104 protein-coding genes, 1 tRNA gene, 1 other RNA gene and 1 pseudogene (2 of these 107 cut by a window edge) are annotated in these 115343 nt (G+C 66.3%); 72 read left to right on the top strand and 35 right to left on the bottom strand.

Translation table 11 applies throughout. The features are described from left to right. From VGK32_07225 to rho, 3 genes are all read left to right on the top strand, one after another. Positions 1-464 carry the 3' portion of an FAD-linked oxidase C-terminal domain-containing protein gene (locus VGK32_07225; GenBank protein HEY3381541.1) on the top strand. The gene continues 925 nt to the left of window position 1, outside the view, so only the last 464 of its 1389 coding nucleotides appear in the window; its start codon lies off the left edge, out of view; the stop codon is at positions 462-464. A 31-nt stretch (positions 465-495) separates the two neighbouring features. Beyond that, positions 496-867, top strand: a complete 372-nt coding sequence (locus VGK32_07220; protein ID HEY3381540.1) for a CoA-binding protein — start codon at positions 496-498, stop codon at positions 865-867. A gap of 157 nt (positions 868-1024) precedes the next feature. Further along, positions 1025-2407: a transcription termination factor Rho gene (rho, locus tag VGK32_07215; GenBank protein HEY3381539.1), complete on the top strand. Its 1383-nt coding sequence runs from the start codon at positions 1025-1027 to the stop codon at positions 2405-2407. Between the two features lie 72 nt (positions 2408-2479). On the opposite strand, the gene ftsH is transcribed toward rho, so the two are convergent. The 4 genes from ftsH to VGK32_07195 form a co-directional block, all read right to left on the bottom strand. After that, positions 2480-4354 (bottom strand): ATP-dependent zinc metalloprotease FtsH, encoded by a 1875-nt coding sequence (ftsH, locus tag VGK32_07210; GenBank protein HEY3381538.1) that lies wholly within the window; start codon positions 4352-4354, stop codon positions 2480-2482. 25 nt (positions 4355-4379) lie between these two features. Next, a complete protein-coding gene (gene clpB, locus VGK32_07205; GenBank protein ID HEY3381537.1) occupies positions 4380-7004 on the bottom strand; it encodes an ATP-dependent chaperone ClpB in 2625 nt (874 codons plus the stop codon). Beyond that, the gene (locus VGK32_07200) at positions 7001-7969 is read right to left on the bottom strand and encodes a DnaJ C-terminal domain-containing protein (GenBank protein ID HEY3381536.1); all 969 of its coding nucleotides are present in this window, start codon (positions 7967-7969) and stop codon (positions 7001-7003) included. Before VGK32_07200 ends, clpB begins: the two co-directional genes overlap by 4 nt. A gap of 169 nt (positions 7970-8138) precedes the next feature. Then, a complete protein-coding gene (locus tag VGK32_07195) occupies positions 8139-8504 on the bottom strand; it encodes a MerR family transcriptional regulator (GenBank protein ID HEY3381535.1) in 366 nt (121 codons plus the stop codon). 167 nt (positions 8505-8671) lie between these two features. Here VGK32_07195 and VGK32_07190 point away from each other — a divergent pair, with 167 nt between their 5' ends. The 12 genes from VGK32_07190 (at position 8672) to VGK32_07135 (ending at position 24364) form a co-directional block, all read left to right on the top strand. Next, positions 8672-9379, top strand: coding sequence for a hypothetical protein (locus VGK32_07190; protein HEY3381534.1), 708 nt, complete (start codon positions 8672-8674; stop codon positions 9377-9379). 3 nt (positions 9380-9382) lie between these two features. Further along, positions 9383-11407 carry a PBP1A family penicillin-binding protein gene (locus tag VGK32_07185; protein ID HEY3381533.1) on the top strand — a complete coding sequence of 675 codons (2025 nt, stop codon included), beginning with the start codon at positions 9383-9385 and terminating at the stop codon, positions 11405-11407. A 74-nt stretch (positions 11408-11481) separates the two neighbouring features. Then, entirely contained in the window at positions 11482-13191 is a 1710-nt protein-coding gene (locus tag VGK32_07180) for a serine/threonine-protein kinase (GenBank protein HEY3381532.1), read from the top strand. Positions 13192-13646: 455 nt separating this feature from the next. After that, positions 13647-14759, top strand: coding sequence for a methionine adenosyltransferase (metK, locus tag VGK32_07175; GenBank protein HEY3381531.1), 1113 nt, complete (start codon positions 13647-13649; stop codon positions 14757-14759). A 222-nt stretch (positions 14760-14981) separates the two neighbouring features. Then, entirely contained in the window at positions 14982-16352 is a 1371-nt protein-coding gene (locus tag VGK32_07170) for a tryptophanase (protein HEY3381530.1), read from the top strand. A 258-nt stretch (positions 16353-16610) separates the two neighbouring features. Further along, the gene (locus VGK32_07165; GenBank protein ID HEY3381529.1) at positions 16611-17813 is read left to right on the top strand and encodes an HlyD family efflux transporter periplasmic adaptor subunit; all 1203 of its coding nucleotides are present in this window, start codon (positions 16611-16613) and stop codon (positions 17811-17813) included. Further along, positions 17810-19072 carry an efflux RND transporter periplasmic adaptor subunit gene (locus VGK32_07160; protein ID HEY3381528.1) on the top strand — a complete coding sequence of 421 codons (1263 nt, stop codon included), beginning with the start codon at positions 17810-17812 and terminating at the stop codon, positions 19070-19072. Before VGK32_07165 ends, VGK32_07160 begins: the two co-directional genes overlap by 4 nt. Next, a complete protein-coding gene (locus VGK32_07155) occupies positions 19069-20370 on the top strand; it encodes an HlyD family efflux transporter periplasmic adaptor subunit (protein ID HEY3381527.1) in 1302 nt (433 codons plus the stop codon). Before VGK32_07160 ends, VGK32_07155 begins: the two co-directional genes overlap by 4 nt. After that, positions 20367-21629, top strand: a complete 1263-nt coding sequence (locus VGK32_07150) for an ABC transporter permease (GenBank protein HEY3381526.1) — start codon at positions 20367-20369, stop codon at positions 21627-21629. The genes VGK32_07155 and VGK32_07150 overlap by 4 nt, the downstream gene beginning before the upstream one ends. 95 nt (positions 21630-21724) lie before the next feature. Beyond that, on the top strand, positions 21725-22357 hold the full coding sequence (locus VGK32_07145; protein HEY3381525.1) for a zinc ribbon domain-containing protein: 633 nt from the start codon (positions 21725-21727) through the stop codon (positions 22355-22357). Between the two features lie 21 nt (positions 22358-22378). Beyond that, complete coding sequence (locus VGK32_07140) at positions 22379-23755, top strand: hypothetical protein (protein HEY3381524.1); 1377 nt, start codon at positions 22379-22381, stop codon at positions 23753-23755. A 126-nt stretch (positions 23756-23881) separates the two neighbouring features. After that, positions 23882-24364 carry an adenosine-specific kinase gene (locus tag VGK32_07135; GenBank protein ID HEY3381523.1) on the top strand — a complete coding sequence of 161 codons (483 nt, stop codon included), beginning with the start codon at positions 23882-23884 and terminating at the stop codon, positions 24362-24364. A 30-nt stretch (positions 24365-24394) separates the two neighbouring features. Here the strand turns inward: VGK32_07135 and VGK32_07130 are convergent, their stop codons facing one another. Together VGK32_07130 and VGK32_07125 are read right to left on the bottom strand one after the other, a co-directional pair. After that, positions 24395-25471 carry a peptidylprolyl isomerase gene (locus tag VGK32_07130; GenBank protein HEY3381522.1) on the bottom strand — a complete coding sequence of 359 codons (1077 nt, stop codon included), beginning with the start codon at positions 25469-25471 and terminating at the stop codon, positions 24395-24397. A 92-nt stretch (positions 25472-25563) separates the two neighbouring features. Continuing rightward, complete coding sequence (locus VGK32_07125; protein ID HEY3381521.1) at positions 25564-25899, bottom strand: RNA-binding protein; 336 nt, start codon at positions 25897-25899, stop codon at positions 25564-25566. Between the two features lie 329 nt (positions 25900-26228). Between VGK32_07125 and VGK32_07120 the strand changes: the two genes are divergently transcribed. The 7 genes from VGK32_07120 (at position 26229) to VGK32_07090 (ending at position 35287) form a co-directional block, all read left to right on the top strand. Beyond that, entirely contained in the window at positions 26229-27569 is a 1341-nt protein-coding gene (locus tag VGK32_07120) for an NCS2 family permease (GenBank protein ID HEY3381520.1), read from the top strand. A 65-nt stretch (positions 27570-27634) separates the two neighbouring features. Further along, positions 27635-30244 carry a Tex-like N-terminal domain-containing protein gene (locus VGK32_07115; GenBank protein HEY3381519.1) on the top strand — a complete coding sequence of 870 codons (2610 nt, stop codon included), beginning with the start codon at positions 27635-27637 and terminating at the stop codon, positions 30242-30244. A gap of 18 nt (positions 30245-30262) precedes the next feature. Further along, positions 30263-31351 carry a DUF3810 family protein gene (locus VGK32_07110; protein HEY3381518.1) on the top strand — a complete coding sequence of 363 codons (1089 nt, stop codon included), beginning with the start codon at positions 30263-30265 and terminating at the stop codon, positions 31349-31351. 1 nt (position 31352) lies between these two features. Continuing rightward, a complete protein-coding gene (locus tag VGK32_07105; GenBank protein HEY3381517.1) occupies positions 31353-32039 on the top strand; it encodes an HAD family phosphatase in 687 nt (228 codons plus the stop codon). A gap of 30 nt (positions 32040-32069) precedes the next feature. Further along, complete coding sequence (locus VGK32_07100; protein HEY3381516.1) at positions 32070-33227, top strand: hypothetical protein; 1158 nt, start codon at positions 32070-32072, stop codon at positions 33225-33227. A gap of 12 nt (positions 33228-33239) precedes the next feature. Next, positions 33240-33557 carry an EscU/YscU/HrcU family type III secretion system export apparatus switch protein gene (locus tag VGK32_07095; GenBank protein ID HEY3381515.1) on the top strand — a complete coding sequence of 106 codons (318 nt, stop codon included), beginning with the start codon at positions 33240-33242 and terminating at the stop codon, positions 33555-33557. 146 nt (positions 33558-33703) lie between these two features. Continuing rightward, positions 33704-35287, top strand: a complete 1584-nt coding sequence (locus tag VGK32_07090; protein ID HEY3381514.1) for a M20/M25/M40 family metallo-hydrolase — start codon at positions 33704-33706, stop codon at positions 35285-35287. Between the two features lie 94 nt (positions 35288-35381). On the opposite strand, the gene VGK32_07085 is transcribed toward VGK32_07090, so the two are convergent. Then, positions 35382-36362 (bottom strand): pyruvate kinase, encoded by a 981-nt coding sequence (locus VGK32_07085; GenBank protein HEY3381513.1) that lies wholly within the window; start codon positions 36360-36362, stop codon positions 35382-35384. 235 nt (positions 36363-36597) lie between these two features. On the opposite strand from VGK32_07085, the gene VGK32_07080 reads away from it, so the two are divergent. Continuing rightward, the gene (locus VGK32_07080; GenBank protein ID HEY3381512.1) at positions 36598-36966 is read left to right on the top strand and encodes a DUF2007 domain-containing protein; all 369 of its coding nucleotides are present in this window, start codon (positions 36598-36600) and stop codon (positions 36964-36966) included. Between the two features lie 113 nt (positions 36967-37079). On the opposite strand, the gene VGK32_07075 is transcribed toward VGK32_07080, so the two are convergent. From VGK32_07075 to VGK32_07065, 3 genes and pseudogenes are all read right to left on the bottom strand, one after another. Then, the gene (locus VGK32_07075; GenBank protein ID HEY3381511.1) at positions 37080-37925 is read right to left on the bottom strand and encodes an FKBP-type peptidyl-prolyl cis-trans isomerase; all 846 of its coding nucleotides are present in this window, start codon (positions 37923-37925) and stop codon (positions 37080-37082) included. A 55-nt stretch (positions 37926-37980) separates the two neighbouring features. Further along, positions 37981-38298, bottom strand: coding sequence for an aminotransferase class I/II-fold pyridoxal phosphate-dependent enzyme (locus tag VGK32_07070; protein ID HEY3381510.1), 318 nt, complete (start codon positions 38296-38298; stop codon positions 37981-37983). A gap of 79 nt (positions 38299-38377) precedes the next feature. Next, positions 38378-38578, bottom strand: a pseudogene (locus VGK32_07065) (aminotransferase class I/II-fold pyridoxal phosphate-dependent enzyme). A 92-nt stretch (positions 38579-38670) separates the two neighbouring features. On the opposite strand from VGK32_07065, the gene VGK32_07060 reads away from it, so the two are divergent. Continuing rightward, positions 38671-39366, top strand: coding sequence for a peroxiredoxin (locus VGK32_07060; protein HEY3381509.1), 696 nt, complete (start codon positions 38671-38673; stop codon positions 39364-39366). 78 nt (positions 39367-39444) lie between these two features. Here the strand turns inward: VGK32_07060 and VGK32_07055 are convergent, their stop codons facing one another. The 4 genes from VGK32_07055 to VGK32_07040 form a co-directional block, all read right to left on the bottom strand. After that, positions 39445-41883: a hypothetical protein gene (locus VGK32_07055; protein HEY3381508.1), complete on the bottom strand. Its 2439-nt coding sequence runs from the start codon at positions 41881-41883 to the stop codon at positions 39445-39447. Positions 41884-41919: 36 nt separating this feature from the next. After that, on the bottom strand, positions 41920-42624 hold the full coding sequence (locus VGK32_07050; GenBank protein HEY3381507.1) for a hypothetical protein: 705 nt from the start codon (positions 42622-42624) through the stop codon (positions 41920-41922). Between the two features lie 68 nt (positions 42625-42692). Further along, a complete protein-coding gene (locus VGK32_07045) occupies positions 42693-43160 on the bottom strand; it encodes a response regulator (protein HEY3381506.1) in 468 nt (155 codons plus the stop codon). Continuing rightward, on the bottom strand, positions 43141-46587 hold the full coding sequence (locus VGK32_07040) for a two-component regulator propeller domain-containing protein (GenBank protein HEY3381505.1): 3447 nt from the start codon (positions 46585-46587) through the stop codon (positions 43141-43143). The genes VGK32_07045 and VGK32_07040 overlap by 20 nt, the downstream gene beginning before the upstream one ends. A gap of 162 nt (positions 46588-46749) precedes the next feature. Here VGK32_07040 and VGK32_07035 point away from each other — a divergent pair, with 162 nt between their 5' ends. Continuing rightward, positions 46750-47847: a tetratricopeptide repeat protein gene (locus VGK32_07035; protein ID HEY3381504.1), complete on the top strand. Its 1098-nt coding sequence runs from the start codon at positions 46750-46752 to the stop codon at positions 47845-47847. A 31-nt stretch (positions 47848-47878) separates the two neighbouring features. Here the strand turns inward: VGK32_07035 and VGK32_07030 are convergent. The 6 genes from VGK32_07030 to VGK32_07005 all read right to left on the bottom strand — a co-directional run bounded on the left by VGK32_07030 (position 47879) and on the right by VGK32_07005 (position 52376). After that, positions 47879-47954: transfer RNA gene (locus VGK32_07030), tRNA-Phe, on the bottom strand. Positions 47955-48028: 74 nt separating this feature from the next. Beyond that, a complete protein-coding gene (locus VGK32_07025; protein HEY3381503.1) occupies positions 48029-49552 on the bottom strand; it encodes an aldehyde dehydrogenase (NADP(+)) in 1524 nt (507 codons plus the stop codon). Beyond that, complete coding sequence (locus VGK32_07020; GenBank protein ID HEY3381502.1) at positions 49549-50106, bottom strand: TIGR00730 family Rossman fold protein; 558 nt, start codon at positions 50104-50106, stop codon at positions 49549-49551. The genes VGK32_07025 and VGK32_07020 overlap by 4 nt, the downstream gene beginning before the upstream one ends. Positions 50107-50110: 4 nt before the next feature. Further along, a complete protein-coding gene (recA, locus tag VGK32_07015) occupies positions 50111-51136 on the bottom strand; it encodes a recombinase RecA (GenBank protein HEY3381501.1) in 1026 nt (341 codons plus the stop codon). 153 nt (positions 51137-51289) lie between these two features. Then, a complete protein-coding gene (locus VGK32_07010) occupies positions 51290-52039 on the bottom strand; it encodes a metal-dependent hydrolase (GenBank protein HEY3381500.1) in 750 nt (249 codons plus the stop codon). A 43-nt stretch (positions 52040-52082) separates the two neighbouring features. After that, complete coding sequence (locus VGK32_07005; GenBank protein ID HEY3381499.1) at positions 52083-52376, bottom strand: DciA family protein; 294 nt, start codon at positions 52374-52376, stop codon at positions 52083-52085. A gap of 44 nt (positions 52377-52420) precedes the next feature. Between VGK32_07005 and VGK32_07000 the strand changes: the two genes are divergently transcribed. The 9 genes from VGK32_07000 to VGK32_06960 all read left to right on the top strand — a co-directional run bounded on the left by VGK32_07000 (position 52421) and on the right by VGK32_06960 (position 60479). Further along, positions 52421-53002 (top strand): Maf family protein, encoded by a 582-nt coding sequence (locus tag VGK32_07000; GenBank protein HEY3381498.1) that lies wholly within the window; start codon positions 52421-52423, stop codon positions 53000-53002. A gap of 53 nt (positions 53003-53055) precedes the next feature. After that, positions 53056-53484 carry a cytochrome c maturation protein CcmE gene (locus tag VGK32_06995; protein HEY3381497.1) on the top strand — a complete coding sequence of 143 codons (429 nt, stop codon included), beginning with the start codon at positions 53056-53058 and terminating at the stop codon, positions 53482-53484. Positions 53485-53605: 121 nt separating this feature from the next. Continuing rightward, a complete protein-coding gene (locus tag VGK32_06990) occupies positions 53606-56089 on the top strand; it encodes a cytochrome c-type biogenesis CcmF C-terminal domain-containing protein (protein HEY3381496.1) in 2484 nt (827 codons plus the stop codon). Continuing rightward, positions 56067-57809 (top strand): hypothetical protein, encoded by a 1743-nt coding sequence (locus tag VGK32_06985; protein HEY3381495.1) that lies wholly within the window; start codon positions 56067-56069, stop codon positions 57807-57809. The genes VGK32_06990 and VGK32_06985 overlap by 23 nt, the downstream gene beginning before the upstream one ends. Then, a complete protein-coding gene (locus VGK32_06980; protein ID HEY3381494.1) occupies positions 57806-58516 on the top strand; it encodes an ABC transporter ATP-binding protein in 711 nt (236 codons plus the stop codon). The genes VGK32_06985 and VGK32_06980 overlap by 4 nt, the downstream gene beginning before the upstream one ends. A gap of 5 nt (positions 58517-58521) precedes the next feature. Next, the gene (locus VGK32_06975) at positions 58522-59199 is read left to right on the top strand and encodes a heme exporter protein CcmB (protein HEY3381493.1); all 678 of its coding nucleotides are present in this window, start codon (positions 58522-58524) and stop codon (positions 59197-59199) included. Positions 59200-59241: 42 nt separating this feature from the next. Continuing rightward, the gene (ccsA, locus tag VGK32_06970) at positions 59242-59901 is read left to right on the top strand and encodes a cytochrome c biogenesis protein CcsA (protein ID HEY3381492.1); all 660 of its coding nucleotides are present in this window, start codon (positions 59242-59244) and stop codon (positions 59899-59901) included. 57 nt (positions 59902-59958) lie between these two features. Then, a complete protein-coding gene (locus VGK32_06965; protein HEY3381491.1) occupies positions 59959-60294 on the top strand; it encodes a CcmD family protein in 336 nt (111 codons plus the stop codon). A gap of 17 nt (positions 60295-60311) precedes the next feature. Continuing rightward, positions 60312-60479, top strand: a complete 168-nt coding sequence (locus VGK32_06960; GenBank protein HEY3381490.1) for a hypothetical protein — start codon at positions 60312-60314, stop codon at positions 60477-60479. 4 nt (positions 60480-60483) lie between these two features. On the opposite strand, the gene VGK32_06955 is transcribed toward VGK32_06960, so the two are convergent. From VGK32_06955 to aroA, 3 genes are read right to left on the bottom strand one after another with little or no spacing between them, the layout of a single operon-like run. Then, complete coding sequence (locus VGK32_06955; protein HEY3381489.1) at positions 60484-61230, bottom strand: metallophosphoesterase family protein; 747 nt, start codon at positions 61228-61230, stop codon at positions 60484-60486. Between the two features lie 3 nt (positions 61231-61233). Further along, a complete protein-coding gene (locus tag VGK32_06950; GenBank protein HEY3381488.1) occupies positions 61234-61731 on the bottom strand; it encodes a shikimate kinase in 498 nt (165 codons plus the stop codon). Further along, the gene (aroA, locus tag VGK32_06945) at positions 61728-63014 is read right to left on the bottom strand and encodes a 3-phosphoshikimate 1-carboxyvinyltransferase (protein HEY3381487.1); all 1287 of its coding nucleotides are present in this window, start codon (positions 63012-63014) and stop codon (positions 61728-61730) included. Before aroA ends, VGK32_06950 begins: the two co-directional genes overlap by 4 nt. A 124-nt stretch (positions 63015-63138) precedes the next feature. Here aroA and VGK32_06940 point away from each other — a divergent pair, with 124 nt between their 5' ends. The 3 genes from VGK32_06940 (at position 63139) to VGK32_06930 (ending at position 65262) form a co-directional block, all read left to right on the top strand. Further along, positions 63139-63579 (top strand): ATP-binding protein, encoded by a 441-nt coding sequence (locus VGK32_06940; GenBank protein ID HEY3381486.1) that lies wholly within the window; start codon positions 63139-63141, stop codon positions 63577-63579. Beyond that, on the top strand, positions 63576-64391 hold the full coding sequence (locus VGK32_06935) for an inositol monophosphatase family protein (protein ID HEY3381485.1): 816 nt from the start codon (positions 63576-63578) through the stop codon (positions 64389-64391). Before VGK32_06940 ends, VGK32_06935 begins: the two co-directional genes overlap by 4 nt. A gap of 160 nt (positions 64392-64551) precedes the next feature. Next, positions 64552-65262: an outer membrane beta-barrel protein gene (locus VGK32_06930; GenBank protein ID HEY3381484.1), complete on the top strand. Its 711-nt coding sequence runs from the start codon at positions 64552-64554 to the stop codon at positions 65260-65262. 61 nt (positions 65263-65323) lie between these two features. Here the strand turns inward: VGK32_06930 and VGK32_06925 are convergent, their stop codons facing one another. After that, positions 65324-66856: a hypothetical protein gene (locus tag VGK32_06925; GenBank protein HEY3381483.1), complete on the bottom strand. Its 1533-nt coding sequence runs from the start codon at positions 66854-66856 to the stop codon at positions 65324-65326. A gap of 143 nt (positions 66857-66999) precedes the next feature. Between VGK32_06925 and VGK32_06920 the strand changes: the two genes are divergently transcribed. Together VGK32_06920 and VGK32_06915 are read left to right on the top strand one after the other, a co-directional pair. Next, positions 67000-67596: a VTT domain-containing protein gene (locus tag VGK32_06920; protein HEY3381482.1), complete on the top strand. Its 597-nt coding sequence runs from the start codon at positions 67000-67002 to the stop codon at positions 67594-67596. 18 nt (positions 67597-67614) lie between these two features. Beyond that, positions 67615-68583, top strand: a complete 969-nt coding sequence (locus VGK32_06915) for a glycosyltransferase family 2 protein (GenBank protein ID HEY3381481.1) — start codon at positions 67615-67617, stop codon at positions 68581-68583. A gap of 25 nt (positions 68584-68608) precedes the next feature. On the opposite strand, the gene VGK32_06910 is transcribed toward VGK32_06915, so the two are convergent. Together VGK32_06910 and VGK32_06905 are read right to left on the bottom strand one after the other, a co-directional pair. Next, positions 68609-69595 carry a lysylphosphatidylglycerol synthase transmembrane domain-containing protein gene (locus VGK32_06910; GenBank protein ID HEY3381480.1) on the bottom strand — a complete coding sequence of 329 codons (987 nt, stop codon included), beginning with the start codon at positions 69593-69595 and terminating at the stop codon, positions 68609-68611. After that, positions 69592-70749 (bottom strand): radical SAM protein, encoded by a 1158-nt coding sequence (locus tag VGK32_06905; GenBank protein HEY3381479.1) that lies wholly within the window; start codon positions 70747-70749, stop codon positions 69592-69594. Before VGK32_06905 ends, VGK32_06910 begins: the two co-directional genes overlap by 4 nt. A gap of 103 nt (positions 70750-70852) precedes the next feature. Between VGK32_06905 and VGK32_06900 the strand changes: the two genes are divergently transcribed. After that, positions 70853-72796, top strand: coding sequence for a hypothetical protein (locus VGK32_06900; GenBank protein ID HEY3381478.1), 1944 nt, complete (start codon positions 70853-70855; stop codon positions 72794-72796). A gap of 8 nt (positions 72797-72804) precedes the next feature. On the opposite strand, the gene VGK32_06895 is transcribed toward VGK32_06900, so the two are convergent. Together VGK32_06895 and VGK32_06890 are read right to left on the bottom strand one after the other, a co-directional pair. After that, a complete protein-coding gene (locus VGK32_06895; GenBank protein HEY3381477.1) occupies positions 72805-73809 on the bottom strand; it encodes a lysylphosphatidylglycerol synthase transmembrane domain-containing protein in 1005 nt (334 codons plus the stop codon). Positions 73810-74036: 227 nt separating this feature from the next. After that, positions 74037-74564, bottom strand: coding sequence for a hypothetical protein (locus VGK32_06890; GenBank protein HEY3381476.1), 528 nt, complete (start codon positions 74562-74564; stop codon positions 74037-74039). A gap of 262 nt (positions 74565-74826) precedes the next feature. On the opposite strand from VGK32_06890, the gene VGK32_06885 reads away from it, so the two are divergent. Genes VGK32_06885 through VGK32_06850 form a run of 8 tightly spaced genes read left to right on the top strand, consistent with a single transcriptional unit; the run spans position 74827 to position 81782 of the window. Further along, a complete protein-coding gene (locus VGK32_06885; protein HEY3381475.1) occupies positions 74827-76026 on the top strand; it encodes a glycosyltransferase in 1200 nt (399 codons plus the stop codon). Then, positions 76023-76805, top strand: a complete 783-nt coding sequence (locus VGK32_06880) for a class I SAM-dependent methyltransferase (GenBank protein HEY3381474.1) — start codon at positions 76023-76025, stop codon at positions 76803-76805. The genes VGK32_06885 and VGK32_06880 overlap by 4 nt, the downstream gene beginning before the upstream one ends. Continuing rightward, positions 76802-77791, top strand: coding sequence for an NAD-dependent epimerase/dehydratase family protein (locus VGK32_06875; protein HEY3381473.1), 990 nt, complete (start codon positions 76802-76804; stop codon positions 77789-77791). The genes VGK32_06880 and VGK32_06875 overlap by 4 nt, the downstream gene beginning before the upstream one ends. Then, positions 77792-78532, top strand: a complete 741-nt coding sequence (locus tag VGK32_06870; GenBank protein HEY3381472.1) for an acyltransferase — start codon at positions 77792-77794, stop codon at positions 78530-78532. It begins immediately after the preceding gene. A 10-nt stretch (positions 78533-78542) separates the two neighbouring features. Further along, positions 78543-79586 carry a glycosyltransferase family 4 protein gene (locus VGK32_06865; GenBank protein ID HEY3381471.1) on the top strand — a complete coding sequence of 348 codons (1044 nt, stop codon included), beginning with the start codon at positions 78543-78545 and terminating at the stop codon, positions 79584-79586. Further along, the gene (gene ttcA / locus VGK32_06860) at positions 79586-80407 is read left to right on the top strand and encodes a tRNA 2-thiocytidine(32) synthetase TtcA (protein ID HEY3381470.1); all 822 of its coding nucleotides are present in this window, start codon (positions 79586-79588) and stop codon (positions 80405-80407) included. Before VGK32_06865 ends, ttcA begins: the two co-directional genes overlap by 1 nt. Before the next feature lie 6 nt (positions 80408-80413). After that, on the top strand, positions 80414-80860 hold the full coding sequence (dtd, locus tag VGK32_06855) for a D-aminoacyl-tRNA deacylase (protein ID HEY3381469.1): 447 nt from the start codon (positions 80414-80416) through the stop codon (positions 80858-80860). 40 nt (positions 80861-80900) lie between these two features. Beyond that, positions 80901-81782 (top strand): transporter, encoded by an 882-nt coding sequence (locus VGK32_06850; GenBank protein ID HEY3381468.1) that lies wholly within the window; start codon positions 80901-80903, stop codon positions 81780-81782. 20 nt (positions 81783-81802) lie between these two features. Here VGK32_06850 and VGK32_06845 read toward each other — a convergent pair whose 3' ends face one another. After that, positions 81803-83428, bottom strand: coding sequence for a glycerol-3-phosphate dehydrogenase/oxidase (locus VGK32_06845; protein ID HEY3381467.1), 1626 nt, complete (start codon positions 83426-83428; stop codon positions 81803-81805). Between the two features lie 82 nt (positions 83429-83510). Between VGK32_06845 and VGK32_06840 the strand changes: the two genes are divergently transcribed. Both VGK32_06840 and dapF read left to right on the top strand, forming a co-directional pair. Further along, a complete protein-coding gene (locus tag VGK32_06840; protein ID HEY3381466.1) occupies positions 83511-84284 on the top strand; it encodes a methyltransferase domain-containing protein in 774 nt (257 codons plus the stop codon). 4 nt (positions 84285-84288) lie between these two features. Next, positions 84289-85083 carry a diaminopimelate epimerase gene (gene dapF, locus VGK32_06835; GenBank protein ID HEY3381465.1) on the top strand — a complete coding sequence of 265 codons (795 nt, stop codon included), beginning with the start codon at positions 84289-84291 and terminating at the stop codon, positions 85081-85083. 76 nt (positions 85084-85159) lie between these two features. Here dapF and VGK32_06830 read toward each other — a convergent pair whose 3' ends face one another. Beyond that, a complete protein-coding gene (locus VGK32_06830) occupies positions 85160-85762 on the bottom strand; it encodes a DUF4398 domain-containing protein (protein ID HEY3381464.1) in 603 nt (200 codons plus the stop codon). Between the two features lie 30 nt (positions 85763-85792). Here VGK32_06830 and radC point away from each other — a divergent pair, with 30 nt between their 5' ends. The 10 genes from radC to VGK32_06780 all read left to right on the top strand — a co-directional run bounded on the left by radC (position 85793) and on the right by VGK32_06780 (position 98236). Further along, entirely contained in the window at positions 85793-86461 is a 669-nt protein-coding gene (gene radC, locus VGK32_06825; protein ID HEY3381463.1) for a DNA repair protein RadC, read from the top strand. 12 nt (positions 86462-86473) lie between these two features. After that, positions 86474-87763, top strand: a complete 1290-nt coding sequence (larC, locus tag VGK32_06820) for a nickel pincer cofactor biosynthesis protein LarC (GenBank protein ID HEY3381462.1) — start codon at positions 86474-86476, stop codon at positions 87761-87763. Between the two features lie 33 nt (positions 87764-87796). After that, positions 87797-89818 carry a methionine--tRNA ligase gene (gene metG, locus VGK32_06815; protein ID HEY3381461.1) on the top strand — a complete coding sequence of 674 codons (2022 nt, stop codon included), beginning with the start codon at positions 87797-87799 and terminating at the stop codon, positions 89816-89818. A gap of 6 nt (positions 89819-89824) precedes the next feature. Further along, a complete protein-coding gene (locus tag VGK32_06810; GenBank protein ID HEY3381460.1) occupies positions 89825-90604 on the top strand; it encodes a TatD family hydrolase in 780 nt (259 codons plus the stop codon). A 96-nt stretch (positions 90605-90700) separates the two neighbouring features. Continuing rightward, a complete protein-coding gene (locus VGK32_06805; GenBank protein ID HEY3381459.1) occupies positions 90701-91690 on the top strand; it encodes a polyprenyl synthetase family protein in 990 nt (329 codons plus the stop codon). Between the two features lie 40 nt (positions 91691-91730). Then, positions 91731-93779: an NAD-dependent DNA ligase LigA gene (ligA, locus tag VGK32_06800; protein HEY3381458.1), complete on the top strand. Its 2049-nt coding sequence runs from the start codon at positions 91731-91733 to the stop codon at positions 93777-93779. Positions 93780-93786: 7 nt separating this feature from the next. Further along, positions 93787-95298, top strand: a complete 1512-nt coding sequence (locus VGK32_06795) for a Do family serine endopeptidase (protein ID HEY3381457.1) — start codon at positions 93787-93789, stop codon at positions 95296-95298. Then, positions 95295-96668 (top strand): sigma-54 dependent transcriptional regulator, encoded by a 1374-nt coding sequence (locus VGK32_06790; GenBank protein ID HEY3381456.1) that lies wholly within the window; start codon positions 95295-95297, stop codon positions 96666-96668. Before VGK32_06795 ends, VGK32_06790 begins: the two co-directional genes overlap by 4 nt. A 29-nt stretch (positions 96669-96697) precedes the next feature. Next, an RNA gene (gene rnpB, locus VGK32_06785) (RNase P RNA component class A) lies at positions 96698-97217 on the top strand. 80 nt (positions 97218-97297) lie between these two features. Next, positions 97298-98236, top strand: coding sequence for an SDR family oxidoreductase (locus tag VGK32_06780; protein HEY3381455.1), 939 nt, complete (start codon positions 97298-97300; stop codon positions 98234-98236). A 4-nt stretch (positions 98237-98240) separates the two neighbouring features. Here VGK32_06780 and VGK32_06775 read toward each other — a convergent pair whose 3' ends face one another. Further along, positions 98241-99473, bottom strand: coding sequence for an alginate export family protein (locus VGK32_06775; protein HEY3381454.1), 1233 nt, complete (start codon positions 99471-99473; stop codon positions 98241-98243). 517 nt (positions 99474-99990) lie between these two features. Between VGK32_06775 and VGK32_06770 the strand changes: the two genes are divergently transcribed. The 10 genes from VGK32_06770 (at position 99991) to gcvPB (ending at position 108770) form a co-directional block, all read left to right on the top strand. Next, on the top strand, positions 99991-100335 hold the full coding sequence (locus VGK32_06770) for a helix-hairpin-helix domain-containing protein (protein ID HEY3381453.1): 345 nt from the start codon (positions 99991-99993) through the stop codon (positions 100333-100335). A 130-nt stretch (positions 100336-100465) separates the two neighbouring features. Then, positions 100466-101047 (top strand): GspH/FimT family pseudopilin, encoded by a 582-nt coding sequence (locus VGK32_06765; protein ID HEY3381452.1) that lies wholly within the window; start codon positions 100466-100468, stop codon positions 101045-101047. 77 nt (positions 101048-101124) lie between these two features. Next, positions 101125-101505 carry a hypothetical protein gene (locus tag VGK32_06760; protein HEY3381451.1) on the top strand — a complete coding sequence of 127 codons (381 nt, stop codon included), beginning with the start codon at positions 101125-101127 and terminating at the stop codon, positions 101503-101505. Positions 101506-101688: 183 nt separating this feature from the next. Next, positions 101689-103077, top strand: a complete 1389-nt coding sequence (locus tag VGK32_06755) for a sigma-54 dependent transcriptional regulator (GenBank protein ID HEY3381450.1) — start codon at positions 101689-101691, stop codon at positions 103075-103077. Positions 103078-103281: 204 nt separating this feature from the next. Next, on the top strand, positions 103282-104076 hold the full coding sequence (locus VGK32_06750) for a hypothetical protein (protein ID HEY3381449.1): 795 nt from the start codon (positions 103282-103284) through the stop codon (positions 104074-104076). Between the two features lie 17 nt (positions 104077-104093). Further along, positions 104094-104285 (top strand): hypothetical protein, encoded by a 192-nt coding sequence (locus VGK32_06745; GenBank protein HEY3381448.1) that lies wholly within the window; start codon positions 104094-104096, stop codon positions 104283-104285. A 153-nt stretch (positions 104286-104438) separates the two neighbouring features. Further along, the gene (gcvT, locus tag VGK32_06740; GenBank protein HEY3381447.1) at positions 104439-105554 is read left to right on the top strand and encodes a glycine cleavage system aminomethyltransferase GcvT; all 1116 of its coding nucleotides are present in this window, start codon (positions 104439-104441) and stop codon (positions 105552-105554) included. Between the two features lie 3 nt (positions 105555-105557). After that, positions 105558-105923 carry a glycine cleavage system protein GcvH gene (gcvH, locus tag VGK32_06735; GenBank protein ID HEY3381446.1) on the top strand — a complete coding sequence of 122 codons (366 nt, stop codon included), beginning with the start codon at positions 105558-105560 and terminating at the stop codon, positions 105921-105923. After that, complete coding sequence (gene gcvPA / locus VGK32_06730; GenBank protein ID HEY3381445.1) at positions 105920-107272, top strand: aminomethyl-transferring glycine dehydrogenase subunit GcvPA; 1353 nt, start codon at positions 105920-105922, stop codon at positions 107270-107272. The genes gcvH and gcvPA overlap by 4 nt, the downstream gene beginning before the upstream one ends. Before the next feature lie 28 nt (positions 107273-107300). Continuing rightward, positions 107301-108770: an aminomethyl-transferring glycine dehydrogenase subunit GcvPB gene (gcvPB, locus tag VGK32_06725; GenBank protein HEY3381444.1), complete on the top strand. Its 1470-nt coding sequence runs from the start codon at positions 107301-107303 to the stop codon at positions 108768-108770. A gap of 91 nt (positions 108771-108861) precedes the next feature. On the opposite strand, the gene VGK32_06720 is transcribed toward gcvPB, so the two are convergent. Both VGK32_06720 and VGK32_06715 read right to left on the bottom strand, forming a co-directional pair. Continuing rightward, positions 108862-109686, bottom strand: a complete 825-nt coding sequence (locus tag VGK32_06720) for an amino acid racemase (GenBank protein HEY3381443.1) — start codon at positions 109684-109686, stop codon at positions 108862-108864. Continuing rightward, on the bottom strand, positions 109683-110567 hold the full coding sequence (locus VGK32_06715; GenBank protein HEY3381442.1) for an aminotransferase class IV: 885 nt from the start codon (positions 110565-110567) through the stop codon (positions 109683-109685). The genes VGK32_06720 and VGK32_06715 overlap by 4 nt, the downstream gene beginning before the upstream one ends. A gap of 388 nt (positions 110568-110955) precedes the next feature. On the opposite strand from VGK32_06715, the gene VGK32_06710 reads away from it, so the two are divergent. Further along, positions 110956-112521, top strand: coding sequence for an NAD(P)H-hydrate dehydratase (locus VGK32_06710; GenBank protein ID HEY3381441.1), 1566 nt, complete (start codon positions 110956-110958; stop codon positions 112519-112521). A 28-nt stretch (positions 112522-112549) separates the two neighbouring features. Continuing rightward, positions 112550-113002, top strand: coding sequence for a tRNA (adenosine(37)-N6)-threonylcarbamoyltransferase complex ATPase subunit type 1 TsaE (tsaE, locus tag VGK32_06705; protein ID HEY3381440.1), 453 nt, complete (start codon positions 112550-112552; stop codon positions 113000-113002). Here the strand turns inward: tsaE and guaB are convergent. Further along, the gene (gene guaB, locus VGK32_06700) at positions 112987-114516 is read right to left on the bottom strand and encodes an IMP dehydrogenase (protein ID HEY3381439.1); all 1530 of its coding nucleotides are present in this window, start codon (positions 114514-114516) and stop codon (positions 112987-112989) included. The genes tsaE and guaB overlap by 16 nt on opposite strands. A 14-nt stretch (positions 114517-114530) precedes the next feature. Continuing rightward, positions 114531-115343, bottom strand: the 3' portion of a protein-coding gene (gene secA / locus VGK32_06695) for a preprotein translocase subunit SecA (protein ID HEY3381438.1). It continues 2079 nt past the right edge of the window; 813 of the gene's 2892 nt are visible here — the last part of the coding sequence; its start codon lies beyond the right edge, outside the window; the stop codon is at positions 114531-114533.

Genomic DNA, 115343 nt, shown 5'->3' with positions numbered 1-115343 from the left:
GCGCGGCCAGCGAGGACGAGCGGCAGCACTTGTGGCGCGTCAGGCGTGAGCTGTCGCCGGCCCTCAAGACCATCGCCACGATGAAGATCAACCAGGACGTCGTCGTGCCGAGGGGCCGGGTACCCGATCTGTTTCAGCTGATCGGCGAGCTGCGCCGCGAGTTCGACCTGACGATCCCGTGCTTCGGTCATGCCGGTGACGGCAACATCCACGTGAACATCATGGTGGATGGAGACGATCAGGCTGCCGTGGCTCGTGCGCTGAGGGCGCAGCGCCGGCTCTTCGAGGGCGTGGTCGCCCGCGAGGGGTCGATCAGCGGCGAGCACGGGATCGGCTTCACCAAGTCGCCGTTTCTCGGGATCGAACTCTCGCGCGAGTCGATCATGCTCATGAAGCGTGTGAAGCGGGCGTTCGACCCGCACGGCATCCTGAACCCGGGCAAGATCTTCCCGCCGGACGAGTAGGGCGGTCGGGGAGACGGGCTATACTGACAGGATGCCAAAGACCGTCGCGGTGGTCGGGGCGTCGTCGGACCGGCGGAAGTTCGGCAACAAGGCGGTGCGTGCCTTCCTGAACCGCGGATACGTGGTCGTGCCCATCAACCCGAAGGAACCAGAGGTCGAGGGACTGAAGACCTACGCCTCGGTCTTGGACGTCCCGGGCGCGATCGACATGGCGACCTTCTACGTCTCACCGTCGGTCGGCCTGACGTTGCTCGACGAGATGGCCGCCAAGGGCATCCACGAGGTGTGGTTCAACCCGGGAGCGGACGGCGTCGAGGTGGTGGCGCGAGCGCGGGCGCTCGACATCGAGCCGGTCGTCGCGTGCAGCATCGTCGGCATCGGTGAGCGTCCGAGCGACTATTGAGATGACGTCCAGAGCGCGTGGGTTGACAGAGCCGAACCGGCCTCCTATACTAAAAGGACCGAAGCCTCCTCCTGTCATCGGCGGCCCACGGGGGGCCATCCGCCCCAGTTTCCAGTTTTACAAACCTACCTGAATTTTCAGTAGAGCCACAGACATTATGCCAAGCAACAACAAGCGCCAACCCATGTCGGCGCGCGGGTCCAACGGCCAGACGGTGCCGGCTGAGTCCCCGGCGGTCGAACCCCAGGACCCTGCCAAGGCGCAGCCACGGCGCCCTGGTGAGGGACTCAATATTGGCGAACTGAAGGACATGAGCATCCAGAAGCTCACCCAGATCGCCAAGGACCTCAACGTCGCCGGCGCGACCGGGATGCGCAAGCAGGAACTGATCTTCCAGATCCTGAAGGCACAGACCGAGCAGAGCGGATACATCTTCTCGGAGGGCGTGCTCGAAGTGCTGCCCGACGGATTCGGATTCCTGCGGGCGCCCGACTACAACTACCTGCCCGGCCCCGACGATATCTACGTTTCTCCCTCCCAGATTCGCAAGTTCGATCTGCAGACCGGCGACACCGTCTCCGGACAGATCCGGCCGCCGAAGGAAGGGGAGCGCTACTTCGCCCTCATCAAGGTGGAGGCGGTCAATTTCGAGCCGCCGGACCAGGCGCGCGACAAGCTGTTCTTCGAGAACCTGACGCCGCTCTATCCGCAGGAGCAGTGCAAGCTCGAAACGCAGCCGGACAACCTCTCGGGCCGCGTCATGGATCTCATGACGCCGATCGGCAAGGGCCAGCGCGGCCTGATCGTCGCGCCGCCGCGGACCGGCAAGACGATGCTGCTCCAGAGCATCGCGCAGTCGGTCGCCGTGAACCACCCCGAGGTGTACCTGATCGTGCTGCTCATCGACGAGCGGCCGGAGGAAGTCACCGACATGCAGCGGTCGGTGGATGGCGAGGTCATCTCTTCGACGTTCGACGAGCCGGCCCAGCGCCACGTGCAGGTGGCCGAGATGGTCATCGAGAAGGCGAAGCGCCTCGTCGAGCACAAGAAGGACGTGCTCATCCTGCTGGACTCGATCACCCGTCTCGCCCGCGCCTACAACACGGTCATTCCGCCGTCGGGCAAGGTGCTGTCGGGCGGTCTCGATTCGAACGCGCTGCAGAAACCGAAGCGCTTCTTCGGGGCCGCGCGCAACATCGAGGAGGGCGGCTCGCTGACGATCATCGCGACGGCGCTGGTGGACACCGGCTCGCGCATGGATGACGTCATCTTCGAGGAGTTCAAGGGCACGGGCAACATGGAAATCCACCTGGACCGCAAGCTGGTGGACAAGCGCGTGTTCCCGGCCATCGACATCCAGAAGAGCGGCACCCGGAAGGAAGAACTGCTGATCGCACGCGAGGATCTCAACCGCGTGTGGGTGCTGCGCAAGGTGCTCACCCCGCTCTCGCCGGTCGAGGCCATGGAACTCTTGCTCGACAAGATGGGGAAGACGAAGTCGAACGCGGAGTTCCTGGCCGCCATGCAGAAGATGGGGTAGGACACCAGGTGATGCCCGGCGGGCCTTCGGACCCGCCGGAGACTCGTGGGACGGGTGTTCTGCCCGTCCCTGTTACGACTGCGCCGTCGGCACCGGCGGCTCGTCGCTCGTCGGGCCGGTCACGATTCCGCGCAGTTCCTCCCCCTCGATCACTTCCTTTTCCAGCAGGCGCTTGGCCACGCGGTCGAGTGTGTCGCGGTGTTCTGTCAACACGGTCCGCGCGCGTTCGTGCGCAGCCCCGACGATTCGACGGACTTCGAGGTCGATCTGTCGGGCGGTCTCCTCCCCGAAGTTCCCGCGCTCGGTGCCCATCTGCACGTCGAGGAACCGGTTGCGGCCGTGGCTGTCGAAGCTGACGGCCCCCATCGTCTCGCTCATGCCGTACTCGGTGACCATCGCCCGTGCGAGGTCGCTCGCCCGCTGCAGGTCGTTCTGCGCGCCGGTGGAGATCTCCCCGAGGGCGATCTCCTCGGCCGTTCGGCCGGCCAGCAGCACCGCCAACTGGCTGTGCAGATCGGTTCGGGTCATGAGGTATCGATCCTCGAGCGGCAGTTGCATCGTGTAGCCGAGCGCGCCAAACCCCCGCTGCACGATTGAGATCTTGTGCACCGGGTCGAGACCCGGGATCATCGTGGCGACGATCGCGTGGCCCGACTCATGGTAGGCGATGATCTCGCGTTCGCGGTCGCTCATGACGCGGCGTTTCTCGAGACCCGCGATCAACCGGTCGATCGCCTCCTCGAAATCCCTCATCTCGACGTGGGTCTTGTTCTTGCGGGCGGCGAGCAGCGCCGACTCGTTCACGAGATTCGCCAGGTCGGCCCCCGCGAAGCCTGCGGTCCGGGCGGCGACGACCTTCAGGTCCACCTCCGGCGCTGTCTTCACGCCGCGTGCATGAATCCGCAGGATCTCCTCCCGTCCACGCACATCGGGCTTGTCCACGAGGACCTGACGATCGAACCGGCCCGGGCGGAGCAGGGCAGGGTCGAGGACCTCCGGCCGGTTCGTCGCGCCCATGATGATGACGCCCTTGCGTGAGTCGAAGCCGTCCATCTCGGCGAGGAGTTGGTTGAGCGTCTGTTCCCGTTCTTCGTGGCTGCCGAGCGGACTCTGGACCCGCGTCTTGCCGAGCGCGTCGAGTTCGTCGATGAACACGATGCACGGCGCTTTCGCTTCGGCCTGCTGGAACAGGTCGCGAACGCGGGCGGCACCGACGCCGACGAACATCTCGACGAATTCGGACCCGCTGAGGCTGAAGAACGGGACCTTGGCCTCGCCAGCGACCGCACGCGCCAGCAGCGTCTTGCCGGTCCCTGGCGGGCCGACGAGCAGCACGCCTTTCGGAATCCGGCCGCCGAGTTGCGTGTACTTCTTCGGCGTCTTGAGGAACTCGACGATTTCCTTGAGCTCGTCCTCTGCTTCGTCGACGCCCGCGACATCCGCGAAACTGACCTTGACGTCGTCCTCCGCGTAGATCTTCCCCCGGCTGCGGGCGAACGACATCACCCCGCCCTCCTGGCCGCTCATGCGCCGGAAGAAGAAGCTCGAGAGGCCAACGATGAATAACAGCGGGAGAACCCAGCCGAGCAAATCGGGAAGCCAGTGGTTCGCCACCTCGCCCGTGTACCTCACATCGTGCTGACCGAGTTCCTCGACGAGCTTCGGGTCTTCGACGCGCGTGGTGGTGAACACCTTCGACCGATCGTCCTTGCCGGACTTGAGCTGGCCCCGGATCGTCTGGTCGGTGATGGTGACCTCGGCGACCTTGTCCGCGGTGACGAGCGCCTTGAACTCGCTGTATGGAATTGACCGGCCGGACGGGATGAACAGGTAGGCCTGCACCAGCGCGAGCAGGAGGAAGAACCCGAGGACGTACCACAGCGACGAGACTGGGCGGGGACCGAGCGGCCGGCGGTCGCCCGATCGTCCTCCCCGTGTATCGGACATGCGAGGCTTCTTGATGGATGGCATCTTATCTCCCGGTTGTGCCGGCGTGTCCGGCGGTTCCGACGAACGTCAGGCCGGCCGGACCCGCGTCCACCCGAACCGTGTCGCCCTCGGCGAACGTGCCCTGGAGCACCTCCATCGCCAGCGGATCGAGCAGGCGGCGCTGGAGCGTCCGTTTCAGCGGGCGCGCCCCGTACATCGGATCGTAACCCTCAGCGACCAGATGTTGCGTGGCGGCGTCGGACAGCTCGACATGGATCTTCCGTTCCTCGAGGCGCTTCATCAAGCCTCTCAACTGGATGTCCACGATTTGCCTGAGATGCCCGCGCCCGAGCGGATGGAAGAGGACGACCTCGTCGATCCGGTTCAGGAACTCCGGCGGGAAGTGGGTGCGGAGCGCTTCCATCACCATCCCACGCGTACCCTCGTCGAGTTCGGTTGCCTCACGCGTCGACCGTTCGGCGATGAACTGGCTGCCGAGGTTCGAGGTCATGATGACCACCGTGTTCTTGAAGTCCACCGTGCGGCCCTTGCCGTCCGTCAGCCGCCCGTCGTCGAGGAGCTGGAGCAGGACATTGAGAACCTCGGGGTGGGCCTTCTCGATCTCGTCGAACAGGACCACGGCGTACGGGCGCCGCCGAACGGCCTCGGTGAGCTGCCCAGCCTCTTCATAGCCGATGTATCCGGGGGGGGCGCCCATCAGCCGCGACACCGTGTGCTTCTCCTGATACTCCGACATGTCGATGCGAACCATCGCCTGGTCGGAGTCGAACAGGAATTCCGCGAGCGCGCGGGCGAGCTCGGTCTTCCCGACGCCCGTCGGACCGAGGAAGACGAAGCTGCCGAGGGGCCGATTCGGGTCCTGCAACCCGGCGCGCGCGCGGCGGATCGCGTTTGCCACCGCGACAATGGCGGCATCCTGGCCGACCACGCGCTGGTGCAACCGCTCCTCCATGTGGATCAGCTTCTGGATCTCCCCTTCCACGAGGCGGCTCACCGGGATGTTGGTCCACTTGCTCACCACCTCCGCGATGTCCTCCTCGTCCACTTCTTCCTTCAGCATCCGCTGGTGCTGCTGCAGTTCCGCGAGCTTCGCCTCGGAAGCCTGGATGCGCCGTTCGACGTCCGGGAGCCGCCCGTACTGGAACTCGGAGGCTCGCGCGTAGTCGCCGCTGCGCTGGGCTCGTTCCATGTCGTGCCGAAGTTGTTCCTGCTCCTCCTTCAGGTGACGCGACTCTTGGATCGCGTCCTTCTCCTGCTGCCAATGGCTCGCGAGCCTGGTGCGCTCCTCCTTCAAGTCGGCCAGTTCCTTCTCCAGCTTGCCCAGCCGTTCGACCGAGGCTTTGTCGTGCTCCTTGCGGAGCGCTTCGGCTTCGATCTCGAGCTGCATCACCCGCCGCTCGACTTCGTCGAGCTCGACGGGCATCGAGTCGATCTCCATCCGGAGCTTCGACGCGGCCTCGTCCACCAGGTCGATCGCCTTGTCGGGCAGGAAACGATCCGCGATGTACCGGTGTGACAGCACCGCCGCCGACACGAGCGCCGAATCCTTGAGTCGGACGCCGTGGTGGATTTCGTAACGCTCGCGCAGGCCGCGGAGAATGCTGATCGTGTCTTCGACCGTCGGCTCGCCGACGAGCACCGGCTGGAAACGTCTTTCGAGCGCCGCGTCCTTCTCGATGTACTTGCGGAATTCGTCGATCGTCGTGGCGCCGATCGTGTGCAGTTCGCCACGCGCCAGCATCGGCTTCAGCATGTTCGACGCGTCGATGGAGCCCTCGGCGGCGCCGGCGCCGACGACGGTGTGCAACTCGTCGATGAACAGGACGATCTGGCCGGCAGAGTCCGTGATCTCCTTCAGGACGGCCTTCAGGCGCTCCTCGAACTCGCCGCGGTACTTCGCGCCCGCCACCAGGGCGCCGAGGTCGAGCCCGACGATTCGCTTGTTCTTCAGGCCGTCGGGCACGTCGCCGCGAACGATCCGCTGCGCGAGACCCTCGACGATCGCCGTCTTGCCGACGCCGGGCTCGCCGATGAGCACCGGGTTGTTCTTCGTGCGACGGGACAACACCTGGATCACCCGGCGGATTTCCTCGTCGCGTCCAATCACCGGGTCGAGCTTTCCCTTCCGTGCCAACTCCGTGAGGTCGCGGCCATAACGCTCGAGCGCCTGGTACTTGCCCTCCGGGTTCTGATCGGTGACGCGCTGATTACCGCGCACCGAGGTCAGCGCCTCCAGGACCCGGCCGTTTGTGACGCCGTGCTGCGTCAGGAGGCGCGCCGCTTCGTCCTTCGCGCCATCCGACGCGAGGCCGAGCAGGAGGTGCTCGGTGCTGACAAACTCGTCTTTCATGCGGTCCGCCTCGGCCTGTGCCATCTCGACGATGGCGGTCAGGCGGGCCGACAGGCCGGGCGTCGTCGATCCGTAGACCTGTGGCCGACGTCCGAGCGCTGCGCGGGTGGCAGCCGCGACACGCTGCGGATCGACACCGAGCTTTCGGAGGACCTCCGGGACGACGCCCTCGTGCTGTTCGACGAGTACCGCGAGCAGGTGCTCGGGATCCACCTGCGGGTGATTCATCTGCCCGGCCAGTTGCTGCGAACCGACCAGGGCTTCCTGGGCTTTCTCCGTGAACTTGTTGAGGTTCATGACGTGCCGACCTCCAGCTTGGCGAGAGCTTCGTAGTGCTCCCGTTGTTCCTGGCTGAGCGAGCGGGGAAGCACCACGTTCACCGTCGCGTACAGGTCACCGCGGTCGCCCGGCTTGCCGACCGATGGCATGCCGTGTCCCTTCAGGCGAAACACCTGGCCATTCTGCGTCGTCGCCGGGATCTTCAGGCGCAGCGCGCGCTCGCCGACCGCCGGCACGTCGGCCTCGCCGCCGAGCACTGCCGTGGTCACGGGCACCGTCACCTGCGTATGCAGATCACGGCCGCGCCGCTCGAACCTGGCGTCGGGACGCAGCCGGATTCGCAAGTACAAATCGCCCGCCCGCGCGCCCGCCGCACCATGCTCGCCTTCGCCGGGGACACGAACGCGCGATCCGTCGTTGACGCCGGCCGGGATTCGCACGTCGACCGTCCGCGTGTGTCCCTCCTGCTTGATCGAGAGCCGCCTCGTGGCGCCTTGCATCGCCTCCTCGAGCGTCAACTCGATTTCCTCCTCGATGTCGCGGCCGGCGCGTGCCCGAGTGGTACGTGACGTCCGGGTGCGCCGCCCACCGGCACGTGCGCCGCCGCTGAAGAACGCCTGGAAGAAGTCCGAGAACGGGTTCTCCCCGCCGAACATCTCCCGAAGGTCCTCTTCGTTGATCGTTCGATACCCGCCTTCGGGCGCGCTGCCCCCGGACCACTGCGTGCGGTCGAAGGGGTTCTGCCCGGCCTGCTCGTACTGCCGCCAGTTCGCGCCGAGCTCGTCGTACTTCTTCCGCTTCTCCGGATCGCCGAGGACCTCGTAGGCCTCATTGATCTCCTTGAAGCGCGACTCCGCGGCCTTGTCGCCCGGATTCACGTCAGGGTGGAACTTGCGGGCGAGCTTCCGGTACGCCTGCTTGATTTCCTTCTCGGAAGCCGTCTTCGCGACGCCGAGCGTCTGGTAGTAGTCCTTGAATTCCATATCTGCCCGATGCTAGACGTCTTGACTGGCCAAAGCCGACGCGTATGAGCGAGGTTCCCTCGACGTCCGCCCGGCCGTTCAAGACGTCGACGCCCCGCGTTTCGCGGGGCCAACCAACAGCGTTTCTGGTTCCAGTGAGGCGGGCCCTGAAATGGTCTGCGGCGCGCCTCTAGGAACCGCTTTCGTCGTCGCGCTCGAGACCGATGATCTCGCACAGGCGATCGATCTCGCGCCAGAGCCGACGGCGGGTGTCATTCCGGCCGCCATCTTCGACGCTCAACTGACGAATCCGCTGCGCCGCCTCCGCCACCGACAACAGGCGCTGCACGCCGGCCAGGTTGATGCCGAGTTCGTCCACCAAGTGCTTGATCAACCGCAGGCGCTCGAGTTCCTCGACCGAATACATGCGCATGCTGCCCACCGTCCGGGTCGGCTGCACCAGGCCGAGACGCTCGTACTTCCGGAGCGTCTGGGGGTGCATCCCCAGCAGGCGGGCCGCCGTGCTGATGAAGTAGAACTCTCGGGTTATCCTCATGGTCGATCTTGCTATAGATCGAATATAGGCATTGACACAGCGCGTGTCAATGTCGTCGCCTCGCCACTTCGACATTTTCCGCCAGTCGGGCGATACTGAGGGTGTCCGCGTCGCCGCCGTCACCTCGCCGGTCGCGTCCGTCAGCCCATCATGAGTTCCATCTGCCCGTGACGATCCAAGCGTCGGACTTCCTCACCATCCTCCTGCTCGTCCTCCTCGAGGGCTTGCTGAGCGCCGACAATGCGATGGTGCTCGCCGTGCTCGCGCTCGGTCTGCCCAAGCACCAGCGAAAGAAAGCGCTGCGCTACGGCATCTTCGGGGCATTCGCCTTTCGATCGCTCGCGCTCGTCTTCGGGCTCTACATGATCCGCCTGAGCCTGGTGAAGCTGGCCGGCGGACTCTACCTGCTCTACCTGCCGTTCCGGCATTTCTTCGGTGAATCGGAGATGCACGATCGGGGAGAAGTGCCCCCGGCGCGGTCCTGGCTCGGCCTCTCGGCGTTCTGGGCAACCGTCGTGCGGGTGGAGTTGAGCGACATCGTCTTTGCCGTGGATTCGATTGTCGTGGCCGTCGGGATGTCGCCCAAGCTCTGGGTGGTGCTGACGGGAGGCGTCCTCGGGATCATCGCCATTCGTCTGGTCGTCGGGCAGCTCCTGTCGATGGTCGAGCGCTATCCCGTGCTGGTGGACGGGGCCTTCGTCATCATCGCGTGGGTCGGCTTCCGGCTTGTCGTCCAGTACCTTCATCAAACCGGGATCATCGGGTGGGAGATTCCCGAAGCGATCGGATTCAGCCTGATCGTCGTCATCTTCGCCGCTGCGCTCGGCTGGGCGTGGAGGGACGAGCGGCGCCGGGCGAGGCGAAAGGACGGGTAGGCGGTGTTCCGCTGGCTGCGTCCGTTGACGTGGTGGAAAGGACTCGCCCTCGGACTGATCCTTCTGCTCGGTGCGTCTGCCGCCGTGACGTCCGTGTGGGTCGTGCGATATGCGCTGGCGATCCATGGACTGCGTCGTGGCGCGGGGGACACGGTTTTCTTGTGGGCGGACGGCCAGCAGTGGTTCAGGATGGACGAGCAGCACGAGCCGGTGCCGCTCTCGGCCATTGCCCCGTCGTTGCGCCAGGCCGTCGTCGCGGTCGAGGACCATCGCTTCTACCATCATCTCGGCATCGATCCGGTTGGCCTCGTTCGCGCGGCGTCGCACGACGTGCGTGACCAGCAACTCGTCGAGGGCGGCAGCACGCTCACGCAACAGCTTGCGAGAACGCTCTATCTCTCCAACAACCGGACCTGGGGTCGGAAGGCCAAGGAGGCAGTGCTCGCCCTCCTGATCGAAGAGCAGCTCTCGAAGGATCAGATTCTCGAGTTGTATCTCAACCGGATTTACCTGAGCGGCGGTGTCTACGGGGTGGAGCCGATCGCGAAGCGGCTGTACGGAAAGCGGGCGCGCGACCTGTCGCTGGCCGAGTCGGCCGTCATCGCTGGAGTCATTCGTGCGCCCTCAGCGCTCTCCCCGTGGTCGAATCCGGAAGGCGCGATTCGCCGCAGTCATACCGTGCTGCAGCGGATGCGAGAGGAAGGCATGATCTCGGCGGCTGACGCGGAGGCGGCGCTGCGCGCCCGCCCGACGTTCCAGCCTTACTCGCCCGCCGCGCAGGCGCAGTCCGGATACGTCCGGGACTATCTGCGCCAGCAGTTCCGCAATCAGTTCGGCGGCGATCACCCGCCTGACTGGCGCGTTCAGACGACGGTCGTTCGGTCCGTGCAGGATGCCGCCGAGCGGGCGATGGACGCCGGGTTGCGGCGCCTGGGCACGAACGATCTCGAAGCGGCGCTCGTGGCCATCGACCCGCGCACGGGCAACGTGCTCGCGATGGTGGGCGGGCGGAGCTTCAGCGAGGCGCCGTTCAATCGGGCAACGCGAAGCCGGCGGCAACCGGGCTCGGCGTTCAAACCGTTCGTCTATGCCGCGGCGCTCACGCAGGGAACCTCTCCGGTCTCGATGCTGACCGGACTCGCGGCGATGGCGCCCATCGGGCGCGAGGAATGGGCGCCGCACAACGCGCATCTCGAGAGCGCCGATGAACTGTCGCTGCGTGCGGCCCTCATCGAGTCGAACAACCGCGCCGCGGTGGCGCTCCAGCAGAAGATCGGGTCGACGCCAATCATCCGGCTCGCGAAGGCCGCGGGGATTCCCGACCAACCCGACGTGCCATCGCTGGCGCTCGGAACGGGCCTCGTGTCTCCGTTCGACCTGACCGCCGCGTATGCCGTGTTCGCCAACGGAGGCCTGCGGGTGAAGCCGCGCAGCCTGGTCTCGGTGGTCGATGGACGGGGAGACGAGGTGTTCGCGACAAAGGTCGAGCAGGAGCGCGTGCTGTCCGAGCACGTGGCCTTCCAGATGGTCTCCATGCTGCAGGACGTCGTGGCGCGCGGCACGGCGACCGGCGTCCGACAGGCGGGGATCGGTTTCCCGGTGGCAGGGAAGACCGGCACGACCGATGACTTCCGGGACGCCTGGTTCGTCGGGTTCTCCACCGCGGTGGTTGCTGGCGTCTGGGTGGGCTTCGATCAACCGGCATCCATTGGCGCCGACGCCTATGGCAGCAGACTCGCGCTTCCCATCTGGGCCGAGTTCATGCGTCGGAGCGCGAAGGCCCTGCCCGAACCTCGTGCCTTCGATCCTCCAGCCGGCCTGGAAGAGGTGGCGCTGTGCCGGGTTTCGTACCTGCGGCCCGTGGAGGGCTGTCCGACCTACACCGAGTATTTCAAGCCTGGCGACGACACGCCGACGCGTCTGTGTCCGGTCCACTCCGGCTCGATCAGGCAGCGAGTGGAGCGGGCGATCGGCGGATTCATCGAAACGCTCGGGCAGAAGCTCAGAGACCTACTCGGCGGGAAATGAGAGATTCGGGAGATTGACGCGCCGCGTCCCCGGGCGGGGCGCAAACACGGCCGACCTGTGTGACAATGTCGGCGGTGCTCACCGAAGGCGCCCTCATCGACGGCCGGTATGAGGTCACCGGGCTGCTGGCGGCCGGCGGCATGGGGGAGGTCTATCGCGCCCGCCGGGTCCTCCTGGGCGACGAGGTCGTCATCAAGGTGATTCGGGCGGGCGGACAGGACGCGGGCGACCTTCGCGACCGGTTCATGCGCGAGAGCCGCACGTGCGCGCAACTCCGGCATCCGAACATCGTCACGATTCTCGACTTCGCGATTGCCGAGGACGGGCAGCCGTATCTGGTCATGGAGTACCTCAACGGGCGCAGCTTGGCCGACGAACTGGCCGCGCTGGGCCCGATGAGCCCGGCTGCCGTGCAGGAGATCGTCGAACCGCTGTGCGGGGCCCTTCAACTCGCCCACGACAGCGGCATCGTGCATCGCGACCTCAAGCCGGCCAACATCGTCGGGCACACGTTCGGCTCCGACCAGCGGGTCTTCAAGATCATCGATTTCGGTCTCGCCAACATCCGCGCGGGCGGTGACACGCGGATGACGCGGATGGATCAATTCGTCGGGACCCTGCTCTACGCCTCGCCAGAGCAGGTGCAGGGACTGGACGTGGATGGGCGCTGCGACATCTACAGCCTCGGCGTGGTGGTATTCGAGATGCTGACCGGGCGTCCGCCGTTCCAGTCCGCCAATCCGATGGGCCTCATCACGAAACACCTGTGCGAGCCTCCACCGGTGCCAAGCCAGGTTCAGCCGGCCGTGCCGGCCTGGCTGGACGCTGTGGTCCTCGAGGCGCTCGCAAAAGACCCCGCGGACCGGCACCAAACGATGTCGGACTTCGCGAGGGCCCTGGCCGGGAGCCGGGACGCGGCGGTCGGTGGATCGTCGACGCCCCCCCCCTCTGCTCTCGAGGCGAAGTACGAGATCGGACCGGTGATCAACCGCGGACGCCTGGGGAGCGAGGTCCACTCCGGGACACATCGGGCGCTTGGCCTGCCCGTGGCAATCCGGATCCTGAGACGCGGGCAGCGACCGGACTGGGAGGCCGTTCGGGAACGGTTCCTGAGAGAGGCGAGGGGACTGCAGGTATCGCATCCGTCGGTGATCCAGGTCCGTGACTTCGGGGAAGAGGACGGTACGTTGTATCTCGTGACCGACCTGATTGTGGGCGAGAGCCTGCTGCAGGTGCTGGATGCCGAGGCTCCGTTCGAGTGGCCGCGGGTGCATGGGCTCGGGCTGCAGGTGATGGACGCGGCCGCCGCGCTGCACAAGCGTCGCGTGCTGCTCTGTGGCCTCAACCCCGGCATCATTCGCATGACGACCGATGAGGATGGGGAGCGGCTGATGATCTCGATGGGCGGGATCGGCCAGGTGCAGGAGTTGCTGGCGTCACTGAGCGACGAGGCGGTGCGGGGCGGCGCGCTGGCCGGCAATGAGATGCCCTACATTGCGCCCGAGGTGCTGACGGGGCGGGCGGCGGACGTCCGGTCGGACATCTTCACGATTGGAGTCCTGCTCTACGAGATGGCGACCGGGATGCTGCCGTACACCGGGAGAACGCTGCCGGAATTGCTCGGCGCCATGCTGGGCGGCCGCGCACCGCGTCCCACGGATGCGTGCGCGACGGTGCCCGACGAGGCCTCCGCGTGTCTGCAGCGCGCGCTGGACCGTGAACCGGCCGCGCGATTCGCGACCGTGGACGAACTTCGCGCGGTGTGGCGGGAGCTGCCGAGGTAGGGCGTGCTCTGTTGGCGCCTTGACAGGGACGTCGCATGGGCGCCATAGTGTCAGAAGAGCGTGGCGATTTCGTGACTTGATGGGCCACGCACCAGCTTCGGCTGGACGGGATACGTTGACCATCTAAGTCGCGGCCAGGGCCCGCGATTCGGTCGCGAGGCCCTTTTGTTTTGCCGCCTGGCAGCTCTGTCTCGGGCTGCCGGCATGAAGAGTACGGCGAGAGTCCCGGCTCGATGACCCGTACGCCACACCGTCGTCCGGCTCCAGCCTCTGGAGCGCACGGTGGCCCAGCCGGCCAGGCCTCGGTGGCCTGGAGCCATGCGCGAGCGAGACTGACCGCGATCTCGAAAGGGCATGACGAGTCCGCATGACTGTGCCTGGTCACGTGCAGCCCGGCGCGTTCGGGCGATGAGCCCGCGCGCCTGGGTTTTCTATTCACCTATTGAGGAAGCACCATGCAGAATCTGAGGCACACGCTCACATCCGAATCCGTATCCGAGGGTCATCCCGACAAGGTGTGCGATTACATCGCCGACTCGATCCTCGACGCCTATCTCGCTGGTGATCCGCGCAGCCGTGTGGCGTGCGAGGTCATGTGCAAGGACGACAAGGTCGTGCTGGCTGGGGAGATCTCGTCGAGGGCGAAGGTGGACCACGAAGCGATCGCGCGGCAGGCCATTCGCGAGATCGGCTACCTCCATGACGGCGAGGCGTTCCATGCGGACCGCGTCAAGGTGCTCCAGTTCCTGTCGAAGCAATCGGACAACATCTCACAGGGTGTGGATGAAGGTCGCGGGCTCGACAAGGAGCAGGGCGCGGGCGACCAGGGCATGATGTTCGGCTACGCGACGAACGAGACGCCCGAGTTGATGCCTCTGCCGATCCTGCTGGCGCATCGCCTGACGCGCGGACTCGCTGACGATCGCCGGAGTGGCAACTACCCGTGGCTCCGGCCGGATGCCAAATCGCAGGTGTCGGTGGAGTACGAGAACGGCACCCCGGTCGGCGTAACGTGCGTGCTCGTATCCACGCAGCATGCCGCGGAGACCGACCACAAGACGATCTTCGACTACGTGGCCACAGAACTGGCCCCGCGCGTGCTGGGCAACTGGTTCTCGCCGAAAGTGGACGTGCTGGTGAATCCGACCGGCTGCTTCGCCATCGGCGGACCGTCGGCCGATTGCGGCGTGACCGGGCGCAAGATCATCGTGGACACGTACGGCGGCGCGGCGCATCACGGCGGTGGGGCGTTCAGCGGCAAGGACCCGTCGAAGGTGGACCGCAGCGGCGCCTACTTCGGCCGTCATGTGGCGCGGCAGATCGTGAAGGCCGGCATCGCCAAGCGAGCCGAGGTGCAGGTCGCGTACGCCATCGGCAAGGCGCAACCGGTGTCCACCAAGGTCGAGACCTACGGAACCGGCGACGAGCGGGCTGCCCGCGCGTTCCTCGACAAGATCGACTTCCGTCCGGCTGCGATCATCGAGCAACTGAACCTGCTGCAGCCGATCTATAGGACGACGACGAACTACGGGCACTTCGGCAAGGCGGGGTTGCCGTGGGAACAGTAAGCATCAGGTGCTGAGGGTGCCGGCCAGCACCCTCAGCACTTGTGGCACCCTCAGCACCGCACCCTGAGCACCGCACCCTCAGCACTTGTGGCACTCTCGGCACCGCACCCTCAGCACCGTCAGCACCCTCAGCACCTCCGGCACCTGTCCTCCGTCTCATCCGTCCCGTAGTCCGTCCCGTCCTTGACACCCCTTCCACCCCGACGATAAAGTGCCAGTCCTATGAATTTCCGCACGATCATCGAACCGTTTCGTATCAAGTCGGTCGAAGGCATCAAGTTCACCAATCGTGACGACCGTGCGGCTGCCCTCGCCGCCGCGGGGTACAACGTGTTCCGGCTTCGGGCCGAGGACGTCCTGATCGATCTGCTCACCGACTCAGGGACGGGCGCGATGTCGGCCGCGCAGTGGGGCGCCCTGATGCAGGGCGACGAGTCGTACGCCGGGAGCCGGTCGTTCTACCGGTTCGAGGCGGTTGTACGTGATTTGACAGGGTTCAAGCACGTGATCCCGACACACCAGGGCCGTGCGGCCGAGCACATCCTGTTCCACACGATGCTGCAGGCCGGTCAGGTGGTCGTGAACAACAACCATTTCGACACGACGCGCGCCAACATCGAGGTGGAGCAGTGTGAAGCGCGCGATCTCGTCATCGCCGAGGGACGCGTGCCGGCGCTCGTGCACCCCTTCAAGGGGAACATCGACCTCATTGCGCTGGAGCGGGCCCTTCGCGAGGACGGCGACCGGATTCCGCTCGTGATGGTGACGGTGACGAACAACTCCGGCGGTGGCCAACCGGTGTCGCTCGAGAACCTCCGCGGCGTCCGCGCGCTCTGCGATCGATACAAGAAGCCCTTCTTTCTCGATGCCTGCCGGTTCGCGGAGAACGCCTACTTCATCAAGCTGCGTGAAGCGGGTCAGGCCGACCGGACGCCGAAGGCCATTGCTCAGGAGATGTTCTCGCTCGCCGACGGCTGCACCATGTCGGCGAAGAAGGACGGTCTGGCGAATATCGGCGGCTTCCTCGCGATGAACGACGACCGCTGGGCCGAGGCGGCCAGGAACCTGCTCATCCTCACCGAAGGGTTCCCGACGTACGGCGGTCTGGCCGGGTACGACCTGGAAGCCATCGCGCGCGGGCTGGAGGAGGTGGTGGAGGAGCCGTACCTGCGGTATCGCATCCGCTCCACCGAATACCTGGGGGACAAGCTGACAGCCGCTGGTGTGCCCGCGATCCGTCCGTCCGGCGGCCACGCGATCTATCTCGATGCGCGGGCGTTGCTCCCGCACATTCCGCCCCTGCAGTATCCGGGCATCGCGCTGGCCAACGCGTTGTACGTCGAGGCCGGAGTCCGCGGCGTCGAGATCGGGACGGTGATGTTCGGCCTGCATCCGGACGGGACCGAGAGCCCTGGCGCCATGGATCTGGTCCGTCTGGCCATTCCGCGCCGCGTCTACACGCAGTCGCACATTGACTACGTCGCCGAGGGCGTTCTCGAAGTCGCACGTCTGAAAGAAACGTTGCGGGGGTACCGTATCACCTCGGCACCGAAGTTCCTGCGCCACTTCACGGCCCAGTTCGAACCGTTGTAGGGCGGCTGGCACCGGCCACGCCGGGTGTTGCACGATTTCTCGCGGCACCCGGCGGTTGGGCCAACCAATTCGTCATGCGGCACGTCAATAATGAGCGACGTGTTCACACTGCGCCGATTTGCCGGCTCTCTGCCCGTAACCTCCCTCATTCCGACTGCGTCCGTCCTGTTCCTGCTTTCCGCGTCGGCCTGCGACCGCGCTCCGTCGCAGACTCGGGCACGCGCAACCAGCAGCGTGCTGGTCCAGCGGAAGGACTTCGTGACCACGATTCGGGTCCATGGCACGGTGGAGGCCGTCCGATCCTGGGTCGTCTCGGCGCCGCGAATGGCTGGATCCGGCGCAGGCCCGCTGGTCGTCACCAAACTCGTCACGCCCGGCACCCAGGTCAAACGGGGCGACCGGCTGGTCGAGTTCGATCGTCAGGCGCAGCTCAAGGCAGCCCAGGACCGTCGCTCGGACCACCTCGACCTCATCGCCCAGATCCGCAAGAAGCAGGCGGAACAGGACGTGGCGCGCGCAAAGGATGACACCGAGTTGGTGCAGGCAGAGCACGATGTCGAACGCGCCCGGCTCGAGATCCTGCGGAACGAGATGCTGTCGCGAATCGCGGCGGAGAAGAACGAACAGGCGCTCCAGGAGGCGACCGCCACACTCGAACAGCTGCGCGCCACGTTCGCACTCAAACGGCAGGCGGCGAAGGCCGAGTTGCGCATCCTCGAGATCCAGCGTGACCGGGCGCTCGCGTCGGCTCGTCACGCCGAGTCGAACGCGATGAAGATGTCGATCGTGTCGCCTATCGATGGCCTGGTCGTGCTGAAGACCACCTGGAAAAGCGGTCGCATGGGCGAAGTGCAGGAAGGCGAAGAGGTCCGGCCGGGCGTGCCCATCCTCGAGGTCGTGAGCCGTGCGGGAATGCAGGTCCGGGCGCGCATCAACCAGGCGGACGCGCACCGGCTGCAGGTGGGAATGCCCGCGCGCGTCGGGCTCGACGCGTACGCGGGCTTCTCGCTGCCGGGCCGGCTCGAACAGTTGACGCCAGTGGCCGGCGCCAGCGACATGTCGCCTCGGGTGCGGGTCATGGTCGGCCTCGTGTCTGTGTCCGGTGACGACCCCCGCCTCATGCCGGACCTGTCGGCGGGGGTGGACATCGAGGTGGCGCGGGTCAATCGCGTGCTGGTCGTGCCGAGAGACGCCCTGGTAAAGGACGGCGCGCACTGGTTCGTCACCGAGGCGGGTGGAGCGAGGCGGCAGGTCGACGTGAGCACGTGGAACGACGTCGAGGCCGTCGTGCGGTCCGGCCTTGAAGAAGGGGCCCGCATCAGGCGGCAGCCAGTGTCCCGTAGCAGTAGTCTGTCACCGAATTCCCGGTCGTCGCGCCTTGCCGGCCGGGCGCCGCGCGCCGGGACTTCGGCAACGAACCACTGTTACGGGACACTTGCTGCGGGACGAGGTGCGTCGTGAACGGACACCCGCGACGACGATGGCGCGTGGTAGGGCTGGTGTTGCTGACGACGCTGGGCGCCGCGGCGTGGTCCGGGATCCAGCAGTACCGTGCGGCGGCGTCCGTGCCTGCCGCGTCGGTCGCGCGTGGCGCCTTCGTCGACGAAGTCACGCTGCGCGGCGAGGTGCGGCCCCTGCGTTCGCGTGTGGCCACCGCCCCGGCGCTGGCGGGCGACCTCCGCATCGTCAGCCTGGTGAAGAACGGGTCGAGCGTCCGACGGGGCGACGTAATCGCGCAGTTCGATCCCGCAACATTGCAGCGTACGTTGGAGGAGAAACGATCGGAGCTCAGGCAGGCCGAGGGGGAGATCGACAAAGTCCGGGGAGAGACCCGGTTGCGGGAAGAGCAGGACGCCACCGATCTGACCAAGGCGCGGTACGACGTTGAGCGCGCTCGGTTGGATGTCTCGACCGAAGACCTCATCTCGCGGGTGGAGGCGGACAAGTTCCGTCTCGATCTGGCTGACGCCGAACGGCGGCTGAAGGAGATCGATAGCCGGCTGGGGGCCAATCGTCGAGGAGCCGCGGCGGATCTCGACAGTCGCCGGCAGAAACGCGACAAGGCGGCCGCAGAGGTCGCGAAGGCCGAATCGGACCTGTTGGTGTTGACGCTGCGCGCGCCCGACGACGGCACCGTGACGCTGCTCGACAACTGGCGCGCCGGTGGTCCGATGATGGGTGGAACGCGGGAATTCCGCGAGGGCGATCGGGCATGGTCCGGGGCCGGCATCGCCGAAGTGCCAGACCTGTCAACGGTCGAAGTCGTCGTCAAGGTAGATGAGGCGGATCGCAGCCGGCTCGGTGAAGGGCAATCCGCCGTCGTGCGGGTGGACGCACTGCCAGACCGCGAGCTCCAAGCCACGGTCCTCGCCATCAGCACGTTGGCGAAGGTGGTGTTCGAGGGCTGGCCGCCGACCAAACAGTTCGAAATGCGGCTTCGCCTCGTGCAACCGGACGCGCGTCTTCGAAGCGGGATGAGCGCCACCGCGCGCGTGGCGGTCGAGCGACTGGAGGCGGTGCTCGTGATACCCACGAAGGCGGTGTTTCAGAAGGGCGGACGCGCCGTGGCGTACGTGAGGGCCGGCCGAAGCTGGCAGGAACGGTTTGTGACCGTCAACCGGCGGAATGTCGAGCAGGTGGTTGTCACGGGGGGCGTTGCGGAGGGGGATCGCGTGGCCCTGCGCGACCCAACGTTGCCAGTAGAAGGGGGGACACGGTGAAGCGCCGCTGGTGGCTGACCGGCCTCGTCCTCAGCGTCCTCGCGCTCGCAGGGGGCGTGGGTGTCCGGCAACTTCGACTCACCGCCGATGAGGTGCCGACGGTGAAGGTCACCCGGGGTGATCTGGACCTCAGCGTACACTGCACCGGGGAACTTCGGCCGGGGCGTAGCGCGATGGTCGTTGCCCCGGCGGTGGCGGGGACGCTGCAAATCGTCCGACTCGTGCCGTCGGGAAGCGCGGTGAAGGCGGGCGACGTGCTGGTGGAGTTCGACCCGAGTGAGCAGGAGTTCAATCAGGATCAGAGTCGATCGGAGTTGGAGCAGGCCGAGCAGGAACTCGTCCGGCTCAGGGCGGAGGCGGCCGTCCAGGCCGCGCAGGACCGGGTAGCCGCGCTGAAGGCGCGGTTTGCAGTCAGGCGCGCGGAACTCGACCTCGGGGCGCGTGACCTGCTTGGCGCGATTGAACTGCGGAAGGACGAACTCACCCTCGAAGAGGCCAGGCGACGGCTCGCTCAACTGGAGCAGGATGTTCAGTCGAAGACGTCGAGCAGTCGGGCGGCCGCGGCCGTGCTGGAAGCCAAGCGTGACAAGGCGCGGGTCTCGATGGGGCAGGCGCGCCAGAATATCGAGAACATGACGCTTCGCGCCCCACTCGACGGTGTGGTCGTGCTCCGGCAGAACATGGACGCGTCCGGCGGCATGTTCTACTCGGGAATGTCGCTGCCGGAATACCGCGCCGGCGACATGGTGTGGTCGGGCCGGAGCATCGCGGATGTCCACGACACCGGAACGCTCGAACTCCAGACGAAGATCAACGAGGCCGATCGGGCGAATCTGTCGCCCGGGCAGAAGGCCGAAGTGCGCGTGGACGGTCTGCCGGGGGGGACGTTTCCGGCCACCATCAGGACGATCAGCGGCATGGCAGTCCGCGGGTTCTTCTTCGACAACGACGTGCGACGCAAGTTCGACGCGACGCTCGTCCTCACCGGGCGCGATCCGCGCCTACGGCCCGGACTGTCGGCGGAGATCGTGATCAGTGGTCAGCAACTGAAGGGCGCCCTGTACGTGCCGCGTCAGGCGTTGTACGAGAAGGGCGGCAAACCCGTGGTCTATGCCCGCGGGGCGCACGGGTTCGAGCCTCGGACGGTGAAGATTGCGTTCCGGACGGAGAGTCGGGCGGTCGTCGAAGGCCTGGCACAGGGAACCGAAGTGGCGCTCATCGATCCCGAAGCCCGGGCGAAGACCGCGGGCAAGGCTGCCGCGGCGCCGGTTCCGGCGGCGCAGGGGGGGCGTCGATGACGGCCGCCCGATTGTTCCACGCGGCGCCGGATCTGAAACTCGGCCTCGAGAGCCTGCTGCTTCACAAGCTTCGCTCGTTGCTGACGATGCTTGGCATGATCTTCGGTGTGGCCGCCGTCGTCTCGATGTTGTCGATTGGTGCAGGTGCGCAGCAGCAGGTGATGGCGTTCATCGAGGACCTCGGAGTCCGGAACCTGATTGTGGAGGCGCGCGAAGCGGGTGACCGGCAGGCGCTCGACCGGGTGCGGAAGCGGTCGGCAGGCCTGTCGTTCCAGGACCTGCGCGTGATCCGCGCCAATGTCGATCAGATCGCGGCCTCCACGGCGCGAAAGAAGTTCGCGCCGTCGAAGATGCTGCCGAGGCCGCAAGGCGAGATGCCGACGGTGTACGGCGTGGACGCCCGCTATCAGGAGATCGCCAGGCTTCGACTGACCGAAGGGCGGTTTTTCGACGCCACCGACATGGACCGCGCGGCGGCGGTGTGCGTGCTGGGGCAGTCGGTGCGCGTGAGCCTGTTCGGGGCAGGCGAGGCGGTCGGTGAGTATCTGAAGGCCAATGAGCAGTGGTATCGCGTGATTGGGGTCGTCGAGCCCCAAGTCAGCGCACAGACCGATGTGGCCGGCGTACCGGCGCAGGACCGCAACAACCTGGTCTATGTACCGCTGGCAGCGGCGGTGCTCCGCACGGAGGATTCCTATTCGTACTTGCGAGACGAGATTGACGGCATCTACATGCAGATGCAGCCGACGGCCGATCCCGTCGCGACGGCGACCGTCGTCCGTGGCATCCTGAGCGTCGCCCACGGACAGGCCGATGACTTCTCGGTCATCGTGCCGGCGGAGTTGCTCGCCCAGCAACGGCGCACGCAGCGGGTCTTCGACATGGTGATGGTCGCGCTTGCTTCCATCTCCCTGCTCGTCGGCGGGATCGGAATCATGAACATCATGCTCGCGACGATCCTCGAGCGGACCCGCGAAATCGGGACTCGCCGCGCCGTCGGCGCGCGACGCGGTGACATCGTCCGTCAGTTCCTGGTCGAGACGATTCTGATTTCGTTCGTGGGCGGGGTGCTGGGGATTCTGTTCGGTGTGGGGATGTCGCGCCTCATTGCCTGGCTCGCCGGCTGGTCCACCATCGTCACGCTCGGCTCGATCCTGCTCGCGTTTCTCGTGTCCGTGTCGGTCGGTCTCGTCTTCGGTGTCTACCCCGCCATCAAGGCCGCCCGCCTCGACCCCGTCGAAGCCCTGCACTCCGAGTGATGGGACCGCGGACGTTGATGGAGTGACCCTCTTGTCATAGAATCGCAGACTCGGCTCGACGTGCCGACCTGCGTTCGTCCGGACGGGGAGTAGACATGAGCCTGATTCAGTTCACACGCAACCACACCGATCATTCCACCGACAAGGGCTACCAGTTCGAGTTCTTCTGCGACCGCTGCGGCAACGGATTCATGTCGGAATTCAAGCCGTCGGCGGCGGGCTACGCGACGAGCTTTCTCCGCGCGGCCGGGGACGTCTTCGGCGGCGTCTTCGGCTCGGCGAGCGCGGGCAGTTACGAAATCGAGCGGGCGATCCAGGGCCCGGCGCACGACAAGGCGTTCCGTGACTCGGTCGAGGAGACGAAGCCACATTTCCGGCAGTGCCCGAAGTGCGCCCACTGGGTGTGCAAGGCCACCTGCTGGAACGAAGCGCGGAACCTGTGCTACGAGTGCGCGCCCGACGTGGAGACCGAGATCGCCGCCGCGCAGGCCCAGTCGACTGCGCAGCAGATCCGCGAGAAGGTCGCGCAGCAGGACCTCACCAAGGACCTCGACCTCACGAGCGATGCGTCCGCCTTGTGTCCGGCCTGCGGCGCACGTACGGAAGGCGCGAAGTTCTGCCCCGAATGCGGCAAGGCCTTGCGCCCGAAGAACGAGTGCCCGCGCTGCGGGACGAAGATGGAAGCCAGGGCGCGATTCTGTCCCGAGTGCGGACAGAAGGCCGGCTAGTTCCGGTCGCGGACGCCTGTCATGCCGTCCTTCTCCGGTCGATTCGCGTATCTCGTCCCTGGCCAGGGAGCCGTGCAGGACGGCCCCTGCCAGGTCTCCTTCGATGAGAGCACGCTGACCCTCGTGCCGGGTGCCGGTCCGTCGACCGCCTTCGACCTCGGTGACATCGACCGATTCACGACGGCGGACTACGAGTTGCGGTTGTCGCTCTACACCGGCACCGAGCTCAGGCTCACGCACTTCGCGAAGGCCTTCCAGGATCTGGAACGCCAGATGCTCGCGGCGTATCGCGATCGCCTGGTGCAGTGTCTTCTCGTGAGCGACCTCAACGAGGTCGCGCGGTTCGATGGGCAGGTACATCTCGAGTCGCAGTCGCGCGAGTGCGGCGGACCCGCCCAGGTTCGGCTCTACGAGAGCAACCTCGCGGTGCTTCCTGACGCGGCGGTCGGCCTGCAGTGGCGGCTGGCCGACGTTGATGCGGTGGAGTTCAACGGGCGCGACTACGCGGTTGTGGTGACTTGCGGTGACGAGCGCCTCACGATCGGCCGGTTGGCCAAGCGCACCGGCGAGCTTGCGGACCGGATTCGGAATCGGGTGACGGTTCTGAACGAGCGCAGCGCGCGAACGCTGCGCGCGCTCTTCCCGTTCCTCACGCCCGACCAGTTTCGCCGGCTGTCCACGGTGATGCGAGAGGGACACAGCGCGCCCATCGAGCGGCTCCGCGCCATCCATCTGCTCACCGAATCGGTGCTGCTCGAGAAGGTGGTGGACTCGAAGCTGCGGCCCTATCTGCATGCGCTGGCGAAACGGAGCGCCGGCGAGGGCTGGTTTGCCGGCTTCAAGATCGTCCGGAGGGATCCCCGTGGGGAGGAATCCGACGTGACGGCGAACGAAGACTGCCCACCGGATGCCGAGGAGGGATCAGCCGAAAGCGCGGCGAGCGATGTGGATGGTCATCCAGCCGACGCGATCATCGATCTCGGCGATGGCCTCGAAGTGCTCTACTGGTTCTTCTTCCCGATCGCGACGGCCGGCTCTGTGCGTGCCTCGCACCTGGCATGGGAGGCGACTTCCAGCGGTGGACGCGCGACCTACGCATTCCGTCTGGCCATGGACTCGGGCGGGGCCGCGTCGCCGACCGCCGATCGATTGTCGGCCTCGTCGCTCGAGGCCGCCGTCGGTGTCATCAACCGCGGGCTCCTGGCCCTCAACTTCCGTCGCGAGCCGGTCTACCTGAGTGATGACGTGCTGCAGTCCGAACAGCGGTACCGCCACTACGCGATCGCCCAGCGGAAGGTCCCTGAACTCGCTCGGGTCCGTGCGTCGTTCGCCGGGCGCGCCATCCACACCTCCGTGCCGACGTGGGCCAGGCAGGTCGATCGCCTCGTCCAGCCGTAGTCCGGAGCCGAATCGGATCGACACGCGGGCCGGGAGGCCGACGCGCGGCCCCATCGTCCGCGCAGTCGAACGCCGGGTATAAGATCAGTGCGCAGGCGACAGCTGAATCGCCGACGGAGGTGACGCATGGAGCTGAAGAGCGTCGCAGTGGCTATTCCGCAGGATACGAACGTGATCCTCGGGCAGACCCATTTCATCAAGACGGTCGAGGACCTGTACGAGATCATGGTCACGACCGTGCCGGGGGCCGAGTTCGGACTCGCTTTCAACGAGGCCTCCGGGCCGTGTCTCATCCGTGCGGACGGCAACGACCAGTCGCTGCAGTCGTTGGCCATCGAGACGGCCCAGGCGATTGGGGCCGGACACATGTTCGTGCTGTTCCTCCGGAAGGCGTATCCGATCAACGTGCTGAGCCGCATCAAGGACTGTCCGGAGGTCTGTCGCATCTTCTGTGCAACGGCCAATCCGCTGGAAGTGGTGGTTGCGGAGACTCCCCAGGGACGGGGAATTGTGGGGGTGATCGACGGCTCGTCACCGAGAGGGGTGGAATCCGAGTCCGACCGAACGTGGCGGCGGGAGTTCCTGCGGAAGATTGGCTACAAGAGGTAGGGACTGGGCAGCCTCAATTCTCAATTCTGACTAGATCAGGATCTGCACCTTCGCCTTGGCCTTCAGCTTCTCGATGAAGGCGTTGGTCTTTTCCTGCATCTGTTGCTGCTTCAGAAACTGGGTGACGTCGGCCTTTGCTTCCTGCAGTGGGATCGTACGCGCGGAGCGGTGCTCGAACGACTTGATGATGTGGAAGCCGAACGGCGTCTCCACGATGCCGCTGAGTTGACCGGGCTTGAGGCCGAAGGCCGCCTGCTCGAACGCCGGGACGGTCTGGCCCTTGGCGACGAACCCGAGGTCGCCGCCGTTGACGGCGCTGCCCGAGTCCTGCGAGTACTGCTTGGCCAGCGCCGCGAAATCGGCCGCCTTCTTCGCCTGCGCCAGAACCTTGTCGGCATCTGCCCGGGCCTTCTTCTTGGCCGCGTCGTCGGCCTTTTCTGGAAGCCGAATCAGGATGTGCGCTGCATGCACGGCTTCTGGCTGCTGGAACTTGTCGGGGTTCTGCTGGTAGAAGGTCGCGATGTCCGCATCGCCCACCGTGACGGTCGGTGCGACCTCGGTGTCGACGAGTTTCATGGCCTGCATCTGCTGGCGTATGTCGGCCTTCAGCTTCTCAGGCGTCATCTGCCGCTCGGCCAATGCCGCTGTGAAGGCCGGCTCGTTGGGGAACTGGCCCTTCACCTGGTTGACCCGCGCATCCACCTCGGTATCGGCAACCGCCACCTTCCGAGCGGTTGATTCCTGCGCAAGCAGCTTGAGCGCGACGATCTGATCGAGCAACTGACGGAGGATGGCGTCGCGGCGCTCCGGGGGCACGGGCCCTCCGGCCTGCGCCTCGAGGTTCCTCAACGCGCGCTCGAACTCGGGCTTGCTGATCGTCTCGCCATTGACGCGCGCGAGCACGTCAGGGAGCTGCGCCGGCACGGGCTTCACGGCGGGTGCTGCCGGGCCACCGGGGGCTCCCGCGACAGCAGGTGGCGCCTGGCCGGCGGCCGCGGCGGGCGTCTGTGCGGTCGTCGCTCCTGGCGTCGAGGCCTTCGGCGTGGCTTTCTGACAGGCCGCAACTGCCGTGAGCGCCAGCAAGAGAATGGCGATGCGAGTGTTCACTAGTACCTCTGTTGAGCAAGAAACGGAGAAACGGGCCGAGGCACCCGCGGGTACCGCGTGGCCTTGGTTGATCGAGCCAGGTCGGAAGAGATCTACCAACGAGGTTCGCGACGGCCGCCATCGCCGCCGCCGAATCCGCCACGGTCGCCGCCGGGGCCACCGAACCCTCCGGTCCGCTCAGGCTTGGGTCGCGCCTCGTTGACCGTCAGCGCCCGCCCGCCCAGGGAGTGTCCGTTGAGCTGCGTCGCCGCCTTCTGGGCCTCTTCGTCAGTGGCCATCTCGACGAATGCGAAACCGCGCGCCTGGCCCGTGGCCATGTCGCGCATCACACGCACAGAGTCGACCGAGCCCGCCTGGCCGAACAGTTCCTGCAGCTCTGCTTCCCCAATCTGGTACGGCAGGTTCCCAACGTACAGCTTCCGACCCATGTCCGTTGCTCCTTGTCTCGCTGACGCGCGTGCCGGCCCTCGCGTCCGTACGGCCGGTCATCCAGTTGGAACGAGTGGTGATGAGGCTCAACTCTTGGCTGCTCAGACTGTCACGTCTGCGAGGGAGCGAATGAACTGGCGGGTTCGATCGACTCGTGGCGCTGAACGAGCTGGCATGGAGATGTGCACTCTCCTTTAGCCTAGCAGACGCTGCTCGTCGCGCAAAGTGAAAACTCCCTCACTCCGCCCCGTGTCTTGCCTCTGCGTCGCTGCCGGCACAGAATGGGCACGTCCTCGTCGGCGATCGGCCGTTCTCTCAAGGAGTGCCCGTGCTCGACCGTCTCTTTCGCCTGTCCGCGCGCGGCACCAACGTGCGTACGGAAGTCCTCGCCGGCGTCACGACGTTCCTGACGATGGCATACATCGTCTTCGTGCAGCCGGCCGTGTTGTCGGTCGATCTCAGCGGAAAGCCCACGGGTCTCGATTTCGGCGCGGTGCTCGTCGCGACATGTCTGGCGTCCGCGCTCGCGTCGGTTCTGATGGGCCTGGTGGCCGACTATCCAATCGCGCTCGCACCCGGAATGGGGGAGAACTTCTTCTTCGTCACGGTGGTGATGAGCCTGGCCCACCTGGGTCTGCCACACCCCTGGCAGACCGCGCTCGGCATAGTGTTCCTCTCCGGGCTGGTGTTCATCCTGCTGACGCTGGTGCGGTTGCGGGAGGCCGTGATCGACGCGATCAGTCCGAGCATGCGCAACGGCATTGCCGTGGGGATCGGGCTGTTCATCGCATTCATCGGACTCCGAAACGGCAGTCTGGTGGTGGGGAAGCCGGGGACGCTCGTGGGCCTCAACCCGCAGATGGGCTCACCCGATGTTGCGGTGTTCGGATTGGGCCTCGTGGTCTCCGCGGTCCTGCTGGCGCGCCGGGTGAGAGGCGGGCTGTTGTGGGGAATCCTGGCAGGGGCCGGGCTGGCGTTTGCCCTGGGCCGGATCCAATTCAACGGCGTCTTCGGATTGCCGGCCGTTCAGCAAACGGCCTTCTTGGCGATGGACGTGCGCTCTGCGCTGCAACCCGCGCTGGTCCCGTTCATCATCGTGTTCGTCTTCATGGGCCTGTTCGACACCGTCGGTACCCTCGTCGGGGTCGCTGAACAAGCCGGGTTGCTCGAGCAGAACCGGTTGCCGAGGGCGAACCGCGCGCTGCTCGTTGATGCGACGGGCATCACGGCGGGCGCGTGCCTGGGGACCAGCACGATGACGTGCTACATCGAGAGCGCGGCCGGCGTCGCCGCCGGCGGCCGAACCGGGTTGACCGCCATCGTCACCGGCCTGCTGTTCATCGGCGCGTTGCTGGTCGGGCCGCTGGTGCGGATGATCGGCAGCTACCCGCCGATCACCGCGCCGGCCCTGGTATTGGTGGGAACGCTGATGATCCAGAACGCGCGGAAGATCGACTGGGACGACATGTCCGAGGCGGTCCCGGTCTTCCTGACGATCGTCGGCATCCCGTTGTGCTATTCGATTGCCGACGGCCTGGCGCTGGGCTTTGTCAGCTACCCGGTCGTCAAGCTGCTCAGCGGCCGTGCGCGCGACGTGCGGTGGTTGTCGTACGTGATGGCCGCGCTGCTCGTGGTCTACTTTCTGGCCGTGCGGAATCAGCTCGGGTGAAAAACGCCATTCAAACGCCGGAAGTTTGTTAGGATGTAGGGTCGCGTGGCGAGGATTGTTGTTCTATGGAGACGACCGTTCGACGGATTGCCGGGGAACTTGGGGTGCACGAAGAGCAGGTCGAGGCCGTACTGCGTCTGCTGGGCGAGGGGGGCACGACGCCGTTCCTGGCCCGGTACCGCAAGGAGGCGACGGGGGGGCTCGATCTGGCCCGCCTTCGGACGATCGAGGATCGCGTCCACCAGGTTCGAGAACTGGACGAACGGCGCGCATTCATTCTGAAGGCGATCGGGGACCAGGGGAAGCTGACCCCCGAGTTGCAGACGGCGATTGCCGTCGCCGACAGCCGGGCGCGCCTCGAGGATCTCTACCTGCCGTTCAAGCAGAAGAGGAAGAGCCGCGCAAATCAGGCGCGCGAGGCGGGGCTGGAGCCGCTGGCCGATCTACTGCTCAGCCGGCACGATCTGTCACCCGATCAGGAAGCGGAGCGGTTCATCAACGCCGAGAGGGGTGTTGGCGACCGGCTTGTGGCACTCGACGGCGCCCGGTGGATCCTCCTCGAGCGCTTCTCTGAAGATCCGCAACTGCTCGACGCCATCCGGCGGTACGTGCTCGACCATGCCACGCTGCAATCGAAGGTCGTCGAGGGCAAACAAGAAAAGGGCGCGAAGTTCGCCGAGTACTTCGCCTTCAACGAGCCCGCGAAGAGCCTGCCGTCCAACCGTGTGCTTGCGCTGTTCCGCGGACGCAAGGAAGGCGTGCTCCGCCTGTCACTGCTGCTGGCGCCGCCTCCGGGAGCGACTGCCGTCCCAGCGGAGGCGGCGCGGACAGCGCCGACGACAGAGATGCCGGCGGTCGGAGACGACGTGCCGACCCTGGTTTCCGAAGGCGCCGCGGCACCGGTCGACGAACCGGCGGCCGACGGCGTCGAGCCGGTAGCCGACCGAGTCGAACCGGCAAGCGACGGCGTCGAGCCGGTAGCCGACCGAGTCGAGCCGGCTGGAGATGCCGGAGATGCCGGCGAGCCGGCGCAGGTCGCACCGCGCCACGAACCGGTGCGTGAGCCGCCTGGTGTGCCGGAGCAGATGATCGCGGAGCGGTTCGGCGTCCACGCCGAGGGGCATCCCGGAGATGCATGGCTCGTCGACGCGATTCGGCGCGCGTGGAAGATGAAGATCTTCCCGTATGTGCAGGTCGAGATCGAAGGTTGGCTGCGCGACCAGGCCGAGCGTGAGGCTATTCACCTCTACGCGCGCAGTCTGCGTGACCTTCTGATGGCGGCGCCGGCCGGGCCTCGCGTGGTGATGGGGCTCGACCCGGGACTCAGGACTGGCGTGAAAGTGGCGGTCGCCGATCCTGCGGGCGTCGTGCTCGAGACGGCGACGCTCTTTCCCCATCAGCCGAAGAACGAGTGGGACCAGTCTGCCGACGCGCTGATTGGCCTGATGGAGAAGTACGCGGTCGAGCTCGTTGGCATCGGGAACGGCACCGGATCGCGCGAAACCGACCGGCTGCTCTCCGACGTCGCGAAGCGGCGACCCGAACTGAAGTTCAACAAGGTCATTGTGTCCGAGGCCGGCGCCTCGGCGTACGCCTCGTCGCGCCTGGCGTCCCGCGAGGTGGCGACGGTGGAGGTGTCGTTGCGCGCCGCGGTGAGCGTCGCCCATCGACTGCAGGATCCGCTCGCCGAACTCGCGAAGATCGAGCCGCGGACAATCGGTGTCGGGCAGTATCAGCACGATGTCAACCAGGCCCATCTGTCCGGCGCGCTGATCGCCGTCGTCGAGGACTGCGTGAGCGAGGTTGGCATCGATCTCAATACCGCAAGCCCGGCGCTGCTCGGTCGCGTGCCGGGGCTCAACCATCGCCTCGCCGACAACATCGTAGCCGTGCGCGCAACGGGCGGCCCCTTCCGGACGCGCGAGGAACTGCGCCGTGTGCCGGGAGTCACCGAGCGCATCTTCGAGCAGGCGGCCGGATTCGTCCGCATCGCGGCCGGCGACCAGGTACTCGACACGACGCGCATCCATCCCGAGGCGTATTCGATCGTCGAACGGATGGCGCAGGCCGTTGCGCGGCCCGTCGTCGAGTTGATCGGCAACGACGAGGCGCTCCAGGCGGTCGTACCCGAAGCGTACACCGACGACTGCGTGGGCCTTCCGACGATCAGCGACATCCTGTCCGAACTACGTGCGCCGGCACAGGATCCGCGGCCGCCGTTCCGCATCGCGTCGTTCAAGGAGGGCGTTGACGACATTGCCGATCTGACTCCGGGCATGGTGCTCGAGGGAGTCGTCACCAACGTGGCCACGTTCGGCGCGTTCGTGGATATCGGCGTGCACCAGGATGGCCTCGTGCACGTGTCACGCCTGGCGGACCGCTTCGTCAAGGATCCCCACGAGGTCGTGAAGGCCGGCGATATCGTCCGCGTCAAGGTGCTCGAAGTGGACATGGAGCGAAAACGGATCGCGCTCACGATGCGATTCGAGAAGAAGCCGGCGCCCTTCGTGCGACCGCAGGGACCGCGAGCGCCGCGCGAGCCCGGCGCGAATGCCCAGAAGGCCGGCCCGAGGCGCAGGCCGGCGCCCGCTCAGTACCAGCAACCCGCGCCGAAGAGCCCGGCGGCCGAGACCGCGATGTCGGCGGCGTTCTCCAAGTTGTTGCGAAGGTCCTAGGCGGAGGGGCGGCCGCCCATGTTGCGGACTCTCCGCGCCGGTCTCGTTCTGATGGCGCTCGCGGTGGCGCTCGTACCGTGGCCCGCGTCCTGGGTCGAGTTCGGCTACTCCGAGCGGATCTACCTGTCGATTCAGCACGCCCTCACCTCCTGGTCCAACGCCTGTCCGTTTGCCGTGACCGACGCCCTGTTGCTGGTGCTCGTCGCTGGACTGGTGACGACGGGCGTCTGGATGATTCGTGACCGCAGAGAAGTGGGCACCCTGCAGGCGATGTGGCGCCTGGTCGTCCGCGTGCTTCCGGTTCTGTCGGTGGTCTATCTCGTGTTCATCGGGTTCTGGGGCCTCAACTACCGACGCGAACCGCTCCGGACTCGCCTCGACTTCTCGAGGCAGCGCGTCACCCCGGTGTCGGCGCGCGCGATGGCCGAACAGGTGCTCTCCCGTGTCAACGCGCTGTACCACGCCGCTCGGGGTGGCGCGGCTGCCCAATGGGATGCGTTGCCGACGGTGCTCGGTCCCGCGTTTGGGCGTGTCCAGCGGCAACTGGCGGCCGTAGACCCCGCAGTACCTGGAGTACCGAAGCGTTCGGTCCTGACGCTGTATCTGGAGCGGGCCGGCGTCTCGGGCGTCACCAACCCGTTCGCGCTCGAAGTCGTCGTCGATCAGTCGTTGTTGCCGTTCGAGCGTGCCTTTGTGGCGGCGCACGAGTGGGCGCACCTGGCAGGCTATGCGGACGAATCGGAGGCAAACTTCGTTGGCTGGCTGACCTGTCTCCAGGGGCCGCCGGCCGCGGAGTACAGCGGAGACCTGGTCCTGCTGCTGCACCTGCTCGGGGCCGTCACACCCGCAGAACGGACCGCGCTCGTGCAAACGCTGGAGAAGGGCCCACGCGACGACGTGCGGGCGATGGGCAGACGAGAGGCGCGGATCTGGCCGCTACTCCAGCGTCCTGCGTGGTGGCTCTACGACCGGTATCTGCTCGCCAACCACGTGGAACAGGGCGTGCGGAGCTATGGCGCGGCACTCGAACTCTTCCTTGGGACTCGGTACGCAAGTGGCTGGGTGCCCCAGCACGCGACAGGACGCTCCGGCGCGGGAGCGAGCTGACATGACGATTCCATCCCGATTCCAGCCGCCGGTGACTCGACCGGCGGCGATCATCTTCGACATGGACGGGGTGCTGGTCGATTCCGAGCCCGTCCATCTCGAGGCCGTCCGTTGCCTGTTGGCCGATCACGGCGTCGACTATCCGCTGCAGCACGAGGAGAACTTCTACGGATGCACGGATCGCGAGGTGTTCCGTATTCTGAAGGCGCGCTACGGGTTGGCTGCGAGCGAGGGCGATCTGGCCCGCGCCTGGATTGACCGTGTCGTGGCCCTTTTGCCCGGACGACTCGGGCCGATGACAGGCGTGCCTGATGTGTTGCGGACTCTCCGTCAAAAGGGGATTCGCCTGGCACTCGCGTCATCGTCGGCACCCGCGATCATCGCGACCACGCTGGACCAGTTGGGATTGAAGGCGTCGTTCGAGTTGATCGTGTCGGGCCATGACGTAGCTTGCGGGAAACCGGCTCCCGACATCTTCCTGGAGGCGGCCCGGCGCCTCGGCCTTGCGCCTGCCGACTGCCTGGTCATCGAGGATTCCTTCAACGGGCTCTGCGCGGCATCGGCGGCTGGCATGCCGTGCGTCGTCGTGCCCTGTGGTTCGACCGCCGGGCAGGATTTCTCTGGTGCGACGATCAGGCTCAGGACGCTCGAGGAATTGCCGCGCTGGCTGGGAGAGGTGCAGTTGTAGCGCGGGTCGTTGGACCCTGCCGCGGTGACCATGGAAATCAGCCGAATCGACCCGACGCTGCTCCGGGCTCTGCTGGCCGACACGACGACGCTGTCGGACGCGTTCGTCGTCGGGCAGCATCTGACCGGCCAGGTGTTGCAGGCGTTGGCCGACAATCGGTTCTTGCTGGCGTTCGGCAACCGCCGGGTGATTGCGGACGCCAAACTGCCGCTATCGCCGGGACAGGACATCTCGGTCGAGGTCATGAAGACCGGCGACTCAATCGAACTGCGCCTCGAACAACAACTACTGCAGCAGCCAGCGTCTCAGAAAGGCGGAGAGAGCTATGGGCTGGCGGCGCTGCTGAACGCGATATCGTCGCGGGGGCTGAGGACTCCCACCCCGGACGTGGTCGGACTCCTGCGCGCGCTCGCCGCGATGACAGAGGCCGGAAACCCGGCCTTGCAGCCGCAACTGGCCGATGCGCTCGCTCGCCTGGCTCAACCCGTGTTTCCGTTGGGCGACCGGGAGACGATCGTCGCGGCGCTTCGGGTGTGGCTGCAGAACAGCGGAGTTCTGTTCGAGTCGCATCTCTGGTCGGCGCTGACTGGAACTCCGCCATTGCCCGCTGAGCAGGCACTGGCCGCACTGCAGGACGATCTGAAGGTGCTGCTCGGCAAGCTCTCCACTGCCATCGCGACGAGCGAGAGTCAGGGCGGCCAGGCGGCTGCGCAGTTGGCCGGGCCGGCGAACGAAGCGCTCGCCGGCAGCCTGCTGGCACAGCAGGTGGCGTTCGCCTATCGCTGGATCACCGAAGGTGCGGCGTCGTTCGAAGTCCCGATCCAGCTCCCGGGCGAGGAAGCCCGTGCCAGGGTGTTCGTGCACCGGGACCGCGATGCGGAGGGCACTCCGGGCCAGGCAGCGCCGGTCAGCATCAGCGTCCTGGTGCCGTCCGAAACCCTGGGGCCAATCGAGGCAAATGCCAGATGGCAGGCGGGGACTCTCGACGGGGTGTTCTTCGTCGAACGCGATTCGACCCGTACGGTACTGCTCGGCGGGCTCGACGGCCTGGCGATGAAGCTGGGGGCGCTGTTCAAGTCGGTGTCGCTCGACGTGTGCGTCGATGTCGCGCGGGTGCATCGTGCCGGCGGATCTGCCATCGAGCCGAGGCCGCTGCCGGGAGGCTCCGTGGTGAACATCCGGGTGTGAGGACGAGCCAGTATGACCGATGATCGTAAGCGCCGGAACCGCGCCGCCGCGCTGCGGTACGAGCGCGGCGAGGATCTCGCGCCGCGCGTGGTGGCGAAGGGGCAGGGCCTCATCGCCGATACGATCCTGGCGATCGCGGCGGAGCACGGCATTCCGGTGCACAAGGACCCGGCGCTCGTGGACGTGCTCTCGCGGCTCGACGTCGACCAGTACATTCCTCCTGAGTTGTACCTCGTGGTTGCGGAAGTCCTCGCCTTCATCTACCGGGCCCAGGCTGCTGCGGGCGGTGCACCTGCGCCTGCCTCGAACTCCCCATCGGCCGCGCGGTAAGTGCGCCCGCCAAGAGGAGCGGGCATCCATCTGCGCGTGCGGCGCCTTGACTTCGCCTCTCCGGTCCGGTAAATGCGGGCGGCGGGTCCGTCGTAATAGAGGATGCCCTCGGTCTCCCTTTTTCGTTCACATTTCCAGGAGTCGCCATGAACCGACTGGTTCCGAGCGGGCGTCCGTCCCGCCGGCTGCTGATGTTGCTCGCGCTCGTTGTCGTCCTGGTTGTGCCCGTCGCGGCTCAGATGGCCGTGAGTCCGGAGCGCGTGGACTACGATGCCGTCTACCGCATCAAGGACGAGGGCCTGCAGCGTTCCCAGGTCATGGACCTGATGAGCTACGCAACCGACGTCTACGGCCCGCGGCTGACGGGGTCGCCGTATCGGAAGGCGTTCGTGGACTGGGCCCAGAAGACGTTCACCGGATGGGGGCTGGTGAACTTCCACACAGAACCGGTGCCGAACTTCGGCCGAGGGTGGAGCAACGAGCGTTTTTCGGCGCACGTCGTCTCCGGTCAGCCGTACGTGCTCATCGGCCAGCCGAAGGCCTGGACGCCGGGCACGAACGGTGCGGTGACGGCTGAAGCCGTCATCGCCGTGATCGAGAACGAGCAGGACATGGCGAAGTTCAAGGGGCAGCTCAAAGGGAAGTTCGTGCTGTCGATGCCGAAGCGTGATTTGACGACACCGTTCGAGCCGATCGCCAAGCGCCTCACCGATACCGATCTGGCCAACGTATCGATGCAGCCGGATCCTCGTCAGGATGGACGCCGGCCGGGCGGTGGTCCAGCAGGGAACCGCGAGTTCCGCCAGAAGCTGGCCACGTTCTACCTCGAAGAGGGCGCTGTTGCCGTTCTCGATGCGAGCCGCGGGGAAGCCGGCACGGTCGGTGTCGGCAGCGGCGGATCCCAGGATCCGAAGGCTGCGCCGGTGGCCTGCCAGGTGTCGCTGACCCCGGAACACTACAACCGGATCTACCGGACCTTGGAGAAGAAGATCCCGGTCACGATCGAGATGAACGTGCAGAACACGTTCCACGACGACGCGCAGGCTCTCAACATCGTCGCGGAGATTCCTGGAACGGACAAGGCGACTGAGGTTGTGATGCTCGGTGGGCACTGGGATTCCTGGCACGGCGGGACGGGCGCAGCCGACAACGCGGCCGGATTCGTCACGATGATGGAGGCGGTCCGGATCCTGAAGGCGACGGGCGTGAAGCTGCGGCGGACCGTGCGCATCGCGCTCTGGGACGGGGAGGAGCAGGGGCTGCTCGGATCGCGCGCCTACGTGAAGGATCACTTCGCGGACCGCGAGACGATGGCGCTCAAGCCGGAGCATGGGAAGTTCGCGGCCTACTTCAACATCGACAACGGTACGGGCACCGCGCGTGGCGTGTATCTCCAGGGCAACGAGGCGGTGGCGCCCATCTTCGCCCAGTGGATGGAGCCGTTCCGAAACATGGGAATGACAACGCTGGCGATCCGAAACACGGGCGGCACGGATCACTTGTCGTTCGATGCGGTGGGGCTGCCAGGGTTCCAGTTCATCCAGGACCCTGTGCAGTACGGTCGCACCTATCACACGAACATGGATACCTACGAACGGATTGAGTCGACCGACATGATGCGGAATGCGGTCATCGTGGCGTCGTTCGTATACCAGGCGGCCAACCGCGAGCAGTTGCTGCCGCGCAAGCCGCTCCCGGCAGCGGCCCCGGCCGGCCCGCGTTCTCGGTAGCACTCGAAGCACTCCGGCACAGGGTTCGCTGGGCTCGCGAGCCCGGGCGAACTCTGTCTTGGAGATGTGCCGTCTACAAACGGTGGACGTCGCGTCAGGGGCGGAATGAATCAAGGAGCGCGGCGGCGGTGGAGACGGCGTGAACCGGATCGTTGCCGACCGCGGTCTCATCCGACAGGACGATGCCGGCATAGCCTCGCGAGACCAGATCGAACAGGTGGCACACCTCGGAGCGCGTAGGCTCTCGATGTTCCGTGAGGTGTTCGAGCACCTGTCCGGCCATGAGCACCGGCACCGGCAACTGACGGGGATCCAGTGCGCCCACGAACGACGCGAGCGCCGCCGGCCCGAGTTGAGCCCCGAGATCGCCTCGGCAGATCCAGATCTCATCCACGCGCGCGGCGATCGTCGCGGAGTCCCTGGCCGCCTCGCCGCGCTCGATCTTCCCGATGACGCGGCAACCCGGCACCGCCTGTCGCAGCCACTCGCTCTCGCTTCCGTCCAGCATGAACGAGAACGCGAGCGCGCGTACGCCGTGCTGGCTCGCGACGCGGCAGGCGTCGCGGTCGCGCTCGCTCAGCCTGCGCAGCCTGATGGGGTGCTGCTCGACGTTGACGCCCTTTCTCGGCAGGAGTTGACCATCGCACAGGGCACGAGCGTCCAGCCACTCCTGCCCCGCCTCGATGACCTCGAAGCGCATCCTCCCGTCATCGACCGTCAGCGTGTCGCCTTGTGCCACCTGTCCGTAGATCTCGGGATGGGGAAGTGGGACCTCCGCGTCGGCCTTCGATGAGAAACGCACGCGTTCGCCCGCGGTGACCCGGCGAGCGACACGCAGGCCGAGCCGCATCTTCGCGCCCTGCAGATCCACAACGAGGGGAACCTCGGGGCAGGCATCGTGCGCAAGGCTCAGGAGGCTGGCAAGTTCGGCACCGTCGAGGTGCGACGCGTTGATGCGGAACCTGGTGGCGCCCGCGTCGGCCAGCGAACGCACCGACGAACGGGAGGCAGGTCCGATGGTTGCAACGACCTGTGCGGAGTGGACGGCGTCCGAAACGGGAGACGAGATCACCATAGACGACAAGAGCCCATCGCCGTTGATCCCGCCAGCCGGCCCCCATCGGCTGACAGGACGTTCGGGCGATGGGCCGCTGACCTTTCTTTGAGCAAGCGCGGTGCCAGCAGGATAGCGAATCATCATGTCTCCGTTTCCCGCGGAAATCAACGCGCCATCCGCGGCCCTTGCGGCCCGACATCCCGGACTCCCGGCACGTCGCCGAGGATCCGGTGCCGGCATTACAATAGCGGCCATGGACCCACAAGACGATGCCGTCGAGGTGTACGCCGGGGCGTCATGGCAGGCGGGCCAGATCCAGGAACTGCTCGAGAACGCTGGCATCCTGGCGTTCCTCAAGGACGAACAGATGGGGTGGCTCGAGGCGCCCGCGCTGTCTGCCGCGGGATTGGACGCGGTGAAGGTCGTCGTATCCCGCACCGACCTGCAGCGCGCCGAGCAGGTCGTCCGGGACTTCGGCGGTCAGGCGGGTCTTCGCGACGAGGGGCCCGCACCCACGATCGAGATGGCAATGGCCCCGTGGAAGTGCTCACGGTGCCAGGAACACGTGGAGGGGCAGTTCGAGGTGTGCTGGAACTGCGGTGCCGCCAAAGAGCGAGAATGACGGCGGACTGGGAGAAAGGCGGATTGGCGGAACGCGTGACCGTGGGGAGGATGAAGGGACGCGGGGCGGCACGGGCTCCAACCGCGCCGGTTGCTGCCGCGTCCCTGCGATTTCTACTTGGCGTCGATGGAGATGAGCTCGACGTCGAACACGAGCATCCCCTTCGGGCGGCCTTCCTGGCCCTGGTACGCCAGCTTCTCCGGGACCCAGAATCGGCAAGCCTGGCCGGGCACCATGAGTTGCACGCCTTCCGTCCAACCGGCGATGACCTTGTCCAGCGGGAACTTCGACGGCGCACCCTTGACGACCGAGCTGTCGAACATCTTGCCGTCTGTCGTCCAGCCCGAGTAGTGCACGGTGACGGTGCTGCTCTTCGCGGGGTGGTCGTTGCCGTTGCCAGCCTTGAGCGTCTTGTAGGTCAGGCCCGACTTGGTCTTCTGCGCATCGGCCGGCGGCGTTGCCACGTCTGCGGGCGTCGCCGGTGCCGCGACGATGTCGAGCAGAACGACCTCGAGCAGGATCGGACCCGCCGGCTTGCCGGCCGCGCCGCCAAATGCCAGCTTCTCCGGCAACCACAGCTTGGTCTTCTGGCCGGTCGTCATCAGCTTCAGGCCTTCAGAGAGTCCGGGCAGGATGATTTGGCTCATCTGCATCGGTCGGACGGGCGGCGGCCCGCTGAACGACTTGCCGTCCTTCGTCCAGCCATTGAACGCGACCTTGACCAGATCGGTGTCGGTCGGCTTGACCGAACCGCTGCCGGGGGTCACCACCTTGAAGGCGAGCCCGGACGCGGTCTTCTGAGCATCGGCGGGCGGAGTCACGACATCCGCCGCGGTGACGGCCGGCGACTGCGACGCGGCGGCCGGCTGCTGCGCCAGCACCGCGTGGGGGAAGCAGAGCGCGCATGCAGACACGAGCACGAATACGACGAGTGAACACTTTGAGAGTGATGAAGTCATAACCTCTTATCGTCGCAGTTTTTTGGAATCCGGCGCAACGAAAATCGAGTGGGCGTCAGACCCGGCAGAGTCTCGCGGCAGCTTGCTCCAGCGTCCCGTCCTTCTTGGCAAAACAGAATCGAAGGACGGGCGGCGCCTCGCTGTTGTGCAGGAATGCCGACGTGGGGATCGACGCAACCCGATGCTCGCGGAGCAGCCTCATGGCGAATCCGCGGTCGGGCTCACGGGTGGTGGCCGCGTGGTCGAGGAGTTGGAAGTAGGTGCCACGGCACGGGATGGGCTTGAACCGCGAGCCGGCGATCAGCGCGAGGAAGCGGTCGCGCTTGCCCTGATAGAAGGTCGCGAGGTCCTCGTAGCTGGTTCGTGCGCGCACGAACTCGGCATAGGCGAGTTGCGATGGCGCAGAAGAGCGCTTCTGTCGCTCCTGAGGTGATGGTGATTTCGGTGGCCGGGTCGTACGTCGCGCCGTACTGGGCGGCGATCTTCCCGGCGATGGCCTCCCTGAGCGCAAGGACACCCTGCATGGGTGCGTACTGGTTGTTGCCCTGCTTCATGTGCGCGTGAACGGCCGCCACCAGCGCGGGGTCGCAGTCGAAGTCGGGGAAGCCCTGCGCGAGGTTGATGGCGCCGTGCTCGACCGCCTGCCGCGTCATCACTGTGAAGATGGTGACGCCAACCTCCGGCAGCTTCGACATAACGGCCGACAGCGCAGACGGCATGCACGCGCTCCTCGGACCAAGAGCAGATGATGGTATTCTACGCGAGACGGACTCAGCCGTCCGTCGGTCGGTCCATCGTGTTTCCAGGAGGGCCTGTGGCCGAAAGCGCTGTGACCCAGACGGGGCTCAAGCTCGGGCAGAAGGTGCCCGACTTCGAGCTGACGACGTACGATCCGATCAAGGACGACTTCGGGAGCTTCTCCCTGGCCGGGCAGATCGCCAACAAGCGTTGGACAATCCTGTTCTTCTACCCAGCCGACTTCACATTCGTTTGAGCGACCGAATTCGCTGCTCTGGCAGAGCAGCAGGATCGGTTCGCGAAGATGGGATGTGACGTGGTCACGGTCAGCACCGACACGCAGTTCGTGCACCTGGCCTGGAAGAAGAACGAGAAGGAACTCGCGGCCGTGAAATACCCGATGGGGGCCGACCCGACGGGGAGGCTCTCGAGGATGTTCGGTGTCTACGACGAGGCAACCGGACTGGCGCTTCGCGGCACCTTTGTGATCAATCCCGAAGGCGTGCTGCTCAACAGCGAAGTCAATTTCTACAACCTTGGCCGGAACATCGACGAGCTGATGCGCAAGTTCAAGGCGAACGTGTACCTGGGACGGAAGACGAACGAGGTCTGCCCGTCGAAATGGAAGGAAGAGGGCGACAAGACGCTCGTGAATCCCGGCGCCAAGATGGTCGGGAAGGTGCACGAGGCGCTCAACCAGTAGACCCACACCGACCCGGCCGTCAGCACCCGCTGGCGGCCGGGATTCTCGTCGTCCCCGCGCGTTCGCCCGGACGCGGGTTCACTGTCCCTCGAACCGCTGTCTTCGTTCCGCCTTCTTGTTGATCGCGTTGGCGTCGAGTGCCCACATGCCGCGGCCGTGCGTGGCGATGACGATCACGTTGTCGCGCGGATGGATGACCAGGTCGTGCACGTAAGTGGTCGGGAGGCCGCCGCCCAGGACCGACCAGCTCTTTCCTCCGTCGGTCGTCACGTAGACGCCAGTATCCGTCCCGACGTACAGGATCTGCTTGTCCACCGGGTCTTCTCGGATCACGTTGACGGGCCCAAGCGGGATGCCAGACGCAATGCTCGTCCACGTCTTGCCGAAGTCGATCGACTTCCAGACGTAGGGTGTGAAGTCGTCATCACGCTTGCCGTTCTGAGTCATGTAGACGGTACCCAGGCTGTAGGCCGACGCGATGAGCCGCGAAACCCACCGTCGAGGTGCCGCCCCGGCAGAAATCTCCGCCCAGGTCTTTCCGCCATCCTTCGTCACGTGCACCCGCCCGTCGTCCGTGCCGGCATAGAGCAGACCGGGCCGGAGGGGTGACTCGGACAAGGCGAAGATTGTGTGATACGGGATGTCGCCCTTCTCCGTCGCGGCGCCACGGGTCAGGTCGGGGCTGATGACCTCCCACGTGTCGCCGTGGTCGCGCGACATCAACACGTACTGCATGCCGTGGTAGAGGATGCTGCCGCTGTGCGGCGACAGGATGGTCGGCGCGAGCCATTCGCCGCGGAACGACGATTCGTCAGGGTAGCGCGCCGGGAGGAGGTCCTTGCTCCGGTTCCTCCCCGAGATGCTCAGGTCGGTGCGAGAGAGGGTCCCGTAGAAACCCGACGAGTAGACGATGTTCGGATTGGACGGGTCGATCGCGTGGGTCGAGCCCTCACCTCCGGGAGTTTCCTCGAAGTCGATCGCCGGAATCTTGTCTCGGCCAGCCGACAGGTCGACGATGCCACGGAAGCTGCCGTGGTCCTGCGACGAGCCATAGACGTGGAATGGCGTGGCCATGTCGAAGGCGACGTTGAAGAACTGCGTGACCGGGAGATTCTGCTGATAGGCCTCGGCCGCCCCCATCACGCGGGGCCCGCCAAGGGCGTGCTTCCACGTCTTGCCGCGGTCGTACGAGATCGCAAGACCCTGGTCGAACACGTTGACGAGGTAGTTCGAATTGGCGGGATCGATCCACAGGCCGTGATGGTCGCCGCCGGGTGTGTCGAGGCTTCGGAACGTCTTCCCCCCGTCATTCGATACGTTGAGGCCAAGGCCCATGGTGTAAACAGTATTCACGTCGTTTGGATCGACGCGGATCTGTCCGAACACCCACCCGTAGGTGTTGGAACTGCGCTCCATGAACTTCTTCTGCTCCGGACTCGCCATGCCGCTCACCTGGGTCCAGTGCTCGCCCTTGTCATCCGAGCGATAGACCGTCGCGCCCTTGATGTACCCGCTCGATGGAATGCCGTAGGGATCGGTCTTCTCTTCTTCGGTCGGCTCGCGCGCGACTTCGTAGTTGTCCACCAGCGCGTACAGGGTGTTCGACCGCGTCAGACAGACATCGAGACCGATCCGGCCGCGATGCTTCGGAGCGGGCAGGCCGGCGTTGATGGCCCTCCACGTCTTGCCGCCGTCAGTGGTCTTCTGGATGCCGCTTCCCGAGTAGTCCGCGAAATTCCGTGGGTCATTCCACTTGAGCCGGGTCCGCTGCCAGGTGGCCGCGTAGAGCGTGTTCGGGTCGGATGGATCCATCACGAGGTCGATCGCCCCCGTCGTCGCGTCGACGAACAGGACCTTCTGCCAGGTCCTTCCGCCGTCCGCCGTCTTGTAGATGCCACGCTCGGCGTTCGTGGTCCACTCGTGGCCGGAGGCGGCCACGTAGACGATGTCCGGGTTCGTGGGGTGAATGACGATTCGCGGAATTGTGTAGGTGTCGGCCAGGCCCATGTGCTGCCAGGTCTTGCCCGCGTCCACCGACTTGTACACCCCGATCCCTGCCTGCGAGCTTCGGAAGATGTTGGCCTCGCCGGTTCCCATCCACACGATGGCGGGGTTCGACGGGGCGATGGTGACGTCCCCGATGGTCGTGGCCGGGCCGTTCTGAAAGACGGGCTGCCAGGTGGTTGCCTCATTCTCCGTCTTCCACAGGCCGCCGGTTGCGGTGGCGACGTAGATTGCATAGTACTTGCCGCGCGGCGCGGCAACCGCGATGTCGACGCAGCGACCGCTGACGTTCCGCGGCCCGACCCATTGCCACTTGACATCCTTGAACGGTGAGGCCTGTGCCATCGTCTCGTGCTGCTTGAAGCCGTTCAAGCGGAGCGCCGGATCCGTGGACGTGACGCGCTGAGGATCCTGCGCAGCTCGGGCCGTGAGCATCGTCGGAAGCGCTCCGCCGACGAGCGTGAGGAAGATGAGAGGGAGACCAGACCTGACCAACCGTCCGATGAGTGCCATGAGCCCTCCTTGAGGAGCAGGGGAATTGTACAGGAGTCAGGACCCGGAGGGCGGTGTCGCGTAGCGGGTTTCGAACTCCTCGCGGCTCGAGAGGCCGTCGAGCAGCGCAACGAGGCCCTTCTGGTGGGTGATGGAGATCCAGCGCTCGATCTCGAACTTGGCGGTCATGTACGCCAGCGCCCGGTGCTCGCGAAAGCCCTCCGGGGTCGCGATGTCGGACAACCGGATCGGTGCGTCACTCTGGAGGCGCCGGTCGAAGGCGCGGCGCGAATACTCCGGCCGCCAGTCGTTCTGCATCGCCACGCCCTCGTTGAACCACAGAGGAATGATCGCTTCGTAACGCACTGTTCGGACGCGGGCGCGCATCTCGGCGTGGGTCCACTCGTGCGCGATCACGTCGGCATTGAAGCCGCGTGGCGAGAGGAGGATCCACGAGCCGACTACCGAGAGGTGCGTCAGTCCGGTTCCGGTCAGGCTCCCGCCGAACAAGCGGGCATAGCGCGGGCTGCTGACTGCCACAATCAGCGGGCGCGAGCGCACGTCACCGAAGAGAGCCTTGACGCGTTGGCGCGCACGGACTGTCTCCCGTTCGAGCGTGACCCGGACGTCCGCAGGAATCGCCGGGTCGGCGTAGAGGCGATTTCCAGACGTCGTCAGGGTCGTGAACGGGATCAGCAGGAATCGACCGGCCGAGTAGAGGGTGAGATGAAGCGAGCAGGCGACGAACGTCAGGAGGACCAACGCTCCGACGATCGTCCGGGGGCGGAGACGGTGTCGTCTTCGGAGCCGCGATGCCGTGCCAGGCACGGTCACCCGACCTCGGGTGTGACGCGCAGTGGCGGTGGGGGCTGGTTGAGCAGCAGCCAGTACAGTCCAAGTTGCGCGACCGCCTGCGTGAACTGCTCGAAATCGACCGGTTTGACGATGTAGCTATTGACGCCCAGGCGGTAGCTCTCGATGAGATCCCGTTCCTCCCGCGACGACGTCAGCATCACCACCGGGATCGTGCGGGTCCGGGGATCGGTCTTCACGCGTCGAAGGACGTCGAGGCCATCGAGTTTCGGGAGCTTGAGGTCCAGCAGGATCAGGCGAGGGGGAGCCTCCGTGGACCGAGCTGCGTAGGCGCCGGTGCTGAATAGAAAGTCGAGCGCCTCGACGCCGTCCCTGACCACGGCAATCTCGTTGGCGAGACGGTGCTCGCGCAGGCCGTACAACGCCAGCTCGGCGTCGTTCTCGTTGTCCTCGACGAGGAGGATCTCAACAGGGGCGCCGCTCATCACCGCCTCCCTCACCTTGTCCATCTTGGGTCGCCGGACCGTCACGGCCAATGGTGAACCAGAATGTGGCGCCCTGATTTGGCACACCATGCGCCCACACGCGCCCGCCGTGACGATGCACGATTCGCTGTACGATGGCTAGACCCACACCGGTTCCGTCGTACTGTTCCGCGGTGTGGAGCCGCTGGAATACGCCGAACAGCTTGCTGGCGTACGTCATGTCGAAGCCAGCTCCCGTGTCCCTGACGAAGTACGACACGACGCCGTCGACGACCTCGCTCCCGACCTCGATCCGCGCTGGGTCGAACCCGCGGGTGAACTTGAGGGCGTTGCCCAGCAGGTTCAGCCAGACCTGTTTCAGCAGCGCCCGATCGCCGTCGCACACGGGAAGATCGCCTATCGAGATCGTGATCGCCCGCTCGCCCCGTTCCGCCGCGAGTGCGATTAGCACGCGCTCGACGAGGTCCCGCATGTCCACCTCTCGCCGGGTGAGCGGCTGGCGGCCAAGGCGCGAAAACGCCAGGAGGTCGTCGATCAACCTCGCCATCTGCGCGGTGCTCTCGCGCACGAGGCCGAGGTAGCGAACGGTCTTCGGATGGAACGACTCTCCCTGTTCTGTGAGCGCCAGCTTGGAGAAGCCGTCAATCGCGCGCAGCGGCGTGCGGAGATCGTGCGAAACGGAATAGGAGAACGCTTCGAGTTCCTGGTTGGCGGCCTCGAGTTGCGCGGTACGGCTCTGGACCCGCCGCTCCAGATCGGCGTTCAACTGTTGCAGCGCTGCCTGTGAGGCCTCGAGCTGCCGCAGTGTGTCCTGGCGCTCATCGCCAAGCCGTTGCAGCGCCTCGTTGATGGCCCGCTGGCGGGCCAGTTCCCGTCGGTGTGCGCGTGTCCGGAGCTGCACGAAGCCAATCACGAGGCCCGCGCCGACCATCCAGTAGGACAGCTGAGCCGTCCTCGTTCGCCACCACGGTGGCTCGATGATGATCCGGATTGCGCGAGGCGTGCGGTTCCAGATCCCCTCGTTGTTCGATCCAGTGACCCTGAGCACGTACTCGCCCGGTGGAAGCCCCGTGTAGCGTGCCTCGCGGTGGGTACTGTCCACCAGATTCCAGTTGGGCGACGGATCGAATCCATCGAGCCTGTACCGGAACTGGTTCTTAGCGGGAAAACGATAATTGAGCGCGGAGAACTCAATGGCGAACGAGCGGTGCTGCGGTCCAAGGACAAGCGGATCCGTCCGATCGATATCCCGCACGAGCGGCGAGCCCGGTGCCCCAACGTCCACGACCGTGCTGCCGAGCATCAGGGCCGTCAACACGACGCGCGGCGCGAGGCGGTTCTCGGTCAGTCTGGACGGGTCGAAGAGGATCAGTCCGTCGGCCCCGCCGAAACAGAGGCGACCGTCGCGCAGGCGCAGCGCCGTCTTGTAGGAGAAGGACGAACTCACGAAACCGTCCTCGGCCGTGTACGTCCTGAACTCGCCGGTGACCGGATCCCGTCGCGACAGTCCCCGGTCCGTGGCGACCCAGAGCGCACGGTCACGGTCCTCGACGATGGCCCGCACGGCGTTGCTCGCGAGACGATCGGCTTCGCTGTAGCGGCGGACACTCGACGTCCGCGGGTCGATCGCATCCAGGCCGGAACTGGTTCCCACCCAGATGGTGCCCTGCTGGTCCTCGCAGATCGTCCAGGCGCTGTCTCCGCTGAGGGAGGCGGGATCAGAAGGGTTGGTGCGGAACACGCTCATCGTTCCGTCCGGCTTCACTCGAGCCAGACCGTGGCCGTACGTGGCGATCCAGTAGCTGCCGTCAGCGCCCACCAGGAAGTCGAGCACGCCGTAGAGTCGGTTCCCGTCGATCACCAGCGGCACGCGGTGAATGGTCTTGGTGGCGGCGTCGTATCGGTGGAGCGAGCCCTCGGTCGTGCCGATCCAGATCCGGTCCTGGCGATCTCGATACACGGTGCGGACGTTGTTCGAGTCGAGACCATCGGGACGCTGCGGGTCGTGCTGAAATCGGGTGACCCTGTTCGTGTCGGGATCGATCCGTGCCACGCCGCCCCGGACCGTGGCGACCCAGATTGCGCCGTCGCCACCGACCGCGACGCTTCGAACAAAGTTGTCGGGCAGGCTATTGGGATCTCCGGGTTGATAGGCGAAGTGCCGCGCCTGGCCCGTCGTCGGGTCGACCCGGTCCACTCCAGCGCCGTCGGTCCCCACCCAGAGCGCGCCCGCTGCATCCTCGGCCACGCCGAACATGTTGTTGCGGGCGAGGCTGTCGGCGGCGCCAGGGACACTCCGGAGGGACGCAACGGGCGATGCTCCGGGGTCGTACCGGTAGACCGCGTCACCCTGCGGAGCCGCCCAGATGCCGCCGGCGTCGTCGACGAGGAGGGATCGGATCTGATTCGTCGCAAATGCGCCCGGGACCCCCGGGACCCCGACGATGCGCTGTGTCGTCCCAGTGGCCAGCTCGTATCGAACAACGCCGTCGCTGGTGCCGAACCAGTAATAGCGGCCATCCCTGCTGTAACCGACGGCCCTGATATAGCTGAGCAACTCCGGGGCCACCTGCCCCTTCTCGTTCAACAACGGGGCGAACCGATGCGAGGCCCGATCGAACCACACCGCGCCTGACTCGGTGCCAACGAGCAACCGGTTGCCTTCAGCCAATCTCACGAGATTGACCAGCACCGGAGCGGCAGCCCCACGGACAGCTGGCGCCGGGTCGAAGCGGACCGCGCGCCCGGTCCTCTTATCGAACGCGTCGAGACCTGCGTTGGTGGCGAGCCACAGTGTACCGTCCGTATCCTCGCAGATGTCGTGGATCGCGTTGCTGCTGATCGTGGTCGGGTCGTCGCGGCGGTTGACGAAGTGCGTGACCGTCCCGGTCTTCGGATCGATGCGATCGAGTCCGACCGTGCCGGCCCAGACGATGCCGGCGCGGTCAACCCGGAGGCCATTGACCACGTTGCGGGCGATGCTCCCTGGATCGCCCGGGCGATTCCGATAGACGACAAAGCGGCCCGTGATCGGATCGACCCGGCCCAAGCCATTGTCGGTCGAGACCCAGATCGCGCCCGACGCGTCCTCAGCGAGTTGCGTGCTGTAGACCGAGGCGGGGAGTCCGGAAGCTATCGGCTCCGGTCGGTAGAGCCGGGCACGGTAGCCGTCGAAGCGGTACAACCCGCTGTCAGTCGCGAACCAGATGAACCCACGGCGATCCTGGATCATCTCGAACACGATCGCGCGTGGGATCGGCATGCGCTCGAAGCGGATGTACGGGTCGAGCGTCCGAGGCGGGACAAACTTCTGCTGGGCCGGCTCGGCGACAACGGCAGCCGCCGCGAGGGCCAGCCCGATGAATGCGGTCCGTGCTGAGTTGCGCACGGCGCGATGGGGCGGTCGGGTCGAACGTGTGTCTGCCATTCAGGCCTCACACGCTGGCAACGACGTCAGCACGGGAGTTTAGGAGACGTGGCGCCCGGAAGGAGCGATGGGCGAGCCACAGTATAGACCGAATTGCTGGGTTTGCGACTGGAACCGCAGACGGCGCTTGCACCAGCCACCCTTGGCGTGACACGCTTGCGCATGCCGTCGACACAAGAACGCGCGCGCGCCCTGGCAATTGCACAAGATTTCGGCCCTGAGTCGCTGGAATTGAACCGCCAACTCGTGGCAGAGAACCCGGACGACACGGGTTCGCGTACACGGCTGGCCCGATGCCTGCTCGAGGCCGGTCGCCTCGACGAGAGCGAAACCGAGTACCGGGAGGTGCTCCGCCGTGACCCGCGCCACCTCATCGCGGGTGGCGGATTGGCGGCCGTCGAACGGCTGCGCCACCCGATGCAGGTGGAGGTGACGCCGACGCGCGTGCGGCGTGCGCCGCGCGTGGCTAAAGACACGGAGCCGCGGCCGGTGCGAGCCGCGACCGCCCCGGCGGCAGCGCCGGCCGAGCCAGTTCCTCTGAGCTTCGCCGGCTTCGAGAAGCGAGCCTTCACCGAGTTGTGCCTCTGCGCCCGGGGCGACATCGCGGCGCGCTTCGGCCCTCGCGTGCAGGACCTGCTCCGACGCGTGAATACCCTGGGCTCCGCCGTCGAGGCGGCGTCGGTGCGCGAGGCGGGACACAAGCAGTTGTTCCGCGTGAGTCGCAGCGATGTGCACGCGCAACATGGCCACTGGTTCGCGTTCAGCCATGGGGGACGATGGGAGCCGCAGTTCAATATCGGGATGTTCGGCGGGAGCCGGCACGGCGATGATTGGCTTCGCGTTGGCGTTGGCTTCAACCTGAACGACCGCGGCCACGATGCCGACCGCGCGGCAGGTCTGGTGCGCGTGCGCGCGCACTTCCGCCATTTTCAATCGCTGTTGTCGTCGCCCCGTGGGAGCCTGTACTCCGGCTGGATGATCAAGGAGGAGGGCCGTCTCCAGGGCCTCGACGGCAGCCCGCGACCAGACCCCAAGGATGTACCGCAGGGAGTCGAGGCGCTCCTGCATGCCGACCCCGGCTGTGGCGAGTTGATCTTCTTTGGCAAGTGGCTGACGCCCGATCAACCGGAGGATGCCGCTGTCCTCGCCGATCCCGTGGAGCTCGTCCGCACGATTGACCGCGTCATCACGGGTCTACTCCCGTTGTGGCGCGCGCTCTGGGAGAACCAGGCGCCGAGCAGCACCAAATACGAAGGATGAAGGAGGAAGGATGAAGGAGGAAGGAGGAAGGTGGTGGCGAGGGCCAGAATCGAACTGGCGACACTACGATTTTCAGTCGTATGCTCTACCAACTGAGCTACCTCGCCACGGAGAGGAAGAGCAACGCTCAGCGGAACCGAGATTATACCGAACTCGAGAGTCCAAAGTCGAGCGTCCTGGCTCACCGCTCCACGTCGGCACGCGTCAGCGCGCCGTTCAAGGTCCGCCAAATCCCTCGGTAGTTCCTGTCGCGCAGTTCGACCGGCAGCACCGCTTGCGGGAACGACTGGTAGCAGACCGGCCGGGCGAACCGGAGGATCGCGTCGGTGCCGACCGAGGTCGATCGCGCGTCGGTGGTCGCAGGATACGGTCCCCCGTGCTCTGTCGATGGACACACCTCGAGGCCGGTTGGGAAACCGTTGAACACCAGGCGCCCAGCCTTCTGCTGGAGCGTGCTCACCAACGCCGATTTGGCTGCCAGTTCCTGATCGCTGGCGTGGATTGTCGCGGTGAGTTGCCCGGGTAACGCCAGCGCGAGTTCTTCGAGTTCTCCATCGTCCTCCGCCTCGACCACGAGCGCCGCTGGTCCGAACATCTCGCTTCGCAAGCACTCGTCCTCGACGAACCGGGTCATCGTGGTCCGGAGGACAACCGCGTGGCCCTCGGAAGTCGCGCCAGTACCACTCGACCGACCGGCGACCAGCACGTCGCACCGCGCGCGCACACGGTCGACCGCCGCGCGATAGCTCGAGGCCAAGGCGGGGGAGAGCATCCGGCCGGGCGCCACTGATGAGATCTCGTCCGCGAGACGTTGCGCGAATCGCTCGAACGCCGGGCCCCGCACGGCAACGACAACGCCGGGCTTCGTGCAGAATTGACCGACGCCGAGTGTCATGGACGCGGCAAATGCCTCAGCCAGTTCCTCGGCGTGGCCTTCGAGCGCCGAAGCCAGCAGGAACACCGGGTTCAGGCTGCCCATCTCGGCGAAGACCGAGATAGGGTCGGGACGTGATGCCGCCAGGTCGAACAGTGCTCGCCCCCCACGAAGCGAACCGGTGAATGCGACGGCGCGAACGAGTGGGTGCCTGACCAGGGACAGGCCGACTTCATGGCTCTCGCCGTGAACGGCAGTGAAGACGCCGCGGGGCAGGCCTACGGCCGCTACTGCGCGGCACACGGCCGCGACGGCCATGTCCGCCGTGCGGGCGTGCGCGGGATGCGGCTTCATGACGACCGGACAACCCGACGCGAGCGCCGACGCGGTATCTCCCCCCGCGGCGCAAAAAGCAAGAGGGAAGTTGCTGGCGCCGAAGACGGCCACCGGGCCGATTGGCACGAGCAGGCGGCGGAGATCGGGCTTTGGAGTTGGACGTCGATCGGCAATGGCCGTGTCGATCCGTGCGTCCACCCAGGACCCTTCCTCCACGAGGGCCGCGAACATCTCCAACTGCCCGACGGTTCGCGCTCGTTCGCCGACCAGGCGCTGGAGCGGCAAGGCCGTCTCGGCAGCGGCCGAGTCGAGGAGCGCGTCGCCGAGCGCCTGAAGCTCCCGCGCGATGCCCCGCAGGAGCGACGCGCGAGTCGCCGGCCCGGCGGACGCGAGGGCGGGAAACGCGTCGTGGGCGGCGCGCACGGCTTGGCTCACGTCCTCCGGTGTGGATTCGGCCAACCCGGAGTCACTCTCGGCATCACGGCGATTCGTCATGGCTGGTTCATCACCAGATCGAGCAGTCGCTCCACGTCATCCTCCACGATGACGTCGCGGCCCGTGCTGTACAGGAATCCCTCGCGGCGCGCCCGCGCAAAGAGCGCAAGCAGGCCGTCGTAGTACCCGGCGACGTTCAACAGCGCGCAGGGTTTGTTGTGCAAGCCGAGCTGCGCCCACGTGAGCACCTCGCAGAACTCGTCGAGCGTGCCGTAGCCGCCGGGCAGCGCGACGAACGCATCGGCCAGATCGGCCATCAGCGCCTTCCGCTCGTGCATGGAGCGGACGATGCGGAGGTCGGTGAGGCCGCGGTGTGCGCGCTCGCGGTCGACGAGTTGTTGAGGGATGACGCCGATCACTTCGCCGCCGCCTTCGATCGCGGCATCCGCCAGCAACCGCATCAGGCCGATGTTGCTGCCGCCGTAGACGAGTCCGAGGCCGCGGGCGGCAAGCCCGCGGCCGAGCGAGACGGCCGCCGCGCCGTACGCGCCAAGCACTCCGTCGCTCGACGCGCAGAAGACGCAGATGCGGGTGAGGGTCCTCGGACGTGGCACCGCGTCAGGCTTCGGCCGCTTCTTCGTGGGTGAGCCCCATCTCCTTGCGGAGACGATCCTCGATGGCCTGCGTGACCTCGGGGTTGTCGCGCAGGTACTGCTTGACGTTCTCGCGTCCCTGGCCGAGCCGATCGCCGCTGTAGGCGAACCACGTGCCGCTCTTGTCCACGATCTTCCGCTCGACAGCCGAATCGAGGAGGTCACCCTCGCGCGAGATCCCCTCGCCGTAGAGAATGTCGAACTCCGCCTCGCGAAATGGCGGCGCCACCTTGTTCTTCACCACCTTGACGCGGGTGCGGCCGCCGATGATGACATCGCCGTCCTTGATGGTCGCGATGCGCCGGATGTCGAGGCGCACCGACGCGTAGAACTTGAGCGCGCGCCCGCCCGTCGTCGTCTCGGGGTTGCCGAACATGACGCCGATCTTCTCGCGCAACTGGTTGATGAAGACGAGGCAGGTCTTCGACTTCGAGACGACGCCCGTGAGCTTGCGAAGCGCCTGTGACATGAGCCGGGCCTGGAGACCCATTTGGGCTTCGCCCATCTCGCCTTCAATTTCCGCCCGTGGCACGAGCGCGGCGACCGAGTCCACCACGACCACGTCCACGCCGCCCGATCGGACGAGGACTTCGACGATCTCGAGCGCCTGCTCGCCATTGTCCGGCTGTGAGACCAGCAGGTTGTCGAGATCAACACCGAGCTTTCGGGCGTAGGTGGCGTCGAGCGCATGTTCCGCGTCCACGAAGGCCGCCATGCCGCCGAGTTTCTGGGCCTGCGCGATCACCTGGAGCGCGAGCGTCGTCTTGCCCGACGACTCGGGCCCGAAGATCTCGACCACGCGGCCACGCGGCACGCCGCCGATGCCCAGTGCGAAGTCGAGACTGATCGATCCGGTGGGAATGGCATCGACCGGCGCGATCGCGCCCTTGACGCCGAGCCGCATGATGGACCCCTTGCCAAACTGCTTCTCGATTTGACTGACGGCGACATCCAGGGCCTTACTGCGTTCGTTGCGATCGTCGGCGGCCATCGGCGCTCCTCTCCAGGTTCCAGTTCGACCCCGGCGCTTACCGCCACGGGGTCACATCGTCTGACCTTCTCAGCCCCAGCATTCTAGAGGCGTGCCGGCTGTAATGTCAAGCGAAAGAGACTTGCGTGAGATGAATAAATACCTATTACATAGTTATTTGGAGGTGTATGGACTTTCGCCATCATCGACCGGCGACGGTGGGGACGGCGAGAATTTCGTCGCCTCGGCCGGCGCCGTGTGGCAGGAACTGCCGCGGGGCGGCGCTTGAAGCCGGCCCGGCCCCCGGAGTCGCCACGCCAGGAGCGCCAATGGAACGAGAATCGCCCACTCACGAAGGAGGGAGGTGGTATTCAGCCACCAGTATCTTCTCAACCACACGTGTCGGGCGAGACTTCCGAAGACGCTGACCGGCGACACGTAGTACTCGGAACTGAACGGCCACAGGGCCATGATGCCGATCGGCGGCGACGTGTCTTCGGTCAGCCAGTCGACCAGCACGTGAGAACCGTAGGCGGCGGCGATGCCAACGACGAACACCGCGGCAACTCTCGATCGCGGCCGCACCACGATGAAGCCGACCGCGAGGACGATCAGCGCCGCGCCGAGGCTGTGGGTGTACTGGCTATGGCGGTCGACCAGCAAGTCCAGATCCGGGGCGCACCCGGCGATCGCGAATGCGAGGGTTGGGCCCCACCGCTCGAGCCACCGAGTCCTCGCCCCCCCGGCACCCGCACCATCAGCACCATCAGCACCTCTGGCACCCGCACCTTCAGCACCATCAGCACCTCTGGCACCCGCACCTTCAGCACCATAAGCACCTCTGGCACCTCCAGCACCAGCACCTTCGGCACCATCAGCACCTCTGGCACCTCCAGCACCCGAGATCACCCACCCGACCGCCATCCCGGCCAACGCGTGTCCCACGGGACTCGCCACGTCTGCTCCTTTACTCCTTGCCGCTCTTGCCCAGGATCTTCACACTCGCCACTTCGTCGGCGCCCACCAGGTCCCGCAGCCTGGATAGGATGAGGGCTTGCGAGCGTTTGAGCTCTCGACGCCATGTGGCGTCAGGGGCCACCACCTGCACGACCTTGTGGTCGTCCATCGAAACCGTGGTGACCCGGTCGATGGCTGCACCGACAGCGACGCGCCAGGCCAACCGGAGTTTGCCGGGCGACATCGGGCCCTGTCGGAGGAGTATGCGGACCGCGTTGGGGAGAACCGAGGACAGTGAATCCAAGATGTCCGTATTCTCTCATTGATTGGACCATGTAAGATCGTTCCGTGCGTCTGATTCTTGCGTCTGGCTCACCACGTCGCGCTCAGTTGCTGGCCGCCGCCGGCTTCGAGTTCGAGGTCCGCCCCGCGGAGGTGGACGAGCGAACGCGCGATGGCGAATGCGCGGCGGAGTATGTCGTACGGCTGGCCGTCGCCAAGGCGCGGACGGTTGAGGCGCCGCCCGAAGCCGTCGTGCTCGGGGCCGACACGGCGGTGGTCGTGGATGGCCTCATCCTCGGGAAACCCGTGGATGAGGCGGACGCGGTCCGGATGCTGCATCTGCTGTCCGCACGTGAGCACGAGGTGCTGACAGGCGTAGCGCTGAGGCACGGGATGGACGAGGTGTCGGCGGTGGACACCAGCCGAGTCCGATTCCTGCCTCTCAGTTCCCGGGAGATCAGTTGGTACGTCGCTTCGGGCGAACCGGCGGACAAGGCGGGCGCCTACGCCGTGCAAGGGCTGGCGTCGCGATTCGTCGACCGAATCGTCGGCTCGTACTCCAACGTGGTGGGCCTGCCCGTCGCGCGCGTCTGGCAGATGATGCGGCAGATGGGGTTCAAGGGTGGCGGAGAATCGGCAGGCGATTGACCCATTCGGCGCCAGACGGTATTCTGGTTTGGGGAAAACCAGCGAAAGGCACTATGGCAAACAAGGGCGTCAAGATCGGACTGACGGTGGTCGTGCTGGCTCTCGCTCTGGGCGGCCTCCTGCGCGCGACGCTTCGCGAAGGCACCGAGTATTACAAGCACGTCGACGAGGTGCTCGTGAATCCCGCCGCGTGGCAGGGCAAGAACCTGCAGCTTCACGGCTACGTCGTCAGGGACTCCATCCTGCGCAAGCGTGATTCGCTCGACTACAAGTTCAAGGTCACCAACAAGGTCGGCGACGGCGTCCGTGTCGTGTCGGCCCACTATACCGGAATCGTCCCGGACACGTTTTCGGATGACGCGGAGGTTGTACTGAAGGGCAAGCTCGAGCCGGACGGCTTCCACGTCTCGCCGAACGGCGTCATGGCGAAGTGTCCCTCCAAGTACGAAGCGAAGAAGGTTGCCGCCGCACCTGGCGTGTAGGCGAAACCTCATATTCCTGTCGCAGCCGTCTGTCATTGGGGTTCGGTCGGGACGAACACCGGAGAGTCAACACGTCCCGCTCGGGTTCCTGGTGGACGTCCGCGCGGTCAGCGAGTAACCCATGGCCTCCCTTGGCACCTTCACACTCCTCGCGGCGTTCGTGGTCTCCGCCTACGCGGCGGCCGCGGCAGTTACCGGTGCTCGGCGTGGATCCCGCAGTCTGATCGACAGCGCAATCGGCGCATTCTATTTCGTAGCCGCGCTGCTCACGGTCGGCACCGCGGTGATCATCCACGCCTTCGTCACCGACGACTACAGCATCAAATACGTCCAGCACTACTCGGACACGGTGCAGCCGTTCATCTACAAGCTGACCTCCTACTGGGGCGGCCTCGACGGCTCGATCATGTTCTGGGTGTTCCTGCTGGCGATCTTCGGCTCGGTTGCCGTCCACGTGAACCGGGAACGCCACCGCGAACTGATGCCATACGTCGTGGCGATCATCTCCGTGGTGCAGATGTTCTTCCTGTTCTTGATGGTCATCCACAAGAACCCGTTCGAAACGTATCTGCTCGTGGCGCCGACGGAGGGGAAGGGTCTCAATCCGCTCCTTCAGAACGCCTACATGGCGATCCATCCGCCGTCGCTGTACGTCGGGTTCGTCGGGATGACGATCCCGTTCGCCTTCGGCCTCGCGGCGCTAATCACCGGGCACCTCGACGACGCCTGGCTGCGCGCCGTCCGGCGCTGGACGATGGTGAGCTGGCTGTTCCTCTCGTTCGGCCTGACGCTCGGGATGATCTGGGCGTACGAAGTGCTGGGCTGGGGCGGATACTGGGGATGGGACCCGGTCGAGAACGCGGGGCTGTTGCCCTGGCTCACCGGCACCGCCTTCCTGCACAGCGTCATGGTGCAGGAACGCCGCGGCATGCTGCGCGTCTGGAACGTCACGCTCGTGGTCGTCACGTTCTTCCTGACGATCTTCGGCACGTTCATGACGCGCTCCGGCGTCGTCCAGTCGGTGCACGCGTTCGGCGAGGACCGCCAACTCGCGTGGCTGTTCACGGGCTTCATGCTCGTCATCCTGACGGTGAGCTTCGGCTACATCGTCTACCGCCTGCCGCTGCTGCGGTCACGCCACGAACTCGATTCGTGGGTGTCGCGGGAGGCCGCCTTCCTCGTGAACAACTGGGTGCTGCTGTTCGCCGCGCTCTTCGTGCTGTTCGCGACGATGTTCCCGACGATCAGCGAGGCGTTGACCGGCGAGCGCCTGACGGTCGGTCCGCCGTTCTTCAACAAGTGGATGCTTCCGATCGGGTTGATCCTGCTGTTCCTGACCGGGGTCGGCCCGCTGCTCGCGTGGCGGAAGTCTACACCGACCAATCTCCGGGAACAGTTCCTCTGGGCGACGATCGTCGCCGTGCTCACGCCGGTCGGACTGTCCCTTGCCGGAATTCCCTTCTGGCCGCCGGGACTGTGCTTCGCGCTCTGCGCATTCGTCGGCGTGACGGTCGTTCAGGAGTTCGTCCGCGGTGCAGCGGTTCGCCGGCAGGCCTCGGGTACCGACTACCTCACGGCGATGGTTGGACTCGTGGCCCGATCGAAGCGCCGCTACGGCGGCTACATCGTTCACCTGGGCATCGTGTTGATGTTCCTCGGGTTCACGGGCCAGGCGTTCAAGATCGACGAGCAGATGGTGCTGAAGCCCGGCCAGCAGGCGCAGGTCGGCCACTACGTGATCCGCAACGACGGTGTGCGGGTGACCGACGACGGGCAGAAGCAGATGATCACCGGGCACCTGACGGTGTTCCGAGACGGCAAGGAAATCGACAAGGCGTTCCCCGGGAAATGGCTCTATCGCAGGCACGAGCAGGAGCCGGTGTCACAGGTCGCGATTCGGCGAAGCGTGGCCGAGGACCTGTACATCGTCATGCCGGGCTTCGAGTTGCAGGATCAGTCGGTCAGCCTGCAGGTCGTCATCAATCCTCTGGTGGACTGGATCTGGGTCGGATTCGGCGTCCTGGCACTCGGAACGATGCTGGCGCTGTTGCCCGAGCAGGCGCTGGGGTTCGCGACATCGAAGGTGCCCGCACCGGCGACGATCGCGATGCTCGTGCTGGTCCTGCTGCTGATGGGCGGGCCCGTGGCCGCACAGCACGTCGAGAGCCCGGCATTCAGGCCGGTGGAGCCGAAGACGGCCCTCGAGCGGGATCTCTACAAGTCCCTGATCTGCATGTGTGGCACGTGCGGCCGGCAGCTCGTCGGTGAGTGCACGTGCGGCTATGCTGCGGAGATGCGCGCGGAGATTGGGAATCTGGTCAAGATGGGTCTCACGCGCGAACAGGTCCTGCAGTACTACATCAAGAAGTACGGGAGCCAGGAACCGCTGGCGATGCCTATCGACAAAGGATTCAACCGGCTCGCGTGGCTGTTTCCCTACGTCATCGGCGCAGGTGGTCTCCTCGTCGTCGGCATCGCGGCGATCAGGTGGTCCCGCAGGCCCGCCAAGGGCGAGCCTGCGCCGGCCCTCCCGACGCCATCTGCGGAACGTGTGGACACCGAACTGGAGGCGCGGCTCGACGATGAGCTCAGAGACCTCGACTAAACGCCGACCGCAAGCGCCACCGGGCGCAGAAGCCACCCCAGTCGTCAGCGGGTTCCAGCCATGGCACCTGTTCGTGATCGGGACGTTGATCGCCTCGTCGGCCGCGGCGATCGCGGTCCGCGGGACGCGTCCTGCCAACGTGATCTTCATCTGTCTGACCGTCATGGCTGCTGGTGTGGCGGGTTACGCGGCGCTCCGCATGCTCTGGCCACTTGCGCAGCCGGACTCCCTGGACACGCCGGAGATGTTGGGCGGACGGACGCGGGCTGCGCTCGAACGCGAGAAGACGCTGGCGCTTCGCGCGATCAAGGAACTGGAGTTCGACCGTGCGATGGGGAAGGTGTCCGAAGCTGATTGGCAGGAGATGACGGGGCGCCTTCGCACCAGGGCCCTGCGGGTGATGCGCCAGCTGGACAGCGGCAGCGCGGCATACCGGGAGGTGATCGAGAGGGAACTCGCCGCGCGTCAGGCCACGGTGGGGAAGCGCGCCCGGCACGTGGTTGCCGTGCTCGTCGTCGGCGGTAGCCTGCTTGTCGGATCGGCCGTCCAGGCGCAGATGGGAGGCATGGGCGGCGTGGCCGGCATGCCGGATGCGAAGGCCATGTCCGGGATCCCAAGGCCGTCGGAAACCGTGCCCGCTGGTGCCGTTTCGGTGAGGCTGGTCCGCGGCGTGCTGTCCAACCTGATCATCGACCACTCGGTGGACTTCACCGTGAACGGGAAGAAGCAGACGGTGAAGAGCGATCAGACGGGCCACGCGTTGCTGACCGGCCTGGCGCCGGGAACCACGGTGCAGGCCGTCACGACGGTCGATGGCGAGCGCCTCGAGTCGCAGGAATTCCAGATACCGCCCCAAGGCGGCGTCGTGCTGATGCTGGTCGCGGCCGACAAGTCGGCGGAACTGCAGATCGCCAGGGAGGCCGTGCCCGGCTCCGTATCGCTCGGCGGCCAGTCCCGGGTCATCCTGCAGTTCGAAGACGAGGTGCTGCAGGTCTATTACCTGTTCGACTTGGTGAACAAGAACCCGGGGGCTCCCGTGAAGACCGCGTCGCCAGTCGTCTTCGACCTGCCCGCGGGTGCGCAGAACACGACGGTCCTCGAGGGGTCGTCCCCGCTGGCCAAGGCCAACGGTCCGCACGTCACGGTGACGGGGCCATTCCGACCCGGCGTCACGTCCGTCCAGATCGCCTATTCGCTGCAGCCTTCGGCCCGCGTGGCGATCCGGCAGCCGCTTCCGGTCGCCTTCGATCAAGTCACGCTCATCGCGGAGAGAACCGGTGCGATGACGCTGTCCTCGCCACAGCTCACGAACGTTCGCGAGGTGACCGACACCGGAAAACCGACGTTGATCGGGATGGGGCCGGCCCTGAAGGCTGGCGACGTGCTGGCGCTGGATCTGGCCGGATTGCCGCATCACCCGACGTGGCCCCGGAACGTGGCGCTGACGCTCGCCGCGCTGCTCGTGGCGGGCGGTGCCTGGGGCGCGCTCCGCACGCGGGGGCGGTCGGCCGAGGCCGCTGTCCGCCAGCAACTCGAAACGCGGCGCGAACGGGTCTTTCGGGACCTGCTGGCGCTCGAGGAGAAGCACACGGCAGGGCCGGGCAGCGATGAAGCATTCGCGGTGCGGCGCGACGAACTCGTCGGCGAGCTCGAACGGATCTACGGCGAACTCGACACCGAGCCCACCGGTCCGCGTGGCGACCAGGGACTTGCCGCGTGACGTTCGACTTCACCGAGGTGGCCGTCCGTGACGTGTCCCGTCACTACGGCCGCCGGCGCGCGCTGGCGCGCGTCTCGCTTGCGTGCCGCTCCGGGGAGGTCCTGGGTCTGCTCGGGCCGAACGGCGCCGGCAAGTCCACGCTCCTCGCGATCCTCGCGACACTGCTGGCACCGTCAGTGGGCGATGTCCGCTATGGCCCGCTCACCGCCGCCGAGGCCGGCCCGGCGCTTCGAGCCCGCTTGGGGTTTCTGTCGCACGACCTGCACCTGTATCCTGAACTGACCGCCGCCGAGAACCTCGAGTTCTTCGCGCGGCTCTATGATCTGCCGGACGTCAGCGGGCGTGTGGGACATGCGTTGGAGCGCGCGGGCCTGACCACCCGACGCGATGACGTGGTGTCGGGGTTCTCTCGCGGAATGCGCCAGAGGCTCGCACTCGAGCGTGCGCTGCTGCACGATCCGCGACTGTTGCTCCTCGACGAGCCGTTTACCGGGCTGGACGACGCGTCAGTCGCGGCGCTCGTGGCGCGGCTCGGCGAACTCCGGACCGCCGGTCGGATCATTGTCGTCGTCACTCACGATCTCGATGTGGCCGAGATGCTGCTCGACCGGGTTGCGGTGCTGAAAGAGGGTCGGCTGGTTGCGCTGGACGAGGCGCACGGCCGGATTCGCGAGCACTACCGGGCGCATGTGGCGGGAGCGGAGTAGCCGTGATGTTCCTGCGAGTGGCGTGGCTCGTGATGCGGAAGGACCTCACCGTCGAGGTGCGGAGCCGGGAGATTCTCTACACGACCGCGTTTTTCGCCGTGGCCTGTGTGCTGGTGTTCGCGTTCGCGCTCGTCAAGGAGGGCCGGCCCCTCGAGGATGCGGCAGCCGGCATCATGTGGATCTCGATTGCCTTTGCCGGCACGCTGGCGCTCGGCCGCACGTTCGAGCGCGAGCGGCACGCCGAAACGCTGCGTGCGCTGATGCTCGCGCCAGCGAGCAGGCCCGCCATCTACGTCGGCAAGCTCCTCGGGATCGTCCTGTTGCTCCTCATCGTCGAGGCGATCCTCGTGCCTCTCGTCGCGCTGCTGTTCCACGCGCCCGTGGGTGCACGTCCCGTGCTGCTCGTGGCCCTCCTGGTCTGCGGCACGGTCGGGTTCTCCGCGGTCGGGACGCTGTTCGCCGCGATGCTGGTGCGCGCGCGCAGCCGCGACGTGCTCCTGCCAATCCTGCTGTATCCGATCACGATTCCAGTCATCATCGCCGGGGTGCGCGGGACCGCCGCGCTGTTCGAGCCCGTGCCGGCCGACGATCTGGCGCAGATGTGGATTGCGCTCCTGGCGTTCTTTGATATCGTGTTCGTCACGCTCTCACTCTGGACCTTCGAGCCACTGATGACGGAATGAGACCGACGCCGGACCTTCGAGCGTGGATCGGTGATTGAGCCTATGAAGAACCTATACCCGGCCCTCGTGCTGCTGGCCCTCGTGCTGTTCGCCGCGGCGCCGGTGATGATCGTGAATGCGCCGTACGAGTCCACGATGGGGCTGGTGCAGAAGATCTTCTACTACCACGTTCCGTCGGCGATGGTGATGTTCCTGGCCGCCTTCGTCTGCGGTATCGCGAGCGCGGTGTACCTGTTCAGAGGGCACGCGGCGGCGGATCGCGTGGCCAGCGCCGCGGCTGAACTGACGGTGGTGTTCGGCCTGATCGTGCTGGTGACGGGGCCGCTCTGGGCGCGCAAAGCGTGGGGGGTATGGTGGCAATGGGACGCGCGCCTGACTTCCACGCTGCTGATGTGGATGATCTTTCTTGCGTACTTGCTCGTGCGGCGGTTCGGCGGGCCGGGGGCGGAGAAGTTGTCGGCGGCCATGGCCGTCTTCGGGATGGCGAACGTGCCGTTCGTCTACATCTCGGTCAATATCTGGCGCACGATTCATCCGACGACCCGGGTGGTGCCGACGCTGTCACCTGGCATGCGCGGGCCGTTCTGGTTCTGCGTGGCGGCGTTCGTGCTCCTGTTCGGTCTGCTCCTGGCGGCCCGCATGAGGCTCGAACACCGGCGCGCCGATGTCGAACACCTCTACCTCCTCGCCGAGGAGGAGTGAGCGGGAGCGGGTGACCGTGGGGAACGAGGGATGCGATCGAAGAACGGAGAATCTCCGATGAGGTGTTGTGGCGTGACGGGAGCCCGGATTGTGGTGCTGGTGGCGATGTCGCTGGTGTTCGTGGGCCAGGTCGCGGCATCCACCCAGGCGGGACGAACGGCCGAGCCGGCGGCGAGCCAGGCGGCCGGCCAGCCCCAGGACGAGTTCGTGCCCGTGAAGGCGCTGCCCCAACAGGAGCAGTTGCCGGCGGCCCCTCTGCTGATGACGGCGTATGCATTCGTCTGGGCCGTACTGCTGGTGTACCTGTGGACGATCTGGCGCCGGCTCATGAAGGTCGAGGGCGAGATGCACGCCCTCTCGACGCGGATTGCTGATCGCGTGGGGCGGCAGTAAGCAGCGGAGGTATCGACGTGGGCCAGATGGGCGCGGGACACTTCATCTACATCCCGGCGATGCTCTTCATCGGCATCGTCATCGGATGGATCCTCGGATCGCGGGCGGCGCGCGATGCGTATGCCATGGAGCTGAAGCGCCGCGAGGAACGGGCCGCGAGGCGCGGCGAGCCCCGGGACCGCTGAGCGACTAGCGCCCCTGGAGCAGCCGCAAGCCCAGCGGCTTTGGCAGGCCGGCGTCAATGATGCGATCGCGGGCGCGCTCGACCGGGTACGCGACCCGTCGGAACTCGATGGCTCGAAGACCGGTGTCGAGCAGGGCGAAGGCGGCGCGCGGATCGCCATCACGCGGTTGCCCCACCGAGCCGGGGTTGAACAGGTACCGAAGCCCGGGGTCGAGTTCAATCCGCCCCTCACCGTGCGCCCCGTGAAAGATCATGTCCAGCGTCCCGACCGGCGACAGCGTGGCGCCCATGGGAATGTGCGTGTGGCCGAACAGGCACACCGGACGGCGCGTGGCGTTGAGCGCTTCAGCGGCGTCGAGCTCCCCGAAGACATACGCGTCCTCGTCGATCGGCGAACCGTGGCAGATCTCGACGAGATCGTCCACGATGAGCGGTCCTTTCTGGAGTCCGCGGAGATAGTCGCGCGTGCGGTCGGTGAGCGTGTCGCGAGTCCACCGCGCGGCTCGGGCCGCCGCCGGGTTGAACCCTTCCGCGCTCTCGAGCCCTGTGGCCACCTTGTCGTGATTGCCGCGGATCGCCGCGAGAGGTGACAGCGCCGACATGCGGTCCACGACCAGATTCGGTTCCGCTCCGTAGCCGACGAGGTCGCCCAGCAGGAGCACGCCGTCGTACGTCTCCGGCGTGGCGGTGGTCAGCACCGCCTCGAGCGCGTCGATATTTGCGTGGATGTCACTGAGCACCAGGTATCGCACGGCCTAGTATCCCAGCCAATCGAGGATCCGTTCAACCAGTTCTTCGAGTTGGACGGTGGCGTCCATGCGGACGTGCGCCAACTGGTACGCCGCGCGGCGGACCTGATAGAGCGCTTCGAACTGGCGCCGGTCTGCAGCCAGCGGCCGGCGGCCGTCCGGGGGGACGCGGTCGAGCGCGGAGGAGAGGGGAAGATCGAGCCACACGGACACGCCATCCTCGTTGATGAGCGTTCGGTTGTCCGCGTCGGCAAACGTGCCGCCTCCGGTGGCGATGATGACGTGGCGCAGGGGCAACAGACGCCGAAGGACATCGCGTTCCGCCGCCCTGAAGTAGGGCTCGCCAAGCGTCGCGAACACATCAGCCACGGTCTTCCGCTCGCGCGCTTCGATGAGTTCGTCGATGTCCTCGACCCGCCAGCCGAGCCGCTTCCCGAGCGCGCGCGCGACCGTCGTCTTGCCCGCGCCCATGAAGCCGACCAGGTAGATCTTGTCGGTGTTCATATCGTGAGTGACGAGAGCACGCCGAAGAACCCCGGGTAGGAGACGTCGACCGATTCCGCACCCAGGATCGTGGACGGACCCCTCGCGCCGAGGGCCGCGATGGCGAACGACATCGCGAGGCGGTGGTCGCCCACCGCGTCCGCCACGCCGCCCGCGAGCCGTCGCGAACCGTTCACGTGGAACCCGTCCGGCAATTCGTCCGCATCGGCGCCGAGCGCCCTGAGACCGGCGACGAGGGCCGAGATCCGATCGCTTTCCTTCACCCTGAGTTCGGCCGCTCCGGTCACCGTGATCTCGCCGCCATGGGTGGCGAGCGCCGCCAGCGCCGGCAGCTCGTCGATGAGCCCGGGCACGTCGCCGGGCGAGACCGTGATGGGGCGGACGCCGGCGTGGCGCACGCGCACGCATCCGACCGGCTCGCCTCCGTCCGATGAGGATTCGTCGACCTCGATCTCTGCGCCCGCGCGTTGCAGGACGTCGAGGACGACGCGACGAGTGGGATTCAGGCCGACCTGTGGGAGTTCCACCGACGAACCAGGCATCGCTGCCGCCGCGACGGCCCAGAAGGCCGCCGAGGAGAGATCCCCGGGGATCTCGAGATCGACGGCGTGCAGGGTCTGGCCACCTCGCAGTTCGACAACGGAGCCCGTCACCGTCACGTCGGCGCCGAAGCGGGAAAGCGCGACCTCCGTGTGGTTCCGTGTGGGAGCGCTCTCGGTCACCCGTGTGACGCCGCTCGCGTGGAGGCCTGCCAGCAGGATCGCGCTCTTCACCTGCGCGCTCGGAACCTCGGTGTGGTAGTCAATTCCGCGCAGTGGACCACCCTCGATCGTCATCGGCAGGCATCCGTTCGTCGACCCGATCCTGGCACCCATGAGCGTCAGCGGAACGATGACCCGGCGCATGGGGCGCCGGCGAAGGGAATCGTCGCCCGTGATCGTCGCGGTGAAGGGGTGGCCGGCCAGGACCCCTGTCAGCAGGCGGGTCGTCGTTCCCGAGTTGAGCGCGTCGAGGATCCCTGCCGGGGAACTCAAACGGCCCACGCCACGTCCGATAACAGTGACAGTGGCTTCCGCGCGCACGACGGCGGCACCGAGTGCCTCGATGCACGCAAGGGTTGCGCGGCAGTCCGCACCGGGGGCGTAGCCGCGCAACACGGATCGACCTGGTGACAAGGCCGCCAGCAGGGCGTATCGATGAGCGATCGACTTGTCACCCGGGACGCGAACGACTCCCCGCACGCCGTTCGCGGGCTGGACGACAAACGAGCCTCGCACTGTCATCCGGGCACTATAGCATCAGAGGCGTCGCGCCCATCCACGAGGCCCGCTCTGGGGGCTGGACCGTGTTCCGTTGCCTGTGTTACTTTGTGCGGACCATCGTTCGGTGCCGCGGATCATCTCCTGCATGTCCGATACTGGTCACACCGTTCGCCTCGAGCTTCCGAGCCTGTTCGAGATGATCGATCTCGCGCAGGCCGTCAGCGATCAACTCGGCCGCGTGCTCGGTCTCGACGACGACTCGCTCCACTGGGTCGGCGTGGCAGTGCGGGAATCGGTGATCAACGCGATCAAGCACGGGAATCGTCACGATCCCGCCAAGATCGTCGAGATCTCCTTCACGATGACGCCGAGCGTGGCGCCGACCGAATTGCTGGTGCGCGTGCGCGACCACGGTGAGGGCTTCGAGCCGAAGGCGCTTCCCGACCCCCTCGCGCCGGAGAACCTGCTGAAGGCCAGCGGGCGCGGCATCTTCTTCATGCGCAACTTCATGGACGACGTCAGCATCGAACGGGCGGCCGGCGGTGGTATGGAGGTTCGGATGCTGAAGCGCTTCAAACGATCGTGACCCACCCCATCTTCCTTGCCACTGCCGTCGAGGCCGTCCTGCGCGCGGGCGACCTCCAGATGGCCCGCCTCGGCACCGATCTCAAGACGAAGAAGAAGGGACGTATCGATCTCGTCACCGAGGTCGACGTGGCCGTCGAGCGGATGTTCCGGTCGATGATCTCGGAGCGATTTCCCGATCACCAGGTGGTGGCGGAGGAACTCGGCGGCAAGGAACCCGTGCGCGCCCGTCACTGTTGGGTGTTCGACCCGCTCGATGGGACCAGCAACTACGCGCATGGCCTCCCGATCTTCTGTAGCTCGCTCGCGCTGCAGGTGGACGGTGTGACCGAAGTGGCGGCGGTGTACGATCCGACGCGGCGAGAACTGTTCACGGCGACTCGCGGCGGCGGGGCGCTCCTCAACGGCCAGCCGATGCTCGTGTCGAGCATCGACTCGATGGTCGATGCGCTGCTCGTTACCGGTTTCTCGTACGCCGTGCACGAACCGGGTGAGGGCGAGTTGCTGGTGAGCCTGTTTGCTGCGTTCCTTGGGCGTGCGCAGGCCGTCAGGCGCCTCGGATCGGCCGCACTCGACCTCTGCTATGTGGCAGCGGGACGATTCGAAGGGTTCTGGGAACAACGACTGAAACCGTGGGACACCGCGGCTGGCGCGCTGATCGTGCAGGAAGCAGGCGGGCGGGTGACGGGATTCGACGGAACGCCCTTCGACCCCTGGCTCGGCCATGTGGTTGCGTCAAATGGCCCGGTGCACGAGGCCATGCTTGGAACGATTCAGGCCTGGCAGGCGGCGCGTTCGGGGGCCTCCCACTGACATCTGTAGCGGACACCCAGCCCATCGTGGCGGCTGAAACCGGCCTATTCGCCCTCGCGAGATTGGCACTGTTCCTGCTGTAGTTCCATACCAGACGCGGCGTGAGCCGGGGGAATCGGCCTCTGGGCGCGCGACCGCTCGACACCGAGGAGACGCTCTCATGTTCAGGAGCAAAGCGCTGACGAGCCTGCTCGTGACGGCCACCATCCTGCTCGTGCCCGGACTGGCTGCGGCACAGCACCAGTCGTTGTCCGTCAATCTGGGCTATTTCACGCCCCGGAGTGAGACCGGCCGTGTATCGGGCGACGTGCTCGTCTCGGACCTGGGGGCCCTTTACGGCGACGCGCTGATGTTCAATATCAAGGACTTCAACAACGCAACGATCGGCGCGGAGTGGCTGGTGTCGATGGGCACGTTCCTCGAGGTCGGCGTCGGAGCGGGCTACTACGCGAGCACGGCGCCGAGCGTGTACCGAGACGTCACCAACAGCGACGGTTCGGAGATCCAGCAGGATCTCCGCCTTCGGATCATTCCGGTGTCGGCGACGCTCAGGTTCCTTCCGACGGGGCGCCGGGCGCCTGTCCAGCCGTATGTTGGCATCGGTGTGGGTGTGCTCAGTTGGAGATACAGCGAGACGGGTGAGTTCGTGGACAGCGCCTCGAACATCTTCCGGGCGAACTACGTCGATTCCGGCACGGCAGTCGGCCCCGTCGTCGTCGCCGGGATCCGGTTCCCGCTGGGACACAACTTCGCGTTCGGTGGCGAACTCCGCTACCAGAAGGCCGACGCGCCGCTGAGCAAGGACTTTCTGGGTAGCCGCGTGGACCTTGGTGGGATGAACTACTCGGCGAACTTCATTCTGCGGTTCTAGCCGGACGAGGGAACCGGGAAGCGACAGACAGGAAGTGCGAAGTGAGAATGCAGCCGGGAAGTCAGCGGAGGGTTCGTTGCTCGCCTCCCGGCTGTCGGTTCTGAATTCTCGATTCCCGGGTCTCGCTTCTGAACTCTGGTTCCTGTCTCCTGTAGAGCCCCACCCCGCCGCCCTCGGCCACGCGCGCGAATCCGGTGAGAAAACTCGGGTCCGCTTTCGCACGCTTCGAGAGTTGGTCGCCGCCCTCGGAGAGTTCCTCGACCAGAATCCAGCCGACATGCGTCTCCGGGTGCCGGAGCGCCGCTGCCCAGAGGTCGCCGTTCCCTTCGTGGATCACGTCGCGAATCCGCAGGCCCGCGCTCGACAACTCCTGAACGTAGTGGGACAGCGAGCCGAGGCTGACGAGGAGCTTCTCGCCGTGGCGGTGACGCGCCAGATACTCGGTCACGGCTTCGCGCTCGCGACCGTGCTCGCGGTCGAGTTGAGCCTCGGCGATCATGGGAGCCGCCGGATCGAACGGGCGTGTTTCGATGAGCACGAGTGCGACCAGGGCTACGGCTGCGACAGTCCGGTAGCGCCCCATCCGTCCCGCCGCGACGCCGGCCCAGACCGCAACGGCAGGTACGAGTGGGATCATGTACCGGATGCGGAACGGGTGTCCGATGACGAATGCATACCATGGCAACGCCGCCGTGGCGCCAAGGGCCAGCACGATGAGAGTCGCGGCGCGCGCGGGAATCATCAGGCCCGTGACGGCGATTACCGCCGCTCCCGCGACCGCGGTCAATAGCACGCCGTAGCCGTTCAGGTGGTGGCTGGCCCACCAGATCGACCCAATCGTCTTCAAGGGCCGCCCCATGTCGGGGTTGTCCACCACGTAGAAGCCCCCGGTCACGAACCAGTGTCCTACCGTCAGCCGGCTCTGGACGAGGAACGCCAGTACCGCAACCAGGGGGTAAGCCGCCAGGACTGCCACCCGACGCACCGCGACGTGCGGGGCGAGGCCCTTTCGCCATAGCGCCAGTGTCGCGATGACGAGCGCCGCCGCGGTCACCGGCCACGCCTCGTATCGCGTCAGGCATGCGGCGGCAAAGGCCAGCCCCGTGTTTCGGCGGGTGGATCGCGTCTGGTCGTCCACCCACTCCACGAGCAGTGCCACAGCCAGCATGGTCAGGGCGAGCAGCAGGGGCTCGGTCATCGGCGTCGCCTGCAGGTACAGCAGGTCCGGGTTGAGCACCACGATGAGCGTGCCAGCCACTGCGGCCGGCGAGGAGTCCGTGAGTCGAAGAATCACACGCGCGCAGGCATACGCGAGGAGACCGAACGAGAGTACTGAGATGGCGACGCCCGAAGCGCCGGTTCGGTAGAAGGTGTCGATCTGAACGGGTAAGAGGTTCAGGAGGTGGGGAAGCGGCAGCCAGACTGCTCCGAGTTGCCTCCACCCGGGCGTCAGGCTGTCGAGGACTCTTCGCGCGACGACAAGATGCGCTTTGGCGTCGTAGTGACTGAGCGTCAGGCCGGCCGCGTGATACACCCAGACGGCCACGCTGCCAAGGATGATCGCACCAGCCGCGACAAGGGAAGCGGTTCGCACGCGTTGGCTGGCGGAGCGGGCGGGTACGTCAGCTATAATCAAGGCTCGATGATTCCGTCGCTCAACTCTAGCGTACTTCGCGCGCTCTCGCCGGCTGCCAGCCGCCGGCGGTCTGCCGCCCGCCGCTCGACAGGCGCGGCCGCATGAAGAGCCTGGTGACCTGGGCGAGCGGGCTGGTCCTGACCTTCGGCGGTCCCGGGCTCTTCGTCGTGGCGTTTCTCGACGCGTCGTTTCTCTCGCTGCCCGAGATCAACGACATCCTCGTCGTCTGGATGGTCACCCAGCACAAGGATCGCTTCCCGTACTACGCGACGATGGCGACGCTCGGGTCGGTGGCGGGCTGCTACGTCCTGTACTGGCTGGCGCGGAAGGGCGGGGAAGCGTTTCTGCGAACGCGGTTCAGCGAAGGGGGCATCAAGAAGGGCCTCGACGCCTTTCAGCGGTACGGCCTGCTGGCGCTGCTCGTGCCTTCGATTCTGCCGCCGCCGGCCCCTTTCAAGGTCTTCGTGCTGCTGGCAGGCCTCGCCGGCGTGAAGCCGGCCGCCTTTCTTGCGGCGATTCTCCTTGGACGCGGCGTCCGCTACTTCGGCGAGGGATTGCTGGCGGTCTGGTACGGCGATGCCGCAATGGACTACATCCAGACTCACGGGGACCAGGTGGCGCTGGCCACGGCACTCGTGGTTCTCGCTGCAGGGCTGGTCTATGTCTGGTGGCGGCGCCGGTCGCCAACGCCCTCGTAAGGTATAATCGCCAGCCGGATGTCACCTGAGCTTTCAATCGTCATCCCGATCAAGAATGAGTCGGAGAACATTCCGCGCCTGTACCGAGAGCTGACCGATGCTCTCGAACCGTGTGGGCGAAGCTACGAACTGCTGTTCATCGAGGACGGCAGCACGGATGACAGCTTCGAGCGGCTCGCAGGCCTTCAGGCGAAGGACTCGCGGCTGCGTGTCATCCGCTTCCGTCGCAACTTCGGCCAGACCGCCGCCTTCTCGGCCGGGTTTGCCCGCGCCCGCGGGCGCTACATCATCACGTCTGACGGCGATCTGCAGAACGACCCGGCGGACATCCCGGGCCTCGTCGATCGGCTCGAGCAGGGCTTCGACATCGTCTGCGGGTGGCGGAAGGTTCGAAAGGATCCGTTCATCTCGCGCCGGCTGCCGTCAATCCTCGCGAACAAGCTGATCTCGGTGGCGACGGGGGTGGCGCTGCACGACTACGGATGCTCGCTCAAGGTTTTCCGCGCCGAGGTGGTGAAGCCGCTGAAACTCTACGGTGAGATGCATCGCTTCCTGCCGGCCATTGCCAGCGAGATGGGCGTCCGGATCGACGAGGTGGTGGTCAACCACAGGGCGCGAACCCACGGCCGGTCGAACTACGGGATCTCGCGGACGTTTCGGGTGGTTCTGGACCTGCTTACCGTCAAGTTCCTGCTGTCGTATTCGACCCGGCCCCTCCAGATTTTCGGCCTGGTCGGGATGGTGATGGGACTGGCCGGCGCGGCCGTGACGGGCTGGCTTGCGGCGCAGCGGCTGTTCGGATACGAATCGATCGGCAATCGACCGCTGCTGCTGTTCGGGATCCTGCTGATCTTCACCGGCGTCCAACTGATCACGCTCGGTCTGCTGGCGGAGCTCCAGGCCCGCACCTACCACGAATCGCAGAACAAGCCGACCTACACGGTTCGGGAAGTCCGGGAAGCGGAACAGCCGGACGTCGAGGCCTGACGACACCATCGCCAGTCGCCCATCCTCACTCGTGCGGAACGACGGTGCCGGCAGCGGCTCGAGTGGGATCCAGTCCGCCGCGGATATACAGCACCGCGCCCGGCAGGTTGCCCACGACTCCCAACGCCACGAACAACACGGACAGTGCGAACGACTGTGCGCTGCTGACGCCCGCTCGCGCGAAGAGCCAGACGAAGGCAGCCTGGCTCGTGCCGAAGCCGTTGACGGTGACCGGCAGGAGCATGACCAGGAGGATCAACGGAATGAACGCGAAGTAGACCTGGAGCGGTGCCTCGATGCCAAGTGCGCGTCCGAGGAAATACGCCTGGACGACGCGCAGGACCTGCACGCCGAGTGATCCGGCGAGGACGTTCAAGAGCTCGCGGTGCGACGTCGCGTAGCTCTGAATCGCTCCGAGTAACGAGTCGCCTGTCCGGCGGAGCGCGACGTACGGTACGAAGCGAAGCAGGCTACGTGCGAGGTCTGCCATGCCTCGGCTGAAGACGACGACCCCCGTGGCGACGCAGACCCCGAGGGTCACGCACAAGGCGGTCAGCACGGCCGGGTGCGTGGCGAGATCCCGTGCAAAGAAGAGCCCTGCAACGCCGAGCAGCAGGACCGACAGCACACCGAGCATGCGATCCATGAACACCGACGCCACGGCCGCCGAGGCCGGGACGTCGTGCCGGGCGAGACTGTAGGCCCGAACCGCGTCGCCACCGATGCTCGCGGGCAGGAAGGTGCCCACGAACGTGCTGACGAAGAAGATCCGCATGATGGGGCCGAGCGACACGTGCGAGGCGGAGGCGAGAGGGCGGAGCAGTACGAGCCATCGATACGCCATCAGCGATCGGTCGAGCAGCGTCAGCGCCATGGCGATTGCGATGTCAGACGGGTCTGCGCGGACCGATGCCTGCCAGACTCGGGCCGGGTCGGCCTTCCAGAGCAGCAGGCCCGTCAGGATCACCGCGACGGCCACCCGCAGGAGCGTGCCGAGAGTCGGGCGCTTCACGGGACGTTCGGCAGCGTCCTGAGGTGCTGTTCGGGGTGGTGCTTGATGCGGTAGGCACGCAACAGGAACTTGACGTAGGGGGCGAACTGCTTCATCGCCCCCACGTTCACCTGGCACGGGCTCAGGCAGTTCGCGCAGATGGTCTCCTGGAACGTCTTCCTGTAGGCAACGTTCTCGGCCCGGAAGTACACGGCAGCAGGGTCCTCATCGGCCAGGTTGCCGATGACCTTCGAGTTCTCGCAGTAGAACAGTTCCCCGTTCGGGTTGAGCAGCAGGCCCTGCGTCTGGAACGGGCAGGGCATGGTCCGCTTGTAGCCGTTCGCGATCATGTCGGCGTAGTGCAAGTACATGAACGCCTGGCCGCTGAACACCGACTCCTCCTGCACCCGCTCCAGGAAGAACTGGCGCATGAACTCTTCTTCGTCCGCCCCAAGTCCGATCCGTTCCTCGAGGTCGCTGTTGCCGAGCATCGCATCGGTGAAGCGGAGCATGTTGAAGACGATGTCCAGCTTCTTCGCGCGCGCCCACGTCAACAAGTTCCCGGCGTCCTTCATGTTGGTTGCGAAGATCGTGGACGCCACGCCAAACTGGAACTGCGGCACTTCCTCCGCCAGCGCGGTCATGGCGGCGATCGTCTCCGATGCCTTGTCGAAACCCCGCTTCACCTGACGCACCTGGTCGTGGATCTCGCCGATACCGTCGAGCGACACGCGAGCGCTGATCAGGATGTTGCGCTCGGCGCAGTGCCGCACGATCCGCGTGAGTTGCGGGATCGCGCGGTGCGGCGTCAGGCCAGTCGTGTTGATGCCAACCTTGCGCAGCCGGGGAAAGCGCCCGACGAACATCTCGACCAACTCCGGAAGGTCGTTTCGCGTCGTCGGTTCGCCGCCCGAGATGTTGAGGTTCTCGACGGCGTGCCAGAACGGATGGTCCATCGCCTGTTCGAGGCGGGCGAAGCTGAGCTCGGCCTTCCGGTCCCCCCGTTTCCAGTTGCTGCACATCTGACAGCGGGCATCGCACACGAACGTGCAGTTGTAGATGAGCACCGTCGGACGGATGGGTTTGACGGCGGCCACGACGGTCTTCGCCAGGTCGCGGGGCACGCCCAGCGCGGCCTTCCCGATATATCTCAGGGCAAAAGTCCTTGATGACATGTGAGTGGGTCCATGGTATCCCGGCCTCGTGATGCCGTCAATTTGGCCATCGGTCCGTCGATGTGGCGGTTGGACGAACGCGCCTTCTCGCCGAATGACCGTCATGGCATACTATCTCGCCGTGCAGAATTCCGATTCCATCCCTCCGGGCGCTGATGCCGCCACGATTGCCGAACCGTCTCCAGCCTGGTGGCAACGCGCCGAGTTCCTCGTACCCGCCCTCTTGGTCGCGCTGGTCCTGTCCTTTGTCTTGACGGTCGACCCGGTCGCCAACGGGTACGGCCTGAAAGGCGACGAGGCCACGTACACGGCCATGGCGCTCAGCGCGGCCTACGACCGCGACCTGGCGTTCGAACGTCAGGACCTGGAGCGCTACTGGGCCGTCTATCGATGCGGCCCCGACGGTATCTTCCTGAAGCGCGGAAAGTTGGCCCGGATCAAATTCGTCTGGGGGCCACCGTTCATCCGCCGGATCGTGTGGGGCGATGGTCCGGTCGATCATCTCTACTTCGGCAAAGCCTATATCTACCCTCTGATGGCGTCGCCGTTCGTCTGGCTGTTTGGCCTGCGCGGCATGCTGGTCTTCCATGCCTTGCTCCTGACCGGTGTCGGCCTTTGTGGCTATCGCTTCGTACGGGCGCGATCCGCTCGCGCGCCGGCGATGATCTTCACGACGGCGTTCCTCGTGGCCACGGTGGTGCCGGTATTCGGCGTCTGGATGACGGCCGAAGTGTTCAATTTCTCGCTCGCGTTCTTTGCATACTTCCTGTGGCTCTACAAGGAGGTATCGCCGGTGCCTGCAGGCGCCGGCCGGGTGTCGCGCTGGGTTCGCGGCCCGTGGAGCGACGTCCTCGCCGCCGTGCTGCTGGGGATGATGACCTTCTCCAAGCCGCTCTACGCGCTGCTCATCGTTCCGGTCGTGCTGTGGCCCTGGGTGCGACGGCGGTTCGTTCACGGTCTGCTGGTGGGGATAGTTTTCTGCGCCGTGCTCGCAGGGCTGTTCGGATTCAACAGCTACGTGTCCGGGGAGTGGAACTACCAGGGCGGAAACCGGAAGGTCTTCTACACCTGGTTTCCGACCCAGCGGCCTGAGATGACGTTCGATACCGTGGGCTACTCCAACAGCACGAACGAGCTCTACGCGGATGCGGTCTACGATTCCCGGTTCTACGTGCGCCGGTTTGCCGCAAACGTCGGGTACTTTCTGGTTGGCCGGCATTCGGGTCTCGTGCCGTTCTTCTTCCCGGGCGTGGCGGCATTCGGACTGTGGCTGTGGCGGTTCAGGCAGATTCGAGGCTGGCAGATCCTCCTGGTGCTGGCGCTCCTCGCCTCGGTGGCCACGATCCTCGTCATCCTGCCGTACACCTGGTCGGGAGGGGGAGGTCCGCCGGGCAACCGCTACTTCATGGGTCTGTATCCGCTGATGTTCTTCCTGCTGCCGGCGCTCGACTCCGCCCTGCTGCCGTTGATCATGTGGATGGTCGGGGCCGTCTTCACCGCGCAGTTGGTTCTGAACCCGTACTTCACAGCCAGGTTTCCATACCAGAACCTGAACCATGGCGCGGTTCGTTTCCTGCCGATCGAGCTCACGATGGTGAACGATCTGCCCATCATGCTCGATCGCTTCCGGTCGCGCCTGCCCTACGGCAACGATCCGCAGCTCTCGCTCTATCTCCTCGACGAGAACGTGTACGACCCGGAGCCGGCCGGGATCTGGTTTTCGGGCGGGCGCCGAGGGGACGTGATCGTGCGGACCACGGAGCCGATCGCGAGCATGCGGATTACAGTGTCGTCACCGATCCCGAACCGGGTCTGGCTGTCGTTCGACGGCCGCGGCCGGACGATCGATTTGAAGCCTGACGAGGCGATCGACATGACCGTCGATACCCGCGGGAGAGGCGTCTACTCGAACCACGGGTTCGGATTCGTGCTGTCCGTGGAGGCCGATCGGGGCTTCGTTCCGAAGCTGAGGGACTCGACGACAAATGACCGGCGGTTCCTGGGCGCGATGCTTCGACTGCAGGCGACGGCCGAGAAGAAGAAGTAGCGTGGCAGTCAGGCTGTGGGTTCGGGCCGGTGCGCGCGGAGGAACCAGGCGCCTGCACCCGACAGCGAGAACAGCATGATGAGTCCCGTGGCGCCGAGCGACAGCGCCATCGCCGATTCGATCGGGAGGCCGAGGCGGTTGAAGTAGAACGAGAATGTCGCCTCGCGGACACCGAAGCCGTTGACCGAGACCGGCAGCATCTGCACCACGAACGAGGCAGGCACCACGAACGCGAGATGCCAGGTCGTGATGGGAATGTTCAGGCTGTGGGCCACAGCCGAGAAGAAGAAGACCTGGAGCACCTGAACGCCGACGGCCCCCGCGAATCCGCGAAACAGCGACTGGGGCCGTTCCCGGAAGCGTCCAAGCATCTCAGTGATCGTCGCGATGCGCCCGTCCACCCACTCGGGATGGATCACCCGCAGCGGCTGAAGCATCCGGCCGACGCCCGCCGGAGCAATGACGGCCGGTGCCGAGACCAGCGTAGCCAGCAGCAGACCCGCCCACAACCACGCCGGCACGACCGGCATCATCGTGGCGGTCGCGCCACCTCCCGCCACGGTCGCCCCGACGGCGGCGACCAGTACCAAGCCAGCTAGGCCGATCGCCCGGTCGATGAGCACGACGGTGGCCGCCAGCGTCTTCGAGCCGGCCGGGCGGACGGTGTCGCGGATCCTCACCACATCGCCGCCGATGTTGCTGGGAAGGAAATTGTTGAAAAAAGTCGCAACGAGATACGAGCCGAACAGGGAACGGCCCGTCACATCGATGTGCTGGGCCGCGAGCAGGCCCTCCCATCTCCAGGTCGCCACGATGAGGGAGACCAGGTACAAAAGAAGACCGAACGCCAGCCACGGGATGGACGCGCCGCGGATGTGGGCCCAGAGACCGCCAAGGTCAGTGCGGGAGAACAGCACCGTCAGCAGGCCCGCGCTGATGATCAGCTTGGCGAGGCCAACGAGGATCTGGCGCGCACGGGAGGGCGTCGCAGGTGCGGCGTCTGGAAGCTGCATAGCTGACGGAAATGCGGACGGCTACCCAATGGGACACAGCCCTTCGGGGCCCTCCGGCGGCAAGAGTCGGCAAAGTGCGAAGGGTAGCACGCCCCGCGTGGCAAAGTCCAACCTCGGTTCGGTCGGACAGCTCGGCGTACGGTCGAGGTGGTGACGGGGAGAGGGCGGGGGAGGCGCCGGCCGCGCCTCCCCCGGAGATTTCCAGAACGGAACGCGAGGGGATCAGCCTAGCTCACCGGCAGCCACTGCCACGCCTGACCGCCGCTGCTCGCGCCCTGCACGATGTCGATCTTGCCCAATTCCGAACCGAAGTCGACCTTGTCCTTGCCGACCGCCGTGACGTTGAATCCGGCCGCCTTCAGGTCGCCGAGAATCGTGTCGCGCTTGGCCGTGTCGAGCCAGTCGCTGGGGCTGTACCGGGCCAGGATCCTCCCAACGACGTACTTGGGGGTGGTGTGGCCGAGATCAGTCCACTTCGCCCCATTCCAGCCGGGTGGGCACGGTGGCAGTGTGCTGGCGTCGAGCGAGGTGACGAAGGGCTGCGACGCGGTGGCGACCTTGCCGGCGGTGCTCGACGACGCACTGGCTGCGCGCGAGGGCTTGATACCGAGATTCTGCACGAAGGAGTCCAGGAAGTTGGCAAACTCGTCGTATGAGAACTGGCCGTCCTGGTTCTTGTCGAACTCCTGCATGATGGTGCGTGCCAGGTCTTGGATGGCGTTGGCGCCGGAAGCCTGGACTGAGCTGATGGACATCGGACCTCCTGTCTCGCTCAGTGGAGGCAAGTCACGTGCCCGGCCGAGAGCGTCGATCGTCCGGAAAAAGGCCGGGTTCTGCGGCAGCAGTCCGTGGCTGGGTGTCGGAGGAGCGACATCCAGTGCGGAGAGACGACGAGCGGCGCCGCGGGGCGGGCTTGCGGTTACGTTGATCTTTCGCCGGCTGACCCCATATAATCGGTGGGTTTCAGGCACCAGATTCTTCACTCCCGTCTCCTCTGGCGTCGGGTGCGCTCAACCCATGCGGATACTGATGATCGCCCCGGAGCCGTTCTTCGAGCCTCGCGGCACGCCGTTCAGCGAGTACCACCGGATTCGGGCCCTCACGGACCTCGGACATACGGTCGACCTCGTGACCTACCCGTTTGGCCGCGACATGCCGCTGCCGGGCCTGCGGGTCTTCAGGTGCCTCCGGCCGCCGTTCGTGACGCGTATCAAGATCGGGCCGTCAATGGCCAAGATCCCGCTCGACCTCGCGCTGTCGCTCACGGCCTTCCGGCGGGCGCTTGCGGAACGGTACGATGCGATTCACTCGCACGAGGAAGGGGCGCTGATCGGGATCGTTCTGGCGGCGCTGTTCCGGCGACCTCACTTGTACGACATGCACTCGAGCCTGCCGCAGCAGTTGAGCAACTTCTCGTTCAGCCGCTCGCGCGTCCTGCTGGCGGTTTTCCGATGGATGGAGCGGCTGTTCATCACCCGTTCGCAGGCCATCATCGTCATCTGCCCGCAACTGGCGGAGACGGTGAGGCAGGTGGCTCCGGACGCGACGCCGGTGCTGATCGAGAACGCCCCGGGCTCGGGGGGAGCGCCGGTGGCCGGGCAGGGCCTCCGGACCCGGCAGGAGTTCGGCCTGTCGGCGTCCACGCCACTGGTGGTCTACACCGGCACCTTCGAGGCCTATCAGGGACTCGACCTCCTGTTCTCGGCCATGGCCGTCGTGACCGGGCAGCGGCCTGACGCCCGGTTGCTGCTGGCCGGAGGACGTCCCGAGCAGGTCGAGCGCGCACGCGAGCAGGCCCACCGCGCGGGAATTGGCGCGGTAACGGTCTTCACCGGCGAGCGCCCGGCGGAGGAGATCCCCCAGTTCCTGGACGCCGCCGACGTGCTGGTGTCCCCTCGGAGTACGGGGACGAATACGCCCCTGAAGATCTATCAGTACCTGAGGGCAGGCCGGCCGATTGTCGCCACGCGGCTGCTGACACACACCCAGGTGCTGACCGACGACATCTCGATTCTGACCGAACCGAGCGCTGAAGGTCTTGCGCAGGGGATCATGCAAGCGTTGGCCGACCCGGCGGCGGCGCTCGAACTGGGGCGTCGGGCCAGCACGCTCGCCGAGACGAAATACAGCTACGAGGCATACGTCGGCCGCACCCGGCAGGCGGTGGCGCAACTGACCGGAGAGCCCCTTCCCGCGGGCGCAGGAGGAGTCCGTTGACCGAACCGAACGGACGGCCGCCCGTGCCGCCATCAGATCACTACAGCTACGCTGTCTACGCCGATCCGGCTCATGCAGGCCGATTCGATCGACTTCGATTCAGCGGTCCCATCGGAACACTCCTCGCGGACACTCAGGAACAGGTGCTCGTCGATTTCCTCCCTGAACTGGCTCGTCGGACCGTGCTCGACGTCGGCACAGGAACCGGGCGGGCGGCACTCGCGCTCGCGCGACGCGGCGCCCAGGTGACCGGTATCGACGCATCCGCGCAGATGCTCGACGTTGCCCGGGCACGTGCGCGGGCCGAGGGGCTGTCGGTCGACTTCCAGGAGGGGGACGCCCACGCCATCGGCTTCGGCGACGCGACGTTCGACACGGCTGTGAGCCTGCGCGTGTTGATGCACACACCCGACTGGCGCAGGTGCCTCGGCGAGTTGTGCCGGGTGGCCCGGGAGCGGGTGGTCTTCGACTATCCGGCGCTGGCCAGCGCGGCCGCCCTCCAGGCGGCAGGCAGACATCTGGCGGCGGCGTTGGGCAGCCGGACGGAGGCGTACCGGGTCTTTCGCAGTGGCGCGATTCGAGCGGAGCTGGCGAGTCACGGCTTCCGGATCGCGCGGTGCCACCGACAGTTCGTGCTGCCGATTGCCCTGCACAAGGCGATCGGAGCCCGCGCGTTCACGGCGGCCAGCGAGGGTCTGCTCGCGCGGCTCGGCCTGCTGCGCCTGTTCGGGTCGCCCGTGACGGTTGTTGCGATCCGAGGGGAAGGACGATCACGATGAGCTCGGACCGCGTCCTCGTGACCGGCGCAACCGGCTTCACCGGTGGTCATCTGGCTCGCGCGCTGCAAGCGAAGGGTTACGCGGTCCGCGTGATCGCGAGGGATCCCTCGCGCTGCGCTGACCTGTCGTCAGGCGGCCTCGAGGTGGTCCCGGGCGATCTCAAGGACGTCCAGTCGCTCGCAAGGGCCGTCGAGGGCATGACGACCGTGTACAACATCGCGGCGATCTACCGACAGGCGGGCGTGCCTGCCGCCGAGTATCGCGCGGTGAATGCCGCAGGCATCGAGGCCCTGGTCCGCACCGCCGCCCACGCCGGGGTCCGCCGCCTCGTCCACTGCAGTACCGTCGGCGTGCATGGGGACGTCGAGCATCCGCCGGGCAACGAGGACGCACCGCTGCGCCCCGGCGACGTCTACCAGGACACGAAACTCGACGGCGAGCGGATGGCCCGGACCGCGGCGCAGGAGACCGGGATGGAACTGGTCATCGCGCGGCCGAGCGGCATTTACGGACCGGGCGACCGTCGCCTCCTCAAGCTCTTCCGGGGAGTAGCCAGACGCCGTTTTGTGATCCTCGGGCGGGGCGACATCTATTACCATCTGACCTACATCGACGACCTGGTCGAGGGTTTTCATTTGTGCGGCACAGTCGCAGGAGCGGCAGGCCGCACCTACATCCTCGCCGGAGCGGAAGTCGGAACGCTGCGGGCCCTGGTCGGTCTCATCGCGGAGGAGGCGGAGGTGAAGCCTCCGGCGCTCCGGTTGCCGGTCTGGCCGTTCTGGGCCGCTGGAGCGCTGTGCGAGGCGGTTTGTGTGCCGTTTCGGATCGAACCGCCGATCTACCGCCGCCGCGTGGACTTCTTCACGAAGAGCCGCGCGTTCGACATCGGTCGTGCTCGGCGTGAGCTCGGATACGCGCCCCAGGTGGGCCTGCGCGACGGCATCCGGCGAACTCTCGGGTGGTATCGGGCGAAGGGGTGGTTGTAGATGGCTGACATCCCGCGCGTTCAGGACCAACTGTCGGACCGTCGCCTCTCCGCCCGCGAGAAGTACGCGCGGTTGGTGATCGGCCGTCCCGGTCTCGGCGCACTGCTTCAGTACGAGTTGACGGTGCTCGCATCACAGGCCGTGCCCGGCGCGCTCGGCCTCGCGCTGCGGAAGGTCTTCTATCGGCGGTTGCTCGGCGCATGCGGACGGAACGTGGTCTTCGGCCACAACGTCGTGCTGAGGCACCCGCACAAGATCCGCCTGGGCAGCGATGTGGTGATTGACGACAACTGCCTGATCGACGCGAAGGGGGATGACAACTCCGGGATCACGCTCGGCAACGGCGTCTTCCTGGGCCGCAACACGATCCTCTCCTGCAAGAACGGCGACATCGAACTCGGCGACGGGACGAATCTCGGTTTCAACTGCGAGGTGTTCTCGGCCAGCCGCGTCACCATCGGCGCGAATGCGCTGTTTGCCGCCTACTGCTATGTCATCGGCGGCGATCACGATCGGACGGACGCCTCGCTGCCGGTCACGCTCCAGCGACGGACATCCGCCGGGGTCAGCATTGGAACCGGAGTCTGGATGGGCGCCGGCGTGAAAGTGATGGACGGCGTGGCGATTGGCGCCGATGCGATCATCGGCGCCGGGGCGGTGGTCAAGAGCGATGTCCCCGAGCGGTCGGTCGCCGTGGGCATTCCCGCGCGCATCGTCGGTACCCGCGAGATGCAGGTGTGAGAGCGGCGCCATGAGCCGTATTGCCGTTGTCACGTCGGGGCAGCCGTTCGGGGGGGGAGGCCACCTGGTCATCGTCCAGTCCCTCGTGCAGGCGCTGCGCGAGGCAGGGCACGAGGCGGAGGCCGTGACCACACCCCAGAATCGGTTCGGACGCCAGGCCGGCGCCTACGGGGCCGCGTGGTTCACCGACCTCGGGATGGCGCAGGACGGCAGGCCGATCGATCAAGTGATCAGCTTCCGGTACCCGAGTTATGCGGTGCGTCACGATGCGCACGTGTGCTGGCTGAATCACCGGATGCGCGAGTACTACGACCTGTGGCCGGCGCTCCGGGCCACGCTCACTCCGCTCCAGCGCGTGAAGGAGGCGATTCGCCGACGCCTCATTCATGCCGCCGACGGTTACCTGCTGCGCCACAACGTGAGACGGCTGTTCGCGCAGTCGAGGACCATTCAGGAGCGGCTCCAGCGGATGGGTGGGATTCGGGCTGACGTCCTGTATCCCCCGCCCCCTCCGCGGCCGTACCGGTGCGACGGATACGGCGACTACATCTTCGCCGTGTCCCGGCTCACGCCGCTCAAGCGCCTCGACCTGCTCGTGAGGGCGCTGGCGAGGCCGGAAGCCGCGGCCGTACGGTGCGTGATCGCCGGCGACGGCGAGATGCGCGGAGACCTGCGGCAGCTCGTGACGACGCTCGGGCTCGAGCGCCGCGTTACGCTCGCGGGTGCTGTCGATGCCGGCCAACTGGTCGAGCATCTGGCGCGCTGCCGCGCAGTGTGTTTTCCGGCCAAAGCCGAGGATTTCGGGTTCGTGACGGTCGAGGCATTCGCCGCGCGGAAGCCGGTGGTCACGTGCACGGACAGTGGCGGCCCGGCCGAACTCGTGCACGACGGCGTCGAGGGATTCGTGACGGCGCCTGCTCCGGAGGCCCTCGCTTCTGCGCTGGCGCGGCTCGCCGCCGACGAGACGCTGGCTGCCCGCCTGGGCGCGGCAGGTGCCGACACCCTGGCCACGCTGACGTGGCCACGCGTCGTCGAACGGTTGGTGATGGTCTGATGCCCTATCGGTCTCCCCTCGAAACGCGGATTGCGAAGAAAACGACCCAGGCGATCTCCGACTTCCAGATGATCGAAGAGGGGGACCGCATCCTCGTCGGCCTGTCGGGGGGAAAGGACAGCTGGGCGCTGCTCCAGATCCTCGATGTCCTGCGTCGGCGCGCCAAGATCAACTTCTCGCTGATTGGCGTCAACGTGGACTCGGGCTACGCCGAGTACGACCACGCGACGATTTCGCGGACGTGTGCCGAGCACGGGTGGGAGTGTTGGATCGAGCACACGACGATCGGCGAGGTGATGGAGGATCTGCTCGATACCGGCGACACGCCGTGTTCGCTCTGCGGCCGTCTGCGGCGCGGCGTGCTGTACCGGCTGGCTTCGGAGATCGGCGCGACCAAGATCGCGCTCGGTCATCATGCCGACGACTGCATCGAAACGCTGCTGCTGAACCTCTTCTTCGAGGGAAACCTGAAGGCGATGCCGGCGCGGCTCGTCTCGGACAACGGCGCCCACGTCGTGATCAGACCGCTGGTCTACGTGTTCGAGTCCGAGGCCCGCGCCTACGCGAAGGAGTGCGGGCTGCCGATCGTGGGCTGCTGCTGTCCCGCGTGCGGCGACCTGAGCCTGCAGCGCCAGCGGGTCAAGCGCTTGCTGCTCGACCTGGAACGTGAGCACCCTGGCGTGAAGAACTCGATGCTGGGTGCGCTGCGGAACGTCGCACCGACACACTTGCTCGATTCCCGGCTCAACCCGCCGGCGGCTCTACGTGCGCGGACGCGGCTGCCGTCAGCCCACGATCCGAAAGACCCCGGAAGTCGATGAGGGCGCATGCGAGCCGTGATTCAGCGCGTCAGCTCGTCGCGGGTCACCGTTGAGGGTCAGGCCGTTGGTGGGATCGGGCCAGGGCTGCTGGTGCTGCTCGGCGTCACGCTGAGCGATACGATCGAGCAAGCCCGATACCTCGCCGGGAAGGTCGTCGGCCTCCGAATCTTTGGGGACGATGAGGGCAAGATGAACCGCTCGGTCGTGGACGTGGGCGGCTCGATTCTCGCTGTGTCTCAGTTCACGCTCTACGGCGACTGTCGGAAGGGCCGGCGGCCGTCGTTCGATGGCGCTGCGCCTCCTGCCCACGCCAAAGCGTTGTACGAGGATTTCGTCGGCCTGCTCCGCGAATCAGGCGTTCCGGTGGCCACGGGCGTCTTCCAGGCGCACATGCAGGTGGAGCTCGTCAACGACGGTCCCGTCACGATCCTCCTCGATACCGAGCACGTGTAGCCGCTGCGAGACTCCGCCGAATCGTGGCAAAATGTCGGGCATGACTTCTCACACCGTTCGCGTGGCCGGCAGGGTCCTGCCGGGGCTCATGCTGCTCGTCGGGCTGTTCTGTCTCGCCGCCGGGCCTGCTCTTGCTCAACAGCGGCCGCTGGTGACGCAGGACCCGGAGTCGGTTGGCGCGGGGCACGTCCTCGTCGAGGCTGGATTCGACTACGGCATCGACCTGTTCTTTCCCGCCTCGGGTCTGCATGGGAATCTGCTGCGTCTCCCCATGCTGGGCCTCGTCGTCGGTGTGAGTGACATCGCGGAGATCCAGCTGACCGGCGGGCCCTATCAGCGGCTGAGCGTCGGATCACGCTCGCTGGCGCCGCTCGCCGATCAGGTCGTCATGAACGGCGACCGGACGACCGATGTCGTGGACATGGTGATTGGCGCCAAGGTTCGGCTGCTGTCGGAGTCGTCGTCACGGCCGGCTGTGGCCTTCGCCTTTGCGACGAAGCTCCCGAACTCGAAGCACCCGAACGGGATCGGGCTGAACACGATCGATTTCTACACGTCCCTGTCGTTCGGTAAGACCATCCAGTCGATCCGCTTCGTGGGAAATCTCGGGCTGGGCATCCTGCCGGACCCTGTCGCCGGGCGGAGCCAGAACGACGTGCTGACCTACGGCGGATCGATCGCGCGCGCCGTTACGGACAAGATCGACGTCGTGGGTGAGTTGAATGGCCGGGCGAGCCTGCGGTCGGGCGAGGCGCCGATCGGCACGGAGAGCCGAAGTATGATTCGAGCCGGAGCGCGGTACACGTACGGGGCCGCGCGCGTCGATGCCGGACTGCTGCTCGGTCTGACGACCCGCGACCCCAGCTTCGGTTTCACGGCGGGCGTGACCTACATGTTCAAAGCGTTCACGCCCAAAGGGTGACGCGGCTCGGAGGATGCGCGCTACAGCAAGCGGACGGGCGCGTAGAACTGCTCGAGCGCGAGCAGCTCCTGCTCGACCCGGGACTGACTCCAGATCAACTCGCCGGCCATGACGGCCACGCAGCCTTCTGCCACGCCCTGCCCGGGGTGGCGGCCTGCCCCGAGCGGCAGCCGGCGCGTCACCACATCGACGAGGCTGCACGCCATTTCCGACCGGATCGCGTGCACAACCTGCGCGCGGATCACTGGCGCGTCCGGCGAGACCCGACCGGCGAGTGCTCGCTGCGAGCGCGCCAGCGCGAACACCTCGTCCGTACCGCTGCCGTACGTTTCCACGATCTGCCGAAGCGACTCGTCGTCGACCTGTTCGGGCGCCTGCCGCCGAGCCCCGGCGACGAGCACGTCGAGGTCGCCCCCGTCTCCCCCGGGCAGCGGAACGTCCGCCGTGCGGCAGGCGGCAATGCGTCCGGCCTTCCGGACCACCAGATTGACGGCCTCGGCCGCGACGCCGCGCGCCGTTGTGTATTTCACACCAATGAGCGAGACCGCCCCTTCCACTCCCTCGCGAGCATGGTCGCGGATTCCGTAGTGCCCCTCGAGTCCGATTTCGCCTCTCCTCGACTTCGAGGCGGGCACGATGCCGCGGTGCACGAGCGTGACGTCGTCGGGCGTCAGACGGAGGGCGGGGAACGCCTGGTTCACCTCGTCGATGAACTTTTGGAGTTCCTGCGTGCTGACCGCCGAGGCGTCGACGTCGCACATCTCCTGCGAGTGGGACGTGCCAGCGACGGCAAGGCCGTTCCAGGGGACAACGAACAGCATGCGCCCGTCGTCGGTGGACGAGGCGAGTGCGGGCCCCGACATCGGCCGCCGCGTCACGAGGTTCATCGCCTTGAGGAGCGGGAACGACTGTGCGACGCCGAAGGCCGACATGAGCCGGCCCGCCCCGGCGCCAGCCGCGTTCAGCGTGACCCGGGCTCGCACATCGAACTCGTCGCCCGTCAGCACGTCGCGGACGCGGGCTCCAACCACCCGCTTGCCCTCGGTGAGCGCGCGCTGGGCCTCCAGGTGGTTCGCCAGGCACGCGCCCTCCCGAGCGGCCGCGAGTGCGAAGGCGAAGGTCAGCCTGTCGGTATTGCGCATCTGGTAGTCGAACCAGGTAGCGCCCCCCGTCAGGCCCTTGGCGCGCACGTCAGGAAACAGCCGCAGGCACTCGGCTCGCGAGATGATCCGACCCGCCGGCAGGCGAAGTCTCGCGGCAACGCCGTCGTTCCGATCGCGCCCGATCACCGCGTCGGCCAGGAATGCCACTCGCATCGCGAGACGGCTGCGCGTCAGCTTCCAGTACGTCGGCATCAGGAAGGGGAGCGGCGTCAGCAGGTGTGGGGCGAGGCGCGCCACGGTCCGCCGCTCGAGAATCGACTCGCGCATCCGCTTGAGGTCGGCGGTCTGCAGATAACGCAGGCCGCCATGCACCGTCTTGAGATGGTTGGAACTCGCCGCCGAGCCGAAGTCGTCGCGCTCGACGAGCGCCACCGCCAGCCCTCGCTGCGCCGCATCGTAGGCAGCCGCCAGCCCGTGGATGCCACCGCCGATCACCAGGAGGTCGAACGAGCGCTCCGCGAGACGTGTAAGATCACGATTCATGTATGCCGCACACGCAGTCGAGGATGAACGATACGAAGTCCAATGACGAACGCCACCCGATATTCTATAGTATTCGGCCGTGATGACATCTGAAGCTCTCGACTCGAACGACCTCGTGCGAACCTACTGGAACAGTCGGATCCACGACCTCGACATCAGTCGCAACCCGCCAGGGTCGCCCGGTTTCTTCGCGGACCTGGACGAATACCACTTCGACAAGCTCCATCACCTGCTGCGGCTCGTGGATTTCGACGGCCAGCGCGGGAAGAATGTGCTCGACGTGGGCTGCGGCACGGGCGTGGACCTGGTGCGGTTCGCGCAGGCCGGCGCCATCGCGACGGGCGTGGATATCGCGCCGTCCGCAATCGACCTGGCTCGCCTGAACTTCGAGCAGCGGAAGCTGTCCGCGGCGCTGGTGGTGGCCGACGGGGAGCATCTGCCGCTGCCCGACGCCGCCTTCGACCTCGTCTTCGCGCACGGCGTGGTGCAGTACACGTCCAACGCCCAGGCGTTGGTGAACGAGTGCCGCCGGGTGTTGAAGCCTGGCGGCCAGGCGATCTTCCAGGTCTACAACCGGATTTCGTGGCTGAACCTGCTCTCGAAGCTGATGAAAGTCGACCTCGAGCACGAGGATGCTCCGGTCCTGCGGAAGTACAGCGCGGCGGAGTTCCGCGCCCTGCTGACCGGGTTCAGCGACGTACAACTGGTGCCCGAGCGGTTTCCGGTCAAATCGCGCCTCCACAAGGGGTGGAAGGGGACGCTCTACAACACGTTCTTCGTCGGCACGTTCAACGCCATGCCGCGGGCGCTCGTGCGCCGATATGGCTGGCACCTGCTCGCGTTCTGCCGGAGGTAACCCGATGGTCCCAGTCGTCAAGGCCCACGCATACGGCAACGATTTCCTCTACGTCGAAGACACGCAGATCGATGGGCGTGACCGTGTGGCGGTGGCCCGCACCATGTGCGCGCGACATACGGGCATCGGCGCCGACGGGCTGATCCTGTATCGCCGTACTCAGCGCGGCGCCTCGATGCAGTTGCTGAACGCCGACGGGAGCTACTCGGAGGTGTCTGGCAACGGCGTCCGGGGCCTGGCGGCCGTGCTGCTCGACGTCCATGGTTTCCTGCTGGCGGACGACGCGGTCATCATCGACACCGATGCGGGCGAAAAGCGCCTGAAGTTGCTTCGTCGCGATGGTGCGCACTGGGTGTTCCGTGCGGCGATGGGGCGCCCCACGACCCCCGTCGAAACGACGCTCGACGTCCTGGGTGCGCCGCTCCGCGTGGTCACGCTTCGCGTCGGGAACCCTCAGTGCGTGCGTCTGGAGACCTCGCTCAGTGAAGAGCGCATGCACCGCCTCGGTGGAGCCCTCGAGCACCACGAAGCATTTCCAGAAGGCACGAACGTGGAGTTCGCGCACGTCGAGAACCCGGACCAGGTTCGAATCCTGATATGGGAACGCGGCGTGGGGCCGACGATGGCGTCTGGGACCGGCGCGTGCGCGGCGGCCGTGGCGTCGGCGGCGTTCGGCGGCGCGAACCGGGATGTCCAGGTGGTCTCACCGGGCGGCACCCAGCGCGTGGAGTGGCTCGAGGACGGTCTCTATCTCACGGGCTGGGCCGAGGTCGTCATGCGCGGGGAGTGGGCATTGTAACTTCTCACGCGTGCGGGCGATCGCACGACGCAATTCCTGCCCGGTGATTCGCCACGGATCCCGAACCGGGCCGGGATCACCGCGTTGCCGCCGGGGCGGCGGCCCCTGAGTCCGCCGTCTTTGTTTCGACAACGGCCCTCAAACGCTCTGCAGCCCCCGCCAACGCCTGGTTGGCCCCCGGGTAGTCGTCCTCCGCAACCGCCGCGCGCGCTTTTTGCAGCGCGACATTCGCGACGACAATCGCCCTTCGCAGGTCCGACACGTGCAACCGGTCTGCGCGCGTCTTCGGCGCGCGTGCAGGCACCTGGACAGCCTCGATCTGCTGCCTTGCGCCGGCAATCGACTGCTCGAGCGTCCGAATCGCTCGCATCGTAGTGTCACGCGCCACCGCCTTCTGTTCGCCGGCCACGTGGAGGGCGGTCTGTGCCAGTTCGCGGCTGTCGAGGGCGAAGGCGAGCGCCTGCCGGTAATCGCGTTGGGAGACGGACTCGTTGGATCGGCGAAGGGCCGCCTGCGCCGCCTGGTACTCGGTCGACGCGTAGCGCTCCGCGCCCGCCGTGCGGGCGCGCTCAACGGCGGCCTTCGCCTCGCTCATCTCTTTGATTGGCGGCGAGTCGCACGCGGCAATCGAGAGCAAGCCGACCAGCAGCACGAAACACGAAGTCCGACGGTGCATCATCTTGCAGTATAACTAACTGGAGTGGCGGCGGTGAAAGACGTGCACCCCGACGACCGGCCCCGCGAGAAGCTCGCCAGGCTTGGGACCGCCGGGCTGGGCGACAACGAACTGCTGGCGATCGTGCTCGGCACGGGAACCGCGGAGGCCGGCGCGCTCGCGTTGGCGAACGCCGTACTCGATGTCGCAGGTGGTCTGCAGGGACTGCTCAAGACAAACGCTGAAGAACTGTTGGTGATCAAGGGGCTGGGCCAGGCACGGGCGGCGCAGATGCTGGCGGCGGTGGAAATCGGGCGGCGTGTTCTCACGAGGCGGCCGGCCGATCGTCCTCAAATCACCTCTCCGCGCGATGCGGCCGAGCATCTGATGCCGGAGTACAGTGCCAGGCCGGTGGAGCAGTTCGGGGTCGTGCTCCTCGATGCCAGGCATCGGGTGCTCCGGACGAACCTGCTTGCGGTCGGGTCGCTCGACGCGACCACCGCTCAGCCGCGAGAGGTCTTTCGCCAGGCCCTGCTCGCATCGGCAGCGGCGGTGGTGCTGTTCCACAACCACCCATCCGGGGATCCGCATCCGAGCCCGGACGATGTGCAGGTGACGCGGCGGATGGTGGCGGTCGGGCAGTTGATGGGGATCCAGGTGATCGATCACGTGGTGCTCGGCGACGGACGATACTGCAGCCTGAAAGAAGCGGGCTTTCTCTGACGGTTGACGGCTATGTCGACAATACTCTACTTCGATTGTTTCGCAGGGGCCTCGGGAGACATGGTGCTCGGTGCGCTCCTCGATGCCGGGCTGCCGCTGGCCGAGCTCGAGGCCGCGCTGGGCAGTCTGATGATCCCGGGTTACCGGCTCACGGCCGAGCGCGTGCTTCGGTCCGGTCTGTCGGCCACGAAGTTCCATCTCCACGAGGGTGGCGAGCCTGCCCACGAGGAGCACGCTCACGACCATGCGCACGACCACGACCACGCCCACGACCACGGAGCCGGCGAGCACCACCATCATGCACCGGGCGAACACATCAGCCCGACCTCGCACGGCCACCGGAGCCTGGCGGAGATCATCGCGCTCATCGAGCGGTCGGCATTGTCGGAGCGGGCCAGGGCGAGGGCGGCGGAGCTGTTTCGACGGCTGGCCGAGGCAGAGGCGGAGATCCACCAGATGCCGGTCGAACGTGTCCACCTTCACGAGGTCGGCGCGCTCGACTCGATCGTCGATATCGTCGGGGCCGTGTTCGGTCTGGAGTGGATGGCTGCCGATCGCATCGTCGCCTCGCCCCTGAACGTGGGCGGCGGCATGGTCCGGTCCGCGCACGGCATCTTCCCCGTGCCGGCCCCGGCGACCCTGCGGCTGCTCCAGGGCATCCCGGTCTACTCGTCGGGCGTGCAAATGGAAACCGTGACGCCGACCGGTGCGCTGCTCGTCTCGGGGTACGCGACCTCGTTCGGGCCTGTGCCGGCCATGCGCGTGGACCGGGTCGGGTACGGCGCCGGCGATCGCGACGTGGCGGGCACGCCAAACGTCCTTCGGATCCTGATCGGGCAGGATGACCAGTCGGCGCAGGCGGAGCGCGTGGTCGTGCTCGAGTGCGAAATCGACGACATGAACCCGCAGATCTTCGGTGTCGTACTCGACCGTCTGTACGCCGCCGGCGCTCTCGAAGTGTTCTACACGCCAGTTCAGATGAAGAAGAACAGGCCAGGAACGCTGCTCACGGTGATTGCGGCCCCGGCCCTGCGCGACGGGCTGGCCGCGATCGTCTTTCGCGAAACGACGACGATTGGGCTACGCTATCAGGAACTGAACCGGCTGTGTCTGGATCGCGAATTCGTGGTCGTCGAGACGCCGATTGGGCCCGTGCGGGTCAAGCTGGCCTGCCGTGGGGGCGAAGTCGTGAACGCGGCGCCGGAGTTCGATGAGTGCGTGCGTCTCGCGACGGAAAAGGGCCTGCCCGTCAAGCAGGTGCAGGCGTTGGCCGTCGAGGCATACTGGCAAACGCGCCGATAGCAGTCACTGCCGGCTACTGGGTACCGAACTGATATGTCACGCTTCTTCCTCACCACGGCAATCGACTACGTGAACAGCCGGCCGCACCTCGGTACGGCGTACGAGAAGATCTCGGCCGACGTCATCGCGCGATACAAGCGCTTGTGTGGCGTGCGTACGCACTTTCTCATGGGGAACGACGAGCACTCGCAGAACGTCTACCGACGTGCGATCGAACGGGGTCTCGACCCGCTGGCGTACTGCGACCAGATGGAGCGGGAATTTCGCGACACGTGGGCGCGCCTCGAGATCTCGTTCGACGACTTCATCCGCACGACGGAGCCGCGTCATCGGGTCGGCGTGAGCGCGATGGTGCAGAAGATCGCCGAAACGGGCGATCTCTACGACGGCTTCTACGAGGGGCCGTACTGCGTGTCCTGCGAGGCCTTCAAGCCCGAGAAGGACCTGGTCGACGGGCTCTGTCCCGTTCACGGCGTCAAACCCGAGTGGATCCGCGAGAAGAACCACTTCTTCAGGCTGTCACGGTATCGTGAGGCGCTGCTCGCGCACTACGACGAGCACCCGGAGTTCCTGCAACCCGACGTTCGGCGGAACGAGATCTTGAGATTGCTCGAGGGCGGCCTGGAGGATATTTCGATCAGCCGCGCCGGGCAGCTCTGGGGGATCCCGGTTCCGTTCGATTCGACGAGCGTCGTGTACGTCTGGTTCGACGCGCTCATCAACTACATTTCGGCGATTGGCTACGGCCGCGACGGCGACGGGTTCGAGCAGTGGTGGCCAGCCGACCTCCACATCGTCGGAAAGGACATCACGCGGTTCCACTGCGTGATCTGGCCGGCCATGCTGATGAGCGCCGGCCTGCCGTTGCCGCGACAGGTCTTCGGCCACGGGTTCGTGCAGTACAAAGGACAGCGGATGAGCAAGACGCTCGGCACCGTGCTCGATCCGCTCGATGCCGCCGCTCGGTTTGGCCCCGATCCGCTGCGGCTGTACCTCGTGAAGGAGATCCCGTACGGCCAGGACGGGGACTTTTCATGGGAGCGATTCGAGGAGCGTTACAACGTCGACCTCGCCAACAACCTCGGAAACCTGGTCAACCGCCTCGCCGTGATGACCGACAAGTACCGGGGCGGCCGGTTGCCCGCCGCGCCCGGCGCTCCGGGCCGACTGGCAGACGTCGCGGCGAGCGCCGTACAGCGATACCGGGCCGCCATGGAGCGCTACGCGCTGCACGAGGCCGCGTTTGCCGCCTTCGCGTTGGTGGACGCCGCCAACGAGTACATCGCCGAAACGGAGCCCTGGACGCTGGCACGGCAGGCGAAGGAGGACCGGCTGACGCAGGTGCTCTCCGACGTCGTCGAGGCGGTCCGCATCTCGGCCATCTTGCTGATGCCGGTGATGCCCGGCTCGTGTGCGGAGATCTTGCGGCGCATGGGTGAAACGCGTGGGCCGGAGACTCTGCGTTTGGACCTCGACGCGGCGTGGGGAGGCTTGTGCGAACGGGTGGTGGCCAGGGCCGACCCGCTGTGGCCGCGCATCGATTCCCCGGTTCCAGCCGTTCAGGTAACCAACCAACGGGAGCAGGAGAACGTGATGAGTCAGGAGCCGACAGGGAAAGCACCCGAGCAGGCCAGCCCGCCAGCGGAGCCCGCAAATCCGCCGGTGGCAGTCACTCCACCGAGCGTGCCGGCCGGGCCAGGTGCGACGACGTCGATGCCGGCCGCGGCCGAGAAGATCCCGATCGAGGATTTTGCAAAGGTGGACTTGCGGGTCGCGAAGATCCTCGCCGCCGAGAAGGTGAAGGGCTCGCGCAAGCTGATCAAGATGCAGATCGACCTCGGCACCGAGCAGCGCACCATCGTCGCGGGCATCGCCGAGGCGTACGAGGCCGACGCGCTCGTCGGCCGGTCGATCGTGGTCGTGGCGAACCTGAAGCCGGCCAAGTTGATGGGGATCGAGTCGAACGGGATGGTGCTGGCGGCGAGTCCAGAGGGCGGCCTTCCGGCGCTGCTTGGCTTCGAGAATCCGCCGCCGCCCGGTAGCAGGATCAAGTAGGCGCACGTGATCGATAGCCATTGTCATCTGGCTGATGAGGCATTCGCGGGCGATCTCGAGGCGGTTGTCGGGCGGGCGCGTGAGGCGGGCGTTTCTGACGGCGTGTGCATACTCTCGCTCGGCGACGAGGCCGAGGCGAGCCGATTGCCGCGCGTCCTGCAGGCGTGGCCGGATCTGCGCGTCGCGATCGGGGCGCATCCCCATCAGGCACACGACTTTTCCTCATGCCTGGACGAGGTCGCCGAGAGGGTGCGAGCGGCCCATGCGCGGACACCTGGAGCCTGCGCCATTGGCGAGATTGGCCTCGACTACCACTACGATTTCTCTCCGCGGGAGGTGCAGCGGGACGTATTCAGAGTGCAGGTGCGTCTTGCGCGCGAGCTGCGCCGGCCGGTCATCATCCACACGCGGGAGGCAGATGAAGACACCGTGTCGATTCTGGAGGAGGAAGGGCGGGGCGACGTGCGAGGGGTGTTTCACTGCTTCTCAGGGACGGACGCGCTGGCGGATCGTGCCCTTGCCCTCGGCTTAATGCTCTCGTTCTCGGGAATCGTGACCTTTCCCAGAGCCGGGAACCTCCGGACGATCGCGGCACGCACGCCGGCTGACCGACTCCTGGTCGAGACCGATTGTCCGTATCTTGCACCGGTGCCCCTGCGCGGCAAGCGGAACGAGCCGGCCTGGGTCGTCCGGACGGCTGCCGTCATTGCAGAACACCGTGGGATGGCGCTGGCGGAGCTCGACGCGGCGGTGGGACGCAACTTCAAGCAGGTCTTCGCCCAGTAACGGGTGTCTCGAACCGCCCCGAACGGGTCGCGCGCGCCTTCCCGTGCGTTGACACTCCCCGCGCAACTATGGTGTGATCATCAGACTCAGCACGCTGTGGAAAAATCTCCAGTCGGTCTCGCCCACATCTTCGAACCGATCCGTGTCGACCTCGACGAGGTCGAGCGTCAATTCGCTCGTCACGTCGAATCGAGGGTCGCGCTGATTCCGGAGATCGGTCGCTACATCCAGGACGCCGGCGGAAAGAGAGTGCGCCCCGCGGTGCTGCTGATGGCCGCCCGGCTCTCGGGCTACTCGGGCGACCGTGCGGTTCTCTACGCCTCCGTGGTCGAGTTCATCCACACGGCCACGCTCGTGCACGACGACATCGTCGACGACTCGACGCTCCGCCGGGGCCGGCAGGCGGTCCACTCCCGGTGGGGCAACGATGTCACCGTGTTGCTGGGCGACTACCTCTACATCAAGTCGATGGCGCTGGCGCTGACAGAGGACTCGCTCGACGTGGTGCGAATCCTGTGCGACGTGACGCTTCGCATGATTGAAGGCGAGTTGTACCAGTTGTCGAAGAACGGCGACGTCGACATCACCGAGGACGAGCACTTCGACATCCTCCAGCGCAAGACCGCGGACCTGTTTGGTGGGTGTGCGGAAATTGGTGGCCTCCTCGGCCATGTGACACCCGAGCGCCAGCGCGCGCTGCGCGACTACGGCTCCAACCTCGGCGTCGCCTTTCAGCTCGTGGATGACCTGCTGGACCTGACCGGCAGGGAAGAGGTCCTGGGCAAGCCGATCGCCAGCGATCTGCGCGAGGGGAAGCTGACGCTGCCTCTGATTCACCTGCTGCGGGTCGCAGGACCCGGCCTCCGCCAGACGCTGGCCGACATTGTGAACGACCGGCAGGTGACATCGGAGCGCTGGCGCGAACTCTCCGGTTGCCTGAGCGAACACCGCTCGCTCGACTACGCCTATCAGAAAGCCACCGAGTTCAGCGCCCGCGCGAAAGCCAGCCTCCTGGCGTTCCCGCCGAGTCCCGAGCGGGAGGCGCTGATGGCGCTCTCCGACTACGTGCTCTCCCGCGACCGCTGATCCGATTTGTACTCTCTTGTCCGGTGCCAAGGAGTGCGTCGTGAAACCCGCCGAACGCATCGCTGACCTCCGTGCCCGCATCCGGCATCACGAAGAGCGCTACTACATCCTGAACGATCCCGAGATCTCGGACGCCGAGTTCGACGCCTTGATGAAGGAACTCGAGGCGGCTGAGGGTGAGCACCCTGAACTCGTCACCCCCGAGTCGCCGACCCAGCGCGTCGGCGGACGACCGGCCGAAGGGTTCGTCAGCGTGGCGCACGAGAGCCCGATGCTCTCGCTCGACAACTCGTACAACGAGGACGAGTTGAGCGCCTTCGACGACCGGCTGCGGCGCGGGCTCGCGGACGACGGGGTGGCGGCGACCGATCTCGATTACGTGGCGGAGCTCAAGATCGACGGTCTCAGCATCTCGCTCACGTACGAGGACGGACGTCTGGTTCGGGGCGTCACGCGCGGTGACGGGTTCCGAGGCGAAGACGTCACGTCCAACGTCAGGACGATTCGCGCCATCCCGTTGACGCTGCCCGGCGGCGCTGCATCCGGACGGCTCGAAATCAGGGGCGAGGTCTACCTCCCGCGAACCATGTTCGAGCGCATCAATCACGAGCGGGAGGACCACGACGAGCCGGCGTTCGCCAACCCCAGGAATGCCGCGGCCGGGACGATGCGAAACCTGGACCCGCGCGAGGTGGCGCGGCGGGGGCTCTCGGCCTTCGTCTACCAGCTCATCGATCGCCGCGGCGACGTCGCGGGACGCCATTCGGAGATGCTGACGCGGTTGCGCGCGCTCGGATTTCCCGTCGAGCCCAACTGGCGGACGTGCCGCGGCGTCGAGGCCGTGCTCGCCTACTGCGAGGAGTGGAAGGAGCGGCGCCGGTCGCTTCAGTTCGATACCGACGGCGTCGTGATCAAGCTGGACGAACTCGCGCTGCGCGAGAGGGTCGGGGCGACGGCGAAGTTCCCCCGGTGGGCCATCGCGTTCAAGTTTCCGCCCGAGCAGGCGACCACCACGCTGCTGAAGATCGAGGTGAATGTCGGCCGGACGGGAGCCGTGACGCCGTACGCGGTGCTCGAACCCGTTCGGTTGTCGGGCTCGACGATCCAGATGGCGACGCTGCACAACGAGCAGGAGATTGCACGCCGGGACATCCGGCCGGGCGACGTGGTGCTGATCGAGAAGGGCGGGGAGGTCATCCCCAAGGTCGTCAAGCCGGTTGTCTCGCTGAGAGGACCGGACGTCGTCCCCTGGAAGATGCCGAAGGAATGCCCGACCTGTGGCAGCCAGCTGCACAAGCCGGAGGACGAGGTGGTGTGGCGGTGCGTGAACATCGCGTGCCCCGCACGGTTCCGGCGAAGCCTCGAGCACTTCGCGTCCAGACGGGCGATGAACATCGAGGGCTTGGGCGAGGCGCTCGTGGCGCAGTTGATCGGCGCCGGTGTCGTGAAGGACTTCGCCGACCTCTATCGCTTGACGTCGCCTCAGCTCGAAGCCCTCGAGCGCATGGGTCGGAAATCGGCTCAGAACCTGCTCGAGCAGATCGACCGCAGTCGAGGGAACGACCCCTGGCGCCTGCTCTACGCGCTCGGAGTGCGCCACGTCGGCGAGCGCGCGGCGCAGGTGTTGCTCGAGTCCTGCGGTTCGGTCGAAGCGCTGGAAGACGCACCCGTCGAACGCCTGACCGAGATTCACGAGATCGGCCCGGTGCTCGCCGCGTCCGTTCGCGAGTACTTCGACGAGCCACGCAACCGTCAACTGGTCGAACGCCTGCGTGAAGCCGGCGTGAGGACAGTGGCTCCATCGTCCACAGAGGAGGCAACAGGGGCAGGCGACAGGCTCGCTGGCCGGACCTTCGTGATCACCGGCACGCTGCCCACGCTGTCGCGCGACGCGGCGAGCGCCGCGATCGCGGCACTCGGCGGGAAAGTCGCGACCTCGGTGAGCAAGAACACGAGCTACCTGGTCGTGGGCGACGAGCCGGGCAGCAAGCTGGACAAGGCGCGTGCCCTCGGAGTGCGGACGATCGGGGAACCAGAACTGCTGGCGCTCCTCGCAGGGTCCGAAGCCGGCGGCGACCAGTGCTTATAATAACTAAATGAACCTGCGCTTTGCACTCGTGGCGATTGCGCTCACCGGCGCGGTTGCGTTCTTCACCGGGTTCACGGTCGCCGGGTCGCTCCAGCCCCTCTCGGCCGGCGCGGTCGTCCAGACGCGCCCGGGTGCCACACCGAGCCGCCGTCCGACGGAGCCTACTCCGGCTGGCGCGGTCAATTTCGCTGACGTCGCGGCGCGGATCAATCCGGCGGTTGTCAACGTCGACGCCACCTCGCATGGTCGGCGTCACGGCGGAAGGCCGGACCGTGAGTTCGTCGATCCGCTGGACGATCCGTCCGACGAGACCCCATCCCCCGACGGCAGTGATGCGCCGCGTCGTGGAGAAGGGAGCGGCTTCATCATCGATCCGGCCGGCTACGTCCTCACGAACCAGCACGTCATCGACCGGGCCGACCGCCTGACGGTGAAGCTGGCGGATGGGCGGAGCCTGCGAGCGCGGCTGATCGGAGCCGATCCCGACACCGACATCGCCCTGCTCAAGATTGATGCGGACGCGCCCTTGCCCACCGCTCCGCTTGGCGACTCGTCGCAACTACGCGTCGGGGAGTGGGTGTGCGCGATTGGCAATCCGCTCGGCTACGAGCACACGCTGACGGTGGGCGTTGTCAGCTACCTGGGGCGCAAGTTGTTCGATCGGAGCCTGGACAACTACATTCAGACCGACGCCGCGATCAACTTCGGCAACAGCGGCGGCCCCCTCCTGAACGCACGCGGCGAAGTGATCGGGATCAACACGGCCATCAGCTCGCACTCGAGCAGTATCGGCTTCGCCGTGCCTATCGACATCGCCACGGGGAGCCTCGCGCAGCTCAAGGCGCGCGGGCGCGTCGTCCGTGGCTACCTCGGCGTGTCGCTGCGAGAGGTCGACCCCGACCTGCGGGAGTCGCTCAGGCTGAAGGACGGGGATGGCGCCCTGGTCGAAGACGTCTCGCCTGCCTCGCCCGCCGAACGCGCGGGCGTGAGGACCTACGACCTCATTGTTTCCGTGGACGGCCATGCCGTGAACAGCGATGATGATCTCATCAAGACCGTCTCTGCGCGCGACCCGGGGACGGGCGTGAGAATCCGGCTGGTGCGGAACGGGCACGCGCAGGACGTGACGGTGACGCTCGCCGAGCGGCCGGGCCGCGAGGCAGACGGCGAGCCGGCCGGGTCTGGCCCGGCGCCGTCGGACATCGACCGCTCGAATTCTGGCGGAGGGATTGGTCTGACGGTGGCGGATCTGAGCAAGAAGATCGTGAGACACCTGCGGCTCCCGAGCGGCGTGCGCGGCGCGATCGTCTCAAAGGTCGAGCCGCTGAGTCCTGCGTACGATGCCGAGATCGAACGAGGCGACGTCATCCTCGAAGTCAACCGCCAACCGGTGTCGTCGGCAGCCGACTACCGTCGTCTGACGGCGGCGGCGAAACCCGGCCAGGTGCTGGCCTTGTTCGTCTTGATGCCCGGTGGGCAACACGCGCTGCGCACAGTGCGCGTCGAAAGCACGCCATGAAATCTCGCATTCTGGTGATCGACGACGATGCGGCTGTCCGCGAATCGATGCGGATGATTCTCGAGTACGAAGGCTACGAGTTCATCGGGGCGTCTTCCGGGCCGGACGGCATTACGGTGGTCGAGCGTGAGTCACCGGACCTCGTGTTCCTCGACATCAAGATGCCAGGAATGGACGGCCTCGAAGTGCTCGACCGGGTCAAGGCGATGACCGACGTGCCGATCGTGATGATCTCGGGCCATGGGACCGGTGCCACAGGGGCCGACGCGATCAGGCGGGGTGCCTTCGACTTCATCGACAAACCGCTGGCCACCGATCGAATCCTCGTCACCATTCGCAACGCGACCGAACAGCGCCGCATGAAGGACGAGGTGAAGGACCTGAGGCGCGCGGTCGAGTCGAAGCACGAGATGGTCGGCAGTTCTCCGCAGATCCGTCAGGTGATGGAAGCCGTGCGGCGTGCGGCGCCGACCAACGCAACCGTGCTGATCCAGGGTGAGAGCGGTGTTGGCAAGGAACTGGTGGCTCGTGCCATCCACCGCAACAGTCTCCGAAGTCGCGAGCGCTTCGTCCAGGTGAATTGCGCCGCCATTCCCGAGGAACTGATCGAGTCCGAGCTGTTCGGTCACGAAAAGGGGTCCTTCACTGGAGCGACCGAGAAGCAGATTGGGAAGTTCGAGCAGGCCGACCGGGGAACCATCTTCCTCGACGAAGTCGGCGACATGAGCCTGAAGACCCAGGCGAAGGTGCTGCGCGTGCTCCAGGAAGGAGAGGTGGAGCGCGTCGGGTCGTCGCGGACAATCCGAGTCGATGTCAGGGTCATCGCCGCCACCAACAAGGACCTGGAGCGCGAGATCGAGAAGGGGACGTTCCGCGAGGACCTGTTTTTCCGGCTCAGCGTCATTCCTGTCTTCGTGCCGCCGCTCCGGGAACGCGCGGAAGACATCCCTCTGTTGGTTCAGCACTTTCTCGATGCCCTCGCGCGCGAGAACAACTTCCGCCGTCGGCGGGTGACGCCGCAGGCGATGGAGGCGCTGCGACGCTATCGGTGGAAAGGCAACATCCGGGAATTGAGGAACACCGTCGAGCGGATGATCATCATGTCTCCGGGAGACACGGTCGACACCGATGACCTTCCCGAGGCGCTGCGGTTTGACGCTCGTCCGGCTCCCACGGATAATGGGGGGGAGTCGCGGGCCGCGGCGACGCTACGCGAGTTCAAGGAAACCTCCGAGCGCAGCTTCCTCGTGCAGAAACTGCGTGACAACGGATGGAACATCTCGCGCACCGCAGAGGTGATCGGAACGCCGCGCAGCAATCTGTACAAGAAGCTGGAGTTCTACAGGATCAGCCAGGAGACCGACGGGTAGTCTCCGCGTTCTTTGACAATTTGCCGCAGGAAGCCAGACGATCGCTGCTCGCCGATCGTCCCGCCACGTCCGCGTGACGGGAGACGCCGGTGGGGAGAGGAAAGTCCGAACTCCGCAGGGCAGTGCGCCGGGTAACGCCCGGTCAGGGTGACCTGAAGGAAAGTGGCACAGAAAATATACCGCCCGACTTTGCGCCTTCGGCGCTTCGTCGGGGCAGGCCCTCGTGGCCTGCCTTGCGGAGCGCGGCGTGGTGAGCACATGGCTTGCTGCGCCGTCGCCCGGAGGGCGGAGGCGAGTAAGGGTGAAAAGGTGCGGTAAGAGCGCACCGCGCCGACGGCAACGCCGGTGGCAGGCAAAACCCCGCACGGAGCAAGACCAAATAGGGAGGCGCCATAGGACGGCCCGTCCGAGGCCTCCGGGTAGGTCGCTGGAGCCCGCCAGTGATGGCGGGACTAGAGGAATGATCGTCCCGCCGAAGCCTGCCAAAGTGCGCCGAGAGGCGCGCGAAGGCGGGCGGAGGCGGACAGAATTCGGCTTACGGCTTCTCTGCGGCGCTCTCTCTACGCTCGGCCCACTGCGAGTAACACTAACCACCGGCTATTGGCCATTGGCCACCAATCACTGCGCTTATGTCCTTGTATCTCGTGACCGGCGGCGCCGGATTCATCGGATCGCATCTCGCGGAAGAACTCGTTCGCCGCGGCGAGCGGGTTCGCGTCGTGGACAGCCTGATCACCGGCAAGCGTGAAAACCTCGCGCACGTGCCGCAAGTCGAGTTCCGTCAGGGCGACCTGGCTGACGGCGATGTCGCCCGGCACGCCGTCGACGGCGTGGACTACGTGCTTCACCAGGCGGCCATCCCGTCGGTGCCGAGGTCCGTCAAGGACCCGGTGACGTCCAACCGCGCGAACATCGACGCGACATTGAACGTCCTGGTGGCTGCCCGCGACGCCGGCGTCAAGCGTCTGGTCTACGCCGGATCGTCTTCGGCGTACGGCGACACGCCCACGCTGCCGAAGCACGAGGAGATGCCGACCAAGCCGCTGTCGCCGTACGCCCTGCAGAAGCTCGTCGGCGAGCAATACCTGGCAATGTTCACGACGCTGTATGGCCTCGATACCGTCACCATCCGGTACTTCAACGTCTTTGGCCCGCGCCAGGATCCTTCATCGCCCTATTCCGGTGTCATCTCGCTGTTCATCACGGCGCTCCTGCACGGCCAGCGGCCGATGATCTACGGCGATGGCGGGCAGACGCGCGACTTCACGTACGTCGCAAATGTCGTTGACGGCGTGCTCCGCGCGTGCCACGCCCCGGGCGTTGCCGGTCAGATGATGAACGTGGCCACCGGCGGACGCATCAGCCTGAACGATCTGCTCACCACGCTGTGCGACCTGCTCGGGGTGCGGATGGAAGCGGTGTACTCCGACGCGCGCGCCGGGGACGTGCGCGACTCCCAGGCCGACATCACGCGGGCAAGACGGCTCCTGGGGTACGAGCCCACCGTCGACCTCCGTCAGGGCCTCGAGCGCACGCTGGCGTGGTATCGGCAGGCGGATGTCGCCTGACGCGCTAGCCTCCCAACGTCCAGGTCTTCTGCAGCGCCCAGACCAGTTCGGCGCGGAAGAAGTACCCCGATGCGGTGTGCGAGTAGAACGTCCCCGGGACCAGGTATTCGTAGAGGACGTGGCCCTTCAGCGTTGGGCTCAGCAGAAGATCGGCGCGCGCCTGTACGAGGTGTCCCCGCGAGGTGCCGCTGGCGAATGTGTCTGGGCTGCCGGCGAACGGGTGGAAGGCCGTGAGGTAGTAGTACGTCCCCCTCACACTCAACGAGCGGTGGGGGACGAACGTGGCCTCCGCCTGCCACAGCGCGGTGTTCGTCCAGTAGGAAGCGCCCACTTCTGGTCCGAGCGAGTAGATGTAGAGCTCGCTCCACTTCGGCCATCGGCTCAACACGGGATCCCACCGCTCGCTTTTCGCCGTTGCAGGATCATCACCGGACATCGCCGTATAACCCACCAGCAGCGTCGGCTTCCATGCGCGCGCGAAGGCTCGCCGGACATTCAAGTAGCCGCCCCACGCCCGAATCGACGTCGAGGGAGCCTGCGTGCCCCACTGCCCCGCGAACTCACCCGTCACCGTCCACGCGCCACCAACTCCGCGCGCAACGCGGGTACCCAGGGTGTTCACCGCACGATTCGGCTGGAGCTGCGGATGGCCGGGCGGCCGGGAGTCGCCGCGTTCGTCCTTCCAAAGGCAGTAGATCTGCACATCGGTGCCGGCAGCGCGCGTGTCGGTGTAGTAGGCGCCGAGCAACCGCTCGTTCCATTCGGTGAGGCTCTTCTTCTTGTCGCGGATGACCGGCAAGTAGATGTCCCGATGCGGGTCGGATAGCGCGATGAGTTCGAGTCTGGCCTGAGGCCTCGGGGTCCACGCGAGCGTCACCCCGTTGGTGTAGAAGCTCCGCGACCCGTCGCCCGTCGTTCCGTCGGAGAGGATGAATCCGTCACCTCTCGCGAGATTCTGGCGGCCGACACGAATCGCCAGCGCTTCGGTCGGTCTGAGGTCCACGTACAGGTTCTCGATGATCGTCTCGTCGAGTGTCAGCGGCAGGCTCGGCTCGGTCTGCGCCTTGGACTCGTTGTTGAGACCGACGAAGAACGACCACCGGGAGCCGAACGACACCTTGGTCCAGACCCGGGTGCGGAACCGGTACTGGCGTCGCGCGTCGGCAGCCGCCGAGGTGTGATCGACGATGTCGTTCCAGTGCTCCGTCCGGAACCGCTCTTCGAAACCGATCTGCACGTTCGATCCAGAGGTCGACCGAACAGGGGGCGCCGGGGTTTGACCGAGCGTCGGCCTTGGCGACGCCGTGAGCGCCACGACGAGCGCGCCGAACACGGCGACCCTCTTCTGCCGCCGGCGGCATTCACATCGCATCGATCAGCAGCCGTTCCCGCAACTGTGGCGCCCTCCAGAGAACTGCAGTTGCCCGTTCTGGCCCCAGTTTCCGGCCCTTCTGAGTGTCGTCTTGGTCAGAGTGACAACCGCGGTGGTCGCTGGCGCTGCGCGCCGGCACTGCCACCAGCGCGCTCCCATCCGCTGTAACGCTAACACGTCTGAAGCACAGTTGTTTGGACTGACGAACCCGTAGAGCGAATACCGGCAGCGCGCTTGCCTCGAGGGGGGGTGACCCCGGTTGGCCGTCGCGGTGGCGGTGCCCGACCTCGAACCGATGCTGGGCGGCCTGCCGGGGGCCGTTGCAGGTGAGTGGATAACGCGCACATCGCCGAGGTCGATCGCACACAAAAAGGGAGGAGTCATGCGCCGAGTCAGTACCGTGGCGGCTCTGTGTCTCATCGCGCTGGTCGTCGGCCATCTCGTGGTGGCTGCGCAGACAGCAGCGCCGGCCAGAACCTCGAAGGTCCCGGCCGGGACCGTCGTCAACATCAACACGGCCACCGCCGACCAGTTCGACGCGTTGCCGGGCATCGGGGCGAAGATGGCGGCCCGCATCGTAGACTACCGTCAGAAGAACGGCAGTTTCAAGAAGCTCGAGGACCTGATGAACGTCAAGGGGATCGGAGAGAAGAACTTCCTCAAGCTGAAACCCCTGATCACGATCGGCCAGCCAAAGCCCGTCGCGGCCAGCGGGCAGCCCCAATAGGCGTCAGGGCCGAACGACGGGCATCGCCGGAGGGCTGGTCGCTGCATGGACGCCGCCCACTCGGGCCGGACCTGCGCTGTATCGCCCGTCGGCCGTCCCTCCGGGTGCCCGCCGCTGATGGAGAACCCCAATGTCGCGCCGAGGGTATTCGCTCATCGAACTTGTCGTTTGTGTGGCACTGATGCTGGTGCTCGTCGGTGTTGCGACACCGGCCTGGCTGATCGCCCGCGCCGGGGTACGAGCCGTCGGCGCCGCGGACTATGTCGCATCGCGGCTGCACGTCGCCCGACTCGAGGCGTTGAAGCGCCGCGCAAACGTCGCCGTCCGCTTCGAGGCGGAAGCCGGCGACTTCCGGTGGGCGATGTACGCTGACGGCAACGGGAACGGCGTTCGCACGGCCGAGATCGCCGCGGGTATCGATCCCCTCATCCGGGCGCACGAGCGGCTATCCGACCACTTTCCTGGCGTCGGCTTCCGCATCCTCGACCTGGCCGAGCCAATCGATGGAGCCGACGGCGCCGACCAGGCGGACCCGATCCGGGTCGGTCGCAGCCGGATGATCTCCTTCAGTCCCACAGGGACGTCGAGTTCAGGCACTGTCTACATTGGCGGACAAGGACCGCATCAGCTGGCCGTGCGCGTGCTCGGGGCCACCGGACGCATCCGAGCCCTCACGTTCAATTTTTCATCAGGGTCGTGGGAACCACGGTGACGGGCTGCCCGACGCCCGATCGTCGCCGTTGCCAGCGGGTGAGCGATCAGGCTTGCGGATGGATCACGAGCGCCAGGGTGCGTCCAGGTCGGGAGATCGGCCTGCTCGACCTCTCGGCAGGAGGCGCTCTCATCGAGGCTCCCACCCGTCTGCTCCCCGGCACCTGCGTGGAACTCCAGTTGGCGGCGCCCGGCTGGCGCTGGACGGTCACGGCACGGGTTCTTCGCTGCCGTGTCTCGGCCCTCGTTCCGGACCAGGGCGTTCGCTACAAGGCCGCGCTCATGTTCGAGCGAGCACTTGACCGACTGGAGGCAGCGCCCCGCGAGCGGCACCTTGCATACCGGTTTGACACCAGAGCGCCGGCAGGGTATGCGGTGCCCAGACGCGAGCACGATGCGTCAGCGCGGATGGGTAACGACTACCCGCCGGCGACCGCGTTCGCCGACGGCGTTCCGTGACAGGAGCCATTCGACCGCCTGACGACCAGACTCGGCTTGGCACCACGCTTGAAGCTGGAATCGGCAGTGATAGTGTCGTCTGCTCCGGAGGGCACGATGATCAGCGCCGACGAACGCCCAGTGATTCAGGGGGGCAGGAGGGCACCACGTCGCTGGATGCGAAGCCGGGACCGACGGCGAGGGATGGCCCTCATCCTCAGCTCGCTCGCCCACCAAGTCCGCGGCGGCGGCGAGCCATTCCTTCTGCGTCCGCGCCTCGAGCTGGCACTGCGGGACTTGTTGAAGGCCCAGTCCGTCAGGCTCCGCGACCGGCCGTCGGGCGGGGATGGCACACCACCGTCCCCGCCCGGCGCCGTTCGCCTCGATGTGCCGACCCGCCAGGGACAGCCTACGGTCGTGATGGAAGTGGCTCTGGCGGCTGAGCCGCGGCTCGACGAATGGGGGTATCAGTTGCTGCGCCTGGCGTGCGACGTCGCGGCGCTGGTCGTGGAGATTGACTGGCGTTTGACGGAGGTGTCGACCAAGACGGCGCCGACGACCCGGCGCGCCGCCCCGGCGGTCTCGCAACTGGTCGGTACGAGCGAGGTCATGTGTACCCTCCGGGAACACATCGCGCGCGTTGCCGCTACGGACTTCACGGTGCTCATCCAGGGTGAGAGCGGCACGGGCAAGGAACTGGTCGCCCGGTTGATCCACGACTCGTCCTGGCGGCGGCACGGGCCGTTTGTCGCCGTCAACTGCGCAGCTATCGTCGAGTCGCTGCTCGAGGCGGAGTTGTTCGGGATCGAAGACCGGACGGCCACGGGCGTCCGGGGGCGGCGTGGAAAGTTCGAGCACGCGGATGGCGGCACGCTCTTCCTCGACGAGGTGTCCGATCTGGCGCCAGCCGCCCAGGCCAAACTGCTGAGGGCCATCCAGGAGCTGACGGTCGAACGGGTTGGCGGTCACTGCAGCCGAAAAGTCGACGCACGCATTGTTGTGGCGACCAACCGGAGCCTTCGAGAGTTGGCGGCGCGAGGGGCTTTCCGCGAGGATCTGTACTATCGCCTTTCGGGCGTCGAGTTGCACGTTCCGCCGCTTCGCGATCGGCGCGAGGACATCGCCGCGCTCAGCGAGCACTTCCTCTCTCGCTACCAAACGCCGCGTCCGCTCACGTTGACGACGTCGGCCGCCGAGGCCCTGGCGATCTACGATTGGCACGGCAATGTCCGGGAGCTCGAGAGGGTGATCGAAGGGGCAGTGGCGCTGGCGCGTTCAGAGTGGATCACCATCGACGATCTGCCGCCAGCGTTACGCGGCGACTGCGCGGAAATCCTGCTCCCGTCGTTGATGCGTGACGACACGATGCGGGCATGGGCGACGCGCTATGCCCAACTGGTGCTCGAACGGTGCGGCCAGAACAAGCGGCACGCGTGTCGAATCCTCGGGATCAGCTACCACACGCTTCAAGCCTATCTGCGTCGCCGTCCGCACGAGGGGACGGGGGTTGACGCGTTGACCGCGTGGCAGGCTCCGCCGACCCCTGCGGATCCTCGCCCGGCTGCGGCAGAGCTCATTGTGACAGGAGGGTAGCGGGCCAAATCCCGGATGGGCCGTGCAGGCAACCGGACTCCGGGGTTGGACACGGAACGACAGCGAGGTCGGCCAGCGCGGGGCGTGCCGCGCAGTGCCGGGTGCCTCCGGCAACACGGCCAGTGAGGCGGGCTGGGCCATCCAGGAGGTCGCACACTGGCTCCGGGTCGACAACGACTCGACCCGGCGATCCGGAGGTGTGGGATGGAGCGTCAGTCGTGGATTCACGCAGTACTGCTGCTGGCCGCGGCAGGGATTCTCGTGGGATCGACCGCGGCACTCGGCTCGCCGCCGACCGGGCGGCCCAGAAGCCAGGCAGCGCCAACGGTCCGACCGGCTGCGAGCGCCGGCCAGGCGGGGCATGGCGTGCTCTTCGAGACCCGGATGACCGTTGATGGCGGGACACAACTCCTGGCGGAAAGCCCGGGAGTGCGGTACGAGAAGACGGTCTACTCGGACCATCTCGAGGTCGTGTTGGCTGCGGAGAACGAACGCGTCGTTCTGCGTGCGGATGCGAGCGGCTCGCTCTCGGTAACGCGCGACGGGCGGACGCGAGCCTTGTCGGCCACCAAGCTCACCAAGCGCGACTTGTTGCAGGTCAGAAACCTGCTGGCCGGCTCTGACGTCGTGGCGGCGTTCAGGTTGCTGGCAGGGGAACTGGAAGACGACGACTCGCCTGCGGCCGAGTCGACGTCAGTGACGGCGGCCATGGTGGGCCTGCTCGACGGCGACGTCGGGGCCCCGAATCGGATGGTCCAGCGCATCCTGCGCAAACATGGTGCGCGTCTGCGCCAGGTCGTGCTCCAGCGGACTGCCCGTGACTGCTGGGAGTCGTACAGGTGGGAGGCGCTCCGGATCGCGGAGGACACGGCTGACTGCGCCGGCCGTCAGCGCTGGAACCCGATATGGCAGTCGGCCTGTGGCGCGGAGTTCATCATTCGCGCGGAACTCAACTGGTTCTGGGTGATCGCGTGCTCGGGCGGTTTCCCAGGTCAGTAGGTGAGAGGAGGACAAGCGTGGGCCAGGCATCCTCGGCGTTCCGCGTACTCATCGACGTCGTCTTCGGTCTGCTCCTGGCGGGCATCGTTGTCGGCGTAACGGTGCCGGTGAACCCTGCGTCCATTGGCCCGGCGGTCGCCCTTGGCGTGACGATGCTCTGCGTCGCGGCCGTCGTGTTGATCGACTGGCGATTGTTCAAGAAACCGTAGTTGTCAGGCAGGGTCCGGGTGCGTCCCGGACCCTCTTTGTGCGTACGGCGTTCTGTCTCGCGCCGTCCTCTCGCCGCGCCTTGACCACGCGCGCGGCTGCATAGTAGTGTTACTTGTCTGTCAGTGGTCCGCCCCTTCTTTCCTGGCCAGGCGATGTCGCACTCTGCACGACCACCCCGGAAAACGCCGCTCGATGCCTGGCATCGCGCCCACGGCGGTCAGATGGTGGCATTTGCCGGGTGGGAGCTGCCGGTCGAGTACTCCGGGGTGACCGAGGAACATCTGGCCGTCCGAACGCGGGCGGGGCTCTTCGACCTGACACACATGGGACAGGTCGAGTTGGCTGGCAAGGACGCCCTCGCCGCCGTTCAGCACATGACGAGCAACGACGCGAGCGGGCTCGTTGTCGGACAGGCTCAGTATTCCGCGCTGACCACACCATCCGGGACATTCGTGGACGATGTACTGGTGTACCGGTTCGGGAGCGGTCATTTCCTGTTCGTTGTCAACGCGGCCAACGTGGACAAGGACTTCGCCTGGATCACCGGGCAGGTCGAGCCGTTTGGCGACGTGTCGGCGGTGAATACGAGTTCGCGATACGCGCTCATGGCGCTCGAGGGCCCGGCGGCGGCGGAGGTGCTCCAGGCGCTGACCGACACCGAGCTTGATGCGGTTGAGCCCCATGGTTTTGCGCATGGGGAAGTGGCTGGCGTTCGCGCGACGATCTCTCGCACGGGGTACACTGGCGAGAGCGCGTACGAGGTGTTCACCCCGCCGCAGTCCGCGGTGAAGGTGTGGGACGCCATCCTGCAGGCCGGCAAGAGCGCGGAGGTCGTTCCCGTTGGTCTCGGCGCGCGTGACACGCTGCGCCTGGAAGCGGCGGTACGACTCCACGGGAACGATATCGACGAGACGACGAGCGTCCTCGAGGCCGATCTCGAGTCGATCGTCAGCTGGCAGAAGGGGGACTTCAACGGCCGCGCCGCGCTGGCCGGGCAGAAGGCCCGTGGCCTCTCCCGGCGGCTCGTGGGTTTCGAAATGACCGACCGCGGAATTGCCTGCCGTGGCGACGAAGCGTTCGTCGGTGATCGGAAGGTGGGAACCGTGACGAGCGGTGCCCAGACCCCATTCCTGAAGAAGGCGATTGGCATGGCGTACGTGTCAATGGCCGACACCGAGCCAGGCACCGGGTTCGAGGTGGATTCGCGGGGCCGTCGCCTGAAGGCCCGTGTGGTGCCGCTGCCGTTCTACCAACGTCCGAAGGGGTGACTGATGTATCCGGAAACCTACAAGTACACCAACGACCACGAGTGGATTGATCTGGCCACCGGCCGGATGGGCGTGACCGATTACGCGCAGAAGCAGCTGGGCGACATCGTCTTCCTGGAACTGCCTGAAGTGGGTAAGACGGTGAAGAAGGGCGACCAGGTGGGGTCTGTCGAGTCGGTGAAGGCCGTTTCCGAGGTCTTCGCGCCGATGTCCGGGACGGTGACCGAGGTCAACGCGGCCCTGGCGGAAAAGCCGGAAGCCATCAACCATGACGCTCACGGCAGCTGGATGGTCGCCATCAAGACGAGCGACCCGGCTGAGGCGCAGGACCTGCTCGATGCCGCGAAGTACGCAGAGTTGATCAAGTGACGCATCCATACATCCCCAACACAGATCAGGACGCGCGGCTGATGCTCGAGGCCATCGGGGTCCCGAGCATCGACGCGCTGTTCGAGCCGATTCCCGCGGCCGTTCGACTCCACCGCGAGCTCGATCTGCCGCCGGCGCTCTCCGAGCCGGACCTGCTGGCGCACCTGGGTGCGCTCGCGGCTCAGAACGCCGATTCCTCGAAGGTCGCGACGTTTCTAGGCGCGGGCGCCTATCGCCACTTCGCGCCCTGCTTCATCGACCAGTTGCTGCTACGGTCGGAGTTCTACACGGCCTACACGCCGTACCAGCCGGAGATTGCGCAAGGGACGCTGCAGGCAATCTTCGAGTTCCAGACGCTGGTGTGCCAGTTGATGGGCACCGACATCGCCAACGCCTCGATGTACGACGGCAGCACCGCCATGACGGAAGCGGCGATGATGGCCTGCCGCATGACGAAGCGGGACCGCGTTGTCGTGGCACGGACGGTCCACCCCCACTATCGCGAAGTGCTGGACACGTACGCGAAGAACCTCGGCCTCACGATCGTCGAGGCCGGATTCGAGGCCGATGGAACGATCGACCGTGCCGCGCTGGCCGACGCGGCGAGAGGTGCGGCGGCGGTGATCCTGCAGTACCCGAACTTCTTTGGCGTCATCGAGGACCCGCGCGAGGCGGTGGAAATTGCGAAAGCCGCCGGGGCACTGAGCGTCGCCGTTGTCACCGAGCCGGTGGCCATGGGCCTCCTCGTCCCGCCAGGCAGCCTCGGAATCGACATCGTCGCGGGCGAGATGCAGGCGTTCGGCGCGCCGGTCGGGTTCGGTGGGCCGTACTGTGGCGTGATGGCGGCTTCCGAGAAGTGCATGCGGCAGATGCCGGGGCGCTTCGTGGGCGAGGCCACCGACACCGAGGGCCGGAAGGGCTACGTTCTCACGCTGGCGACACGTGAACAGCACATCCGGCGCGAGAAGGCGACGTCGAACATCTGTACCAACTCGGGCCTCATGGCCCTGGCTGCGACGATGTTCATGGCGGCGTATGGGAAGCAAGGGCTGCCCGCGTTGGCGCGGCTGAATTTCGACAAGGCGCACTACGCCCGGGAGGCCATCGTCAGGGCCGGCGGGAAGGCGGGAGTGACCGCGCGCTTTGCTGGACCGTTCTTCAACGAGTTCGTGGTCGGCGGCCTGGGGGATGCCTCGGCCGCGCAAAAACGGTTGCTGGGTTCCGGGCTCGTGGCCGGGCTGCCGCTCGGGCGGTACTACCCTGAACTCCAGGACTCGCTGCTCGTGTGCGTGACCGAGCTCAACGGTGTCGAGGACATCGATCGACTGGCCGCGGCACTCGCAGGATGACCTGCCAACCGGCCGGAAACAGGAAGCCATGACCACAGCTGATCACCGCGATCAATTGATCTTCGAACAGGGCACTCCAGGGCAGCGAGGCTACTCGCTTCCCGCACAGGACGTGCCGTCGGCGCCGCTCGAAGGGGCGATTCCCGAGGGGCTGGTGCGCCGGGAGGTCTCGGGGTTTCCCGAGGTGACCGAGGTTGGGCTCGTGCGGCACTTCACTCGTCTTTCCACCTGGAACTACGGGGTGGATACGGGGATGTATCCGCTCGGGTCCTGCACGATGAAGTACAACCCCAAGGTGAACGAGGCGGCTGCACGGATACGCGGCTTTGCCGAGTTGCACCCGCTGGCGCCCGACGACGTCGCCCAGGGGGCGCTCGCCCTCATGCACGCCCTGGTGCAGATGCTGGGGGAAATCACCGGACTGCCGGCGGTGACGCTGCAGCCGGCGGCCGGCGCGCACGGTGAGCTGACCGGGATGATGATGATCCGGAAGCACCTCACCACGCGCGACGGCAATCCGCGGAAGGTCGTGCTCATCCCCGACTCGGCCCACGGCACGAACCCGGCGAGTGCGCATTTCTGCGGCTACGAGGTGCGCCAGATCACGTCGTGCGCCCGGGGTAACCTGTCGGTGTCGGCGCTGGCAGAGGCGATGACGCCCGACGTCGCCGCGCTGATGCTGACGAACCCGAACACGCTCGGAATGTTCGAGGACGAGATTTGCGAAGCCGCGCAGATCGTCCATGCGAAGGGCGGTCTCGTGTATTGCGATGGCGCGAACATGAACGCGCTCATCGGCAGGGCCAGGCCGGGCGACTTCGGCATGGACATCATGCACCTCAACCTCCACAAGACGTTCTCCACGCCTCATGGAGGGGGAGGCCCGGGTTCCGGCCCGGTCGTGGCGGTCAAGGAGATGGAGCCATACCTGCCGACGCCGGTCGTCGTGGCAACGCGCGACGGTATGCATCTCGACTACGAGCGGCCGCTCTCGGTCGGGCGGGTCAAGGCATTCCACGGTAATTTCGGGATGCTCGTCCGTGCGTACGCCTACATCCGATCGCTCGGGGCGGAAGGCATCCGGAAGACGGCTGAGAACGCGGTCTTGAACGCGAACTACGTGCGCGCCAGGCTGCGGGGCACCTACGAGATTCCGTACGACCGCCTCAACATGCACGAGGTGATCTTTTCGGACCACAAGCAGAACGAATACGGCATCACCACCCTCGACATCGCGAAGCGGTTGATCGATCTCGGCTTCCATCCGCCCACCATCTACTTCCCGCTGATCGTGCACGGAGCGCTGATGGTCGAACCGACCGAGAGCGAGGGCCTTGCCGAGATGAACCGGTTCGTGGAGGCCATGCAGCAGATTGCGGAAGAGGCGAAGACCCAGCCGGAGATGCTGAAGAAGGCGCCGGTCACGACGCGGCGGAGCCGCTTCGACGAGGCCACGGCCGCGCGCAAGCCCGTGTTGCGGTGGAAGGCCGGTCTCTAGTCCGGCCGATTTGGCACGCTGACCGGACAGCGAGAGGGGCGCACGCCGCACCGGTGCGCCCCTTGGACTTCGGCCGCGTCGCCCAGGCCGCCTAGACGTCCCTGACCAGAAACTCCCCGGGATCGCGAATACCGTACGCCAGGTCGAGCAGGACCTCCGCCGCCACTGCCAGCGGATCGACGAGCGGCACGGTGGAGAACTGATCGGGCGTGAGCCCGACCGACACTTCCGTGCAGGCCGCCACCACCACCTGCGCGCCCTGCCCGGCGCACCACTCAGCAGCCGTCGCCAGGCCGCGGCGGGCGCGGTCCGAGATGTTGGCGCCTGTCGCCTTGATGCCCCACGTCGGTTCGAAGATCGCGTCCATGACCAGCCGCTGGGGCTCCGTGCTCACGCCTGGGGCAATCGCCACGAGGCCGCGCTTCTGGAGCGCGCGATGGTACAGCTGTGTGTTCAGCGTGCCGTCCGTTCCAAGAACACCGACCGCCCGAAGCGAAGGCCAGGTGTCCCGGATATGCCCGACGGTGATGTCCATCAGGTGGACCCAGGGAATCCGCAGCGTGCGTTGCACCGCCGAATGATAGGCATGCGCCGTATTGCAGATGACAAATAGCACGTCAGCGCCGGCCTTCTCGATGACCTGCGCATAGTGCCGGATGTACGGTTCAGCGTTCTCTCCGGTCCCCGCCAGACTCGCCATCCGATTCGGCGTGGACGACGCACTGACCAGCAGCCAGACGGGATGGTCCTGGTCGGTCCGTGCTCCACGTCGATGCCGGGCCGCCAACAACTGCTGCTCGAACTGTGTGTGCGAGAGTGGTCCCACGCCTCCGTAGATCCCGGGCAGACAGCACTGACCGTCCGCCAGGAACCGGTTCGATGGGGCTGCGGCATTCCGCGTTCCGGGCTCGGTCATACGGAGAGCATCTCGCGAAGACGGCGTTGGTACTGAGCGTGAAGCTGCCTGGTCACGCGCCCCGGGCGTCCATCGCCAATGACCCGGTCGTCCACCTTCACGATCGGCACGATCTCCTGCGTGGAACTGGTCAGGAAGCACTCGTCCGCGTCCAGGAGATCGCTGTCGTGGATGGTGGTCTCACGAATCGTGACTGCGGCAGCCGGGGCGATCTCGAGCACGAAGGCCCGTGTGATGCCGGCGAGGAGTCCGGCGTCGAGCGGCGGCGTCGAGACGATGCCACCCTTCACGACGAAGATGTTCGAGATCGACCCTTCGGAGATCTCGTTGCGGTAGTTCCGCATGATGCCCTCGAAGGCTCCGCGGCGGTACGCTTCCTGTGCCGCCAGAGCGTTGTTGAGCAGGTTGTTGGACTTGATCATCGGGCTGACCGAGCCCGGGTGATTCCGGAGCACGGGCACGAGCGCCGCACGCACGCCCTGCGCATACACCTCGGGTGCGAGCGCCGTGAACGGCTTGGCGATGACCACCACCGTCGGCGACAAGCACGCCGCGGGGTTGTAGTTCATCTCTCCGACGCCACGGGTCACCATGAACCGCACGTACACGTCGTCGGTCGCATCAGGCTGCGCGAAGAACGCATCGGTCGTCTGCCGCACGCGCGCCTCGAACTCGACGTCGGTGAACGGGAGTGCCAGGGAGAGGAAGGCTGCCGACCGCCGCAGCCGGTCCAGGTGGCGATCGAAGAGAAACGGCTTTCGTCCGTAGGTGCGGACCACCTCGTACACGCCCTCTCCGTACAGGAACCCGTGGTCGAGCACCGAGACGACCGCGTCCTGATCCGTGGTGATTCGTCCGTTCACATTGATGATGGCTGCCATTCAGGCCCTCCCGGCGATGAGTTTCCTGCAGCTACCCTTCGACTCAGTCGTGTTGACCAACGTCTCGCGCAGGGAGCGCCCGTTTCATAGGGTGCGCAGGGCGCGAAGCATGGCCAACACAAGTGAGCTCAGGTTTCAGACGCCAGCCGACGTGTGGCCACTGATGCTCACGAGACGATTGGGGACACGAGAACCTCGTCGCGAGGGGCTGCGTGCGGCGGTGGCGGCACACGGCCGCGGGACCACGAAGGCTGACCGCGACCGACGCGAGACTAGCGTACTTCGCGACGATGGGGAGGCGCAAGCCTTCGTGCGGCTGCGTTCGTACGGCGGTCAACCGTCGAACCTCGGTTGACAAAGGTTCGAACCCGGGACGAAGATCCTCGCGATGAGAATCCTGAACGCGGACCAGATGCGTGACGCGGATCGCCGGACGATCGACGAGATCGGCATCCCATCGATTGTCCTCATGGAGAACGCCGGCCGGCAGGTCGTGACGACGCTGCAAGCCACGTTCGAAGACCTGTCGGAGCGCAAGGTGGCCATCCTGGCGGGTCGCGGCAACAACGGCGGCGACGGTTTCGTTGTGGCGCGGACGCTGATGCAGGCCGGAGTCGAGGTGTCGGTGTTCGTGCTTGGTTCGATCGGCGATGTGCACGGCGACGCGCGGGTCAACCTGGAGATCCTCGGCCGGCTCTCGCTCCCCGTCGTCGAGATTGCCGGAGAGGAGCAATGGGAGCTGCACGCGTCAGAGATTGCCGGTTGCGACGTCATCGTCGACGCGCTGTTCGGGACCGGCCTCCGCACGCCGCTCGTGGGGCTGATGGAAACCGTGGTGGCGGACGTCAACAGCATGCCGGTGCCGGTCGTCTCCATCGACCTTCCCAGCGGCATTTCGGCCGACACCCACGAGGTGATTGGTCCCTGCATCGAGGCGATGCTCACCGTCACGCTCGGCGCGCCCAAGATTCCCCTGGCGCTTCCCCCGGCGCGCGGGATGGCCGGAGATCTGGTGGTGGCGGATATCGGGATTCCGATCGGCGTGATCGATGCGCTCGAGGGGCCGGACACAAGGCTCATCACGCGGGCCGACGTGAGCGGACTCGTGCCGGAGCGCTCGCGCGAGGCACACAAGGGCGATTTCGGGCATGTCATGATCGTCGGCGGCTCACGCGGCAAGACCGGGGCCGCACACCTGGCCGCCATGGGCGCACTGCGCTCGGGCGCCGGCCTGGTCACCGTGGCCACTGCCGCTTCCTCCCAGCCGGTCGTGGCGGCACTCGGTGCCGAGTACATGACCGAGGCGCTCGCGGAAACTCCGCTTGGGACAATCGACGTGTCGGCGCTCGACGCCGTCCTCGCTGCCGGGCGACGTGTGATCGCGGTGGGGCCGGGGCTCGGCACGGGCGACGCGGTCGGTCAGTTCATCACCGGGCTCGTCGAGCGCACGCGCGCGCCGCTCGTGCTGGATGCGGACGCCATCAACGCGTGCGCCAGCGCCCCGGGGCAACTTGTGGCGCGCGACGGCCAGGTCATTGTCATCACTCCGCACCCAGGAGAGATGGCCCGCCTGCTCGGGGTGACGACCGAAGACGTCCAGGCGCATCGGCTGGACATCGCGAGGAACTTCGCAACAACGCACGGCCTCTACGTGGTGCTCAAGGGACACCGCACGATCATCGCAACGCCGAAGGGCAGGGTCTTCATCAACCCCACCGGAAATCCAGGAATGGCCACCGGGGGTACCGGTGACGTCCTCACGGGGATGGTGGCTGCGTGGCTGGCCCAGCTCGGCGATGCCGAGTCAGCCTGCGTCGTCGCGGTGTATCTGCACGGACTGGCCGGCGACCTCGCGGCTGACGACGAGGGTGAAGTGTCGATGACCGCAGCCGACCTCGTCCTGCACATCGGGGACGCCGTCATGGCGCTGGCGTCGACGAAGCGCGAAGGGTGAAGCGCCAGTGGGAGTCTCCGTGGAGATCGTGCACACACAGTCCGAACAGGGGACATCCGCGTGCGCGGCCCGGTTCGCCGCCGTGCTGAAGCCCGGAACGGTCGTATTGTTGTCGGGCGACCTGGGGGCCGGCAAGACGGCCTTCGTCCGCGGAATGGCGGCTGGTCTCGGCCTCGATCCCGACGAGGTCAACAGTCCGACGTTCACCCTCATCCAGGAGTACCGCGGTCCGCGCACGCTGTCGCACGTGGACCTCTATCGGGTGGAGAGCGCGGAAATCGACGAGCTCGGCCTCGAAGAACTCTCCGAGAGCGGCGCGATCGTGGCGATCGAGTGGGCCGAGAAGCTGAAACGCCCCCCGCTCGGCGCCATCCGGGTAGAGATCCTGGACAAGGGCGAGGACGAGAGAGAGATCCGGATCAGTCGAGACTCCGAACGTGCGAGCGCCGGCGACCGGCCGCGTGTCTACTCCGACCGGTAGTTCGGCGCTTCCTTCGTGATGATGACATCGTGCACGTGGCTCTCGCGCATGCCGGCCGGGGTGATGCGCACGAGGTGCGCGTTGGCTTGCAGGTCGATGATGTTCGGGCACCCGCAGTAGCCCATGCCCGCGCGGAGGCCGCCCACGAGCTGGTGAATCATCGCGGCGACCGACCCCTTGTAGGCCACACGCCCCTCGATGCCCTCCGGGACCAGCTTCTCGCTGCCTTCCTGCGTCGCCGCGTCCAGGTCGAACTCGTCCTGGAAGTAGCGGTCGCGGCTCCCGCGACGCATCGCGCCGATGGAACCCATGCCGCGATACTCCTTGAAGCTGCGGCCCTGGTACAGCACCACCTCGCCGGGGCTTTCGTCGGTGCCGGCGAAGAGGCTGCCGACCATCACCGCGCTCGCTCCAACCGCAATGGCCTTCGTCATGTCCCCCGAGAACCGGATGCCGCCATCCGCAATGATCGGGACGTTGTGCGGTCCGGCGGCTCGGGCACAGTCGAGCACGGCCGTGATCATGGGGACGCCAATGCCCGCGATCACGCGCGTGGTGCAGATCGAACCGGCGCCGATTCCAACCTTCACGGCGTCCACGCCGAGTTTGATCAGGTCTTCGGTGGCCTCGGCGGTCGCCACGTTGCCGGCAATCAGGTCAACGTCCGGGAATCGCCGCCGCATCTCGGTGACCGCGTCCAGCACCTTCTGCGAGTGTCCGTGCGCGGTGTCCACCACCAGCACGTCCACGTGCGCCGCGACCAGCGCTTCGGCGCGATCGAACGCATCCTTGCCGACGCCCACCGCTGCGCCCACCCGGAGCCGTCCCAGCGTGTCCTTGCAGGCCGCCGGGTACTTGATCACCTTCTGGATGTCCTTCACGGTGATCAGGCCCTTCAGCCTGAACGCGTGATCGACGACCAGGAGTTTCTCGATCTTGTGGCGATGGAGAATCTCACGCGCCTGGTCGAGCGTCGTCCCGACCGGCACCGTGATGAGGTTCTCGCGGGTCATGATGGCCGAGATCGGGCGATCGACGTTCGTCTCGAACCGGAGATCGCGGTTCGTCAGGATGCCGACCAGCCGCCCCTCCTTGCTGCCGTCCTCGGTGATCGGCACGCCCGAGATCCGGTACTTCTTCATCAACCCGAGCGCTTCGTAGATGCGGTTGGTGGGGGAGAGCGTGATCGGGTTGACGATCATGCCACTCTCCGAGCGCTTCACGCGATCGACCTCGGTCGCCTGTTCCTCGATGGTCAGGTTCTTGTGGATGATCCCGATGCCGCCGTGCTGCGCCATCGCGATCGCCAGGCCGGACTCGGTGACCGTGTCCATGGCCGCGCTGATCAAGGGGACATTCAGGCGGATGTTCCGCGTCAGCCGGGTCATGACGTCCACGGCTGTCGGCAGCACCTGGGAATGGCGCGGCACGAGGAGCACGTCGTCGAAGGTGAGCGCGGTCGCCAGTTGAGTTCCGACCTGCAGCATCAATGGGGTCGCTGTCTTCAGCTCCATGTGTCCCTCTGCGCCTACGCACCCGCGCCGTGGCACTTCTTGTACTTCTTTCCGCTGCCGCACGGACACGGATCGTTGCGTCCGACCTTCGGCTCCTCCCGTCGAACGGTCTTGATCACGTCGTCGCCGCCCGTGCGTTCCGGGGTTCTCCCCGATGCACCTGCCGGGGATGAGCCGAAGACCGACGCCGCGTCACCGCCGGCGCTGAGCGTCACCGGGGCCGACCGCCGCGACGGCCGCCGCACGGGCAACGCCTCTTCGGAGGCAACGGGCCGCAGCCACCAGAGGTACCGGACCATCTCCTCGTCGACCCGGTCCTTCATGTCCTGGTACAACGCGTAGCTTTCTTTCTTGTACTCGACGAGCGGATCGCGCTGGCCGTAGCCGCGCAGGCCGATGCCTTCCTTCAGATGGTCCAGGCTGTAGAGGTGGTCCTTCCACTGCACGTCCACGATCTGGAGCATGATGTCGCGCTCGACGCGGCGCAGGATATCCGATTCGACGAGTTGCTCCTTGTCGGCGTAGCGCTTCTTCACGCGCTCCCAGAGGCCGTCGCGCAGATCGTCCACCGGCTTGCCGGCGTCGAAGCCGACAATCGCGAAGTCGCCGCTGTCGAGGGCGAACAGCCGGGTCAGCTCGAGCTTCATCGCCTCGAGATCCCAATCGGCTGGATCGATCTGTTTGCTGCAGAACGTGTCGACCGTGGAATCGACCAGATCCTCCGCAAGTACCTTCAGGTAGTCGCGCGTATTGACCGGCTCGGCCTCCGTGCGGATCAGGCCTTCGAGAATCTCACGGCGCAGCGAGTAGATGTTCTCCCGCTGCTT

The organism is Vicinamibacterales bacterium (assembly GCA_036504215.1).
Taxonomy (GTDB): domain Bacteria; phylum Acidobacteriota; class Vicinamibacteria; order Vicinamibacterales; family Fen-181; genus FEN-299.
This window is presented reverse-complemented; position numbering and strand designations above follow the sequence as displayed.

Coding starts and splice junctions, on each gene's coding strand:
- VGK32_06845 (HEY3381467.1), bottom strand. CDS start 83,428: ATGAATCGTGATCTTACACGTCTCGCGGAGCGCTCGTTCGACCTCCTG.
- VGK32_07200 (HEY3381536.1), bottom strand. CDS start 7,969: ATGGAATTCAAGGACTACTACCAGACGCTCGGCGTCGCGAAGACGGCT.
- ttcA (HEY3381470.1), top strand. CDS start 79,586: ATGCCCTATCGGTCTCCCCTCGAAACGCGGATTGCGAAGAAAACGACC.
- VGK32_06830 (HEY3381464.1), bottom strand. CDS start 85,762: ATGATGCACCGTCGGACTTCGTGTTTCGTGCTGCTGGTCGGCTTGCTC.
- metK (HEY3381531.1), top strand. CDS start 13,647: ATGCAGAATCTGAGGCACACGCTCACATCCGAATCCGTATCCGAGGGT.
- VGK32_06975 (HEY3381493.1), top strand. CDS start 58,522: ATGTTCCTGCGAGTGGCGTGGCTCGTGATGCGGAAGGACCTCACCGTC.
- VGK32_07080 (HEY3381512.1), top strand. CDS start 36,598: ATGGACCCACAAGACGATGCCGTCGAGGTGTACGCCGGGGCGTCATGG.
- VGK32_06780 (HEY3381455.1), top strand. CDS start 97,298: ATGTCCTTGTATCTCGTGACCGGCGGCGCCGGATTCATCGGATCGCAT.
- VGK32_07170 (HEY3381530.1), top strand. CDS start 14,982: ATGAATTTCCGCACGATCATCGAACCGTTTCGTATCAAGTCGGTCGAA.
- VGK32_06940 (HEY3381486.1), top strand. CDS start 63,139: ATGTCCGATACTGGTCACACCGTTCGCCTCGAGCTTCCGAGCCTGTTC.
- VGK32_06990 (HEY3381496.1), top strand. CDS start 53,606: ATGGCCTCCCTTGGCACCTTCACACTCCTCGCGGCGTTCGTGGTCTCC.
- rho (HEY3381539.1), top strand. CDS start 1,025: ATGCCAAGCAACAACAAGCGCCAACCCATGTCGGCGCGCGGGTCCAAC.
- VGK32_07090 (HEY3381514.1), top strand. CDS start 33,704: ATGAACCGACTGGTTCCGAGCGGGCGTCCGTCCCGCCGGCTGCTGATG.
- VGK32_06985 (HEY3381495.1), top strand. CDS start 56,067: ATGAGCTCAGAGACCTCGACTAAACGCCGACCGCAAGCGCCACCGGGC.
- VGK32_06715 (HEY3381442.1), bottom strand. CDS start 110,567: ATGGCAGCCATCATCAATGTGAACGGACGAATCACCACGGATCAGGAC.
- VGK32_06885 (HEY3381475.1), top strand. CDS start 74,827: ATGCGGATACTGATGATCGCCCCGGAGCCGTTCTTCGAGCCTCGCGGC.
- VGK32_07220 (HEY3381540.1), top strand. CDS start 496: ATGCCAAAGACCGTCGCGGTGGTCGGGGCGTCGTCGGACCGGCGGAAG.
- VGK32_07135 (HEY3381523.1), top strand. CDS start 23,882: ATGGAGCTGAAGAGCGTCGCAGTGGCTATTCCGCAGGATACGAACGTG.
- VGK32_06920 (HEY3381482.1), top strand. CDS start 67,000: ATGAAGAGCCTGGTGACCTGGGCGAGCGGGCTGGTCCTGACCTTCGGC.
- VGK32_06930 (HEY3381484.1), top strand. CDS start 64,552: ATGTTCAGGAGCAAAGCGCTGACGAGCCTGCTCGTGACGGCCACCATC.
- VGK32_06750 (HEY3381449.1), top strand. CDS start 103,282: ATGGAGCGTCAGTCGTGGATTCACGCAGTACTGCTGCTGGCCGCGGCA.
- VGK32_06950 (HEY3381488.1), bottom strand. CDS start 61,731: ATGAACACCGACAAGATCTACCTGGTCGGCTTCATGGGCGCGGGCAAG.
- VGK32_07040 (HEY3381505.1), bottom strand. CDS start 46,587: ATGGCAGACACACGTTCGACCCGACCGCCCCATCGCGCCGTGCGCAAC.
- VGK32_06890 (HEY3381476.1), bottom strand. CDS start 74,564: ATGTCCATCAGCTCAGTCCAGGCTTCCGGCGCCAACGCCATCCAAGAC.
- VGK32_06895 (HEY3381477.1), bottom strand. CDS start 73,809: ATGCAGCTTCCAGACGCCGCACCTGCGACGCCCTCCCGTGCGCGCCAG.
- VGK32_06905 (HEY3381479.1), bottom strand. CDS start 70,749: ATGTCATCAAGGACTTTTGCCCTGAGATATATCGGGAAGGCCGCGCTG.
- VGK32_07025 (HEY3381503.1), bottom strand. CDS start 49,552: ATGACGAATCGCCGTGATGCCGAGAGTGACTCCGGGTTGGCCGAATCC.
- VGK32_07075 (HEY3381511.1), bottom strand. CDS start 37,925: ATGACTTCATCACTCTCAAAGTGTTCACTCGTCGTATTCGTGCTCGTG.
- VGK32_07150 (HEY3381526.1), top strand. CDS start 20,367: ATGACGGCCGCCCGATTGTTCCACGCGGCGCCGGATCTGAAACTCGGC.
- VGK32_07095 (HEY3381515.1), top strand. CDS start 33,240: ATGACCGATGATCGTAAGCGCCGGAACCGCGCCGCCGCGCTGCGGTAC.
- recA (HEY3381501.1), bottom strand. CDS start 51,136: ATGGCCGCCGACGATCGCAACGAACGCAGTAAGGCCCTGGATGTCGCC.
- VGK32_07145 (HEY3381525.1), top strand. CDS start 21,725: ATGAGCCTGATTCAGTTCACACGCAACCACACCGATCATTCCACCGAC.
- VGK32_06795 (HEY3381457.1), top strand. CDS start 93,787: ATGAACCTGCGCTTTGCACTCGTGGCGATTGCGCTCACCGGCGCGGTT.
- VGK32_07010 (HEY3381500.1), bottom strand. CDS start 52,039: ATGGCGGTCGGGTGGGTGATCTCGGGTGCTGGAGGTGCCAGAGGTGCT.
- VGK32_07195 (HEY3381535.1), bottom strand. CDS start 8,504: ATGAGGATAACCCGAGAGTTCTACTTCATCAGCACGGCGGCCCGCCTG.
- gcvPB (HEY3381444.1), top strand. CDS start 107,301: ATGACCACAGCTGATCACCGCGATCAATTGATCTTCGAACAGGGCACT.
- ftsH (HEY3381538.1), bottom strand. CDS start 4,354: ATGTCCGATACACGGGGAGGACGATCGGGCGACCGCCGGCCGCTCGGT.
- VGK32_06870 (HEY3381472.1), top strand. CDS start 77,792: ATGGCTGACATCCCGCGCGTTCAGGACCAACTGTCGGACCGTCGCCTC.
- gcvT (HEY3381447.1), top strand. CDS start 104,439: ATGTCGCACTCTGCACGACCACCCCGGAAAACGCCGCTCGATGCCTGG.
- VGK32_07055 (HEY3381508.1), bottom strand. CDS start 41,883: ATGGCACTCATCGGACGGTTGGTCAGGTCTGGTCTCCCTCTCATCTTC.
- VGK32_06865 (HEY3381471.1), top strand. CDS start 78,543: ATGAGCCGTATTGCCGTTGTCACGTCGGGGCAGCCGTTCGGGGGGGGA.
- VGK32_06710 (HEY3381441.1), top strand. CDS start 110,956: ATGAGAATCCTGAACGCGGACCAGATGCGTGACGCGGATCGCCGGACG.
- VGK32_07045 (HEY3381506.1), bottom strand. CDS start 43,160: ATGAGCGGCGCCCCTGTTGAGATCCTCCTCGTCGAGGACAACGAGAAC.
- VGK32_07115 (HEY3381519.1), top strand. CDS start 27,635: ATGGAGACGACCGTTCGACGGATTGCCGGGGAACTTGGGGTGCACGAA.
- ccsA (HEY3381492.1), top strand. CDS start 59,242: ATGAAGAACCTATACCCGGCCCTCGTGCTGCTGGCCCTCGTGCTGTTC.
- VGK32_06770 (HEY3381453.1), top strand. CDS start 99,991: ATGCGCCGAGTCAGTACCGTGGCGGCTCTGTGTCTCATCGCGCTGGTC.
- VGK32_07110 (HEY3381518.1), top strand. CDS start 30,263: ATGTTGCGGACTCTCCGCGCCGGTCTCGTTCTGATGGCGCTCGCGGTG.
- VGK32_07100 (HEY3381516.1), top strand. CDS start 32,070: ATGGAAATCAGCCGAATCGACCCGACGCTGCTCCGGGCTCTGCTGGCC.
- dtd (HEY3381469.1), top strand. CDS start 80,414: ATGCGAGCCGTGATTCAGCGCGTCAGCTCGTCGCGGGTCACCGTTGAG.
- VGK32_06765 (HEY3381452.1), top strand. CDS start 100,466: ATGTCGCGCCGAGGGTATTCGCTCATCGAACTTGTCGTTTGTGTGGCA.
- dapF (HEY3381465.1), top strand. CDS start 84,289: ATGGTCCCAGTCGTCAAGGCCCACGCATACGGCAACGATTTCCTCTAC.
- VGK32_06875 (HEY3381473.1), top strand. CDS start 76,802: ATGAGCTCGGACCGCGTCCTCGTGACCGGCGCAACCGGCTTCACCGGT.
- aroA (HEY3381487.1), bottom strand. CDS start 63,014: ATGACAGTGCGAGGCTCGTTTGTCGTCCAGCCCGCGAACGGCGTGCGG.
- VGK32_06995 (HEY3381497.1), top strand. CDS start 53,056: ATGGCAAACAAGGGCGTCAAGATCGGACTGACGGTGGTCGTGCTGGCT.
- VGK32_06755 (HEY3381450.1), top strand. CDS start 101,689: ATGGCCCTCATCCTCAGCTCGCTCGCCCACCAAGTCCGCGGCGGCGGC.
- VGK32_06720 (HEY3381443.1), bottom strand. CDS start 109,686: ATGACCGAGCCCGGAACGCGGAATGCCGCAGCCCCATCGAACCGGTTC.
- metG (HEY3381461.1), top strand. CDS start 87,797: ATGTCACGCTTCTTCCTCACCACGGCAATCGACTACGTGAACAGCCGG.
- gcvH (HEY3381446.1), top strand. CDS start 105,558: ATGTATCCGGAAACCTACAAGTACACCAACGACCACGAGTGGATTGAT.
- VGK32_07085 (HEY3381513.1), bottom strand. CDS start 36,362: ATGGTGATCTCGTCTCCCGTTTCGGACGCCGTCCACTCCGCACAGGTC.
- VGK32_06915 (HEY3381481.1), top strand. CDS start 67,615: ATGTCACCTGAGCTTTCAATCGTCATCCCGATCAAGAATGAGTCGGAG.
- VGK32_06850 (HEY3381468.1), top strand. CDS start 80,901: ATGACTTCTCACACCGTTCGCGTGGCCGGCAGGGTCCTGCCGGGGCTC.
- VGK32_07140 (HEY3381524.1), top strand. CDS start 22,379: ATGCCGTCCTTCTCCGGTCGATTCGCGTATCTCGTCCCTGGCCAGGGA.
- VGK32_06900 (HEY3381478.1), top strand. CDS start 70,853: ATGGCATACTATCTCGCCGTGCAGAATTCCGATTCCATCCCTCCGGGC.
- VGK32_07035 (HEY3381504.1), top strand. CDS start 46,750: ATGCCGTCGACACAAGAACGCGCGCGCGCCCTGGCAATTGCACAAGAT.
- VGK32_07105 (HEY3381517.1), top strand. CDS start 31,353: ATGACGATTCCATCCCGATTCCAGCCGCCGGTGACTCGACCGGCGGCG.
- clpB (HEY3381537.1), bottom strand. CDS start 7,004: ATGAACCTCAACAAGTTCACGGAGAAAGCCCAGGAAGCCCTGGTCGGT.
- VGK32_06790 (HEY3381456.1), top strand. CDS start 95,295: ATGAAATCTCGCATTCTGGTGATCGACGACGATGCGGCTGTCCGCGAA.
- VGK32_07125 (HEY3381521.1), bottom strand. CDS start 25,899: ATGGGTCGGAAGCTGTACGTTGGGAACCTGCCGTACCAGATTGGGGAA.
- VGK32_06965 (HEY3381491.1), top strand. CDS start 59,959: ATGAGGTGTTGTGGCGTGACGGGAGCCCGGATTGTGGTGCTGGTGGCG.
- larC (HEY3381462.1), top strand. CDS start 86,474: ATGTCGACAATACTCTACTTCGATTGTTTCGCAGGGGCCTCGGGAGAC.
- VGK32_06840 (HEY3381466.1), top strand. CDS start 83,511: ATGACATCTGAAGCTCTCGACTCGAACGACCTCGTGCGAACCTACTGG.
- guaB (HEY3381439.1), bottom strand. CDS start 114,516: ATGGAGCTGAAGACAGCGACCCCATTGATGCTGCAGGTCGGAACTCAA.